This window comes from Micromonospora sp. DT63 (assembly GCF_049841615.1).
Lineage (GTDB): Bacteria > Actinomycetota > Actinomycetes > Mycobacteriales > Micromonosporaceae > Micromonospora.
In genome coordinates this window covers 112,800-228,142 of sequence record NZ_JBNCKQ010000002.1, presented here as the reverse complement: position 1 = coordinate 228,142, position 115,343 = coordinate 112,800, and the positions used below count along the sequence as shown (strand labels likewise).

Annotated in this window: 93 protein-coding genes (1 of these 93 only partly in view); 59 read left to right on the top strand and 34 right to left on the bottom strand. The window is 71.7% G+C overall.

Annotated elements, in window-relative coordinates; genetic code table 11:
• The 6 genes from ACLQ27_RS07750 to ACLQ27_RS07725 all read left to right on the top strand — a co-directional run.
• Positions 1 to 3,105: the 3' portion of an efflux RND transporter permease subunit gene (locus ACLQ27_RS07750; protein ID WP_425866100.1), read on the top strand. 195 nt of this gene lie to the left of the window's left edge; 3,105 of the gene's 3,300 nt are visible here — the last part of the coding sequence; the start codon falls outside the window, past its left edge; the stop codon is at positions 3,103 to 3,105.
• A 159-nt stretch (positions 3,106 to 3,264) separates the two neighbouring features.
• The gene (locus ACLQ27_RS07745) at positions 3,265 to 4,080 is read left to right on the top strand and encodes a polysaccharide deacetylase family protein (RefSeq protein WP_425866098.1); all 816 of its coding nucleotides are present in this window, start codon (positions 3,265 to 3,267) and stop codon (positions 4,078 to 4,080) included.
• An 11-nt stretch (positions 4,081 to 4,091) separates the two neighbouring features.
• Entirely contained in the window at positions 4,092 to 5,336 is a 1,245-nt protein-coding gene (locus ACLQ27_RS07740) for an MFS transporter (protein ID WP_425866096.1), read from the top strand.
• 65 nt (positions 5,337 to 5,401) lie between these two features.
• Positions 5,402 to 6,343, top strand: coding sequence for a homoserine kinase (thrB, locus tag ACLQ27_RS07735; RefSeq protein WP_425866094.1), 942 nt, complete (start codon positions 5,402 to 5,404; stop codon positions 6,341 to 6,343).
• Between the two features lie 295 nt (positions 6,344 to 6,638).
• Positions 6,639 to 8,828, top strand: coding sequence for a transcription termination factor Rho (gene rho, locus ACLQ27_RS07730; RefSeq protein ID WP_425866092.1), 2,190 nt, complete (start codon positions 6,639 to 6,641; stop codon positions 8,826 to 8,828).
• Positions 8,829 to 9,115: 287 nt separating this feature from the next.
• Complete coding sequence (locus tag ACLQ27_RS07725) at positions 9,116 to 12,637, top strand: phosphodiester glycosidase family protein (protein WP_425866091.1); 3,522 nt, start codon at positions 9,116 to 9,118, stop codon at positions 12,635 to 12,637.
• 48 nt (positions 12,638 to 12,685) lie between these two features.
• Here ACLQ27_RS07725 and ACLQ27_RS07720 read toward each other — a convergent pair whose 3' ends face one another.
• On the bottom strand, positions 12,686 to 13,582 hold the full coding sequence (locus tag ACLQ27_RS07720) for an AAA family ATPase (RefSeq protein ID WP_425866089.1): 897 nt from the start codon (positions 13,580 to 13,582) through the stop codon (positions 12,686 to 12,688).
• A gap of 275 nt (positions 13,583 to 13,857) precedes the next feature.
• Here ACLQ27_RS07720 and rpmE point away from each other — a divergent pair, with 275 nt between their 5' ends.
• Entirely contained in the window at positions 13,858 to 14,082 is a 225-nt protein-coding gene (rpmE, locus tag ACLQ27_RS07715) for a 50S ribosomal protein L31 (protein WP_007464546.1), read from the top strand.
• 126 nt (positions 14,083 to 14,208) lie between these two features.
• On the top strand, positions 14,209 to 15,297 hold the full coding sequence (gene prfA / locus ACLQ27_RS07710) for a peptide chain release factor 1 (RefSeq protein WP_425866087.1): 1,089 nt from the start codon (positions 14,209 to 14,211) through the stop codon (positions 15,295 to 15,297).
• Between the two features lie 30 nt (positions 15,298 to 15,327).
• Here the strand turns inward: prfA and ACLQ27_RS07705 are convergent, their stop codons facing one another.
• Entirely contained in the window at positions 15,328 to 16,875 is a 1,548-nt protein-coding gene (locus tag ACLQ27_RS07705) for a diguanylate cyclase domain-containing protein (protein ID WP_425866085.1), read from the bottom strand.
• Between the two features lie 72 nt (positions 16,876 to 16,947).
• Here ACLQ27_RS07705 and prmC point away from each other — a divergent pair, with 72 nt between their 5' ends.
• The 4 genes from prmC to ACLQ27_RS07685 all read left to right on the top strand — a co-directional run bounded on the left by prmC (position 16,948) and on the right by ACLQ27_RS07685 (position 21,375).
• Positions 16,948 to 17,895 (top strand): peptide chain release factor N(5)-glutamine methyltransferase, encoded by a 948-nt coding sequence (gene prmC, locus ACLQ27_RS07700; protein WP_357495994.1) that lies wholly within the window; start codon positions 16,948 to 16,950, stop codon positions 17,893 to 17,895.
• Complete coding sequence (locus ACLQ27_RS07695) at positions 17,895 to 18,542, top strand: L-threonylcarbamoyladenylate synthase (RefSeq protein ID WP_234588740.1); 648 nt, start codon at positions 17,895 to 17,897, stop codon at positions 18,540 to 18,542. Before prmC ends, ACLQ27_RS07695 begins: the two co-directional genes overlap by 1 nt.
• Positions 18,543 to 19,154, top strand: a complete 612-nt coding sequence (locus ACLQ27_RS07690; RefSeq protein ID WP_234588716.1) for a phosphotyrosine protein phosphatase — start codon at positions 18,543 to 18,545, stop codon at positions 19,152 to 19,154.
• Positions 19,155 to 19,260: 106 nt separating this feature from the next.
• Complete coding sequence (locus tag ACLQ27_RS07685; protein ID WP_425866082.1) at positions 19,261 to 21,375, top strand: transglycosylase domain-containing protein; 2,115 nt, start codon at positions 19,261 to 19,263, stop codon at positions 21,373 to 21,375.
• A gap of 18 nt (positions 21,376 to 21,393) precedes the next feature.
• Here the strand turns inward: ACLQ27_RS07685 and ACLQ27_RS07680 are convergent, their stop codons facing one another.
• Positions 21,394 to 22,857: an SDR family oxidoreductase gene (locus ACLQ27_RS07680; RefSeq protein WP_425866080.1), complete on the bottom strand. Its 1,464-nt coding sequence runs from the start codon at positions 22,855 to 22,857 to the stop codon at positions 21,394 to 21,396.
• 35 nt (positions 22,858 to 22,892) lie between these two features.
• Between ACLQ27_RS07680 and glyA the strand changes: the two genes are divergently transcribed.
• The 13 genes from glyA (at position 22,893) to ACLQ27_RS07615 (ending at position 33,890) form a co-directional block, all read left to right on the top strand.
• Positions 22,893 to 24,182, top strand: coding sequence for a serine hydroxymethyltransferase (gene glyA, locus ACLQ27_RS07675; protein WP_308195402.1), 1,290 nt, complete (start codon positions 22,893 to 22,895; stop codon positions 24,180 to 24,182).
• Positions 24,175 to 24,600: a hypothetical protein gene (locus ACLQ27_RS07670; RefSeq protein WP_425866078.1), complete on the top strand. Its 426-nt coding sequence runs from the start codon at positions 24,175 to 24,177 to the stop codon at positions 24,598 to 24,600. The genes glyA and ACLQ27_RS07670 overlap by 8 nt, the downstream gene beginning before the upstream one ends.
• Positions 24,601 to 24,793: 193 nt before the next feature.
• Positions 24,794 to 25,030: an AtpZ/AtpI family protein gene (locus tag ACLQ27_RS07665; RefSeq protein WP_124773539.1), complete on the top strand. Its 237-nt coding sequence runs from the start codon at positions 24,794 to 24,796 to the stop codon at positions 25,028 to 25,030.
• Positions 25,031 to 25,041: 11 nt separating this feature from the next.
• Positions 25,042 to 25,839 carry a F0F1 ATP synthase subunit A gene (atpB, locus tag ACLQ27_RS07660; RefSeq protein WP_357496002.1) on the top strand — a complete coding sequence of 266 codons (798 nt, stop codon included), beginning with the start codon at positions 25,042 to 25,044 and terminating at the stop codon, positions 25,837 to 25,839.
• 63 nt (positions 25,840 to 25,902) lie between these two features.
• A complete protein-coding gene (locus tag ACLQ27_RS07655) occupies positions 25,903 to 26,130 on the top strand; it encodes an ATP synthase F0 subunit C (protein ID WP_074314047.1) in 228 nt (75 codons plus the stop codon).
• A 32-nt stretch (positions 26,131 to 26,162) separates the two neighbouring features.
• Positions 26,163 to 26,702 carry a F0F1 ATP synthase subunit B gene (locus tag ACLQ27_RS07650; protein ID WP_112584053.1) on the top strand — a complete coding sequence of 180 codons (540 nt, stop codon included), beginning with the start codon at positions 26,163 to 26,165 and terminating at the stop codon, positions 26,700 to 26,702.
• Positions 26,702 to 27,523 (top strand): F0F1 ATP synthase subunit delta, encoded by an 822-nt coding sequence (locus tag ACLQ27_RS07645; protein WP_357496004.1) that lies wholly within the window; start codon positions 26,702 to 26,704, stop codon positions 27,521 to 27,523. Before ACLQ27_RS07650 ends, ACLQ27_RS07645 begins: the two co-directional genes overlap by 1 nt.
• A gap of 141 nt (positions 27,524 to 27,664) precedes the next feature.
• Entirely contained in the window at positions 27,665 to 29,317 is a 1,653-nt protein-coding gene (atpA, locus tag ACLQ27_RS07640; protein WP_234588722.1) for a F0F1 ATP synthase subunit alpha, read from the top strand.
• A gap of 4 nt (positions 29,318 to 29,321) precedes the next feature.
• Positions 29,322 to 30,251 (top strand): F0F1 ATP synthase subunit gamma, encoded by a 930-nt coding sequence (locus tag ACLQ27_RS07635; RefSeq protein ID WP_234588723.1) that lies wholly within the window; start codon positions 29,322 to 29,324, stop codon positions 30,249 to 30,251.
• Positions 30,251 to 31,687: a F0F1 ATP synthase subunit beta gene (gene atpD / locus ACLQ27_RS07630; protein ID WP_357496008.1), complete on the top strand. Its 1,437-nt coding sequence runs from the start codon at positions 30,251 to 30,253 to the stop codon at positions 31,685 to 31,687. Before ACLQ27_RS07635 ends, atpD begins: the two co-directional genes overlap by 1 nt.
• A gap of 221 nt (positions 31,688 to 31,908) precedes the next feature.
• Positions 31,909 to 33,051, top strand: coding sequence for an LCP family protein (locus ACLQ27_RS07625; RefSeq protein ID WP_357496010.1), 1,143 nt, complete (start codon positions 31,909 to 31,911; stop codon positions 33,049 to 33,051).
• Between the two features lie 89 nt (positions 33,052 to 33,140).
• Complete coding sequence (locus ACLQ27_RS07620; RefSeq protein ID WP_234588727.1) at positions 33,141 to 33,422, top strand: F0F1 ATP synthase subunit epsilon; 282 nt, start codon at positions 33,141 to 33,143, stop codon at positions 33,420 to 33,422.
• A 12-nt stretch (positions 33,423 to 33,434) separates the two neighbouring features.
• On the top strand, positions 33,435 to 33,890 hold the full coding sequence (locus ACLQ27_RS07615) for a DUF2550 domain-containing protein (RefSeq protein ID WP_357496012.1): 456 nt from the start codon (positions 33,435 to 33,437) through the stop codon (positions 33,888 to 33,890).
• 296 nt (positions 33,891 to 34,186) lie between these two features.
• Here ACLQ27_RS07615 and ACLQ27_RS07610 read toward each other — a convergent pair whose 3' ends face one another.
• Positions 34,187 to 34,759, bottom strand: a complete 573-nt coding sequence (locus ACLQ27_RS07610; protein ID WP_357576137.1) for a cob(I)yrinic acid a,c-diamide adenosyltransferase — start codon at positions 34,757 to 34,759, stop codon at positions 34,187 to 34,189.
• Here ACLQ27_RS07610 and murA point away from each other — a divergent pair.
• Positions 34,758 to 36,200 (top strand): UDP-N-acetylglucosamine 1-carboxyvinyltransferase, encoded by a 1,443-nt coding sequence (murA, locus tag ACLQ27_RS07605; RefSeq protein WP_357496015.1) that lies wholly within the window; start codon positions 34,758 to 34,760, stop codon positions 36,198 to 36,200. The genes ACLQ27_RS07610 and murA overlap by 2 nt on opposite strands.
• A 50-nt stretch (positions 36,201 to 36,250) precedes the next feature.
• Here the strand turns inward: murA and ACLQ27_RS07600 are convergent, their stop codons facing one another.
• Positions 36,251 to 36,799 carry an RNA polymerase sigma factor gene (locus tag ACLQ27_RS07600; RefSeq protein ID WP_357496017.1) on the bottom strand — a complete coding sequence of 183 codons (549 nt, stop codon included), beginning with the start codon at positions 36,797 to 36,799 and terminating at the stop codon, positions 36,251 to 36,253.
• A gap of 44 nt (positions 36,800 to 36,843) precedes the next feature.
• On the opposite strand from ACLQ27_RS07600, the gene ACLQ27_RS07595 reads away from it, so the two are divergent.
• A complete protein-coding gene (locus tag ACLQ27_RS07595) occupies positions 36,844 to 38,289 on the top strand; it encodes a serine/threonine-protein kinase (RefSeq protein ID WP_425866073.1) in 1,446 nt (481 codons plus the stop codon).
• Here ACLQ27_RS07595 and ACLQ27_RS07590 read toward each other — a convergent pair.
• On the bottom strand, positions 38,280 to 38,924 hold the full coding sequence (locus ACLQ27_RS07590; RefSeq protein ID WP_425866071.1) for a hypothetical protein: 645 nt from the start codon (positions 38,922 to 38,924) through the stop codon (positions 38,280 to 38,282). The two genes, ACLQ27_RS07595 and ACLQ27_RS07590, sit on opposite strands and share 10 nt — an antisense overlap.
• A gap of 210 nt (positions 38,925 to 39,134) precedes the next feature.
• Here ACLQ27_RS07590 and ACLQ27_RS07585 point away from each other — a divergent pair, with 210 nt between their 5' ends.
• Positions 39,135 to 39,983 (top strand): 3-hydroxyacyl-CoA dehydrogenase family protein, encoded by an 849-nt coding sequence (locus ACLQ27_RS07585; RefSeq protein WP_234588735.1) that lies wholly within the window; start codon positions 39,135 to 39,137, stop codon positions 39,981 to 39,983.
• A 40-nt stretch (positions 39,984 to 40,023) separates the two neighbouring features.
• Here the strand turns inward: ACLQ27_RS07585 and ACLQ27_RS07580 are convergent, their stop codons facing one another.
• Positions 40,024 to 40,869 carry an ABC transporter permease gene (locus tag ACLQ27_RS07580; RefSeq protein WP_234588736.1) on the bottom strand — a complete coding sequence of 282 codons (846 nt, stop codon included), beginning with the start codon at positions 40,867 to 40,869 and terminating at the stop codon, positions 40,024 to 40,026.
• On the bottom strand, positions 40,866 to 41,717 hold the full coding sequence (locus tag ACLQ27_RS07575; protein ID WP_234588737.1) for an ABC transporter ATP-binding protein: 852 nt from the start codon (positions 41,715 to 41,717) through the stop codon (positions 40,866 to 40,868). Before ACLQ27_RS07575 ends, ACLQ27_RS07580 begins: the two co-directional genes overlap by 4 nt.
• A gap of 151 nt (positions 41,718 to 41,868) precedes the next feature.
• Here ACLQ27_RS07575 and ACLQ27_RS07570 point away from each other — a divergent pair, with 151 nt between their 5' ends.
• Positions 41,869 to 43,869: a protein meaA gene (locus ACLQ27_RS07570; protein WP_357576140.1), complete on the top strand. Its 2,001-nt coding sequence runs from the start codon at positions 41,869 to 41,871 to the stop codon at positions 43,867 to 43,869.
• 18 nt (positions 43,870 to 43,887) lie between these two features.
• On the opposite strand, the gene ACLQ27_RS07565 is transcribed toward ACLQ27_RS07570, so the two are convergent.
• Positions 43,888 to 44,184, bottom strand: a complete 297-nt coding sequence (locus tag ACLQ27_RS07565) for a DUF1540 domain-containing protein (RefSeq protein ID WP_355052875.1) — start codon at positions 44,182 to 44,184, stop codon at positions 43,888 to 43,890.
• A gap of 1,150 nt (positions 44,185 to 45,334) precedes the next feature.
• Here ACLQ27_RS07565 and ACLQ27_RS07560 point away from each other — a divergent pair.
• Complete coding sequence (locus ACLQ27_RS07560) at positions 45,335 to 45,895, top strand: hypothetical protein (RefSeq protein WP_425866068.1); 561 nt, start codon at positions 45,335 to 45,337, stop codon at positions 45,893 to 45,895.
• Between the two features lie 205 nt (positions 45,896 to 46,100).
• Here ACLQ27_RS07560 and ACLQ27_RS07555 read toward each other — a convergent pair whose 3' ends face one another.
• Positions 46,101 to 46,718 (bottom strand): DUF4126 domain-containing protein, encoded by a 618-nt coding sequence (locus ACLQ27_RS07555; RefSeq protein WP_425866067.1) that lies wholly within the window; start codon positions 46,716 to 46,718, stop codon positions 46,101 to 46,103.
• A gap of 71 nt (positions 46,719 to 46,789) precedes the next feature.
• Between ACLQ27_RS07555 and nucS the strand changes: the two genes are divergently transcribed.
• Entirely contained in the window at positions 46,790 to 47,449 is a 660-nt protein-coding gene (nucS, locus tag ACLQ27_RS07550) for an endonuclease NucS (RefSeq protein ID WP_234582038.1), read from the top strand.
• A 4-nt stretch (positions 47,450 to 47,453) separates the two neighbouring features.
• On the opposite strand, the gene ACLQ27_RS07545 is transcribed toward nucS, so the two are convergent.
• Both ACLQ27_RS07545 and ACLQ27_RS07540 read right to left on the bottom strand, forming a co-directional pair.
• Entirely contained in the window at positions 47,454 to 48,113 is a 660-nt protein-coding gene (locus ACLQ27_RS07545; protein ID WP_357496030.1) for a class I SAM-dependent methyltransferase, read from the bottom strand.
• Positions 48,114 to 48,192: 79 nt separating this feature from the next.
• The gene (locus tag ACLQ27_RS07540) at positions 48,193 to 49,689 is read right to left on the bottom strand and encodes an aldehyde dehydrogenase family protein (RefSeq protein WP_425866064.1); all 1,497 of its coding nucleotides are present in this window, start codon (positions 49,687 to 49,689) and stop codon (positions 48,193 to 48,195) included.
• A 256-nt stretch (positions 49,690 to 49,945) separates the two neighbouring features.
• Between ACLQ27_RS07540 and ACLQ27_RS07535 the strand changes: the two genes are divergently transcribed.
• The 7 genes from ACLQ27_RS07535 (at position 49,946) to ACLQ27_RS07505 (ending at position 56,339) form a co-directional block, all read left to right on the top strand.
• Entirely contained in the window at positions 49,946 to 50,362 is a 417-nt protein-coding gene (locus ACLQ27_RS07535) for an FHA domain-containing protein (protein ID WP_425866062.1), read from the top strand.
• A gap of 124 nt (positions 50,363 to 50,486) precedes the next feature.
• Positions 50,487 to 51,605, top strand: coding sequence for an alpha/beta fold hydrolase (locus tag ACLQ27_RS07530; RefSeq protein ID WP_425866060.1), 1,119 nt, complete (start codon positions 50,487 to 50,489; stop codon positions 51,603 to 51,605).
• Positions 51,606 to 51,725: 120 nt separating this feature from the next.
• Positions 51,726 to 53,516 (top strand): 3-hydroxyacyl-CoA dehydrogenase family protein, encoded by a 1,791-nt coding sequence (locus tag ACLQ27_RS07525; RefSeq protein ID WP_357496037.1) that lies wholly within the window; start codon positions 51,726 to 51,728, stop codon positions 53,514 to 53,516.
• Positions 53,517 to 53,556: 40 nt separating this feature from the next.
• Positions 53,557 to 54,051, top strand: a complete 495-nt coding sequence (locus ACLQ27_RS07520; RefSeq protein ID WP_357496039.1) for a SigE family RNA polymerase sigma factor — start codon at positions 53,557 to 53,559, stop codon at positions 54,049 to 54,051.
• Positions 54,048 to 55,103 carry a hypothetical protein gene (locus tag ACLQ27_RS07515; RefSeq protein WP_425866058.1) on the top strand — a complete coding sequence of 352 codons (1,056 nt, stop codon included), beginning with the start codon at positions 54,048 to 54,050 and terminating at the stop codon, positions 55,101 to 55,103. Before ACLQ27_RS07520 ends, ACLQ27_RS07515 begins: the two co-directional genes overlap by 4 nt.
• A 38-nt stretch (positions 55,104 to 55,141) precedes the next feature.
• Positions 55,142 to 55,471 carry a hypothetical protein gene (locus ACLQ27_RS07510; RefSeq protein ID WP_053658704.1) on the top strand — a complete coding sequence of 110 codons (330 nt, stop codon included), beginning with the start codon at positions 55,142 to 55,144 and terminating at the stop codon, positions 55,469 to 55,471.
• Between the two features lie 70 nt (positions 55,472 to 55,541).
• Entirely contained in the window at positions 55,542 to 56,339 is a 798-nt protein-coding gene (locus ACLQ27_RS07505; RefSeq protein WP_234582046.1) for an alpha/beta hydrolase, read from the top strand.
• A 3-nt stretch (positions 56,340 to 56,342) separates the two neighbouring features.
• Here ACLQ27_RS07505 and ACLQ27_RS07500 read toward each other — a convergent pair whose 3' ends face one another.
• The 5 genes from ACLQ27_RS07500 to mce all read right to left on the bottom strand — a co-directional run bounded on the left by ACLQ27_RS07500 (position 56,343) and on the right by mce (position 64,059).
• On the bottom strand, positions 56,343 to 57,437 hold the full coding sequence (locus ACLQ27_RS07500) for an AI-2E family transporter (RefSeq protein WP_357496256.1): 1,095 nt from the start codon (positions 57,435 to 57,437) through the stop codon (positions 56,343 to 56,345).
• Positions 57,438 to 57,815: 378 nt separating this feature from the next.
• Positions 57,816 to 60,020 carry a hypothetical protein gene (locus tag ACLQ27_RS07495; protein WP_425866055.1) on the bottom strand — a complete coding sequence of 735 codons (2,205 nt, stop codon included), beginning with the start codon at positions 60,018 to 60,020 and terminating at the stop codon, positions 57,816 to 57,818.
• Between the two features lie 177 nt (positions 60,021 to 60,197).
• Positions 60,198 to 61,460, bottom strand: a complete 1,263-nt coding sequence (locus ACLQ27_RS07490) for a cell division protein DivIVA (protein ID WP_234582048.1) — start codon at positions 61,458 to 61,460, stop codon at positions 60,198 to 60,200.
• A gap of 285 nt (positions 61,461 to 61,745) precedes the next feature.
• Positions 61,746 to 63,101 carry a crotonyl-CoA carboxylase/reductase gene (gene ccrA, locus ACLQ27_RS07485; RefSeq protein ID WP_357575743.1) on the bottom strand — a complete coding sequence of 452 codons (1,356 nt, stop codon included), beginning with the start codon at positions 63,099 to 63,101 and terminating at the stop codon, positions 61,746 to 61,748.
• A gap of 484 nt (positions 63,102 to 63,585) precedes the next feature.
• The gene (mce, locus tag ACLQ27_RS07480; RefSeq protein ID WP_234582050.1) at positions 63,586 to 64,059 is read right to left on the bottom strand and encodes a methylmalonyl-CoA epimerase; all 474 of its coding nucleotides are present in this window, start codon (positions 64,057 to 64,059) and stop codon (positions 63,586 to 63,588) included.
• Between the two features lie 62 nt (positions 64,060 to 64,121).
• On the opposite strand from mce, the gene ACLQ27_RS07475 reads away from it, so the two are divergent.
• Positions 64,122 to 65,321, top strand: a complete 1,200-nt coding sequence (locus ACLQ27_RS07475; protein ID WP_425866053.1) for an acetyl-CoA C-acetyltransferase — start codon at positions 64,122 to 64,124, stop codon at positions 65,319 to 65,321.
• The gene (gene meaB / locus ACLQ27_RS07470; protein ID WP_425866051.1) at positions 65,318 to 66,322 is read left to right on the top strand and encodes a methylmalonyl Co-A mutase-associated GTPase MeaB; all 1,005 of its coding nucleotides are present in this window, start codon (positions 65,318 to 65,320) and stop codon (positions 66,320 to 66,322) included. Before ACLQ27_RS07475 ends, meaB begins: the two co-directional genes overlap by 4 nt.
• 33 nt (positions 66,323 to 66,355) lie before the next feature.
• On the opposite strand, the gene ACLQ27_RS07465 is transcribed toward meaB, so the two are convergent.
• Together ACLQ27_RS07465 and ACLQ27_RS07460 are read right to left on the bottom strand one after the other, a co-directional pair.
• The gene (locus ACLQ27_RS07465; protein ID WP_425866049.1) at positions 66,356 to 68,059 is read right to left on the bottom strand and encodes a DUF2207 family protein; all 1,704 of its coding nucleotides are present in this window, start codon (positions 68,057 to 68,059) and stop codon (positions 66,356 to 66,358) included.
• Between the two features lie 3 nt (positions 68,060 to 68,062).
• Positions 68,063 to 68,629 (bottom strand): LemA family protein, encoded by a 567-nt coding sequence (locus ACLQ27_RS07460; protein ID WP_234582054.1) that lies wholly within the window; start codon positions 68,627 to 68,629, stop codon positions 68,063 to 68,065.
• A gap of 156 nt (positions 68,630 to 68,785) precedes the next feature.
• On the opposite strand from ACLQ27_RS07460, the gene ACLQ27_RS07455 reads away from it, so the two are divergent.
• From ACLQ27_RS07455 to ACLQ27_RS07435, 5 genes are all read left to right on the top strand, one after another.
• Positions 68,786 to 69,196, top strand: coding sequence for an Asp23/Gls24 family envelope stress response protein (locus tag ACLQ27_RS07455; protein ID WP_234582055.1), 411 nt, complete (start codon positions 68,786 to 68,788; stop codon positions 69,194 to 69,196).
• A gap of 134 nt (positions 69,197 to 69,330) precedes the next feature.
• Entirely contained in the window at positions 69,331 to 69,591 is a 261-nt protein-coding gene (locus ACLQ27_RS07450) for a hypothetical protein (protein WP_357575740.1), read from the top strand.
• A 198-nt stretch (positions 69,592 to 69,789) separates the two neighbouring features.
• On the top strand, positions 69,790 to 71,478 hold the full coding sequence (locus ACLQ27_RS07445) for an acyl-CoA mutase large subunit family protein (RefSeq protein WP_234582057.1): 1,689 nt from the start codon (positions 69,790 to 69,792) through the stop codon (positions 71,476 to 71,478).
• A gap of 161 nt (positions 71,479 to 71,639) precedes the next feature.
• A complete protein-coding gene (locus ACLQ27_RS07440; RefSeq protein ID WP_357496056.1) occupies positions 71,640 to 72,563 on the top strand; it encodes a tetratricopeptide repeat protein in 924 nt (307 codons plus the stop codon).
• 85 nt (positions 72,564 to 72,648) lie between these two features.
• Positions 72,649 to 74,019 carry an arginase family protein gene (locus tag ACLQ27_RS07435; RefSeq protein ID WP_425866046.1) on the top strand — a complete coding sequence of 457 codons (1,371 nt, stop codon included), beginning with the start codon at positions 72,649 to 72,651 and terminating at the stop codon, positions 74,017 to 74,019.
• A gap of 134 nt (positions 74,020 to 74,153) precedes the next feature.
• Here the strand turns inward: ACLQ27_RS07435 and ACLQ27_RS07430 are convergent, their stop codons facing one another.
• A complete protein-coding gene (locus ACLQ27_RS07430; protein ID WP_425866044.1) occupies positions 74,154 to 76,118 on the bottom strand; it encodes a penicillin-binding transpeptidase domain-containing protein in 1,965 nt (654 codons plus the stop codon).
• A gap of 286 nt (positions 76,119 to 76,404) precedes the next feature.
• On the opposite strand from ACLQ27_RS07430, the gene ACLQ27_RS07425 reads away from it, so the two are divergent.
• Complete coding sequence (locus tag ACLQ27_RS07425; protein WP_357496062.1) at positions 76,405 to 81,486, top strand: NAD-glutamate dehydrogenase; 5,082 nt, start codon at positions 76,405 to 76,407, stop codon at positions 81,484 to 81,486.
• A gap of 72 nt (positions 81,487 to 81,558) precedes the next feature.
• On the opposite strand, the gene ACLQ27_RS07420 is transcribed toward ACLQ27_RS07425, so the two are convergent.
• Positions 81,559 to 82,266, bottom strand: coding sequence for a class F sortase (locus ACLQ27_RS07420; protein WP_234582061.1), 708 nt, complete (start codon positions 82,264 to 82,266; stop codon positions 81,559 to 81,561).
• 1 nt (position 82,267) lies between these two features.
• The gene (locus tag ACLQ27_RS07415; RefSeq protein ID WP_425866041.1) at positions 82,268 to 83,536 is read right to left on the bottom strand and encodes a hypothetical protein; all 1,269 of its coding nucleotides are present in this window, start codon (positions 83,534 to 83,536) and stop codon (positions 82,268 to 82,270) included.
• Positions 83,537 to 84,121: 585 nt separating this feature from the next.
• Between ACLQ27_RS07415 and ACLQ27_RS07410 the strand changes: the two genes are divergently transcribed.
• A complete protein-coding gene (locus tag ACLQ27_RS07410) occupies positions 84,122 to 85,927 on the top strand; it encodes a glycoside hydrolase family 6 protein (protein ID WP_357575735.1) in 1,806 nt (601 codons plus the stop codon).
• Between the two features lie 121 nt (positions 85,928 to 86,048).
• Here ACLQ27_RS07410 and ACLQ27_RS07405 read toward each other — a convergent pair whose 3' ends face one another.
• From ACLQ27_RS07405 to ACLQ27_RS07385, 5 genes are all read right to left on the bottom strand, one after another.
• Positions 86,049 to 86,435, bottom strand: a complete 387-nt coding sequence (locus ACLQ27_RS07405) for a hypothetical protein (RefSeq protein WP_234582064.1) — start codon at positions 86,433 to 86,435, stop codon at positions 86,049 to 86,051.
• A gap of 117 nt (positions 86,436 to 86,552) precedes the next feature.
• Complete coding sequence (locus ACLQ27_RS07400) at positions 86,553 to 86,861, bottom strand: hypothetical protein (RefSeq protein ID WP_357496068.1); 309 nt, start codon at positions 86,859 to 86,861, stop codon at positions 86,553 to 86,555.
• Positions 86,862 to 86,877: 16 nt separating this feature from the next.
• On the bottom strand, positions 86,878 to 88,536 hold the full coding sequence (locus ACLQ27_RS07395) for a sodium:solute symporter family protein (RefSeq protein ID WP_234582066.1): 1,659 nt from the start codon (positions 88,534 to 88,536) through the stop codon (positions 86,878 to 86,880).
• 213 nt (positions 88,537 to 88,749) lie between these two features.
• Complete coding sequence (locus tag ACLQ27_RS07390; protein WP_425866038.1) at positions 88,750 to 89,928, bottom strand: hypothetical protein; 1,179 nt, start codon at positions 89,926 to 89,928, stop codon at positions 88,750 to 88,752.
• 11 nt (positions 89,929 to 89,939) lie between these two features.
• Positions 89,940 to 90,539 carry a hypothetical protein gene (locus tag ACLQ27_RS07385; protein ID WP_234582068.1) on the bottom strand — a complete coding sequence of 200 codons (600 nt, stop codon included), beginning with the start codon at positions 90,537 to 90,539 and terminating at the stop codon, positions 89,940 to 89,942.
• A 229-nt stretch (positions 90,540 to 90,768) separates the two neighbouring features.
• On the opposite strand from ACLQ27_RS07385, the gene ACLQ27_RS07380 reads away from it, so the two are divergent.
• From ACLQ27_RS07380 to ACLQ27_RS07345, 8 genes are all read left to right on the top strand, one after another.
• The gene (locus ACLQ27_RS07380; protein ID WP_357496071.1) at positions 90,769 to 92,259 is read left to right on the top strand and encodes a catalase; all 1,491 of its coding nucleotides are present in this window, start codon (positions 90,769 to 90,771) and stop codon (positions 92,257 to 92,259) included.
• Positions 92,260 to 92,502: 243 nt separating this feature from the next.
• The gene (locus tag ACLQ27_RS07375) at positions 92,503 to 94,947 is read left to right on the top strand and encodes a nitrate- and nitrite sensing domain-containing protein (RefSeq protein WP_425866036.1); all 2,445 of its coding nucleotides are present in this window, start codon (positions 92,503 to 92,505) and stop codon (positions 94,945 to 94,947) included.
• Positions 94,947 to 95,369: a roadblock/LC7 domain-containing protein gene (locus tag ACLQ27_RS07370; RefSeq protein WP_234582163.1), complete on the top strand. Its 423-nt coding sequence runs from the start codon at positions 94,947 to 94,949 to the stop codon at positions 95,367 to 95,369. Before ACLQ27_RS07375 ends, ACLQ27_RS07370 begins: the two co-directional genes overlap by 1 nt.
• Positions 95,359 to 95,748: a DUF742 domain-containing protein gene (locus ACLQ27_RS07365; protein WP_234582164.1), complete on the top strand. Its 390-nt coding sequence runs from the start codon at positions 95,359 to 95,361 to the stop codon at positions 95,746 to 95,748. The genes ACLQ27_RS07370 and ACLQ27_RS07365 overlap by 11 nt, the downstream gene beginning before the upstream one ends.
• Positions 95,729 to 96,331, top strand: coding sequence for a GTP-binding protein (locus ACLQ27_RS07360; RefSeq protein WP_234582070.1), 603 nt, complete (start codon positions 95,729 to 95,731; stop codon positions 96,329 to 96,331). Before ACLQ27_RS07365 ends, ACLQ27_RS07360 begins: the two co-directional genes overlap by 20 nt.
• Positions 96,332 to 96,482: 151 nt before the next feature.
• On the top strand, positions 96,483 to 97,520 hold the full coding sequence (locus tag ACLQ27_RS07355) for a lactonase family protein (protein WP_234582071.1): 1,038 nt from the start codon (positions 96,483 to 96,485) through the stop codon (positions 97,518 to 97,520).
• A gap of 165 nt (positions 97,521 to 97,685) precedes the next feature.
• Positions 97,686 to 99,440 (top strand): substrate-binding domain-containing protein, encoded by a 1,755-nt coding sequence (locus ACLQ27_RS07350; RefSeq protein ID WP_234582072.1) that lies wholly within the window; start codon positions 97,686 to 97,688, stop codon positions 99,438 to 99,440.
• A 213-nt stretch (positions 99,441 to 99,653) separates the two neighbouring features.
• Entirely contained in the window at positions 99,654 to 101,138 is a 1,485-nt protein-coding gene (locus ACLQ27_RS07345; RefSeq protein WP_357496077.1) for a sugar transferase, read from the top strand.
• Between the two features lie 10 nt (positions 101,139 to 101,148).
• Here ACLQ27_RS07345 and ACLQ27_RS07340 read toward each other — a convergent pair whose 3' ends face one another.
• Positions 101,149 to 102,279, bottom strand: a complete 1,131-nt coding sequence (locus ACLQ27_RS07340) for a PP2C family protein-serine/threonine phosphatase (protein WP_357496079.1) — start codon at positions 102,277 to 102,279, stop codon at positions 101,149 to 101,151.
• 96 nt (positions 102,280 to 102,375) lie between these two features.
• Between ACLQ27_RS07340 and ACLQ27_RS07335 the strand changes: the two genes are divergently transcribed.
• Positions 102,376 to 103,017, top strand: a complete 642-nt coding sequence (locus ACLQ27_RS07335) for a MarR family winged helix-turn-helix transcriptional regulator (protein ID WP_425866033.1) — start codon at positions 102,376 to 102,378, stop codon at positions 103,015 to 103,017.
• Position 103,018: 1 nt separating this feature from the next.
• Here the strand turns inward: ACLQ27_RS07335 and ACLQ27_RS07330 are convergent, their stop codons facing one another.
• Both ACLQ27_RS07330 and ACLQ27_RS07325 read right to left on the bottom strand, forming a co-directional pair.
• Positions 103,019 to 104,692 (bottom strand): SpoIIE family protein phosphatase, encoded by a 1,674-nt coding sequence (locus ACLQ27_RS07330; protein WP_357496083.1) that lies wholly within the window; start codon positions 104,690 to 104,692, stop codon positions 103,019 to 103,021.
• A gap of 117 nt (positions 104,693 to 104,809) precedes the next feature.
• Positions 104,810 to 106,048, bottom strand: coding sequence for an ROK family transcriptional regulator (locus ACLQ27_RS07325; protein WP_234582077.1), 1,239 nt, complete (start codon positions 106,046 to 106,048; stop codon positions 104,810 to 104,812).
• Positions 106,049 to 106,126: 78 nt separating this feature from the next.
• Between ACLQ27_RS07325 and xylA the strand changes: the two genes are divergently transcribed.
• The 3 genes from xylA to ACLQ27_RS07310 all read left to right on the top strand — a co-directional run bounded on the left by xylA (position 106,127) and on the right by ACLQ27_RS07310 (position 110,266).
• On the top strand, positions 106,127 to 107,314 hold the full coding sequence (xylA, locus tag ACLQ27_RS07320; RefSeq protein ID WP_234582078.1) for a xylose isomerase: 1,188 nt from the start codon (positions 106,127 to 106,129) through the stop codon (positions 107,312 to 107,314).
• A 9-nt stretch (positions 107,315 to 107,323) separates the two neighbouring features.
• Positions 107,324 to 108,748, top strand: a complete 1,425-nt coding sequence (xylB, locus tag ACLQ27_RS07315) for a xylulokinase (RefSeq protein WP_234582079.1) — start codon at positions 107,324 to 107,326, stop codon at positions 108,746 to 108,748.
• A gap of 84 nt (positions 108,749 to 108,832) precedes the next feature.
• Entirely contained in the window at positions 108,833 to 110,266 is a 1,434-nt protein-coding gene (locus ACLQ27_RS07310) for an MFS transporter (protein ID WP_425866030.1), read from the top strand.
• A gap of 107 nt (positions 110,267 to 110,373) precedes the next feature.
• Here the strand turns inward: ACLQ27_RS07310 and ACLQ27_RS07305 are convergent, their stop codons facing one another.
• From ACLQ27_RS07305 to ACLQ27_RS07290, 4 genes are all read right to left on the bottom strand, one after another.
• Positions 110,374 to 112,032 (bottom strand): glycoside hydrolase family 13 protein, encoded by a 1,659-nt coding sequence (locus ACLQ27_RS07305; RefSeq protein ID WP_425866804.1) that lies wholly within the window; start codon positions 112,030 to 112,032, stop codon positions 110,374 to 110,376.
• Positions 112,033 to 112,065: 33 nt separating this feature from the next.
• Positions 112,066 to 113,112, bottom strand: a complete 1,047-nt coding sequence (locus tag ACLQ27_RS07300; RefSeq protein ID WP_234582081.1) for a LacI family DNA-binding transcriptional regulator — start codon at positions 113,110 to 113,112, stop codon at positions 112,066 to 112,068.
• Between the two features lie 67 nt (positions 113,113 to 113,179).
• Complete coding sequence (locus ACLQ27_RS07295; RefSeq protein WP_357496088.1) at positions 113,180 to 114,148, bottom strand: carbohydrate ABC transporter permease; 969 nt, start codon at positions 114,146 to 114,148, stop codon at positions 113,180 to 113,182.
• A complete protein-coding gene (locus ACLQ27_RS07290; protein ID WP_357496090.1) occupies positions 114,145 to 115,194 on the bottom strand; it encodes a carbohydrate ABC transporter permease in 1,050 nt (349 codons plus the stop codon). The genes ACLQ27_RS07295 and ACLQ27_RS07290 overlap by 4 nt, the downstream gene beginning before the upstream one ends.
• Positions 115,195 to 115,343: the final 149 nt, after the last annotated feature.

Sequence of the window (115,343 nt, the reverse complement as noted above, 5' to 3'; positions counted from 1 at the left end):
GAGCCGATCGAGAACGCCCTGCAGGGCATCCCGGGGCTGGACAAGGTCACCTCCACGTCCCGCGAGGGGGCGGCCACCGTCCAGGTGCAGTACGAGTTCGGCACCGACCTGGACGACGTGGTCAACAAGATGCAGACCGCGCTGAGCCGGATCGACGCCCAGCTGCCGGAGAGCGTCGACCCGCAGGTCATCGCGGGCAGCACGGACGACCTGCCGGCGGTGGTGCTGGCCGCGGCCGGCGGCGCCGACGAGCGGGCGCTCGCCGAGAAGCTGCGCGCGACTGTGGTGCCGGAGCTGGAGGGCATCGACGGAGTCCGCACTGTCGAGGTGACCGGGACCCGCGACGACGTCGTGGTGGTCACCCCGGATCCGGCGAAGCTGGCCGCGGCGAAGGTCCAGCCGACCGCCATCGGCGCTGCGTTGAAGACCAACGGCGTGTCGGTGCCGGCAGGTGCGGTGACCGACGGCGGCCTCGCGCTGCCGGTGCAGGTCGGGACGCCGGTCGTGACCCTGGACGACCTGCGCGGCATCATCATCGCGCCCGGCGCGGCACCGGTTCGTCTCGGTGACGTGGCGACTGTCGAGCAGCAGCTCGCCCCGGCCACCGCGATCACCCGGACCAACGGCAAGGACAGCCTCGGCATCGCCGTCACCGCGTCCCCGGACGGCAACGCGGTGGAGATCTCCCACGAGATCCAGGACCGGCTGGCCGACCTGAAGGACGCCTCCGGCGCGGAGCTGACGGTGGTCTTCGACCAGGCGCCGTTCGTGGAGAAGTCGATCAAGTCGTTGACCACCGAGGGCCTGCTGGGTCTGCTGATGGCGGTCATCGTCATCCTGGTCTTCCTGCTGTCGGTGCGCTCGACAGTGGTCACCGCGGTCTCCATCCCGCTCTCCGTGCTGGTGGCGCTGCTCGCTCTGTGGATCGGCGACTACTCGCTCAACCTGCTCACCCTCGGCGCGTTGACCATCGCGGTGGGCCGGGTGGTGGACGACTCGATCGTGGTGTTGGAGAACATCAAACGACACCTGGAGTACGGCGAGGAGAAGCGCCAGGCGATCATCACCGGCGTCCGTGAGGTGGCCGGCGCGGTGACCGCGTCCACCCTCACGACGGTGGCGGTGTTCGCACCGATCGCGCTGGTCGGCGGGTTCGTCGGGCAGCTCTTCGCGCCGTTCGCGATCACGGTGACGGTGGCGCTGCTCGCCTCGCTGCTCGTCTCGCTGACGGTGATCCCGGTGCTGGCGTACTGGTTCCTCAAGCCGCGCGGCGGCACTGTCGACGACGAGGCGGTGCGCCGCGACGCCGAGGAGAAGGAGCTGCGCAACCCGTTGCAGCGGGCGTACCTGCCGGTGATCGGGTTCGCCACCCGCAAGCGGTCGACCCGCTGGATCACCGTCGGGCTCGGCCTGCTGGTGCTCTTCGGCACCTTCGGGTTGGCGCAGAAGCTGGAGACGAACTTCCTGGACGACTCCGGTCAGGACACGCTCAGCTTCCGGCAGGAGCTGCCGGCGGGCAGCGGCCTGGCGGCCACCGACGCGGCGGCGAAGCAGGTCGAGGCGGTCCTCGGGCGGGTCGACGGGGTCGAGACCTACCAGGTGACCGCCGGTGGCGGCGACAACCCGTGGGCGGGCGGCGGAGGCAACAACGTCGCGAGCTGGTCGTTGGCGCTTGACGGCAACACCGACGCCAAGCAGGTTCGTGAGGAGCTGCGCCGGGAGTTCGACAAGATCGGCACCAGCCTGGGCGAGGTCAGCTTCGGCGGTGGTCAGGAGGCCTCGACCAGCCAGCTGGAGGTGATCGTCCAGGCCAGTGACCCGGAGGTGCTGACCCGCGCCGCCGAGGAGGCCCGGACGGCGATGGCCGGTGTCCCGGACGTCGAGGACGTCACCACGAGCCTCGCCGCGCGGGTGCCGAGGGTCGACGTGACAGTCGACCGGGTCGCCGCCGGTCGGGTGGGCCTCACCGAGGCCGCCGTTGGTCAGCTCGTGTCGCAGGCGTTCCGTGGCGCTCCGCTGGGGCAGGTGGCACTCGACGGCCGCCAGCAGAACGTGGTGCTGCGGCTGAGCGCGGCCGCTCCGGTGTCGCTGGAGCAGCTGCGGGCACTTCCGGTCGGGCCGGTGAAGCTGGACGACATCGCGGACGTCACCCAGGCCGAGGGGCCGCAGCAGGTCACGCGGATCGACGGTGAGCGCAGCGTCTCGGTGACCGGCGCCGCGACCGGTTCGAACCTGGGCGCGACCACCAAGGAGTTGCAGAAGCGGCTCGACGGCATCGACGTGCCGGGGGCGAGCTTCACCATCGGTGGGGTCAGCGCCGATCAGGCGGATGCCTTCGGCGACCTGGGCCTGGCGGTGCTGGCCGCCATCGCGATCGTGTTCCTGATCATGGTGGCCACGTTCCGGAGCCTCACCCAGGCATTGATCCTGCTGATCTCCATCCCCTTCGCGTCGACAGGCGCGATCGGTCTGCTGCTGGCCACCGGGACGCCGCTGGGAGTGCCAGCGCTGATCGGTGTGCTGATGCTCGTCGGCATCGTGGTGACCAACGCGATCGTGCTGCTCGATCTGATCAACCAGTACCGGGCGCAGGGCATGGGGGTCCGGGAGGCGGTGGTCGAGGGTGGCCGGCGCCGGCTGCGCCCGATCCTGATGACCGCGGTCGCGACGATCTTCGCGCTGCTGCCGATGGCCCTCGGGCTGACCGGCGAGGGCGGCTTCATCTCGCAGCCCCTGGCGGTCGTGGTGATCGGTGGTCTGCTCAGCTCGACGCTGTTGACGCTGATCCTGGTGCCGACGCTCTACACGATGGTCGAGCGCACCAAGGAGTCGCTGCGGGAGCGTCGCCGTCGGCGGCGATCCGGCGAGCCGGCGGTGACCGAGCCGACCGGGCCGGAGGGCGTCGAGGCGGACGGCCCGAACCAGGTGGCCGTGCCGACGGGCGCACCGGTGTCGACGGCGGCCGACGGCACGCAGCCGGCGGCGGCACGCCCCGCCCCGTCGGGCGCGTTGGTGGACGGCACGGACCAGTTCGAGGTGCTGCGGCTGCCCCGGAGCCGCACCTCGCCGCTGCCCCCGTCGGAGCCGACCGAGCCGACCGAGTAGTCGGACGACGACCCGTAACGCCCCCGGCAGGTTCGCCCGCCGGGGGCGTTCGGCCGTGCGGCCGCGGACACTCCGATCGGTCGACCGATGCTGCACTTTGCGTCACATCTTGCATACTCCAGGTAGGCATGGCGAGGTGACGGCGAGCGGGGCGGGTGGATGACCGAGAGCGCGCACGGGTGGTCCCGGCGCGATCTGCTGCGCCGGGGGGCGCTCGTGGTGACCGGGGCGGCCGCCGGGGCGGGCGTCACCGACGTCTGGCTCACCCATCGGCGGTTGCCGCTCGCCGGCGGCCCGGCCAGCGCCACCGTCGGCAACGGGCCGCAGGACGTCGGCTCGGGCGTGGTGCCGGTCATCTGGTCGGGGTCGACCACGCAGCGGCTGGTCGCGCTCACCTTCGACGACGGGCCGGCGCCACAGTGGACGCCCATGGTGTTGGACACCCTCGCCCAGCACCGGGTGCCCGCGACGTTCTTCCTGGTCGGCGCTCAGGCCCGGAAGCACGCCGACCTCGTACGCGACAGGCTCGGCGAGCACGAGGTGGGCAACCACAGCTGGGCGCACCGGGACCTCGCCCGGCTGGACGCCGCCGCGGCGTACGACGACCTGCGCCGCAGCCACGACACGATCGCCGAGGTGACCGGCCGGCCACCGCGGCTGGTCCGCCCGCCGTACGGCCACCTGGGTGGTGCGGTGCTGCATGCGGCATCGCGGCTGAACTACCGGCTGGTGCTCTGGTCGTTGCAGATGGTGGAGCGGGAGTTTCCCGACGACCCGGCCGGCCACGCCCGGCGGATCGTGGCCAACGTGCGGCCGGGGACGATCGTTCTCGGGCACGACGTCGGTGACCGGAGACGTCTGGTCGCGCTGCACGGCCTCCCCGACATGATCGCCGGGCTGCGGGCGCGTGGCTACACCTTCGTCACCGTCTCGGCGCTGCTGGGACCCGGTGTGGCCCCCACACCGACCGGGTAGGGTCCCGCTCCGTGGCGTCCACCCTCTCGGTCCTTACCGGCAATCGGAGCTTTCGCAATCTCTTCCTCGCCGAGCTGGTGGTCTTCGGCGCTGACTGGTTCGTCATGGTGCCGCTGCTGGTGCTGCTGCCGCAGCTGACCGGCAGTGGGGTCTGGGGCGCCCTGGTGCTGGCGGTGGACACCGGCATCGTGGCGCTGCTGCTGCCGTACACCGGCACGATCGCCGACCGCTTCGACCGGCGGAAGATCATGATCGCCGCGAACGTGGCCGCGCTGGCCGGCGTGCTGCTGCTCCTCGGCGTCCGCGACCGCGGTACGGCCTGGCTGGCGCTGGTGGCGATCGGTGCCGTCGCGGTCGCCAAGGCGTTCTACTCGCCGGCCGCCCAGGCCGCGCTCCCCAACGTCCTGGAGCCGCACGAGTTGGCCGCCGGTAACGCCGTGGCCGGCTCGGCCTGGGGCACCATGACTGTGGTGGGCGCCTCACTGGGTGGTGTGCTCAGCTCGGCTGCCGGCCCGTACGTCTGCTTCTGGGTGGCGGCGGTCGGCCTGGCGGTGGCCGCGGGCCTCGCCACCCGGATCCGCCGGCCGTTGCAGGCGGCCCGGGACCCGGAGGTGCCGGCGCAGCGGACCTGGTCGGCGGTCCGCGAGGCGCTCGGCTACATCGGGCACCGGCCGCGGGTGCTGGCGCTGGTCACGGTCAAGTCGGCGGTCGGCCTGGGCAACGGTGTGCTGACCGTGTTTCCGCTGCTCGCCGGCGTCTACGGGGTCGGTTCGCTGGGCGCGGGCCTGCTCTTCGCGGTGCGGGGAGCCGGCGCGCTGGTCGGGCCGATCCTGATGCGGCGGGTGTTGACCAACCGATCCTGGCTGCTGCCCGGGCTCGCGCTGTCCATGTCGCTGTACGGCCTGTCCTACCTGGGCACGTCGGTGGTGCGCTGGTTCCCGCTGGTGCTGCTGCTGGTCTTCGTGGCGCACTTCGCGGGCGGCAGCAACTGGGTGATGTCGAACTTCGCCCTGCAGGGCGAGGTGCCGGACCGGCTGCGCGGGCGGGTCTTCGCCACCGACATGATGCTCGCGACGCTGGCCATCTCGGTGAGTCAACTGGCGGTTGCCCTGGTGGTGGACGTGGTGGACGAACGGGTGGTGCTGGCCGGCTGCGGACTGGTGACCCTCGTGTACGCGGTCGGCTGGCGGATCGCCACCCGCCGGCTGTCGCTGACCGACCCGGTCGCCGAACCGGTTCCCGACCCGGCCGGCTGAACCCCGGCGGTCCCATGGTGCGGGCGACCGACCGGATCGTCGGTGCCGGGCCCTAGCATGGGCGCGTGCCGAACTTCACCGACGGGCCGGTCCGGGTCCGGGTCCCCGCGACCAGCGCCAACCTCGGTCCGGGCTTCGACGCGCTGGGGCTCGCCCTCGGGCTCTACGACGACCTGGCCGCCGAGGTCGTGTCCGCCGGCGTCCAGGTGACTGTCAGCGGCCAGGGCGCCGGTGAGCTGCCGGCCGACGATCGGCACCTGGTGGTGCGGGCCATGCGGGCCACCTTCGACGTTCTCGGCGCGCAGCCCGCGGGCCTCAGCGTCGAGTGCGTCAACCGGATCCCGCAGGCGCGCGGCCTGGGCTCGTCGTCGGCCGCCATCGTCGCCGGGGTGCTGCTGGCCCGTGCCCTGGTCGCCGACGGCGAGCACCGGCTGGACGAGCCCGGCGTGCTCCGGCTGGCCGCCGAGATCGAGGGCCATCCGGACAACGTCGCCCCGTGTCTGCTCGGCGGTTTCACGGTGGCCTGGTCCGAGCCGGGCGGTGCCCGCGCGGTGTCCCTGCCGGTCGCGTCCGGCGTACGACCGACGGTTTTCGTGCCGGCCGAGCGCGGCCTGACCGCTACCGCGCGGGCCGCGCTGCCGGCCACCGTGCCCCACGCCGACGCCGCGTTGACCGCCGGGCGGGCGGCGCTGCTGGTGCACGCGCTCACCAGCGACCCGGTGTTGTTGCTGCCGGCGACCGTCGACCGCCTCCACCAGGACTACCGGGCACCCGGGATGCCGGGCACATCGGCCCTGGTCAGCGAGTTGCGAGCGGCGGGTGTGGCGGCTGTGGTCAGTGGGGCCGGGCCGAGTGTGCTGGCGCTCAGCGCGCCGCCGCCGAGCCTCGAGGTGGGAACAGACTGGCAGATCTGGCAGTTACCGATAGACGTCAGCGGCGCCCGGGTTGCCCGGGGTAGACTTGGACACGCCGAGCGGGACCCTGTTGCCGCAGGTCGGAAGAGTTGATTACGCTCTAGACCTAGCACAGCCGCGAAGCACGCGATCTCCTGCGGGGCGGCGCACCCCCGAAGCTCTCGGCGGTCAGCCCGTCACCCCTGCCAAGGCCCACGCCGCACCGCAGTTTCCACAGGTCGCCGCAGACGGCGAGACCTGCCCACCGACTTTTGGTGGGTCGGGAAACCACCGGCTGCTGTGTCACAGACTCCCGCGACGCGTCCTTGCGAGGCGGGTGCACCGAGGCCGCCCGGCCACCTGAGCTCCGACTCCGGGCAGTCCCGGCCTTATCGAGGGAAGGAATCCATTGAGCGACACCACCGACGTGACGTCGGATGTTTCCAACGTCGCTGGCGATGCCACCGCTGCCGCTCCCGCCCGTCGTCGGCGCAGCGGCACCGGTCTGTCGGCGATGCTGCTGCCAGAGCTGCAGAGCCTGGCTGCGTCGCTCGGCATCTCCGGCACGGCTCGCATGCGCAAGGGTGAGCTGATCGCCGCGATCTCCGAGCGGCAGGGCGGCAACGCCGCCGGGACCCCTCGACCGCGAGCCGAGGTCGCGGCTGCGGCCGCTCCGGCCCGTGAGGAGGTGCGGGAGACCGTGGATCGCCCGGCGGCCGAGAGCCGCAGCACCGACCAGACGCCGGCCGAGCCGGCTACCGCGACCGAGGGCCGTGGCCGTACCCGGCGCAGCCGGACCGCCCCGGCCGAATCCCGTGCCTCCGAGGCCGGCACTTCCGAGCCGCGCGCCGCGGAGGCGCGTTCCTCCGAGGTCCGTCCCGCTGAGGCCCGCACCGACGAGGTGGAGGCCGGCGAGCGGTCCGACCGTGGCGAGAACCGCCGCGACCGCGCCGAGCGCAACGACCGCGCGGAGCGTGCCGACCGCGCCGAGCGTGCCGACCGTGGTGAGCGGGCCGAGCGCAACGATCGGGGCGAGCGTGCCGACCGTGGCGAGCGGGCCGAGCGCACCGAACGGACCGAGCGCAACGAGCGCAACGATCGCGGTGAGCGCAACGATCGCGGTGAGCGGGGCGAGCGTAACGATCGGGGCGAGCGTGCCGACCGTGGTGAACGGGCCGAGCGCAACGATCGGGGCGAGCGTGCCGAGCGTGCCGAGCGGGGCGACCGTAACGAGCGCAACGACCGGGGCGAGCGGGCCGAGCGCAACGACCGTTCGGAGCGCGGCGACCGCAATGACCGTGGTCAGCGTGTCGAGCGGGACAACGACGACGACGACGGCGAGGGCGGCGGTCGGCGTGGCCGGCGCAGCCGCTTCCGGGACCGTCGGCGCGGCCGTGGCGAGCGGGCGGAGACCGGTGGTGACACCGGTGGCCGTGAGCCGCAGGTCGGCGAGGACGACGTGCTCGTCCCCGTGGCCGGCATCATCGACGTGCTCGACAACTACGCCTTCGTGCGGACGACCGGTTACCTGGCCGGCCCGAACGACGTGTACGTCTCGATGTCCCAGATCAAGAAGTACGGCCTGCGCCGCGGTGACGCGATCACCGGCGCGGTGCGCGCTGCCCGCGACGGCGGCAACACCGGTGACCAGCGGCGGGACAAGTACAACCCGCTGATGCGGCTGGACACGATCAACGGGATGGAGCCGGACGAGGCGCGGCGGCGGCCCGAGTTCTACAAGCTCACGCCGCTCTACCCGCAGGAGCGCCTGCGGCTGGAGACCGAGCCGCACATCCTGACCACCCGGGTCATCGACCTGGTCATGCCGATCGGCAAGGGCCAGCGGGCACTCATCCAGTCGCCGCCGAAGGCGGGTAAGACGATGGTGCTCCAGGCGATCGCGAACGCGATCACCCGGAACAACCCGGAGTGCCACCTCATGGTGGTGCTGGTCGACGAGCGGCCCGAAGAGGTCACCGACATGCAGCGGTCGATCAAGGGCGAGGTCATCGCGGCCACGTTCGACCGTCCGCCGCAGGACCACACGACGGTGGCGGAGCTGGCGATCGAGCGGGCCAAGCGCCTGGTCGAGTTGGGCCACGACGTCGTCGTGCTGCTCGACTCGGTGACCCGGCTCGGTCGGTCGTACAACCTGGCGGCGCCGGCCAGCGGCCGGATCATGTCGGGTGGTATCGACTCCACCGCGCTCTACCCGCCGAAGCGCTTCCTCGGCGCGGCCCGCAACATCGAGAACGGCGGGTCGCTGACCATCATCGCCACGGCGCTGGTGGAGACCGGGTCCATGGCGGACACGGTCATCTTCGAGGAGTTCAAGGGCACCGGCAACGCCGAGTTGAAGCTGGACCGGAAGATCGCCGACAAGCGGACCTTCCCGGCCATCGACATCAACCCGTCCGGCACCCGTAAGGAAGAGGTCCTGCTCGCGCCCGAGGAGCTGGCCATCATCCACAAGCTCCGCAAGGTGCTGCACTCGCTGGACTCGCAGGCGGCGATGGACCTCCTGCTGGACCGGCTCAAGCAGTCCCGCACCAACATCGAGTTCCTGATGCAGATCGCGAAGTCGACGCCGGGGGAGTAACCGTTCCCGGTTGACCGACGACGAAGGGGCACGGCCATCGCGGCCGTGCCCCTTGGTCGTGCCCGCTCATCGTCCTTTGCTCTGCTTCAACCGGCGCAACACTTCGGGGCGCTTTGTGTTGCCTCCGTTGAAGCAGAGCAAAGGGGAGCGAGAGGGGGCGGCCGACCCTGCTCGCACGCCACCAGAGGGGGTTCGGCGGGGGCCAGGAGCCGGGGATGGCGGAATTTTCCTTCGGTTCAGTCGACAGGTCTTGAAACTTCTATTCACTGCCGGGTTGACTGTCGTCCATGCGTACCCGCAGACGATCCGCCCGTCGCACCGGTGTCCTGCTGCTGACGCCGCTGCTCGCCCTGGCCGTGTCGCCGCCGGCCACCGCCGCGCCGCCGGCGCCGTCCGTGGCCGCCCGGCCCGTGGCGTCGCCGCCCGCGCTCCCGGCCACCGCCGCCGAGGACGCACCCGCCGCGTCGTCCCACCCGGCCGACTCGCTCAGCCTCGCCGCCGCCCCGGCCGCCCCGGCCGCCCCGGCCGCCCCGGCCGCCCCGGCCGCCGCCGCTGGCGGGCTGGAGCCGGCCGGCGGCCTGGACACCACGAAGGCCACCCGTCCGGTCGCGCCGGGCGTGCAGCTCACCTCCTTCGACAGGTACGACGCCGACGGCTGGTTGCGCGCCGACGCGCTCACCACCGACCTCGCCGGCGGGTCCACGGTCGACTACGTCAACTCCGGCGCGGTCAGCCGGGCCGAGCCGCTGCGCAAGGCGGTGGACGACTCGCGGGCGGTCGCCGCGGTCAACGGTGACTTCTTCGACATCAACAACTCGGGGGCCGCACAGGGCGTCGGCATCCGCGACGGCGAGCTGATCCAGTCGGCGGTCGGCGGTCACCGCAACGCCGTGGCGGTCACCGCCACCGGGATCGGTCGGGTCGTCGAGGTGAACTTCGACGGCAGCGCCACCCTGCCCACCGGGCCGGTGGCGTTGACCCAGTTCAACAACATGGTGCAGGCCGACGGCATCGGCGCGTTCACCGAGCTGTGGGGGACGTACTCCCGCCAGCGGGCCGTGGAGGGCGCGGCCCGGGTGGTCGAGGTGACCGTGACCGGCGGCCGGGTGGCCGCGGTGGCCGGCGTGGCCGGCAGCGGCCCGGTCGTCGCCGGCAGCACGGTGCTGCTCGGTCGCGACGCCGGAGCGGACGCGCTGGCCGGGCTGCACGTCGGTGACCCGGTCTCGGTGACCTGGCGGCCGAAGTCGTCCGACGGGAGCGCCCTGCACGCGGCGGTCGGGGGCGGCAACGTCCTGGTCCGCGACGGCGTCGTGCAGAGCATCGCCGACGCGACCCTCGCCCCGCGTACGGCTGTCGGGTTCAGCGCCGACGGCCGAAAGATGATCATGCTGACGGTGGACGGTCGGCAGGTCGACAGCCGAGGCGTGACGCAGACCGAGATGGGCCGGATGATGGCCGAGCTGGGCGCCCGGGACGCGCTCAACCTCGACGGTGGCGGATCGTCCACGCTGCTGGCCCGGGAGCCCGGCGCGTCGACCGTGCAGGTGGAGAACGGCCCCTCCGACGGCAGCGAACGGGCGGTGCCCAACGGCCTGGCGATCTACGCGCCCAAGGGCAGCGGCCGGCTCACCGGCTACTGGGTCGAGACGGCCAGCGACCCCACCGCCGCCCCGGGCGTCTCCCCGGTGCGCGGCGGCCGGCCCGACCGGGTCTTCCCCGGGCTGACCCGCACCCTCACCGCGGCCGGCTACGACGAGACGTACGGCCCGGCGGCGGGTGCGCCCACCTGGCGGGCGACCCCGGCGGTACGTGGCCGCGTCGACCGCGACGGTGTCTTCCACGCCGGCACTCCGGGAACCAGCACGATCACCGCCGCCCGGGGTCGGGCGACCGGCTCGCTGGGCCTGACCGTCCTGGGCCCGCTGACCCGGCTCGGCGCCACGGTGCCACGGATCGGGCTGACCGGCCGGGACGGCAACGCCCTGGTCGGAGTGGTCGGCTACGACGCCGAGGGCAACACCGCGCCGATCGAGCCGGCGGACCTCACCCTCGACTACGACCGCGACCTGCTGCGGATCACCCCGAACCGGGACGGCAACCTCACCGTCACCGCCCTGCGCGACACCGGCTCCGCGCTGGTGACCGTCCGCGTCGGACGGACGAGCACCGTCCTGCCGGTCACGGTCGGGCTGACCGACGTGCCGGTCGCCGGCTTCGACGACGCGGCGTCCTGGCGGTTCAGCCAGGCCCGGGCCAGCGGCTCGGTCGCGCCGGCACCGGGTCACACCGGCACCGGCCTGAAGATGTCGTACGACTTCAGCCAGTCCACCGGCACCCGGGCCGCGTACGCCGACCCGCCGGCCTGGATCGAGGTCCCCGGCCAGCCGCAGGCCTTCGGCATGTGGATCCACGGCAACGGCACCGGGGAGTGGCCGAGCCTGCACCTGCACGACGCGCAGGACACCCAGCACGTGCTGCGCGGCCCGCTGATCACCTGGACCGGCTGGCGGTACGTGGAGTTCGCGGTGCCGGCCGGCGTGCAGTACCCGGTACGGGTGCGCCGCTTCTACGTGGCCGAGACCAACGCCGCCGCGCAGTACCGCAGCGAAGTGATCATCGATGACCTGGTGGCGAAGGTGCCGCCGACGATCGACGTGCCGCCAGTGGCCCCGCGTACCGACCGGGTGGTGGTCCGCGACGGCACGGTGGACGGTGCCCCCTGGCGGTTCGCGGTGCTCTCCGACGCCCAGTTCGTCGCCGCCGACCCGGACAGCGACCTGGTCGCCCAGGCCCGGCGGACGCTGCGCGAGGTGAAGGCCGCCCGGCCGGACTTCCTGCTGATCAACGGTGACTTCGTGGACACGGCCTATCCGGCCGACTTCGCGCTGGCCCGGCGCATCCTCGACGAGGAGCTGGGCGACGCGCTGCCCTGGTACTACGTCCCCGGCAACCACGAGATCATGGGTGCCCCGATCAGCAACTTCGCTGCCGCGTTCGGCGCCACCTCACGGGCGTTCGACCACGCCGGCACCCGGTTCGTCACCCTGAACTCGTCCACCGGGACGCTGCGGGGTGGCGGCTTCGACCAGGTACGGATGCTGCGCGAGACGCTGGACGCGGCGGCCACCGATCCGCGCGTCGGCTCGGTCGTCGTCCTGCACCACCACCCGCCGCGGGACCCGAGCCCGGCGCAGGCCAGCCAGCTCGGTGACCGCAAGGAGGCGGCGCTGCTGGAACAGTGGCTGGCCGACTTCCAGCACCGCACCGGCAAGGGCGCGCTGTTCGTGGGCGGGCACGTCGGCACCTTCCACGCCGACCGGGTCGACGGGGTGCCGTACGTGATCAACGGCAACTCGGGCAAGACGCCGTCGACCCCCGCCGACCAGGGCGGGTTCACCGGCTGGACGGAGTTCGGTGTCGATCCGGTCACTCCGGCCGAGGCCGACCGGGCCCGTCGCGACCCGCTCGCCGAGGGGCCACGCTGGGTGGACGCGGAGTTCCACGCCCACACCGATCGGCTCGCGCTGAACGCCCCGGCCAGCGTCGCGGTAGGCGCACCGGCGACGGTCACCGCCACGCTGACCCAACCCGGCGGGCGTACGGTCCCGGTGGCCGCACCGGTCAGCGCGGACTGGTCCGCCTCGCCCGCGGTGCACATCGGCGGGGCGGCCGGGGTGCGTCCCTGGCACACGGCCCGGTTCGACCCGGCCACCGGCACCCTGACGGCACTGCGGCCCGGCGCCCCGGTACGCCTCACCGTCGCCGTCAACGGCGTCCTCGCCGAGGCCACCGTCGCCCTCACCCGGTGAGCCGTCCGGACGGCCCTCCGTACGCGCGGGGGGCCGTCCGGACGCACATCAGAAGTCGCCCTCGGCCACCTGGAACACGGTGAGGCCGAGGGCTCGCCACATCTGGACCACCTGGACACGGTCGTCGAAGACGCCGGCCACCCGGTAACGGTCCCGGATCTCCCGGTCGTAGATCTCCCGCTTCACCATCGAGTCCTTGCGGGAGTCGCCGACGGCCCGCAGGTGCAGGCCGAGGTAGGGGACCCGGACATGCCGGGCCAGCCACGCCTCGGTGGCCTCCCGCGCGGAGGCGTCCCGCCCGGAGCAGAAGACCACCCCGTACCCGGCCGCGTGCATCGCCCGGACCGCCGCGATCACCGCAGTGTTCGGTTCGTCCTCGCCCACCCGGGTCATGTCGTACGGGCTGCGGGACACGGCCAGCGCGACGGTGCCGTCGATGTCCACCAGGACGATCTCGGGTGGTTCGGTCGACGGCGGGTGCACGACGGCGGGGCGCCCGGTGCGGGCCTGCGGCACCGGCAACGGCAGGGCCCGGCCCACCAGGTACCGCTCGTGCAGCCGACGGATGGCCTCGGCCCCGACCTGCTCGGCCGCGGGGCGGGCGGCGTCGCGGTGCAGGCACTCGTCAAGGGGTACGTCGGTGAAGTCGTGCACCTCGAAATCCGCGCCGTGGCGGGCGGCCAGCTCGGCCCAGTCGCGCAACGTCCGCGAGCGCAGGTTGGTGTCGTCCACGCAGACGTCCGCCCGGGCCCGCAGCAACGCCTCGACCTGGGCCCGCTGTACGACTGTCACCTGCGCCTCGGCCCACTGGGTGAAGAGCCGCTCGCCGTGCAGCATCCGGCGCAGGTCGTCCCGGTTGACCCGGACGACTGACGGCTGGAGCGTGCGGGCGAACGTCGTCTTGCCCGAGGCGGGCAGTCCCCGGGTGGCGATCAGGCGGGTCATGGGCGCCCCTCGGGCTCGACGGGCGTACCCCCGGCGGGGTACCTGGCGGTGGTCCGCCGGGTGGGCGAATGCCCGTCCGGGCGGCGGGAATGCGGACGGGGAGGCACGTGTTGACGATGCCGGACGAGGTGTGCGGCCCGCTTGCCGGGTTGGCTCAGGCCCATGGCACACTGGTCAATCGGCCACCGGTTCCGGTTCACGCCCGAGCCCGTCGTGTACGGCGCGACGAGCGATGACGGCGACCCGGCGACCACCAACGAGAGGACCGAGGCGAGATGAAGGCAAACATCCACCCGGAGTACGTGACCACCGAGGTCAGCTGCTCCTGTGGCAACACGTTCACGACCCGCAGCACCGCCAAGGGCGGGGCGATCCACGTCGAGACCTGCAGCGCCTGCCACCCGTTCTACACCGGTAAGCAGCGCGTTCTCGACACCGCCGGCCGGGTCGCGAAGTTCCAGCAGAAGTACGCCAAGGTTCAGGCCAAGAAGGCCAAGTAACTCCCCGTTCGGCGCCCGCGTCCGGTTTTCTGCCGGACGCGGGCGCCGTCCGCGTTTCGCCTGTTTCCACGCGCCGTCGGCTGTCGGGCCGGCCCGGTGTCGCACCGTCGAAGGAGCATCCGCAGCATGAGCAGCGAGCGTCTGGCCGGCCTCCTCGACGAGTACGCGGAGCTGGAGAAGCGGCTGGCCGACCCGGCCATCCACGCCGACCAGGCCACCGCGCGCCGGGTGGGCCGCCGGTACGCCGAGCTGGTGCCGCTGCACAAGGCCGCCGGTGAGCTGGAGCAGGCGCGCGCCGACCTGGCCGCGGCCCGCGAGTTGGCCGCCGAGGATCCCTCGTTCGCGGCCGAGACCGAGGCGATCGCTGCGTCCCTGCCGGGGCTGGAGGAGCGTCTCGCCGAGCTGCTCATCCCGCGTGACCCGCACGACGCCAAGGACGTGATCGTCGAGATCAAGGCCGGTGAGGGCGGCGAGGAGTCGGCGCTGTTCGCCGGCGACCTGCTGCGGATGTACACCCGGTACGCCGAGCGGCACGGCTGGATCACCGAGGTGATCGACGCGCAGGACTCGGATCTCGGCGGCGTCAAGGACGTGTCGCTGTCGATCAAGACGAAGGGCGTGCCCGAGGGTGGGAACGGCGTCTGGTCGCGGCTCAAGTGGGAGGGCGGCGTGCACCGGGTGCAGCGCGTCCCGGTCACCGAGTCGCAGGGCCGGATCCACACCAGCGCGGCCGGGGTGCTGGTGCTGCCGGAGGCCGAGGACGTCGACGTCACCATCGACGCGAACGACCTGCGCGTCGACGTGTTCCGCTCGTCCGGCCCGGGCGGCCAGTCGGTGAACACCACCGACTCGGCGGTACGGATCACCCACCTGCCGACCGGCATCGTCGTCTCCTGCCAGAACGAGAAGTCCCAGTTGCAGAACCGGGAGCAGGCGATGCGGATCATGCGGGCCCGGCTGCTCGCCGCCGCGCAGGAGCAGGCCGACGCCGCCGCCTCGGACGCCCGCAAGGCCCAGGTGCGCACGGTGGACCGCTCGGAGCGGATCCGGACGTACAACTTCCCGCAGAACCGGATCACCGACCACCGGATCGGCTACACCGCGTACAACCTGGACCTGGCGCTCGCCGGCGACCTGGACGGGGTGCTGGACGCCCTGGCCGAGGCCGACCGCGCCGCCCGGCTGGCCGGCGACACCGAACTCACCCGCCGCTGACCACACCCCCGCTGCCGATCCCTGAGCGGGTCAGCTTGCGCGGGGGCGGGACTTCGCGCGCAGCATCTCCCGGTCGGCCTGTTCGAAGGCGACGCTGAGCGCGTCGCGCAACCCGCCGCCGCCGGAGACCTCCGCGAAGCCGATGCTCACCCCGACTGGGGTGCCCGGCACCAGGGACTCCCAGTCCTCGTTGCGTACCGCCGCCTCGATCCGGCGGGCCACCTCGGCGGCCTCGGTCATGCCGGTCTCCGGGAGCACCACCACGAACTCGTCCCCGCCGTAGCGGGCCACGAAGTCGCCCCGGCGCATCACCCGGTTGATCACCCCGGCGATGCGTTGCAGCACCAGGTCGCCGGAGTGGTGCCCGTGGCGGGTGTTCACCGCCTTGAAGCCGTCCAGGTCGCAGACGCCGATGACGACCCGCTCGCCCCGGGTGACGACAGCTGTGATGTACCGCTCCAGCCTGCGCCGGTTGGGCAGCCCGGTGAGTGGGTCGGTAAGCGCCTCGCCCTCGTACCGGGCGGCCTCCCGACGCATCTCCTCGTGGTCGATCCGGGCGGCGATGCCGTCGATGTAGACGTCCCGCAGCCGGTCGTTGCGTTGCGCGGCGAGCCGGAACGCCAGCCGGTCCGCCCGGTGCGCCGCCGAGTGGTCGCCGGCGCGGGCCAGCGCGATGCTGCGCAGCCGGGCCGGTTCGGCCGCGCCGAGCGTCTCGGTGGACACCCGGATGGTGTCCAGCCGGGCGACCGCCTCGATGGGTCGACCGTCCGCGACGGCCAGGCAGACCATGCCGAGCTGTCGCATGTCCCGCGCGCGGGCGCTGTCCCCGCCGTGGCTGAGCAGGTGGGACGGCTGGGTCTCGCCGGTCGGCTCCAGCGGGTCGCCGAGCGCGGCCTGACGTGCCGCCGAGTATCCGTACGCGGCGAGGCTGCTCGGGCGCAGTCGGCTGGCCCGCCCGCTGCGGACGAACCGGCCCAGGTCGGCGGCGACGTCCCGCAGCACCCGCAGGCAGCCGTCGCTGTCCCCGTTGTGGTCCAGGGCCACCGCGTTGCGCAGTCGGATGCCCGGTGCCGCGAACGTCTCCTCCGGGATTCCGGCGGTCACCCCGAGCTGCCGTGCGCGTTCGATCGCGCCCAGGGCGTAGCCGTGGAAGCTGAGGTAGCTGTAGGCCATCGCGAGGTCGTGCCAGCCCCACGCGGTGTCCCGGTCCGGGTCCTCCACGGCGCCGAGCGCCCGGGCGGCCTTGACGAGGTGGGTGACGCAGCGGTCCAGTGCGCCCTGATGGTGCGCGGCGAGCGCGGCCAGCGCGTTGAGGTGCCCGTGCAGATAGGGCTCGGCGAGATCGCGGACGGCCGCCGACGCCTCCTCGATGGCCCTGGTGAACTCCGCCGTCCGACCGAGATTGATCAGCGCCGAGAGGCGCTGCACCAGGGCGTCCGCACGGGCCGCCGGGTCGGTGGTGGTGCGGATCACCCGCTCCAGCAACGCGTACGACTCCGCGGAGCGACTTGCTTCTTGCAAAGCCCGCGCCTGCGTGAGGGTGTCAACCTGGTCCTCGACCCGGTCGAGCCAGCCCACCCACAACCTCCTGCCGTGTGCGTCTTGACGCACCCGTTCGTGGCGTCGTCCGTGACGCCTCATGATTGTCGCGTGACCACTCTGCCGCAACACCCCCCCGAAGGGACAGGCCGTACCCGTCCGTCCGCCGCGGTCGCCCGCGCGGCGCGGGCGCTCGCCGCCGCCGGGGTGGGTCCGGCGCGCGTGGAGGCCGAGCTGCTGACGGCGTACGTGCTGGGGGTGCCCCGGGGTCGGCTGGCGCTCGCCGACGACCTGGACGACACCCAGCTGGCCCGGCTCGACGAGCTGGTCGGCCGCCGCGCCGGTCGGGAGCCGTTGCAGCACCTGACGGGTCGGGCCGGATTCCGGCATCTGGACCTGGCTGTCGGTCCGGGCGTCTTCGTGCCCCGCCCGGAGACGGAGCTGCTGGCGGGCTGGGGTGTCGAGCAGGGCCGGGGCAGACCCGGGCCGCTGGTCGTGGACCTGTGCAGCGGCACCGGCGCGATCGCCCTGGCGGTGGCGCAGGAGCTGCCCGGCGCGCGGGTGATCGCTGTCGAGCGGTCCGCGGCGGCACTGGTGTGGCTGCGCCGCAACGCCGCCGAGCGGGCCGCCGCGGGCGACCGGCCGATCGAGGTGGTCGAGGCCGACGTGACGGCGCCGGACCTGCTGGAGCACCTGGTGGGACGGGTGGACGTGCTGCTCTGCAACCCGCCGTACGTGCCGGTGGAGGTGGTGGTGCCGCCGGAGGTGGCCGCGCACGATCCGGCGGAGGCGGTCTTCGGCGGCCTGGACGGTCTGGCGGTGATCCGGCCGGTGATCAGCCGGGCGGCGGCGCTGCTGCGTCCCGGCGGCGTCATCGGGGTCGAGCACGACGACACGCACGACGTGGCGGTGCCGGCGCTGTTCGCCTCCGACGGCCGCTTCGAGGCCGTCACGGAGCATCCGGACCTCACCGGCCGCCCTCGTTACGCCACCGCGTCCCGACGGGCGGACGGCCAGCACACCGGGTCCGGGCCGGCGTGGCAGACTGACTCCTCGTGATGCTCTACGACTGCCGGTCGCCCGCCGATCGGGACCGCGGCATCGCTGCGGCCATCGAGGCGGTCAAGAACGGCGAGCTGGTCGTCCTCCCGACGGACACCGTCTACGGGATCGGCGCGGACGCGTTCACGCCCTACGCGGTCAAGGCGCTGCTGGACGCGAAGGGCCGGGGCCGGCAGATGCCGCCGCCGGTGTTGATCGGTTCGCGCCACACCCTGGACGGGTTGGTCTTCTCGCTGCCCACGGCGGCACGGGACCTGGTGGAGGCGTTCTGGCCGGGTGCGCTGACGATCGTGGTCGAGCACTCGCCGAGCCTCCAGTGGGATCTGGGCGACAAGACGGGCACGGTGGCGGTGCGGATGCCGCTGCACCCGGTCGCCCTGGAGGTGCTGCGGGAGACCGGGCCGATGGCGGTCTCCTCGGCCAACAAGACGGGGCAGCCGGCGGCGGTGACCGCCGAGGAGGCACGTGACCAGCTCAGCTACTCGGTGCGTGCGTACCTGGAGGCCGGGCCCTGCCCGGATCCGGTGCCGAGCACGATCGTGGACCTGACCGGCGAGGTGCCGCAGTTGCTGCGGGCCGGCGCGATCCCGCTGGAGAAGCTGCGCGACGTCGTCCCGGACCTCCTCGACGTCCAGGGGGCCTGAGTGCCCCCGTTCACCGTCCTGCACGTCTGCATGGGCAACATCTGTCGTTCGCCGATGGCCGAGCGACTGCTCGCCCTCGCGGTGCGGGAGCGGCTGACCCGGCGTGCGCAGGACCCGGCCGCCGCCGAGGAGCTGGTGCACAGCCACAGCGCCGGCACCGGCGGCTGGCACGCGGGCGAGGAGATGAACCCCCCGGCGGCGCGACAGGTCATCGACCGTGGCGGCGCCGTCGAGGGGTTCGCGGCGCGCAAGTTGCGCTCGGACCACATCGACGCCGCCGACCTGATCCTGACGGCAACGGCCGACCAGCAGGAGTACGTGGTCGCGCTCCGTCCGGACGCGGCGGCCCGCACCTTCGTGCTGGGTGAGTTCGGCCGGCTGCTCGCCGCGGTGGACGCCGCCGCGTTGCCGGCGGCCGAGGCGACCCCGGAGGCGGTGTACGCCCGGGGCGTGGCGGTGGTGGCGGCGGCGCACGACAACCGGCTGGGCGCCTCGGCGCTGCCCACCGACGATCTCGACGATCCTTGGGGTCGCGGCGACCAGTGCTTCACCCGGGTCGCGGACGAGATCGAGGAGACGGTCCACCCGCTGGCCGCCGCGCTGCTGCCCTGAGCGTCGTGCGAGTTTCCTCCGGGTTTGGGGAAAACCAGGGGCGAAAGGGGCGTTCCGGGTCATTCTGAACGGGTCCTAGCGTGACCGGCTCCTGCGGGGAGAGCTGATGATCCGGGCCCGACTCGACAAACTGATGACCGTGGTGATCGCCGGTGTGCTGGCCGGTCTGGTGCTGGCCGGAGCCGCCCTACCCGCGGCCCTGGTCTTCGGAATCGGCTTCAGCGCCCTGTCCACGCCCTACTCGGAGCTGCCCAGCACGCTGCGCACGCCGCCCACCGCCCAGCGCTCCAACCTGTACGCCAACGACGGCACCACCCTGATCACGTCCTTCTACCAGGAGGACCGGGTGGACGTTCCGCTGCGTGAGGTCGCCCCGGTGATGCGCCAGGCCATCGTGGCCGCCGAGGACGTGCGGTTCTACCAGCACAGCGGGGTGGACCTGCGCGGCGTGGTGCGCGCCTTCACGGTGAACAAGCGGGACGGCAAGACCCGGCAGGGCGCCTCCACCCTGACCATGCAGTACGTCCGCAACGTGCTCAGCAGCGACCCCCGGCTCACCGAGCGGCAGCGGCAGGCGGCCACCGAGGTCACCACCGCCCGCAAGCTCCAGGAGATGCGGTACGCGCTGGCGCTGGAGCGGGAGCTGAGCAAGGAGGACATCCTCACCCGCTATCTCAACATCGCCTACTTCGGGGCCGGGGCGTACGGGATCGCGGCGGCCAGCAAGCGCTACTTCTCCCGCTCGCCGGCCGAGTTGACCCTGGCCCAGGCCGCGCTGCTGGCCGGGCTGGTCCGCTCGCCGGACAGCGACGACCCGATCAACGGGGACGCCGACGCCGCCCTGGGCCGACGGACGTACGTGCTCGATCGGCTGGTCGAGACCGGTCAGGTGCCGGCCGACGCGGCGGCGGCCGCGCAGGCCGAGCCGTTGCAGCTGCGCCCCAGCGAGACGCCGAACGACTGCACGGGGGTGCCCGACGGGCACAACGACTGGGGCTTCTTCTGCGACTGGTTCACCCGCTGGTGGAGCAGCCAGTCGGCGTTCGGGTCGAGTGCCGACGAGCGGCAGCGCACGTTGCGCCGGGGCGGCTTCTCCATCGTCTCGTCACTGGACCCGGCCGTGCAGCGGGCCACCACCCAGCAGGTGCTCAAGATCTACCGCCCGACCGAGGCGCGGGCGGTGCCGACCGCCGTGGTGCAGCCCGGCACCGGCCGGGTGCTGGCGATGTCGGTGAACCGCACCTACAGCGTCGCGGACAACCCGGTCGGGCAGAAGAACCACCCGAACACGGTCAACCAGCTCGTCGCCGGCGGCGGGGCCATCGACGGCTACCAGGGCGGCTCGACGTTCAAGCTCTTCGCCATGCTTGCCGCGCTGGAGTCCGGGCTGCCGCTGTCGACCGAGTTCACGGCGCCGACCCAACTGCTCACCCGGTTCCCGGTGACGGGGGCGGGCAGCTGCGACGGCCGCTGGTGCCCGTCGAACGCCAACCCTTCGTCGATGGACGGCCCGCGCACCATGTGGACCGCGTTCGGCAGGTCGGTGAACACGTACTTCGCGTGGCTGACCGAGCGGGTCGGCGCCGACCGGGTGGTGGAGATGGCCGAGCGGCTCGGCATCGTGCTGCGGGCCGACTCCGACGAGCGGCTGGCCCGCTACGGCGCGAAGGACTGGGGCCCGTTCACCCTGGGCGTGGCCGCGACGACCCCGCTGGACCTGGCGACGGCGTACGCCACGGTGGCGGCCGAGGGGACCTGGTGCGCGCCGCTGCCGGTGGTCTCGATCAGCGACTCGGCCGGCCGGCCGGTGGACGCCGCCAAGCCGGACTGTCGACAGGCGCTCGACGCCGACGTGGCGCGGGCGGCGGCGGACGCGGCCCGCTGCCCGGTGGGCGACCAGTCGATGTACGGGCGGTGCGACGGCGCCACGGCGCCCGACCTGCGTTCCCGGCTGGGCCGCCCGGTGGCCGGCAAGACCGGCAGCTCCGAGCGCTACGAGACGGAGACGGTCGTGGCCTTCACCCCGCAGTTGGCGGTCGCCTCGATGGCGGCCAACCCCGACGACCCGCGTGACGCGGTCGGTCAGGCGGTGCAGGCCCAGATGGTGACCGCGGTGGGGGAGGTGCTCGGCGTCGCCCTGCGCGACCAGCCGGTACGCGACTTCGTCCCGCCGAGCGAACGCGCCGCCTTCCAGGTCACCGGCGCCCGCACCGGCAACTGACCGGTCCCGGCGGGCGGGTCAGGGCGCCTGTTCGGCGTTGCGGGCGATGTTGCGGGCCATGCCGCCGAAGACCACCGCGTGGAACGGGGCCACCGACCCCCAGTAGGCGTGTCCGGCCAGCCCGCGGGGCAGGAAGACCGCGCGCTGCTGGTAGCGGCTGCGTCCGTCGTCGGCGGGCAGCGCCCGCATCTCCAGCCAGGCGCGGCCGGGCAGGCGCATCTCCGCGCGTAGCCGCAGCAGCTCACCCGGGACGATCTCCTCCACCCGCCAGAAGTCCAGCGCCTCGCCGACCTGGAGGCGGTGCGGGTCACGCCGGCCCCGCCGCAGCCCCACCCCGCCGACCAGCCGGTCCAGCCAGCCGCGTACCGACCAGGCGAGGGGGAACGAATACCAGCCGTGCTCGCCGCCGACGCCCTCGATGACCCGCCAGAGGGCCGCCGGTGACGCGTCCACCGTCTGCTCCCGGAAATCGGTGTACGCGGTGCCACCGGACCAGTCCGGGTCGGTGGGCAGCGGCTCGGCCGGCGCGTCCGGACCGCTCGCGGTCGACCAGCGGGTCTCCACCTGGGCGTCGCGCACCTTGGCCAGCGCCAACGCCACCGCGTCGTCGAACCCGGTGAGGCCGTCCGGTGGGTCGGGCACGTACCGGGCGATGTCGTGTTCGTGCGCCACGGCCTCGTGGATCAGGCTCTCCACCAGCGGTCGGGCGATCTTGTTCGGCACCGGGGTGATCAGCCCGACCCAGTGCGAGGACAACGACGGGGTGAGCGGGCGGACCGGCACGATGATCCGCCGGCGCAGACCGGCCACCCGGGCGTACCGCTGCATCATGTCGCGGAAGGTGAGCACGTCCGGACCGCCGATGTCGAAGCCGCGATTGACCTCGGGCGGCAGCGTGGTGCAGCCGGCCAGGTAGCGCAGCACGTCGCGGACCGCGATCGGCTGGATCCGGTTGCCGACCCAGCGGGGGGTGACCATTGCGGGCAGCCGCTCGGTCAGGTAGCGCAGCATCTCGAACGACGCCGAGCCGGACCCGATGATCACCGCGGCGCGGAGCACCGCCGTGGGCACCCCGCTGGCCAGCAGGATCCGACCCACCTCGGCGCGGGACCGCAGGTGCGGCGACGGGACCTCGGCGTCGGCCGCCGGCTCCGGCCCGCCCAGATACACGATCCGGCGTACGCCGGCAGCGCGGGCCGCCGCCGCGAAGTTGGTCGCCGCCTCCCGGTCGGCGGCCTCGAAGTCCGCGCGGCCCAGCGAGTGCGCCAGGAAGTACGCGACGTCGACGTCGGCGAACGCGGCGGGCAGCGTCTCCGGGCGGCTCAGGTCGCCCTCGACGATCTCGGCCGCCGCGGCCCAGGGCACGTCACGCAGCCGTACCGCCTTGCGGGCGAGGCAACGCACGGTGTGCCCGTCGGCGAGCAGCAGCGGCGTCAGCCGCCCGCCGATGTATCCGGTGGCTCCGGTGACGAGGCATCTCACGGCTCCCAGTCTGCGGCCCCCTAGACTCGTTCGCTGTGGAGACCGAGACGAGCACCTTCTGGGGGCCGGATTTCGCGCAGCTCAGGGCCACTGATCCGGAGATCGCCGCTGTGGTCCTCGGCGAACTGGACCGGTTGCGCGGCGGCCTGCAGCTCATCGCCAGCGAGAACCTGACCTCGCCGGCGGTGCTGGCCGCGCTCGGATCGACGCTCACCAACAAGTACGCCGAGGGCTACCCGGGCCGGCGCTACTACGGCGGCTGCGCCGAGGTGGACCGGGCCGAGGAGATCGGCATCGCCCGCGCCAAGGAGCTCTTCGGGGCCGAGCACGCCAACCTCCAGCCGCACTCGGGGGCGAGCGCCAACCTGGCCGCGTACGCCGCGCTGGTGCAGCCGGGGGACACGGTGCTGGCGATGGACCTGCCGCACGGCGGGCACCTCACCCACGGCAGCCGGGTGAACTTCTCCGGCAAGTGGTTCCGCCCGGTCGGTTACCCGGTCCGGCCGGACACCGAGCTGATCGACTACGACGAGGTACGCGACCTGGCCCGGACGCACCGGCCCAAGCTGATCATCTGTGGCGCGACCGCGTACCCCCGGCTGATCGACTTCGCCCGGTTCCGGGAGATCGCCGACGAGGTCGGCGCGTACCTGATGGTGGACGCCGCGCACTTCATCGGCCTGGTGGCCGGGCGGGCCATTCCGTCCCCGGTGCCGTACGCCGACGTCGTCTGCGCCACCACCCACAAGGTCCTGCGTGGCCCGCGCGGCGGCATGATCCTCTGCCGCGAGTCGCTGGCCCAGCGGATCGACAAGGCGGTCTTCCCGTTCACCCAGGGTGGCCCGCTGATGCACGCGGTGGCGGCGAAGGCGGTGGCGCTGCGCGAGGCCGCCCAGCCGGAGTTCCAGACGTACGCCCGCCAGGTGGTCAGCAACGCGCAGGCGCTCGCGGCCGGGCTGGCCGACGAGGGGATGCGCCCGGTGTCCGGCGGCACGGACAGCCACCTGGCCCTGATCGACCTGCGGGAGCTGGGGGTGACCGGCGCGGAGGCCGAGGCCCGGTGCGACGCCGCCGCGATCACGCTCAACAAGAACGCCATCCCGTACGACCCGCAGCCGCCGCTGGTGGCCTCCGGCATCCGGGTGGGCACGCCGAGCGTCACCACCCAGGGGATGCGCGAGGGTGAGCTGCGGCAGGTGGCCGCCCTGATCGCGCGCGCGGTGCGCGCCGACCCGGGCGCACCCGGTGGCGCCGACGCGCTGACCCGGATCGGCGCCGAGGTGGCCGAGCTGGCCGCGGCCTTCCCGGCGTACCCCCGTGGCTGAGCCCGGGGTGGTCGAGCCCGCCGCCGACCGGCGGTGGCGGTTGCGGCACCTGCCGGTGCTCCTGGGCGCGTCGCTGGCGCTGGCCGTTGTCGCGGCGGTCGTCGGCGCGGTGACCGGCGGCGCGACCGCGGCGTTCGGCGCGGCGGCCGGGGTGGGCGTCACGGCGCTCAGCTACACGCTGACCACGGTGGTGCTGGCCCGGGCGGACCAGGTCAACCCGCAGCTGCTGCTGCCGCTCGGCGTGGGCCTGTACGTGCTGAAGTTCACCCTGTTGGGTGTCGTGCTGGTGGCGGTGGCCTCGACCGGCTGGGCCGGGTTGATTCCTCTTTGCCTCGGCATCGTCGCCGGGGTGGCAGTGTGGACAGCGGTGCACCTCTGGTGGCTGACCAGGGTGTACGCCCACCGGCCACGGGACTGACCTGGCGATCGGCCGGCCCGCCGTCCCAACCAGCGGACGCGCCGCAATGTGTCGGCCTCCGGTCATTTTCCGACGGGCGGAAGGGGAGTAGCGTGCCCACAGACGACGGCGCCCACGAGATGCCCACACAACGATGGTTGTGCGGGGGGTGAGGCACAGCCTCGTCTTCCCGGCTGATATCGTTCGCCCCGTCATGGCTGATGACCAAACCCCCCGCCCCGCCGGTGAACCGGACGACTATCCGTCCGGCGCCGGTCAGGGTTGGACCGCGCTCAGCTACCTCATCGGAGGCATGCTCGTGTGGGGTTTCATCGGCTGGCTGGTCGACCAGTGGCTCGACACCGGTGGCGTCGCCACCGGGATCGGCTTCGTGCTCGGCATGGCTGGGGGAGTCATCCTGGTCATCCGCCGACTCGGCACGCCTACTTAGGAAGGGACGCGGTGTTCGGACAGGCGAACGTCCTGGCAGCGGGCCAGGCGGCATTCCCACCCAGCGTGGACGACTTCTACCTGCCCGCGATCGTGCCCTGGGGCGCGGAGAACGCGCCGTGGTTCACCAAGTTCACGCTGATGATCTGGCTCGCGGTCGGCGTCCTGATCATCTTTTTCCTGGCTACCTATCGGAACCCGAAGCTGGTGCCGACCAAGAAGCAGTGGTTCGCCGAGTCGATCTACGGCTTCGTGCGCAACAACATCTCGGTCGACATGATCGGGCACCAGGGCGTGCGGTTCGCCCCCTACTTCACGACGCTCTTCTGCTTCGTGCTGCTGACGAACGCGTTCGCGATCATCCCGTTCTTCCAGATCTCGCCGAACTCGCACATCGCCTTCCCGGCGATCCTCGCGGTGATCAGCTACGTGCTGTTCAACTACATCGGCATCCGGCACCACGGGTTCGGCAAATACTTCAAGCACGCCCTGATCCCGCCGGCACCGTGGTACATCCTGCCGCTGCTGATCCCGATCGAGGCGTTCTCGACCTTCATCATCCGGCCGTTCTCGCTGGCCGTCCGTCTCTTCGCGAACATGTTCGCCGGCCACATGCTCCTGCTGGTCTTCACGCTCGGCGGCTTCGCGATGCTCAACGCCAACGCCTGGCTGGCGCCCGTATCGGTGGTCTCCTGGGTGATGACCGTGGCGCTGACCCTTCTCGAGGCGCTGGTCATCGTCCTGCAGGCCTACGTCTTCACGGTGCTGAGCGCCAGCTACATCCAGGGCGCGCTCGCCGAAGAGCACTGATCCACGCACCAACCGTTGTCGTCCCGCGTGAGAGTCACGCGTGATAACCAGGAGGAACCACTAATGGATTACGTCGCCGCGGTAGAGGGCAGCACCGCCGCCATCGGCTACGGCCTCGCGGCCATCGGCCCGGGCATCGGCGTTGGCCTGGTCTTCGCCGCCTACATCCAGTCGACCGCCCGGCAGCCCGAGTCGTCGCGCATGACCCTGCCGTACGTCTGGATCGGCTTCGCCGTCATCGAGGCGCTGGCGCTGTTCGGCATCGCCTTCGGCTTCATCTGGGCCGGCTGATTCCACCCCTTCCGACCGGGAGGTCACCCATGTTGTTCCTCCTCGCCGCCGAGGGTGGTGAGTCAGACCACAACCCGATCATTCCGATCTGGCAAGAGATCGTGGTCGGCACTGTCGCCTTCGCCGTGCTCTGCTTCGTGCTGATGAAGTTCGTCTTCCCGCGTATGGAGCAGACGTTCCAGGCCCGGGTCGACGCGATCGAGGGTGGCATCAAGCGCGCCGAGGCCGCCCAGGCCGAGGCGAACCAGCTGCTTGAGCAGTACCGGGCCCAGCTCGCTGAGGCCCGCACCGACGCCGCCAAGATCCGTGACGACGCGCGGGCCGACGCCGAGGGGATCCGGCAGGACATCCTCGCCAAGGCGCGGGAAGAGTCCGACCGGGTCATCCAGGCCGGTAAGGACGCGCTCGCCGCCGAGCGGGCCACCATCGTGCGTGAGCTGCGTGCCGAGGTCGGCACGATCGCGGTGGACCTGGCCAGCAAGATCGTTGGCGAGTCGCTGGCCGACGAGGCGCGACGCAAGGGCACCGTCGACCGGTTCCTGAGCGGCCTCGAGAGCACGGGGGCCCGCTGATGCAGGCCGCCAGCCGGGAGTCGTACAAGGTCGCGGCCGAGCGCCTCGACGCGTACGTCCGCGGCGCGGAGCCGTCGGCGGTGGCCTCCACCGCCGACGCCATCCTCTCCGTGGCGACCCTGCTGCGGCGTGAGCCGCGGCTGCGCCGGGCGCTGTCCGAGCCGGCCCGCTCCGGCGCGGACCGCGGCGCTCTGCTCGGCGACATGCTGGGCGGGCGGATCGGCGCCGACGCGCTCGACCTGCTCGTGTCGCTGGTCTCCGGCCGCTGGTCGGCGCCGTCGGAGTTGCTCGACGGCACCGAACGCCTGGGCGTGGAGGCGCTGCTGGCCAGCGCCGACTCCGCCGGCGAGCTGGGCGAGGTCGAGGACGAGCTGTTCCGCTTCGGTCAGGTCGTGACGGGTCAGTCGGCGCTGAGCAACGCGTTGGCCGACCCGGCCGCCCCGGTCGAGCGGCGGGCCACCCTGGCCCGTGAGCTGCTCGCCGACAAGGCCCACCCGGTCACCGTCCGCCTCGTCGAGGTGGCGCTGAGCGGGTTCGGTGGACGCTCCTTCATCGGGGCGCTCACCCGGCTGGTCGAACTGGCCGCCGACCGGCGGGACCGGCAGGTGGCGTACGTGACCGTCGCGGCCCCGTTGAGTGACGAGGACGAGCGTCGGCTGGGTGCGAGCCTCACCGCGATATACGGTCGAGAGGTCTCCGTCAAGCAGACGGTCGACCCCGCCGTCCTCGGTGGCGTGAGCGTCCGGGTCGGCTCCGACCTGTACGACGGCACGATCCTGCGCCGCCTCAACGAGACCCGCAACGCGCTCGCGAAGCGCTGAACGGCATCGCCGCCCCGCGGCTGAGCGGCTCCGCCGCACAGTGCCGGGGTGGCTCCGCCGCCCAACGCCTGGATTGACAGACGCCATTCGGACCGGTTGGTACTAGGTATCCCGGGCCCCTGAATTTTAAGGAAGCAGAGGATGGCCGAGCTGACCATCTCGACGGAGGAGATCCGCGGCGCCCTGGAGCGCTACGTCTCCTCCTACTCGTCCGACGTCTCCCGCGAGGAGGTCGGCACCGTCGCCGACACCGGCGACGGCATCGCCCACGTCGAGGGCCTTCCCTCGACCAAGACCAACGAGCTCCTGGAGTTCGAGGACGGCACGCTCGGCGTGGCGTTGAACCTCGACGTCCGGGAGATCGGCGTCGTCGTCCTGGGTGACTCCGCCAAGCTGGAGGAGGGGCAGCGCGTCAAGCGCACCGACCGGGTGCTCTCGGTTCCGGTCGGCGACGCCTTCCTCGGCCGCGTGGTCAACGCGCTCGGCCAGCCGATCGACGGTCTCGGCGACATCGCCGACGAGGGCTACCGCGAGCTGGAGCTGCAGGCTCCGAACGTGATGTCCCGGCAGTCGGTGTTCGAGCCGCTGCAGACCGGCATCAAGGCGATCGATGCGATGACGCCGATCGGTCGGGGTCAGCGGCAGCTGATCATCGGCGACCGCAAGACCGGCAAGACCACAGTCGCCCTGGATGCCATCCTCAACCAGCGGGACAACTGGAAGACCGGCGACCCGAAGAAGCAGGTTCGCTGCATCTACGTCGCCATCGGCCAGAAGGCCTCCACGATCGCCTCGATCAAGGGCCAGCTGGAGGAGGCCGGCGCGATGGAGTACACCACCATCGTGGCCTCCCCGGCGTCCGACCCGGCCGGCTTCAAGTACATCGCCCCGTACACCGGCTCGTCCATCGGGCAGCACTGGATGTACGGCGGCAAGCACGTCCTGATCGTCTTCGACGACCTGAGCAAGCAGGCCGAGGCGTACCGGGCCGTGTCGCTGCTGCTGCGTCGCCCGCCGGGCCGCGAGGCGTACCCGGGTGACGTCTTCTACCTGCACTCCCGCCTGCTGGAGCGCTGCGCGAAGCTCTCCGACGAGCTGGGTGGCGGCTCGATGACCGGTCTGCCGATCATCGAGACGAAGGCCAACGACATCTCGGCCTTCATCCCGACCAACGTCATCTCGATCACCGACGGCCAGATCTTCCTGGAGACCGACCTGTTCAACCAGGGCGTCCGTCCGGCGATCAACGTCGGCACCTCGGTCTCCCGGGTCGGTGGCGCCGCGCAGGTGAAGCCGATGCGCAAGGTCGCCGGTTCGCTGCGGCTCAACCTGGCCCAGTACCGCGAGCTGGAGGCGTTCGCCGCCTTCGCCTCCGACCTGGACAAGGCATCCCGGGCCCAGCTGGACCGCGGTGTCCGGCTTGTCGAGCTGCTCAAGCAGCCGAACTACTCGCCGTTCCCGGTGCAGGAAGAGGTCGTCACGGTCTGGGCCGGCACCGAGGGCAAGCTGGACGACATCCCGGTGGGGGAGATCCGGCGCTTCGAGTCGGAGTTCCTCCAGTACCTGCGGCACAAGCACGCGGGTGTGCTGGCGTCGATCGCCGACAACCAGTGGGGCGACGACATCATTGGCTCCCTGGACACCGCGATCACCGAGTTCAAGCAGGTCTTCCTCGGTAAGGCGGACGAGCGCAAGGTCAACGACGCGCCGGCCGCGCCGCTGGAGGGTGAGCAGAACCGCGAGACGGTGACCCGCTTCCGCGACGGCACGACCGACCGCCCGGCCGAGAGCTGATCCGATGGCGGCCCAGGTACGCGTTCTTCGTCAACGGATCCGCTCGGCGAAGTCGATGAAGAAGATCACCAAGGCGATGGAGCTCGTGGCGACGAGCCGGATCGCCAAGGCCCAGGCCCGGGTGCAGGCGTCCCTGCCGTACGCCCAGGCCATCACCGGTGTGCTCACGGCGCTGGCGTCCAACGCGCGGATCGACCACCCGCTGCTCACCCCGCGTGAGCGGGTGCGGCGGGCGGGCGTCCTGCTGGTCACCAGCGACCGTGGCCTGGCCGGCGGCTACAGCTCCAACGCGATCAAGACGGCGGAGTCGCTCATCGCGCGGCTCCGGGCGGACGGCAAGGAGCCGGTGCTCTACGTCATCGGGCGTAAGGGCGTCGGGTTCTACCGGTTCCGCGACCGGCCGATCGAGGCGAACTGGACGGGGTTCAGCGAGCAGCCGTCGTTCGAGGACGCCCGCATGGTGGGTGAGACGCTGATCAAGGCGTTCACCGCCGGTGCGGACGACGTCGACGGCGGGGCCGGCGCGGACGGGGTGCTCGGCGTCGACGAGTTGCACATCGTCTACACCGAGTTCCACTCGCTGATGACGCAGACCCCGGTTGCCAAGATCCTCGGGCCGATGCAGGTGGAGGATCGGCCCCGCTCCGAGGGGCTGCTGCCGGCGTACGAGTTCGAGCCGGAGGCGGAGGCGCTGCTCGACGCGCTCCTGCCGAGGTACATCAACACGCGGATCTACGCGGCGTTGATCGAGTCGGCGGCGAGCGAGTCGGCGGCACGGCGGCGAGCGATGAAGAGCGCCACCGACAACGCCGAAGACATGATCGACAAGTACACGCGTGAGATGAACTCGGCCCGGCAGGCCGGGATCACCCAGGAGATCAGCGAGATCGTCGGCGGCGCGAACGCGCTGGCCGCGTCGGGAAGTGAAGTGTGATGACTGCACCAGTAGAGACCAAGACGGCCACGGGTCGCGTGGTCCGGGTCATCGGCCCGGTCGTCGACGCCGAGTTCCCGCGCGACGCCATGCCGGCCCTGTTCAACGCGCTCAACGTCGACGTGAACCTGTCCGGCGGTGAGAAGACGCTGACCCTGGAGGTTGCCCAGCACCTGGGTGACAACCTGGTCCGCGCGATCTCGATGCAGCCGACGGACGGCCTGGTTCGCGGCGCTGAGGTGCGTGACCGCGGCGAGCCGATCACCGTGCCGGTGGGCGACGCGGTCAAGGGCAAGGTGTTCAACGCGATCGGCGAGGTGCTCAACCTCAAAGAGGGCGAGACGTTCGAGGCCGACGACCGGTGGGGCATCCACCGCAAGGCCCCGGCCTTCGCGGACCTGGAGCCGAAGACCGAGATGCTGGAGACCGGCATCAAGGTCATCGACCTGCTCGCCCCGTACGTCAAGGGCGGCAAGATCGGCCTGTTCGGCGGCGCGGGCGTGGGCAAGACGGTGCTCATCCAGGAGATGATCACCCGTGTCGCCCGCAACTTCGGTGGTACCTCGGTGTTCGCCGGCGTGGGTGAGCGCACCCGTGAGGGTAACGACCTCATCGCCGAGATGACCGAGTCCGGCGTCATCGACAAGACCGCGCTGGTCTACGGCCAGATGGACGAGCCGCCGGGCACCCGGCTGCGGGTGGCGCTCTCCGCGCTGACCATGGCTGAGTACTTCCGGGACGTGAAGAAGCAGGAGGTGCTGCTCTTCATCGACAACATCTTCCGCTTCACGCAGGCCGGTTCCGAGGTGTCCACCCTGCTCGGCCGCATGCCGAGCGCCGTGGGTTACCAGCCGACCCTTGCCGACGAGATGGGCGAGCTCCAGGAGCGGATCACCTCCGTCCGGGGCCAGGCCATCACCTCCATGCAGGCGATCTACGTGCCGGCGGACGACTACACCGACCCCGCTCCGGCCACCACGTTCGCCCACCTGGACGCGACCACCAACCTGGAGCGGTCGATCTCCGACAAGGGCATCTACCCGGCCGTGGACCCGCTGGCGTCCTCGTCCCGGATCCTCGCCCCGGAGTTCGTCGGTCCGGAGCACTTCCAGGTCGCCACCGAGGTTAAGCGGATCCTGCAGCGCTACAAGGACCTGCAGGACATCATCGCCATCCTCGGTATCGAGGAGCTCTCCGAGGAAGACAAGATCACTGTGGCCCGTGCCCGGCGGATCGAGCGCTTCCTCTCGCAGAACACCTACGCGGCGGAGCAGTTCACCGGCGTGCCGGGCTCGACGGTCCCGATCAAGGAGACCATCGAGGCGTTCCGCAAGATCAGCGAGGGCGAGTACGACCACTTCCCCGAGCAGGCGTTCTTCATGTGCGGCGGTCTCGAGGACCTGGAGAAGAAGGCTGAGGAGCTGATGAAGGGCTGACAGCCCGCTCATCCGTACCGCAAAAGACTGCCCCGGCAACGTCGGGGCAGTCTTTTGTTCATCTTCACGCCTTATCATCGTCGCGGTCCCGTTACCCGTTGTCGTCACTCCGGCGGCACGCGAGATACGGTCGGTTCGCGCGTTCACCTGAACGAGCGCTGACTTCTGCAACCTTTCGACGACGTGCGCCCGTCTCCTCTTCGTGGGCGTAACGAACGGAGATGCGCGTGGGTAAGGCCGGCAAGAGTGGCCGCAAGTCGTCCATCTGGCGGGGCGTGCCGCGCTGGGCCAAGGTGTGCACCGTGTTCGGTCTGGTGCTGGCCATGCTCAGTGGCGGTGTTCTCGTCGGCAGCGAGGTGCTGATGGCCCGCTACGAGGGCGCCGTCGGCAAGGCCGACCTCTTCGGTGACCAGGCGGCGGGCGCCAAGGAGAAGAAGAGCGATATCAAGGGTCCGCTCAACCTTTTGCTCGTCGGCATCGACCCTCGTACGCCGACGGCGGCGCCGCTGGCCGATTCGATCATGGTGCTGCACGTGCCCGCGTCGATGGACCGGGCCTACCTCTTCTCGCTGCCGCGCGACCTCTACGTCGACATCCCGGCGTTCAAGAAGGCCAACTTCCCCGGCGAGACGACGAAGATCAACGCGGCGATGTCGTTCGGCAGTCGAGTGCCCAACGGCAACCCCGACGCGGCGCGCGGCTTCGAGTTGCTGGCCACCACGGTGCAGCGGGTGACCGGCATCAAGCGGTTCGACGCCGGCGCGATCATCAACTTCACCGGCTTCCAGAAGATCGTCGACGCGATGGGCGGCGTCGACATGTACGTCGAGCGGGACGTGAAGTCCGAGCACAAGCAGCCGGACGGCAAGCCCCGACCGGGCAACACGCGCGGCGAGGGGTACGTCGGCCCGCAGGCGATCTACAAGAAGGGCAACCACCACCTCAGCGGGTGGCAGGCCCTGGACTACGTCCGGCAGCGCTACCCGAAGAACGGTGTGCCGGACGCCGACTACGGCCGGCAGCGCCACCAGCAGCAGTTCGTCAAGGCGATGGTCGGCCAGGCCTTCAGTGCCGACGTGGTCGCCAACCCGATCAAGCTCGACAAGGTGCTTCGCGCCGCCGGCCAGTCGCTGATCTTCAACGGGCGGGGCAACAGCGTGGTCGACTACGGGCTGGCCCTGAAGAACATCCGCCCGGACACCATCCAGATGATCAAGCTCCCCGGCGGTCCGGTCTTCGAGGGCAAGACCTACAAGGGTGAGCAGTTCCAGGCAGGTGTCCCGGACTTCTTCACCGCCCTGCACAATGAACAACTGGACCCGTTCCTGCTGGAGCACCCGGAATTCCAGAACAAGACCAAGTAGCCGTGGCGCAGCTCTCCCCACCCGCGTTGGGGGTGGCTCACCCGCACGACTAGACTTTCGGCAATCCGTCGCCGCAGCAAGGAGACAGCGTGGCACAGCAGCTTCACGTCGAGCTCGTCGCCGTCGAGGAGAAGGTCTGGTCCGGTGAGGCCGAGATGGTCGTCGCCCGGACCACCGAGGGCGAGCTCGGTGTCCTGCCGGGGCACGCGCCGCTGCTCGGCCAGCTCGCCGAGCCCGGCCAGGTCCGCATCAAGCTGGCCGGCGGTGAGCAGGTCTCCTACGAGGTGGCCGGCGGCTTCCTCTCGGTGAGCGCCGAAGGCGTCACCGTGCTGGCCGAGAGCGCTACCCCGGTTTCCGCGCAGAGCCGCTGAGTCACACCGCGGATGGAGATCGTCGAGGGCTTCGGGATCGGCGTCGCCGTCATCCTCGTCGCGCTTCTCGTGCTCTTCGTCCGGCGGGCCGTCGTGACCCGCAGCGGTGGCATCATCCGGCTCAGCGTCCGGGTCACCACGGTGCTCGACGGGCGTGGCTGGTCGCCCGGCTTCGGTCGGTTCGCCGGTGACGAGCTGCGCTGGTATCGGATGTTCAGCTTCGCGCTCCGTCCCAAGCGGGTTCTCTCCCGCAAGGATCTCGCGGTCGAGCGCCGCCGGTTGCCCGAAGGGCAGGAGCGGCTCTCCATGCCGGCCGACTGGGTGATCCTCCGCTGTACCAGTCACCACGCACCGGTGGAGATCGCCATGGCGCGATCTACCGTGACCGGTTTCCTCTCCTGGCTCGAGGCCGCCCCTCCGGGGGCGGTCTCGCCGCGTATGGCCTCCCAGGACTGGCCGGCTGCCTGACCCGCCTTTCGGTGGTTGCTCTTGGGGTTTCCGGCGCTGTGCGTCGTTCTGGCGCCGTCCTTTTGTCAGCTGCCGTTACCGATGCAGCTGCGTCCTGCCCCAGCGTTGATCGACTCGACTTTCCTGATGCCGGGGTGTCCTCGTGGCAGGGACACCCCGACGTCAAGGAACCGGGGTTGATCAGGGCGTTGACCGGAGTCAGCTCCGCCTTGGAGCGCAGCCCTGTCCGAGGAGTCGGCTGCGCCGACGCGTGGGCGCGGTCAGATGGGGAACCCACGCCTGCACAGCGTCGACGTTCAGCGCTTGCCGCCCGGCACCCATAGCACGTCTCCCGCCGGATTTGCCGTTCTTGACAGGATAAAGAGCAGATCGGAGAGCCGGTTGAGATACTTTGCCGGGAGCGGGCTGGTCCGGTCCGGATCGTGGTTGACCAGCGCCCACGCCGCCCGCTCGGCACGCCGGGCGATGGTCCGCGCCACGTGCAGCAGCGCCGCGCCCGCGGTGCCGCCGGGGAGGATGAAGGAGTCGAGCGTGCTCAGGCGTGCGTTGTACTCGTCGCACCAGCCCTCCAGGCGCTCGACGTACTCCTCGGTCACCCGCAGCGGCGGATACTTCGGCTCCGACTCGACCGGGGTGGACAGGTCGGCGCCGACGTCGAACAGGTCGTTCTGCACCGACGCCAGCACGCCCCGCAGTTCCTCGTCGAGCTGGCCGAGAGCGAGCGCGACACCGATCGCCGCGTTGCACTCGTCGACATCCGCGTACGCGGCGATCCGTGGATCGGTCTTCGGGACCTGCTCGTTGTTGCTCAGCCTGGTCATGCCGGCGTCGCCGGCCTTGGTGTAGATGCGCGTGAGGTGGACGGCCATGACGCACAGCCTACGGATACCGGACCTGACGATCCCCGCACGGCCGGAGGCGACAGCCGGCTGGCCCGCGGTGGTGGGTCCCGGCGACGCCGGTGACCCGGCGGTCAACGACGTCGACGTCATCCGGGTCTGCGGTGCCGCCCGGCTGGCGGGCACCGTACACGTCGTCGGCGCCAAGAACTCGGCCCTGAAGCTGATGGCCGCCGCGCTGCTCGCCCCCGGGCGCAGCGTGATCACCAATGTTCCCCGGATCACCGATATCGCGATCATGGGGGAGGTGCTGCGACGGCTGGGCTGCGACGTCCGGTTCGACGCGGACGACCCCGTCGATCCCATGGTGGCCCGCGGCGGGGTCGCCCGGTCCCGCTCGGTGACCATCGACGTGCCCGAGCAGCCCGGCGCGGAGGCCGACTACGACCTGGTCCGGCGGCTGCGCGCGTCGATCTGCGTGCTGGGACCCCTGCTGGCCCGGCGGGGGTACGTGCGGGTGGCCCACCCCGGCGGCGACGCGATCGGCTCGCGGGGACTGGACATGCACATCTCCGGGCTGACCCGGATGGGCGCGGAGATCTCCGGCGAGCACGGCTTCGTGATCGCCGAGGCTCCGCACGGGCTGCGCGGCGCGGACATCGTGCTGGACTTCCCCAGCGTGGGCGCCACCGAGAACCTGGTGATGGCGGCCGTGCTGGCACAGGGCACCACGATGATCGACAACGCGGCCCGCGAGCCGGAGATCGTGGACATCTGCACGATGCTCAACCAGATGGGCGCGCGGATCTCCGGCGCCGGCACGTCCACCCTGCGGATCACCGGCGTGGCCGGCCTGCGCCCGGTGCGGCACGCCACAGTGGGGGACCGGATCGTCGCGGGCACCTGGGCCTTCGGCGCCGCGATGACGCGCGGCGACGTGACGGTGACCGGGCTGGACCCGGCCTACCTGGAGGTCGCGCTGGACAAGGTCGTCGCGGCCGGCGGCCTGGTCGAGACGCACGGTGACGGCTTCCGGGTGCGCATGGACGACAGGCCCCGGGCGGTGGACGTGGTGACGCTGCCGTACCCCGGTTTCGCCACCGACCTGCTGCCCATGGCGATCGGACTGGCCGCGGTCAGCGACGGCGCCTCACTGATCACGGAGAACATCTTCGACGGCCGGTTCATGTTCGCCAACGAGATGATGCGGCTCGGCGCGGACATCAAGACCGACGGGCACCACGCGGTGGTCCGGGGGCGGGAACGACTCTCCGGAGCGCCGGTCCGGGCCACCGACATCCGCGCCGGCGCCGGGCTGATCATCGCCGGCCTGTGCGCGGACGGACCCACCGAGGTGTCCCACGTGCACCACGTCGACCGGGGGTACCCGGATTTCGTGGCCGACCTGCGCGCGCTCGGTGTGGCTGTGGAGCGGGGCACCGCGCCGGACGAGCCGTCGCTGGAGATCTGACGCCCTGGCCGGCGTTCCACCGGGCCGACGCCGCTGTGGGTGGCGCAGTGTCAGGTGGCCTGAAGCGAGGCGCGCACGTGCCGTCGTGCGTCGTGGATGCGTGACTTCAGGGTGCCGACCGGAATGGCGAGGTGGTCGGCGATCTGGTCGTAGGTCAACTGGCACAGGTCGCGCAGCACCAGAGGGGCGACCAGTTCGGGTCGGTGGGCCTCCAGTCGTTCCAGCGCGTCCAGCAGGTCGAGTCGGGAACCCGCGATCACGCTTGTGGTGCGCGGGTCGGCGGCGTCGAGCGGGAGCTGTGGCGTGGACTGCTCATCGGCCCGGCGCTTGAGGCTGCGGTACGTCTGACGGGCGCAGTTGGCCGTGACGATGTGCAGCCAGGTGGAGAACTTCGACCGGCCGGCGAAGCTGTCGATCTTGCGGGCGACCTGCAGGAGGGCATCCTGGCACGCCTCTTCGGCATCCTGGCGGCAGGGGAGGAGGCGCAGGCACTGCCGCATGACCTGCGGCTCGATCCTGGCCAGCAACATGTCAAGTGCGGCGGCGTCGCCCCGGGCGGCACGGCCGGCGAGATCCTCGACAGCAAGATCGTCTGACAAGCTCAGGCCCCGTTCCTCAGCGTCTTGTCGGCCATAATACGGGCGTGTCAGTACCCGGCAAGATCGGTCGATACCGCGTGGTAGGGCGGATCGGCTCCGGAGCGTTCGCCACCGTGTGGCTCGGCGCCGACGATGCTCTGGACGCTTCCGTCGCGATCAAGGTGCTGGCGGACAATTGGTCGTACCACACCGATCTGCGGGAGCGGTTCGAGCAGGAAGCGCGGATCATGCGGCGGACGGATTCCAGTCTGCTCATGCGTGTGCTCGACGTCGGTGAGCTGCCTGATGGACGGCCGTACCTGGTGATGCCGTACGCGGCTGGCGGCACCCTCGCGGACCGACTCGTCTCGGGGCCGCTGCCCGTACGCGAGGCCCTGCTCATCGCGGCCGACATCGCCAGCGCCGTCACGGTGCTGCACGAGGGCGGCGTTCTGCACCGGGATCTCAAACCGTCCAATGTGTTGTTTCAGCCGGCTGCGGACCGGGATCGGGTGCTGGTCGCCGACCTCGGTCTGGCCAAGGCGCTCGCCAACGCGTCCGGGTTCACGATCGCGGCCGGCACACCCGGCTACATGCCACCCGAGCAGGCCACCGCCGGTGGTGGTCTGGACATCCGCGCCGACGTGTACGCGATCGGCGCGACGACCTACCACATGGTGACCGGCCGCGCGCCCGAGCCGGCACGGTCCAGCGGCAGCCGTTCGGGCCGGGCCGGGCGCACAACGCTCCGGCCGTCCCAGCTTCGTCCCGGCCTTCCCTCCGAAGTGGACGACCTGGTGCGACGGGCGCTGCATCCCGACCCGCGGCAACGCTGGGCGTCCGCCGCCGTGATGCGCGACGAACTGCACCGGGTCATCGCGTCGCTGGAGCGGGACGCCGGCCGTGGCCGGTTCGTACGGCAGGTGGGGCGGGTCGTCGGCGTCGGTGTCGCGCTGACCGCGCTGCTGGCCACCACGGGTTCCAGTTCCACGCCGTCGGCACGGTCCGGTTGGGTGCGCGTGGACGACGCCTCCGGTGCTCTGTCGGTCGCGGTGCCGGCGAGCTGGGCCGGTCAGGTGAAGGACGCCGGCTGGGATCCTTCGGTGCTGCGACTTCCCGCCGGCCAGGCGCCGGGTGTCGTGGTCGCCCCGAATCTCGCTGTGTGGCCGGATCCGGCGAGCGGGATGCCCGGCGTGTTCGTCGGCGCGAGCAGGTCCCTGCTCGCCGGGGGTCCGGAACCGGCGCTGCCCAGCCACGCCTCCTGCGTCCGGCAGCCCGACCGCACAGTGGACGTGGGTGGGGACAGGGCACTGGTACGACGGTGGACGTCGTGTGGCGCTTCGGTGTCGTTCAGCGAGGTGGTGTTGGCCGTGCCGCAGCGCCGCTGTGGCGTCTACCTGCAGATCAAGCAGGTCGGCGATGAGGACCTGACCGACGAGATCCTGGCCGGCCTGCGGGTGTCCAGCGCGCTGGCGCCGCAGGCCGGCCGTTTCGGGTCCGCCTACTCGTAGCAGTCCTGGTTCGCGTACTGCAGGGTCAGGCTGATGACCTTGCCGTTCTTCGTCTCGATGCGGTAGACGGCCTTGCTGTTGCCGGGGGTCTTCGCGGCGCCGCGACCGTTCGTCGCGTCTCCGTCGGCCGCCTTCCACGTCGGGTAGATCCGCAGCATCTCGGCGCTCGACATGCCGATGCGCGCTCCCTCGGGCGTCCTGATGCCCGCGTACGCGTCGATTGTGGCGATTCCCAGCGTCGGCGAGAGGAGGACGACCTCATCCCCGGTCGGGGCGGCCCGCAGGTGCGCCGGCGCGCAGCCGCCGGCGTTGTTCGTGAAGGTCCGCAGCAGGCCCGTTCCGGTGGCCTGCTGACGGGTCATGCCGAGCTTGAGCGAACCGATGCCGTCCGGGCCCAGGACGAGCGACGCCGGGCGGGTCGGGTCGCTGGCCGGTCGGGCGGACGACGGGGACGACGGGGACGACGGGGACGACGGGGGCGGGGTGGACGGGGTGGGCGTGCCGGTGGTGGCCGCGCTGGTCGTCGGCTCGGGCGAGCCGGCCGGCGCGGCGTTGCCGTCCTGGTGTGCGGGTGACGAGCACCCCGCCGCGAGCAGGAGGCAGGTGAGGGTTCCGACCATCGACGTTGCGCGCATCATGAGCTCCTGGCTGTGTCTGCCTGTTGGGTTGTCGTAGGGTTCGATGCACCCAACCGGAAGTTTGTTCGCTCTGGCGAGTCGTGCATCCGTCACACGGGCGCGGCGGCTGGCACCCGACGAGATCCGTTCTTCCGGAGCCCTTAGTCATCGTTCAGGCTCGCGGACTAGGGTGCAGGCAGGCACTCAATCGCAGCGAGGGAGAAGCAGATGGCGGGTCGACTCGCAGTCGTCGGGGCCGGGCTGATGGGCTCCGGCATCGCCCAGGTGGCGGCGCAGGCGGGCTGGCAGGTGACGCTGCGCGACCTGGACGACGCGGCCACCACCCGGGGGATCGGCGGCATCCGGAAGTCGCTGGAGAAGTTCGCCGAGAAGGGCAAGATCGAGGCGTCCGACGTCGAGGCGACGCTGGCGCGGATCACCCCGACCACCGACCTGGAGGCGGCGGCGGACGCGGACATCGTGGTCGAGGCGGTCTTCGAGCGGCTGGAGATCAAGCACGAGGTGTTCCGTGCGCTGGACAAGATCTGCAAGTCCGACGCGGTGCTCGCCACCAACACGTCGGCCATCCCGGTCACCCAGATCGCCGCGGTGACCGAGCGGCCCGAGGCCGTCGTCGGCACCCACTTCTTCTCGCCGGTGCCGATGATGCAGCTCTGTGAGCTGGTGCGCGGCTACAAGACCAGCGACGAGACCCTGGCCACCGTGAAGGCCTTCGCCGAGGAGATCGGCAAGACGGTCGTGGTGGTCAACCGGGACATCGCCGGCTTCGTCACCACGCGGCTGATCTCCGCACTGGTGGTCGAGGCGGTCAAGCTGGTCGAGTCCGGCGTGGTGTCGGCGGAGGACCTGGACACCGCCTGCCGGTTGGGCTTCGGGCACGCCATGGGCCCGCTGGCCACCACCGACCTGACCGGCGTGGACGTGCTGCTGCACGCCTCGAAGAACATCTACACCGACACGGCGGACGAGAAGTTCTTCCCGCCGGAGCTGCTCCAGCGCATGGTCACCGCCGGCGACCTGGGCCGCAAGACCGGCAAGGGTTTCTACACGTACTGAGTCGCGACGACCGGGGCGGTTACCCGCCCCGGTCGACCGCTCAGCCGTCGCGCTTGGTGGTCCAGCGGAAGGTGGTCAGGCAGACCACCAGGCTGATCACGCACCACAGGGCGAGCACCAGCGCCACCCGGCCCAGCTCGAACGACCCGCCCGGCTCCTGCGCGCCGAAGCTCTCGGGCAGAAAGACCGCGCGCAGCCCCTGGCACATCCACTTGAGCGGGAACAGCGCCGCCACCTGCTGCATCCAGGTGGGCAGGTCGGTGAAGACGAAGAACACCCCGGAGATGAACTGGAGCACCAGGGCGATCGGGGTGACCACCGCCGAGCCGCTGCGGGCGCTGCGGGCCAGCGACGAGATCGCGATGCCGCACAGGGTGCACGCGGTCACCCCGAGCACGGCTACCCAGCCGAAGGTGAACCACTTCTCGGCGGTGCTGGGCAGGTCGAGGTCGAACAGCGCCACCGCGGCGGCCAACAGCAGCGCCGTCTCGGCGATGCCGATCACCACCACCATGATCACTTTGCCGGCGAACCAGACCCACTTCGGCATCGGCGTGCCCCAGTAACGCTTGAGTACCCCCCGGTCCCGCTCGACCGGGATCCAGATGCCCAGGTTCTGGAAGCTCACGGTCATCAGACCGGTCGCGATCATGCCGGTGATGAAGTACTGGGTGAACTTGACCCCGCCGCCGATCGTGCCGTGGAAGATCGACGCGAAGATCAGGATCATGATGATGGGGAAACCCATCGTGAAGACCACCGACTCCCGGCTGCGCAGGAACTGGGTGGTCTCCAACCGGCCCTGGCGCAGGGCGAGCGCAGCCGCACCCGGCCGCCGGCCGCGGGTCGTGGCGACCGGCGTCGCCGGCTTGGTCGTGGTCGTCATCGCGCGTGTCCGATCATGGTGAGGTAGACGTCCTCCAGAGTCGGCCGGGTCACCGTCAGCCCGGGGACCTCACCGCCGTAACGCACGGCGAGGTCGGCCACGAAGGCCGTCGGCGTCGCGCTCTGCGCGCTCTCCACCGTCCCTTCCGGGGTACGCCAGGAGACCGTGGCCAGGGCCTCCTGCCGATTGCCCAGCAGGTTGGGAGCGGCCACCTCGACCAGCCGACCGCCAGCGATCACGCCGACCCGGTCGGCGAGGGCCTCGGCCTCGTCCAGGTAGTGGGTGGTGAGCAGGATGGTGGTGCCCGCTGCGGCGAGGTCGCGGATCAGCTCCCAGAACTCGCGGCGGGCCTCCGGGTCGAAGCCGGTGGTCGGCTCGTCGAGGAAGAGCAGCTCGGGGCGGCCGACGATGCCCAGCGCCACGTCCAGGCGGCGCTTCTGCCCGCCGGAGAGGGTGTGCGTCCGGGCCTTCGCCTTGTCGGCCAACCCGACCCGCTCGATCACCTTGTCCGGGTCGTCGGCGTCGGCATAGAAGCCGGAGAAGTGCCGGACCACCTCGGCCACCGTCAGCTCGTCGAACTCCCCGGTGCCCTGCAGCACGATGCCCACGCGGGACCGCCAGCCCGGATCGGCCTGGGCCGGGTCCGTGCCGAGCACCGTCACCTCGCCCGAGTCGCGACGCCGGTAGCCCTCCAGGATCTCCACCGTGGTGGTCTTGCCGGCGCCGTTCGGGCCGAGCAACGCGAACACCTCACCGCGGTGGACGTCGAGATCCACGCCCGCCACGGCCACGTTGTCGCCGTACGCCTTGCGCAGCCCTCGGACAGAGATGGCCAGCTCGTCATGCATGCCGTCCAGTGTGCGCCCTGACCGCCACACCCCGCTGCCCAGGGTGTGGCGGTCAGCGCCACCGCGAGCCGTTCGGACCCGGTCGTCCGCGACATGGACCTGTGTGGTTTTCCACAGCTCCTTTTACTGAACGGTAACTTAGACTCCGGCCATGGATGAGACGCCGAGCCGGTTGCCCGAGCGGGACCGCCCGTGGGTGATGCGCACGTACGCCGGTCACTCGTCGGCCGCGGCCACCAACGCGCTCTTCCGCCGCAACCTCGCCAAGGGGCAGACCGGCCTGTCGGTCGCCTTCGACCTGCCCACCCAGACCGGGTACGACCCGGACCACGAACTCGCCGCCGGTGAGGTCGGCCGGGTCGGCGTGCCGGTGGCCCACCTCGGGGACATGCGGGCACTCTTCGACGGCATCCCGCTCGCCGAGATGAACACCTCGATGACCATCAACGCCCCGGCGATGTGGCTGCTGGCCCTGTACGGCACCGTCGGCCTCGAACAGGACGCGGAACTGGCCCGCTGCGCCGGCACCACCCAGAACGACATCATCAAGGAGTACCTGTCCCGGGGGACGTACATCTTCCCGCCGGCGGCCTCCCTGCGGCTCACCGCCGACGTGGTGGCGTACACGCTGCGGGAGATGCCCCGGTGGAACCCGGTGAACATCTGCTCGTACCACCTCCAGGAAGCCGGCGCCACTCCCGTACAGGAGGTCGGTTTCGCCCTGGCCACCGCCGTCGCCGTCCTCGACGCGGTCCGCGACTCCGGCCAGGTGCCCGCCGAGCGGATGGGTGACGTGGTGCAGCGCGTCTCGTTCTTCGTCAACGCCGGGGTGCGCTTCGTCGAGGAGATCGCCAAGATGCGCGCGTTCGGCGTGCTCTGGGACGAGATCACCCGGGACCGGTACGGGGTGACCGAGGCGCGGCAGCGACGGTTCCGCTACGGCGTGCAGGTCAACTCCCTCGGCCTCACCGAGGCGCAACCGGAGAACAACATCCAGCGCATCGTGCTGGAGATGCTCGGCGTGACGATGTCCCGCGACGCCCGCGCCCGCGCCGTGCAACTGCCCGCCTGGAACGAGGCGCTCGGCCTGCCCCGCCCCTGGGACCAGCAGTGGTCGCTGCGGATGCAGCAGGTCCTGGCGTACGAGTCTGACCTGCTCGAATATCCCGACCTCTTCGCCGGCTCGCACGTCATGACCGCACTCGTCGACGAGATCGTCACCGGAGCGCGCGCCGAGCTGGACAAGGTGCTGGAACTGGGCGGCGTGGTAGCCGCTGTGGAGACCGGCTACCTCAAGAGCGCGCTCGTCGCCTCGCTTGCCGAACGCCGCCGCCGGATGGAGTCCGGCGCCGACGTGGTGGTCGGCGTCAACAGGTACGCCGAGACCGAGCCCTCCCCGCTCACCGCAGCCGGCGCCGAGGCAGTCGAACAGGTCGACCCCGCGGTCGAGGCGGCCGCCGTCGCCTCCGTACGTCAATGGCGTGCCGGTCGGGACGACGACGCCGTCGACGCGGCGCTGGCCCAGCTCCGCGCGGACGCCGCGACCACCGCCAACCTCATGCCGGCCACCCTGGAGTGCGTGCGCGTCGGGGTGACCACCGGCGAGTGGGCCGGCGCGCTCCGCCAGGTCTTCGGCGAGTACCGGGCGCCCACCGGCCTGGCCGGCGCCACCGGCAGCGGAGGCGACCCGGGCCTCGCGGCAGTGCGGGAGCGCGTCACCGCCACCGCCCGTGAGCTGGGCACCGGCCGGCTGCGGCTGCTGGTCGGCAAACCCGGCCTGGACGGGCACTCCAACGGCGCGGAGCAGATCGCGGTACGCGCCCGCGACGCCGGCTTCGAGGTCGTCTACCAGGGCATCCGGCTGACCGCCGGGGAGATCGTGGCCGCCGCCGTCGAGGAGGACGTCGACCTGGTCGGGCTCTCCGTGCTGTCCGGCTCACACCTGGCCGCCGTACCCGCCGTCCTCGACGGGCTGCGCGCCGCCGGCCGGGCGGACCTGCCGGTGGTGGTCGGCGGCATCATCCCGGCCGGTGACGCGGACACCCTGCGGGCGGCGGGCGTGGCCCGGGTCTTCACCCCGAAGGACTTCGCCCTCACCGGCATCATCGACGACCTGGTGACTGTCATCCGGCAGGCCAACGACCTGCCCTGAGCTGGCTGTTGTCGCGGGTCAGCGACCGGCGTACGTCATGCAGTCGGCCAGGTCGTTGTCCGGGCCGACCTTGATGGACGACGCGTGGCACTCCAACTGCTCGTTGTGCCGACAGTCGGAACGCTGGCAGGCACCCACCTGGGCGGTGAGGCCGTCCACCCCGCCCCGGACGGGCGACTCGACGAAGGTGTGGCAGTGCGCGTGGTCCATGCTGCCGATGGTGATCGCGAAGGCGTGGCAGTCACCGCCCTGGTTGTACGCACATGCCGCGACCACACATTCCTGGACCCGGGGCATCTCCATCGCTGTGGTCATGCCGACCTCCTCTAGGCTTCTTGTCACGATCCTAGGCATTTGTCAGTCGCCGAAGGCCCGATATGTCCGCCTGACGATCAGCCGTGGCCCCCGGCGTCCGGGCCGGGTACCCGCGCCGACGAGATCGACACGAGGTCCCCGATGTCGGGTGTCAGCGCCCGGATATCCCATGTCGGACCCGATCGACACGTGCTCGCCGGTGTCGGGTGCCAACCGGCGGGCCGGGATCGACGCGGGATCACCGATGTCGGGTGTCAAAGCCGCCGGATGTCCCGCATCGAGGTGATCGACACGAGGTCCCCGATGTCGGGTGTCGACCCGGTCGGCGTGATCGAAGCGCGCGGTCGGCCATGTCGGGGTGTCTGCCGGTTTCGGCAGGCCGAAACGGGCGTGATCAACACGGGTTCGCCGATATCGGGGTATCAACCGGTCCCGGATACCCCGATATCGGCGAACCCGAGTCGATCACCACCCAGCCACACCCCGCCAAGCCGCGTCCGCTGCGTCGAATAGGCGGGATGTCCCTTTCTGAGCGATGGTTGGGTTGTGACCGGTCGCATCCGTGGGCCGGAATCGTGGCGGCCCGGGGGTCGTTGCATACCGTGACGATCGCAGGACCACGGCCCGCCCCCGCCCGCTCGACCGGGTGGGAAATGGCCGGTCGGGCCAGGTCGTTGCAGACCCCCGAACACCCCGTGACCCCGCCCCCGGGGCCCCGGCGAGGGCCCGGGAATGACCCCAGCCCGGCGGCCGTTACACACGGTCCGGGCCCCGCGAGCCCCGCTCGCGAGCCGCCCCGGGAATGACCCCGGACAGCCGGCCGTTACACACAGTCCGGCGCGGCGAGCCCCCTCGCGGGCAGCCGGGAATGACCCCGGACCCCGGGTCGTTACACACGGTCCGGCACCGCGAGCCCCCCTCGCAGGCCGCCGGGAATGACCCCGGATCGCGGGTCGTTACACACCGTCCAGGCGCCGCGAGCCCCCCGCTCGCCGGCCGCCGCCCCCGGGCGCTACGAGGCGATCAGCCCGCAGGCCCCCACATCTTTTCCCCTTGTTTTGTGCAGCGCCGGACGAGGTGCTCACACCCCACGTCACCGACCCCCGCTGGTGGTGTGTGTGGTGTTCCTACCCCCGAAGGAGCTACCCCCATGAACACGATCTTCCGTAAGAGCATGCTGTCGGTTGCCGGTCTCGCGTTCGCCGGTGGTGTCTTCGCCGGCCCGATCGCCGCGCACGCCAACCCCGTCGACGCCAAGCCCACCGCCGCCGCCGTGCAGACCACGGCCGCGAAGCCGCAGGGCGCGCAGTCGCACATCGACTTGAACGGTGAGCAGACCGCCAACGTCAAGGCGATCATCGCCGCCACGAAGAAGGCCGGCCTGCCCGAGCGCGCCGCGGTCATCTCGATCGCGACGAGCCTGCAGGAGTCCAAGCTGGAGAACCTGGGTCACCTCGGCGACGCCAACGACCACGACTCGCTGGGCCTGTTCCAGCAGCGCCCGACCAGTGGTTGGGGCACGCCGGAGCAGATCACCAACCCGGAGTACTCCACGACCGCGTTCCTCAAGGGCCTGCGTCAGGTTGACGGCTGGCAGGACATGCCGCTGACCGACGCCGCGCAGACCGTGCAGGTCTCGGCCTACCCGGACGCGTACGCGCAGTGGGAGCAGCAGGCCACCGACCTGGTCGCCCAGCACTGGAACAGCTGACCCAGCGCACCGACCGATGGCCGGCACCCGACAACGGGTGCCGGCCATCGGCATACCCGGCCGGCACCCCGAACCCCGGGGTGCCGGCCATCGTCGTGCCCGAGAGAGATCTTGGACAGTTCCCGTCATCAGCTGACGGAAACTGTCCAAGATCTGAAGGCGCCAGCGCCGCGAAGCCGGTGCTCGCCGCGAGGAAGGCCCCGGGTCAGACGCGGAAGCCGGCGGCGCGGGCCGCCTCGCGTTCGCGACGGCGTTCGGATCGTCGACGGAAGAACCAGTAGATGAAGACGACCAGGCCCACCAGGAAGGCGAGCACCAGCACCGGCAGGATGATCGCGATCAGCGAGACGACCACGCTTGTCGCGTCCTCGGCGGTGCTGGCCACCGGGGCGCCGAACCCGGCGGTGGTCGCGTTCACGACCGGCCGCGCGGCGGACTTGAGCAGGTGCACGCCGAAGGCGAGCAGGACGCCGGTGGCCACCGGCACCCACTGGTGGGAGGTGAAGAAACTCCCCGGGTCGCTGACGGTCACGGTCTCCGAGGACGAACCGGCCCCGAAGGCGAGGCCGCCGGCGGTGGGTCGGACGACTGTCTGCACCACGTCGTTGATGTGGTCGACCACCGGCACCTTGTCCGCCACCATCTCGACGGCGAGCAGGACGGCCAGGATGACGATGACCCAGCCGTTGCCGAGCCACGTCCAACCGCTGGGCAGGTCGAGCAGGTCGGTGTAACGGCCGAGTAGGCCGAGGATGAGCAGGGGTATGTAGGCGTTCAGCCCCGCTGAGGCGGCGAGGCCGGTGCCGGTGAGGACTTCGAACACCGTCTCAGCATCGCACCGACGCGCCAGTGCCGCTCGGTGGTGGCAGCCGGGTGCTCGGCTACCCTCGTCGGGTGCGGTTGGTCATTGCGAAGTGCTCGGTGGACTACGTCGGACGGCTCTCGGCTCACCTGCCGCTGGCCACTCGGCTGTTGATGGTGAAGGCGGACGGGTCGGTGTCCATCCATGCCGACGATCGTGCGTACAAGCCGCTGAACTGGATGAGCCCGCCGTGTCGGCTGGAGGAGGCCCCCGGCGTGTGGCGGGTGGTCAACAAGGCCGGCGAGGAGCTGCGGATCACCCTGGAGGAGGTCTTCCAGGACACCTCGTACGAGCTGGGTGTGGATCCTGGCCTGCGCAAGGACGGCGTCGAGGCGCACCTCCAGGAGTTGCTGGCGGCCAATCCGGGTGTGCTCGGTGAGGGGTACACGCTGGTGCGCCGTGAGTACATGACGGCGATCGGCCCGGTGGATCTGCTGTGCCGGGACGCCAACTCCGGTGCTGTCGCCGTCGAGATCAAGCGGCGTGGCGAGATCGACGGGGTGGAGCAGTTGACCCGCTACCTCGAACTGATGAACCGTGACCCGCTGCTCAGCCCGGTCACCGGCGTCTTCGCCGCCCAGGAGATCAAGCCGCAGGCCCGGGTGCTCGCCGCCGACCGCGGCATCCGGTGCGTGGTCGTCAACTACGACCGGCTGCGCGGCATCGAGAAGGACGAGCTGACCCTCTTCTGACCGTTCACGCCCCGGTTCGAACGGCGATCAGCGACTTCGGCAGGCCGGCCACCCGCTCGACGAGCATCCGCGAGTCGGGAAAGTAGTGGCGCATCTGCGAGCGGTCCAGCAGTTCGGTCCAGAGCACCTGGTGAATCGCGGCTTCGTGGCTGCGGGTGGGTTTGTGCCCGAGGGGCCAGCGGCGGGCGAGCGCGGTGCGCAGTCGGATCGGCAGGAACTGCATGCCCGGCGCGATCCAGTGCGGTTCGATGGGGAAATAGCGGTAGGGCGTCTGCACCCAGTGGCGATCGGCAAGTGACCGGGCCGCGGCGGCGAACCGCAGCCGGCGTTCGTGCCCGCCGACGTGCTCCAGCACCGAGTTGGAGAAGACCAGGTCGTACGCGCCGTTGGCGACGTGGGGTGGCAGGTCGCAGGCGTCGGCCTGTTCGACGTGGGCCCATTCCGGCACCGCGGCGGGCGGCTGTTCCAGGTTGACCACTGTGACCCGGGCCGGTCGGACGGTGGCGCGGTGCCAGGTGCCGAGCCGGCCGCCGAGGTCGACGACGTGCATGTCGCCGATGTCGGGGAAGGTGCGCGCCAGCCAGTCCGAACGACGACGCCGCTGCCGGGCGCTCCACGACTGGTCACTGTCGACAAGGCGGTGGCGCAATCGATTGTGGCCCATTTAACGCAATGTACCGCCGCGAGCACAACCAATAAACATGTGGATACGCCGATCAGCGTCGAGATCGGTTATCCGACACTCATCTGCCGTACATCACCTTGATGGCCTTGATGAGGCGTGCCACGTCGGTCGGGGTGCGTTCGAAGGTCATCGACGGCAGCAGCGATCGTGCCCGACGCCGGGTGATGGCCTTGGCGCGGCCGAATTCGCGCAGGCCGTCCTCGCCGTGGATCCGCCCGAAGCCGGAGTCACCGACCCCGCCGAACGGCAGCGTGGACATCCCGGCGAAGGTCAGGGTGGAGTTGATCGAAGCCATCCCCGAGCGCAGGCGCCGCGCGATGGCCACCGCACGCCGCCGGCCGAAGACCGAACCCCCGAGACCGTACGACAGGGCGTTGGCGCGGGCGACGGCCTCGTCGGCGTCGCGGACCCGGCTGATGGTCAGCGTCGGGCCGAAGGTCTCCTCGCGGACGGCGGCCGACTCCTCCGGAACGTCCACCAGCACGGTCGGGTGCACGTACGGAGGTCGCACCGCATCCGGGCCGCCGAGCACGGCGCGACCGCCGGAGCTGACCGCGGCGTCGATGTGCCGGCGGATCACCTCAATCTGGGCGGGCATGGTGATCGGGCCGATGTCGGTGCCCTCCGGGCCCACGGTCAGCCGGCCGGCGCGGGCGACGACCTTGTCGACGAAGGCGTCGAAGACCTCATCGACGGCGTAGACCCGCTCGATACCGATGCAGGTCTGGCCGGCGTTGGTCATGGCGCCCCAGACGCACGCCTCGGCGGCGGCGTCCAGGTTGGCGTCGCTGTCGACGATCATGGCGTCCTTGCCGCCGCCCTCGATCAGCACGGGGGTCAGCGTCTCGGCGCAGGCGGCCATCACCTTGCGGGCGGTCGCCGTGGAGCCGGTGAAGGCCACCTTGTCGACCCCGGAGCGGCACAGCGCCGCGCCCACGTCACCGAGGCCGTGCACGGCGGTGAACACCGGCTGCTCGGGCACCACCTCGGCGAAGGTGTCCACCAGCCACTGGCCGACGGCGGGCGTGTACTCGCTGGGCTTGAGCACGACGGCGTTGCCGGCGGCCAGGGCGTACGCGGCGGAGCCGATCGGGGTGAAGACCGGATAGTTCCATGGGCCGATCACACCGACCACGCCGAACGGCTGGTATTCCAGGTGCCCGGAGAACTCGGCGAGGATGAGCCGCGACCGGACCCGGCGGGGGCCGAGCACCCGCTGGGCGTTGCGTGCCGCCCAGTCGACGTGCTCGATCGCGGTGACGATCTCGACGATGGCGTCGGGGACCGGCTTGCCGCCCTCGACGTGCACCAGCTCGGCGAGCTGCTCGATCCGCTGGGCGAGCAGTGCGCGCCAGCGCAGCAGCCGTTGCCGGCGGCCGCTGAAGCCCAGGCCGGCCCACCACTCGCTGGCGGCGCGGGCCTCGTCGACGGCCTGGCGTACGTCGGCGTCGGTGGCGACCGGGAGGCGACCCGCCTCGGCGCCGGTGGCCGGACTGGTGGAGACGAGCTCGTCCGCCTCGATGAGAGGGGTGCCGGGGGCATGCACAGCCGTCATGGCGGAAGTCTAGACCCGAAGATTACTCACCGGTAGGGCACGAATTCGGATCGAGGGGACGAAAGTCGCCCCGGGTCGTCCGCTCGTTGATCAGTGCAGGTCAGGGGTCGGGTGCCGCAGGCCGGCCGCCCGAACCGTCGAACGGTGGGTGGCCGGGAGGTGACGAGGAGCTGACCGGCTGGTCGGTATTGACGATTACCGTCTGATGGCAGGCTGACGCGCGGAGTAACGGTGTGGGGTGGAGGGCTGACTGTCCATGGAGGAACATCCGGAACTACTGCCGTTGTTGACGGTCGCTGGTGGGCCGATGCGCGGAGCGAGCTTTCGCCTTCGGGCCGAGCCGCAGGTGATCGGTCGGGCGCCGACCGGCCACGTGGTCATCAACGACCCGCACCTGAGCCGCCGGCACGCCGAGGTGTGGCTGGCCTCGGAGGGCGCGTCGCTGCGTGATCTGGGCTCGACCAACGGCACCTGGCTCAACGACCGCCGGATCACCGAGGTGGAACGACTCGCCGACGGCGACGTGATCCGGCTCGGCCGCACCGAGTTGCGCCTGTTCGACCCGGGGGTCGCCCACACGGATCCGGTCGGGCTCAGCTTCGGGGTGTCCCGGCGGGACATCCGACCGACCCTGCCCCTGCCGTTGGCCACGCCGCCCAGCGCCCGCCGCTGACCCACGGCGACGGCCGCCCGCCGGTGTGTGGGCGGCCGGGGCCACGACTGGTGGTGCGCCACACTCCGGCGGTGCCGCGGGATGGCTGTCCCGCACCTGGACCGGCGGAGAACGGCGTGGCAACATGCCGCGGATGCAGAGCGCGCAGCGGGTCGTGACGGCGAACGGCACCACCCAGGCGGTACGGGTGGCCGGCCCGCCGGACGGCACTCCGGTGCTGCTGATCCACGGCAACTGCTCGTCCTCGCTGTTCTGGGAGCCGTTGCTCCGGCGGCTGCCACCGACGCTGCGGGTCGTCGCTCCCGACCTACGGGGGTACGGCGACTCGGCGACGGCTCCCGTGGACGCCACGCGGGGCCTGCGGGACTTCGCCGACGACATCGCCGCCCTGCTGGACGACCCGACGCTCTTCGCCAGCGCCAGCGCCAGCGCCAGCGCCACCGCCACCGCCACCGGCACCGGCGGCGGCGGCCGGCCCGTGGTGGTCGGGCACTCCCTGGGCGGGGGAGTGGCGATGCGGTTGCTGGTCGACCACCCGCACCGGGTGGGCGCGCTGCTGCTGGCCGCGCCGGTGTCGCCGTACGGCTTCGGTGGCACCCGCGACCTGACCGGCACGCCTACCACCCCCGACTTCGCCGGCACCGGTGCCGGGACGGCGAACGCCGACTTCGTCGCGCGGCTCGCCGCCGGTGATCGCGGCGCCGACGCGCCGGCCAGCCCGCGCGCGGTGCTGCGGGCCACCTACGTGGCCGATCCGGCCGTGCTGGGCACCGACGAGGAACTGCTGCTGGACAGCGTCCTGTCCACGGCGACCGGCGACGACAACTACCCCGGTACGGCGGTGCCGTCGGCGAACTGGCCGGGTACCGCGCCGGGGGAGCGCGGCGTGCTCAACGCGCTCGCCCCGACCTGGTTCCGGCTCGCCGACGAGCTGGTGGCCGTCGCACCCAAACCGCCGGTCACCTGGGTACGCGGGGACGCCGACGTGATCGTCTCGGACACGTCGCTGTTCGACCTGGCGTACCTGGGTTCGCTGGGTGTCGTGCCCGGCTGGCCGGGTGAGGAGTCCTGCCCGCCGCAGCCGATGATCGGCCAGACCCGAGCGGTGCTCCAGCGGTACGCGGCGGCCGGCGGCGCGTACCGCGAGGTGGTGTTGCCCGGTTGCGGGCACAGCCCGCACCTGGAACGCCCGGCGGAGTTCGTCGCGGAGCTGCTCGCACTGACCGACATGTCGGCGGCATAGGGGCGCACCGTGGGTGAAATATCCCACGGCGTCTCGACAACCGAGCGTCACGTGGCAGACTCGCGCGCATAACCTTAGCGGCCGTTCAGTGGCCGTGCGGAGTGTCTGGGGAGGCCGTTCGTGGCGCGCGAGTTCAGCACCGTGGGTGTGGTGGGGCTGGGCACCATGGGTGCCGGCATCGTCGAGGTCTTCGCCCGCAACGGCATCGACGTGCTTGCGGTCGAGATCTCCGAAGCGGCGCTGGAGCGCGGCCGGGCCACCCTCACCGGCTCCACCGATCGCGCCGTGGCCAAGGGCAAGCTCGCCGAGGCGGACCGGGACGCGCTGCACGAGCGGGTGCGCTTCGCGGTGGGCCTGGACGCCCTGCACTCCGTGGACCTGGTGATCGAGGCCGTGCCCGAGCACCTGGACCTCAAGCAGCGGATCTTCGCGGAGTTGGACCGGGTCTGCCGACCGGACACCATCCTCGCCACCAACACCTCGTCGTTGAGCGTCACCGAGATCTCGGTCGCCACCACCCGGCCCAACCAGGTGATCGGCATCCACTTCTTCAACCCGGCACCGGTGATGAAGCTGGTCGAGGTGGTCCGCACCGTCGTCACCGCACCCGAGGTGGTCGCCGACGTCGAGGCGCTGTGCGCCCGGCTGGGCAAGGTCGACGTCACCATCAACGACCGGGCCGGTTTCATCGCCAATGCGCTGCTCTTCGGCTACCTCAACCACGCCGTCGGCATGTTCGAGGCGCACTACGCGACCCGGGAGGACATCGACGCGGCCATGAAGCTCGGCTGCGGCCTGCCGATGGGCCCGCTGGCGCTGATGGACCTGATCGGCCTGGACACCGCGTACGAGATCCTGGACACGATGTACCGACGCGGCGGGCGGGACCGCCGGCACGCCCCCGTGCCGCTGCTCAAGCAGATGGTGACGGCGGGGCTGCTCGGCCGGAAGTCCGGCCGGGGTTTCTACACCTACCAGCGGCCGGGCTCCCCGGTCGTCGTACCCGACGAGGCGACGCCGCCGGCGACGGACGCCGCGCTCGCCGACGGCGCGCGGGCCATCACGAAGGTCGGCGTCGTGGGCTCCGGGACCATGGCCACCGGGATCATCGAGGTGTTCGCGAAGGCCGGCTACGAGGTCGTCTCGGTGACCCGGGGCGCGGAGAAGTCCGCGGCGGTCTGCGAGGCGGTGAAGACCTCGCTGAACAAGGGCGTGGTGCGCGGCAAGCTCACCGAGACCGACCGGGACGCCGCGCTCGGCCGGATCAGCTGGTCGGCCACGCTCGACCACCTCGCCGACGTCGACCTGGTGGTCGAGGCGGTCGTCGAGGAGCTGAGCGTGAAGAAGGCGCTCTTCGCCAGCCTCGACGAGATCTGCAAGCCGGGCGTGGTGCTGGCCACCACCACCTCGTCCCTGCCGGTGATCGACGTGGCGATGGCCACCCAGCGGCCGGCCGACGTGGTGGGCCTGCACTTCTTCAACCCGGCGCCGGTCATGCCGCTGGTCGAGGTCGTCCAGACCATCCGTACCTCCCCGGAGGCCACCGCCACCGCACGGGCCGTCTGCGCCGCGCTGGGCAAGACCGGCGTGGTCTGCGGCGACCGGTCCGGGTTCATCGTCAACGCGCTGCTCTTCCCGTACCTGAACGACGCGGTGAAGATGCTGGAGGCCAGCTACTCCACCGCCGACGACATCGACCACGCCATGAAGCTGGGCTGCGGCTACCCGATGGGCCCGTTCGAGCTGCTCGACGTGGTGGGGCTGGACGTCTCGCTGGCCATCCAGCGGGAGCTGTACCTGGAACTGCGCGAGCCGGGCTTCGCGCCCGCGCCGCTGCTGGAGCACCTGGTCACCGCCGGCTACCTGGGCCGCAAGACCCGCCGCGGCTTCCGCGACCACTCGCACCGCTGAGCCGGTCAACGCCGGAGGGCCCCGGCCGCGTCTACAGGATGTGACCTTCGAGGAGTACGTCGGCAGCCGCGGCCCGGCCCTGGTCCGGCTGGCCCGACTGCTCACCGGTGACGAGCACCGGGCCGAGGACCTCACCCAGGAGGTGCTGTCCCAGGCGTACGTGCACTGGCGTCGGATCTCCCGCGCCGACCGGCCCGACGTGTACGTGCGCCGGATGCTCGTCAACGCCAACAACTCCTGGTGGCGACGCCGCTCGAACCGGGAAGTGGTCATCGACGCCGTCGGCGACCGACCGCACCGTGGCGACGTCGGCGGCGAGGCGGCCGACCGGGACGAGATGTGGCGGCTGATCCTCGCCCTGCCCGGCCGTCAGCGGGCGGTGCTGGTGCTGCGCTACTACGAGGACCTCGACGACGCCACGATCGCCCAGATCCTGAACTGCTCGCCGGTCACCGTCCGCACCCACGCCATGCGGGCCCTCGCCAACCTCCGGGAGCGTTGCGGCGTCCCGACGACGAACGGGAGCCGACCGTGACCGACCTCGACCAGCGGATCAACCAGACGCTGCGCGAGCGCGCCGAGGGCAGCGTGGACACCGACCGGCTGCTGGCCGCCGCCGTGGTGCGGGGACGCGGCCGGGTACGCCGTCGACGTACCGCCGCCGGTCTCGCGCTCGGCGTGGTGGCGATCCTGGGTCTGGGCGTGGTGACGGACCCGGTGGGCCTGGTCGACTCCGGCCCGGACGTGCCGCCGGGTCCCGGTCTGCCGGCGGATGCCGTGGTGGCCGTGGTGCCGCCGCGCGTCGACGACGTGCCGGGCGCGGCCGCCCGACCGGATCTGCTCGGCGCCGACCCGCAGTTGCTGCACTTCGGGTTCGCCTCGGGCGGGTTCCGCTACCTCTCCTGGTCCGTGCAGAGCGGTGTGGAGATGGCACGGCTCGACGTCGACGGCCACACGGTCACCCTGGAGCTGGCCGCGTCCCGCGAGGCACTGCCCATGCGCGCCCCCGGGCTGCCGGCGTTGGTACCGGAGCTGATCACCGAGGGCGTCTTCGACGGGTCGGTGTCGCACGCCGCGGGGCCGTACGGCGTCACGGTCTGGTTGCGGCACTGGCAACCGGCCCCCGGGGTGTACGCCCGGGCCACCGCCATCGCCGACGACGAGCGGGAGCTGTTCGAGGCGGCCAGCGCGTTGCGGCTCGACCAGGCGCACCGCTGCGGTGGGCCGCTGCGGCTCACGACGCTGCCGGCGGGAGCCCAGGTGACGAGGTGCGAGGTGACGGTGGCGCCGTTCCCGGCCGCGTTCGGCGTGCAGCTGACGGTCACCGGGAGCAGCCCGGGGGGCATCCAGGTCGAGTTGCAGTACGCGGTCGGCATCGCCGGAAGCCGTACCACGGGAAACCGTGAAATAAACGGCAAAATAGCGCATGTCGATCGGAGTGGGGAGCTTGAGCTGCTCGGCTTCCCCAAGGCCCACCTGACCGCCAACTTCGGCTGGCCGGCGCAGGGGTACACCGAGGCGGACGCGACCACGGTGCTGAGCGGGGCGCAGGTGGCCGAGCACCTGGACCGGCCCACGACCTGGTGACCGCCCCGGGCCCTCCCGCCCGCCGGACCGTACGCTTGGTGACTGTGAGCCCCCGTCGCAACCGCCCCCGTCGGGACGAGAACGCCAACCTGGACGCCGATCGCGTCCGGCAGGGTGTCGCCTCGGTGCAGCAATGGACCGACGGCGCCTGGCAGGTACGCGGCATCGGGGCGGGCGCGTCGGTCAAGACGTACCGCTGCCCCGGCTGTGACCAGGAGATCCGACCCGGGGTGGCGCACCTCGTGGCCTGGCCCGCCGACGGCCTGGGTGACCTGACCGACCGCCGGCACTGGCACAGCGGGTGCTGGCGTGCCCGGGAACGGCGCGGCCCGGCGGTGCAGCGCGGGCGGGGCACGCCGCGCTACTGAGCGAGCGACCTGGATCACCCTGTTCGTGCCTGGGCGGGCGGCGGCGGCGAGTTCGCGACAGACTTGGGCGGTGAGCACAGCGATCCGCGCGTCGTCGATCCTGCCCGGCCGCCGGGAGGACATCGAGCTGCACACCGCCGACGGTCTGCGGTTGGTCGGCGAACTGGCCCTGCCGGCCGACCGGCCCCCGGTGGCCACCCTCGTCTGCCTGCACCCGCTGCCCACCCACGGCGGGATGATGGACAGCCACGTGTTCCGCAAGGCGGCGTGGCGGCTGCCCGCGCTGGCCGACCTGGCCGTGCTGCGGTTCAACACCCGGGGCACGAGCAGTGTGCGCGGCACCAGCGAGGGGGCCTTCGACGGCGCGGTGGGCGAGCGCTACGACGTGGCCGCCGCCATCGAGTACGCGGAGTTCGCCGAGCTGCCCGACATCTGGCTGGTCGGCTGGTCGTTCGGCACCGACCTGGCCCTGAAGTACGGCTGCGACCCGGCGGTCGCCGGGGCGATCCTGCTCTCCCCGCCGCTGCGCTTCTCGGCTCCCGAGGACCTGGCCACCTGGGCCGACTCGGGTCGGCCGCTGGTGGCGCTGGTGCCGGAGTTCGACGACTACCTGCGCCCGGCCGAGGCGCGGGAGCGGTTCGCCGCGGTGCCGCAGGCCGAGGTGGTCGGGGTGCCCGGCGCGAAGCACCTCTGGGTCGGCGACGCCGAGACGGTGCTCGACGAGATCGTCAAGCGGGTCAACCCCGCCGTCGAGGTGCCGCTGCCGACGACCTGGGACGGCCCGATGGAGGCTGGCGACGTCAGCGCGTACGCCGACCGGACCGTGGCCGCCTTCGCGGACACGCCCGTCCCCGGGCCGGCCGACTGACAGTCAACTCCGCTCCTGACGGGGGAGCACCACCTCGCGCAGGATCAGTTGCAGCGCGGCCACCGTGGGGATGGCGATCAGCGCGCCCACCACGCCCAGCAGCGCCACCCCGAGCAACGCGGCCAGCAGGGCGGCCACCTCGTTGACCTCCACCGATCGCCGCATCACCTTCGGGTAGATGAGGTAGTTCTCGACCTGCTGGTAGATCAGGAAGAAGACCGCGCAGGCGATGCCGGTGGGCAGGTCGGCGGCGAAACCGACAAGGCTCACGATCACCGCGCCCAGGGTCGCGCCGATCTGCGGGATCAGGTCGGTCACCGCGACGACCACGGCCAGCGCGAACGGGTACGGCAGATCGACGATCAACGCGAAGACGAAGGTGGTCGCGCCGGCCAGCACGGCGATGCTCAACGCGCCGACCATGTAGGCGCCGACCTTCGCCAGGATCTCGTCGCCGATCAGCTGCACCCGCTCCCGCCGCGACCGGGGCACCAACGAGTAGCCCAGCGAGCGCAGCCGGTTGAAGTAGGCCAGGAAGTAGATGGTCAGCACCAGCACGGTCAACGTCCGGAACACCGTGCCGAAGATCAGTTGGGCGCCGCCGAGCACCCCGCCGAGCGCCCGGCCGATGGTGTCCGCGTTGGCCGCGCCCTGCACCCGCTCCACCACGTCGTACCGCTCCACCAGGTCATTGACCGTCGGATTGCGGCGCAACTCGTCGAGCAGGCTCGGGATCTGGTCGATGAACTGACCGGACTGCGTCACGATCGGCGGGACCAGCGCCACCACGCCCCCGCAGAGCAGCAGCACCACTGTCAACGCCACGACCGTCACCGCCAGGCCGTGGGGCACGCCCCAGGCGCGCAGCCGCACCACCGCCGGGTTGAGGCCCACCGCGAGAAAGAGCGCGATCACCACCAGCACGAGGATGCCGCCGGCATTGCGGATCCCCAGATAGAGGGTGTACGCCAGCAGCACACCCAGCGCGCCCGTGAAGCCGATCAGGAAGCTGCTGCGTCGCAGTGGCCGACCTGGCGTGCCGAACTTGCCCGACGGCACGGCCGGCGGCTCCTCCGGGTCGATCCCCGGTGCCGGCACCGGTACGGGAGGCGGCGTCCCGACCGGTGGCGTTGCGGGCTCGGTCAATCTCGTCTCGGCCGCAGTGGGTGTCGTCGCGGCGTCGGCTCGCGAGGGTGCGTCGGCGTCGGCTCGCGGGGGCGCGGCGTCCGGGTCGTCGGCGTCGGCTCGCGGGGGCGCGGCGTCCGGGTCGTCGGCCGACGGGTCATGCTGCGGCACCAGAACCTCCGGGTCAGTCCGTGGGACGCCAGGAGCGTAGCCACCCCACACTCGCAGTCCACCACGAGCCCGTCATCCGCCACCAGCCCCCGCACCGCCCGATCCACCCGCAGATCTTGGACAGTTTCCGTTAGCAGCTAACGGAAACTGTCCAAGATCTCGAAGCTCGGGGGCGTACCGTCAGTCCTTTTCGATCGTGACCTTGCTGGGCTTGGCGCTGCGCTCGTCGGTGGTCGGCTTGCTGGGACGCTTGCCGTTCTCGCCGGTGCTGGTGATCTTCGTCGGCTTGGCGCCCCGGCCACCCTCGCCCGGAACGGCCGCCACGGTCGGTTCGCCGTCCACCCCGGCGCTGGCCGCGCCGCCGTCGACAGTGGTCACCGGCTCGGCCACCGGACGGGTCGTGGACTGCCCGGACTCGCCGCCCGCGGCGGCGTTCGCCGGCTGCCGGGCGTCGTCGGGCTCGGGCTTGAGGCCGTTGGCCGTGCCGGCGACGACGGGTGCCCCGGCGTCGTCGGGCTCGGGCTTGAGGCCGTTCGCGGTGCCGGCGGCGACGGGTGCCCCGGCGTCGTCGGGCGCGGACTTGAGGCCGTTCGCCGTGCCGGCGGCGACCGGCGCCCCGGCGTCGTCGTCACCGGCACCCGACCCGGTCACGGCCGTCGCGTCGGGGCTGTCGTCCGTGGCGGGTGCGGTCGGGCCGTCGATCGGGCCGGTGGTGCTGCGCAGCCGCACCTCGGCCATCTGCCGCTCAAGCTCGTCGGACTCCTGCCGCGCCTTCCAGGTCTCCTGCCGCAGGTCGGCGAGCTGCTGCTGGGCCTGCGCGATCTCCAACATCACCTGGGCGAGCTGCTGCCGGCCCGCGGCAGCCTCCTGCTGCGTCGCCGCCAGGTGCTGCTGCGTGGTCGCCAGGTGCTGCTGGGTCGTGGCCGCGTACTCCTCGAACTGGCGGCGCGAGGCCGCGACGTGCTCGTCGGCCTTGCGGCGCTTGTCGCCCGCCTCGGTCTCGGCGCGGCTCAACAGCTCGGCCGCCTCCGTCTCGGCGCGCTGGCGCAGGGTCGACGCGTCCTGCTCGGCCGCCAGGCGGATCGCATCGGCGCCCTGCTCGATCTCGTTCTTGCGGGTCGTGTACTCGGTCTCCAGCTCGTCGCGGCGGGTCGTGTACCCGGTCTCCAGCTCGTCGCGGCGTGCCGTGTACTCGGTCTCCAGCTCGGCGCTGCGCGCGGCCCAACCCGACTCCAGCTCCTGCTGGCGGGACTCGTGCTGCTTGTCCAGCTCGTCGCGTCGCTTGGCGAACTCCTGCTCGGCGGTGGACCGTCGCTGGGCCAGCTCGCGATCGGCAGCTTCGCGCCGCGAGTTGACCTCCTGCTCCACGCCGGCCCGCCAGGCGCCCAGCTCCTGCTGGGTCTGCGCCCGGGACTGCTGGACGTACGCCTCGGTCTCGCTGCGCATCCGCTGCACGTACGCCTCAGTCTCGGCCCGGCTGCGCTTGGCCGACTCGGACGCCTGCGTGGTGAGCCGCTCGGCTTCCTGCTGTGCCTTGGCGCGGGTGGCCCGACCGGCCATCGACGCGTCGTCGATGATCTGCTTGGCCTCCTGCTGTGCCTTGGCGTGGGTCGCCCGGCCCGCCTCGGTCGCCGTGTCGGTGAGCCGCTTGGCCTCCTGCTGGGCCTTGGCGTGCACCTCCTTGGCAGCCTCACGCAGCTCGCCGGCCTCCTGCCGGGCCGTGGCCAGCGCCTCGCGGGCCGCCTCGCGCAGCTTGGTGGCCTCCTGCTGCGCCCGGGTGTGGATCTCCTTGGCGGTGTCCCGCAGCTGGGTGGCCTCCTGCTGGGCCTTGGCCAACTCGTCCTGCGCCGCCTTGCGCAGCTTCGCCGACTCGTCCTTGGCCGACCGCAGGGTCGCGTCCGCCTCCGCGCGGCGAGAAGCGCTGTGCCGCTCCTCCTCCTGGCGTCGGGCGGCGAGCGCGATCTCGAAGTCCTTCAACGCCCGCGCGGCCTGCTCGCGGGCCTCCTCGATGATGTGCTCAGCGGTGGCGCGACGGGCGTCGATCTCCTCGTTGGCCGCCGACAGGATCTGCTCGGCCTGCTCCTCGGCGAGGGTGAGGATCGACTCGACGCGGGGGCCCAGGTGCCGGAAGGAGGCCCGGTCCACCACGTTCATCTGCTTGCGGACCTGGGTCAGATCCCGTTGCAGAACCTCGACCTGGCCGGCGAGCTTGTGGATCTGTGTATAGGCCTGTTCCCGTTCGGCGGCGAGGGTCGCGATCTCGTGCTCGGCACGCGCGACGTACCGGTCAACCTGCTTCTTCTCGTACCCCCGCAGAGCGGACTCGAAGCTGGGCTCCGTGGTCACGTCCCCGCCGAGAGCGAACAGTTCCTCGCCGTGCGACATGCCCCCATCCTCACACGCATCGCCCCCTGCTGGGGCGATACGGACGCCGCTTGTGGGACCTACTTCACTCCGTGGCGAGGGCACCACACCGAGGGTTGGGAAACGCACACGGCGCGAGGTCACACCGGTCACCCGGTGTCACCTCGCGCCGTCGATGCCCCGACCCGACGCCTCGGGTCAGCCGGCGGTCTCCGCGGTCACCCGCTCCTGTCCGCCGTCGGTCTTCTTCGCCTCCGGCTTGGCCGCCGGGGCAGCCGCCGCCGGCACGCCGGGCACGATGCCGGCGAGCCCGGAGAGCATCTGACCGAGCTGCGAGGTGACCGCGTCCTTCTGCCGGGTGAGGTCCTCGACCTCGCGGCGGGCGGCCTGCGTGGTCAGCTCGGCCTCGGTGCGCGCCTCGGTGAGCAGGCGCTGCGACTCGGCCTTGGCCTCGTTGAGCGTCTTCTCGGAGTGCGCCTTGGCCTTGTCGATCGTCTCGTTGGCGTGGCGCTCCGACTCGACCCGGCGGGCCTCGGCGCGCTGCTCGATCTCCTTGGCGCGCTCCTGCGCGGCCCGGGCACGCTGCTCGGCCTCGCTGACCAGCTTCTGGGTCTGCGCGACCTGGGCGGCGTGCCGCTCGGACTCCTCGCGCTCGGCCTTCTCGCGCCGCTCGGCCAGCTGCAGCTCCAGGGCCTGGAGGTCCTTGTCGCGCTTGTCCCGTGCGTCGGTGAGCAGCTTGGTGGCCTCGGCGCGCTTCTCCTCGGCCTCGCGGGCGGCCTTGGCCCGCTGCTGGGTGATCTCCCGCTCGGCGGTGGCCCGGAGGGTGGCCACCTCACGCTCGACAGTCGACTTCAGCTCGGCCACCTCGTGCGCGGTCACCGTACGCAGCTGCTTGGTCTCGCGGTCGGCGTCGGCGCGCAGCGTGTCGGCCTCGCGGCGGGCCTGCACCCGGACCTCGGCGGCCTCACGCTCGGCGGCGGTGCGCAGGTTGCCGGCCTCGCGCTCGGCGCTGGCCTTCATCGCGGCGGCCTCGGCGCGGGCCTTGTCCGTGATCTCCCGGGCCTCGAGGCGGGCGGCGGAGAGGATGCCCTCCGACTCGCGCTTGGCCTCGTTGCGGTGGTCGTTGGCCTGCTCCTCGGCGAGCCGGAGGATCTGCTCAACGCGGGTGCCGAGCCCCGAGAGGGTGGGCCGGCTGTTCTCTTCGAGCTGCTTGTTCGTGTCGGTGAGCTTCTGCTCCAGCGCACTCATGCGCTGCTCGGCCTGGCGGAGGCGACGCTGGGCGTCGTTCATCCGCTGCTCAGCCTCGGCACGGGCCTGCTCGGACTGGGTCAGCGCGGCGGTCATCCGGCCGATGAAGTCATCGACCTGGTGAGTGTTGTATCCGCGCAGGCCAACGGTGAAATCTGGCTGCGAGTTCGCGTTATCGAAGAACGCGAGAGGGGAGGACTGCTGCTGGGGCATTGGGACATACTGGCAGACGCCCCAGGGTGCTTCGCAAGAGCGGTACGGAGCTTTCGTGTCCTCATTACATGGTCAACTGACCTGGCCGACGAGGCCGGACCAATCGGCGATCTTGGCAGGTCCCGGGCGGGACGGACGCCACGCAGCGTGACGCGAAAAAGGGCCACGGGTGCGACCCGTGGCCCTTTGTTCGATCCGGTTGGGTTCCAGCTAATGGGGTTGGAAGAACAATGGCCGATCACCGCATTGGCCATCGGCCGCTCATCCGTCCGGCCGGTGGCCCGCTCAGTGCCCCCGGAACCGGTTGATCGCTTCCTCGTGCCGGGCCCGCAACTCCCCGTCACGGACGCCCAACCCGTCGGCCGGCGCGAGGCAGCGCACCCCGACCTTGCCCTGGTGCGCGTTGCGGTGCACCTCGTACGCGGCCTGACCGGTCTGCTCCAACGGGTAGGTACGCGACACCGTCGGGTGCACCTTGCCGAGCGCGACCAGACGGTTGGCCTGCCACGCCTCGTGGTAGTTGGCGAAGTGGCTGCCCACGATCCGCTTCAGGTGCATCCACAGGTAGCGGTTGTCGTACTGGTGCTGGAACCCGCTCGTGGACGCGCAGGTGACGATGGTGCCGCCACGGCGGGCCACGTAGACGCTCGCGCCGAACGTCTCCCGGCCCGGGTGCTCGAAGACGATGTCCGGGTCCTCGCCACCGGTCAGCTCACGGATCCGCTCGCCGAACCGCCGCCACTCGCTCTGGTCCTGGGTCTCCTCGTCCTTCCAGAACCGGAAGCCCTCGGCTGCCCGGTCGATGACCAGGTCCGCGCCCATCCGGCGGCACAGCTCGGCCTTCTCCGGCGACGAGACGACGCAGACCGGGATCGCGCCGCCGTTGAGGGCCATCTGGGTGGCGTACCCGCCGAGGCCGCCGGAGGCGCCCCAGATCAGCACCACGTCGCCCTGCTTCATGTTGGCGCCGTGGTGCGAGACGAGCTGCCGGTACGCGGTGGAGTTGACCAGCCCCGGGCTGGCCGCCTCCTCCCAGCTCAGGTGCCGCGGCTTGGGCATCAGCTGGTTGGCCTTGACCACGGCCAGCTCGGCCAGGCCGCCGAAGTTGGTCTCGAAGCCCCAGATCCGCTGCTGCGGGTCGAGCATGGTGTCGTCGTGGCCGGCGGCGTCCTCCAGCTCGACCGAGAGGCAGTGCGCGACGACCTCGTCGCCGGCCGCCCACCGGGTCACCCCCGGGCCGGTACGCAGCACCACGCCTGCCGCGTCCGAGCCGACCACGTGGTACGGCAGGTCGTGCCGGCGGGTCAGCTCGGAGACCCGGCCGTAGCGTTCGAGGAACTTGAAGGTGGACACCGGCTCGAAGATGCTGGTCCACACGGTGTTGTAGTTGATCGCGCTGGCCATCACCGCGATCAACGCCTCGCCCGGCGCCAGCTCCGGCGTCGGCACCTCCTGCACGTGCAGCGCCTTGCGGGGGTCCTTGTCCCGGGTGGCCATGCCGTCGAACATCCGGGACTCCTCGGCGCGGACGACCACGCCTCGGTAACTCTCCGGCACGGGCAGTCCGGCAACACCCGCCAGCTCGCGGTCCGGGTCGTTCGATTCCTCCGCCGCCATGATCGCTTCGAGGATGTCCTGCACGGTGACCTCCGGTTCGTCCCCGCACCCGCACGGGCCCGGGTGCTGCCATCGTCGGCGCCGGTGAGCACGACCACCATGTCGGCATTCGACACATCCGGCCCCGGTCGGGCTCCTGTGGGCCGGGACGTTACTGAACGGTAGCTAGGGCGGGAAGTCCTCTGTGAAAAACTGCATCGACCGATGCGTGAAGGTGCCCGGCCACCCCGCGAACCACGCACAGAAGTGCGCGCCAACCCCCGGCCGACCCCCACGCCCGACCCCCGGCCGACCCCGATGCCTCACCCCCGGCCGCCCCCGGCCGCCCCCGGTGATCAAGAGGTTTGCGTCAATCCGCGCCCAGCAGATGACGCAAACCTCTTGATCACCGGGAGCGGGCGCGGGAGCCGGGCGCGGGAGCCGGGAGCGGGCGCGGGGCCGGGCGCGAGAGCGGGCGCCGGGCGCGGGGAGCGGGGCCGGGAGTGCGCGCGGGTCGGGCTGGGTGGGGTTAGTGGGTGGGGGCGGGTTCGACCAGTTCGATCAGGACGCCTCCGGCGTCCTTGGGGTGGACGAAGTTGATCCGGCTGTCGGCGGTGCCGCGGCGCGGGGCGTCGTACAGCAGTCGCACCCCCCGCTCGCGCAACGCCGCGCAGGCCACGTCGATGTCCGCCACCGTGTACGCGACCTGCTGCACGCCCGGCCCGTTGCGGTCGAGGAACTTCGCGATCGTCGACTCCGGGGTGAGCGGGGCCAGCAGTTGCACGCAGCCGCCCTCGGCGGTCGGCCCGACGGCCAGCATCGCTTCCCGTACGCCCTGCTCGGCGTTGGTCTCGACGTGTACGCAGCGCATCCCGAAGGTCCGCTGGTAGAAGTCGATCGCGGCATCCAGGTCGGCGACGGCGATGCCGACGTGGTCAATCTTGCGAAGCCCGATGTCTGTGACGTAGTCCGCACCGGGCTCGACGGGGGAGTTCTCAGCCATGGCGCTAGTCTGGCCGAACAATCGTTAAGGCGTACAGCTCGGCACCCCCCTCGGAGGCAGGCATGGCTTCGGTGATCGTCAGCGGCGCGCGGACCCCGATGGGGCGGCTGCTGGGCAACCTCAAGGACCTTCCGGCCACCAAGCTCGGCGGGATCGCCATCAAGGCAGCCCTGGAGCGGGCCGGGGTCAGCCCGGACCAGGTCCAGTACGTGATCATGGGCCAGGTGCTCCAGGCGGGCGCCGGGCAGATCCCGGCCCGGCAGGCGGCTGTCGAGGCCGGCGTGCCGATGTCGGTTCCGGCGCTGACGATCAACAAGGTCTGCCTCTCCGGGCTGGACGCGATCGCCCTGGCCGACCAGCTCATCCGGGCTGGCGAGTTCGACATCGTGGTGGCCGGCGGCATGGAGTCGATGACCAACGCCCCGCACCTGCTGATGGGCCAGCGCTCCGGCTACAAGTACGGCGACGTGGTGGTCAAGGACCACATGGCGCACGACGGGCTCAGCGACGCCTGGGACTGCTGCTCGATGGGCGAGTCGACCGAGCGTCTCGGCACGAAGCACGGCATCTCCCGCGAGGAGCAGGACGCGTTCGCCGCGGCCAGTCACCAGCGGGCCGCCGCCGCGCAGAAGAACGGCCACTTCGCCGAGGAGATCACCCCGGTGCTGATCCCGCAGCGCAAGGGTGACCCGCTGGTGATCAGCGACGACGAGGGCATCCGCCCGGACACGACCGCCGAGTCGCTGGCCAAGCTGCGCCCCGCGTTCACCAAGGACGGCACCATCACGGCCGGCAGCTCCTCGCCGATCTCCGACGGCGCGGCGGCAGTTCTCGTCATGAGCAAGGCCAAGGCCAACGAGCTGGGCCTGACCTGGCTGGCCGAGATCGGTGCGCACGGCAACGTGGCGGGCCCGGACAACTCCCTGCACTCGCAGCCGTCCAACGCGATCAACCACGCCCTGAAGAAGGGCGGCCTGAGCGTGGAGGACCTGGACCTCATCGAGATCAACGAGGCGTTCGCGCAGGTCGGCATCCAGTCCGCCCGCGACCTGGGCGTCAGCTCCGACAAGGTCAACGTCAACGGCGGCGCGATCGCGCTGGGTCACCCGATCGGCATGTCCGGTGCTCGTCTCGTCCTCACCCTCGCCCTTGAGTTGAAGCGGCGTGGCGGCGGCACGGGCGCGGCGGCTCTCTGCGGCGGTGGCGGCCAGGGCGACGCGCTGATCATCCACGTGCCGGGAAGCGCAGCGGCTGCACAGTGAGCGATGCGATCGAGGGCGTCCCGGCGGCGACCACCACGTCCGTGCGCCGCAGCCGGGACGTACCCCTGCTGGTCGAGCGGGCCCGCGCGGGTGACCCCCGCGCGGTGGCCCGGCTGATCACGCTGGTGGAGAACGGCGACGAACTGCTGCCGGCAGTCGCCGCCGCGTTGGCGCCGTACGCCGGGCAGGCCCAGGTCGTCGGGCTCACCGGCTCGCCGGGGGTGGGCAAGTCCACCACCACCAACGAGCTGGTCCGTGCGCTGCGGGAACGTGGGCACCGGGTCGGCGTGCTGGCGGTCGACCCGTCCAGCCCGTTCACCGGCGGCGCGATCCTCGGCGACCGGGTGCGCATGCAGGACCACGCCACCGATCCGGGCGTCTACATCCGGTCGATGTCCAGCCGGGGGCACCTCGGTGGGCTGGCGGCGGCGACACCGCAGGCGGTCCGGGTGCTGGAGGGCGCCGGCTGTGACGTGGTGCTGGTGGAGACCGTCGGTGTCGGGCAGGCCGAGGTGGAGGTCGCCTCGCTTGCCGACACCACGCTCGTGCTGCTCGCCCCCGGCATGGGTGACGCGATCCAGGCGGTCAAGGCCGGCATCCTGGAGATCGCCGACGTGTTCGTGGTCAACAAGGCCGACCGGGACGGCGTCGACGCCACAGTCCGCGACATCCAGGGCATGATCGCCCTCGGTGAGCGCGGGCCGGGGCAGTGGCGACCGCAGGTGGTCCGGGCTGTCGCGGCCCGGGGCGAGGGCATCGACGACATCGCCGCCGCCATCGACAAGCACCGGGGCTGGCTGGTCGAGCACGGCGAGTTGCGCCGCCGCCAGGAGGCGCGGGCCGCCGCCGAGATCGAGGCCATCGCGCTCGGCGCCCTCCGCGCCAAGATCGGCTCACTGCGCGACGGTACGCAGCTGAGCACGCTCGCCGCCTCGGTGGCCGAGGGTGCCCTCGACCCGTACGCGGCGGCCGACGAGCTGCTCGATCAGCTCGGCTCCTGAGCCGCCCGCTCGACAGCCCACCCCAGCGGTGGGTCAGGCACCCGTGAGGGCGTCGCGCGCACATCTGGTGAGCAGCCACGGAAGGTGCGGCGTCCCGAGCCGCCCGCTGCCGAGCGCGGTGAGCACCAGCGTGCTGTCGCCGACGCGCAGCACCACCTTGTTGCCGCTGGCGTACGCCTCGTCGCCGACGCCCGGTAGCGGGGTGGCGACGCCACGCGCGTTGGCCCGCCACGCGATCTGTCCCGTCGTACCGTCCGCCCAGGCGGCGCGCAGCACGGTGCTGTCGTCGCGCTCGGAGCGGAAGTCGACGCGCCGCGGCCCGCGTGCCACGCGTACGGGATGGCCGACGACCCGCGCGACGTCCTCGACGGAGATCGGGAGCGGCCCGGCCGGCACCTGACGTACCTCGCCGAAGACGTCCGTGACCAGCGGCTCGGTTCGCGCGGTGTCCGGGCGGGCCGGCGAGCGCCGGGTGAGGGTGGTGACCCGGCGGCTCCACGGCCGGGCGGTGATCGTCACGACGTCGCCCGGCCGGCAGCGGTCGGCCCGGCCGCCGGGCGTCGCCCAGGCGGTGGTCCGGTCGGCGGTCCCGTCGTCGAGCACCAGGTGGACCAGGTGGCGGCTGTCCCGCTGGTGCGGGCGCAGCGCCAGCACCTGCCCGGTGACGGTCACCGACCGCACCCGGTCCACCAGCGCGCCGACCAGCAGGTAGGCGCCGCCGGCGAGCAGCGGATACGCCGGCAGCGAGTACCAGCTGGTGTAGCCGGTGACGGCCAGCACCAGTCGTCCCGACACCACCGCCAGCACCGCCTGCCAGAGCAGGGTGGGCGTGGAGCTGCCGTACCCGGGTCGGCCGCGCGGATAGCGCACCCGGATCCGGTGCCAGCCGCCACGGTAGGACGACCAGAGGTCGCGCTGGCTGCCGACGTCGAGGCCGAGCAGGTAACTGGCGCGGCGGGTCACGCCCAGCGCGGCGCCGTATGCCAGGTAACGGTCCCAGATCGCCACCGCCGAGGGTGGCAGCTCGGCGAACTGCTCGTGGCTGCGCAACCAGGCACCCACCGCGAGCCACCGGGAGGTGGCTTCCAGCCCCGCCGGGGTCGCTCGCTCGCCGACGCGCTGCACCAGGCCCGCGAGCACCAGGGCGACGGTGAGGGAGAACAGGAACGTCCACCTCAGGTGCGTGCGGTGCACCGCCACGAGGCCGCAGACCACGCCCACCGCGGCCGCGCCGACGTAGAGCGCGGTCATCATCGTCTGCCCGAATCGGCGCCGGGACAGCCCGGCCGCCCGGGCGTCGGCGACCACGGCGGCGCGCAGCTGGCTGTTCCAGTTCTTGGCCTCGTCCTCGTCGCGCAGGGCCAGCGCGGTCAGCGGCACCACCCCGTCGACGGCGAGCCCCCGAACCCGCGCCAGGACCTGCCGCTCGTACGGCCGCAGGCCGCTGTCGTCCGGACGGCCCCCGGCGAGATGGATGGTGGTGCGATAGGGGTCGGCGTCCGGCTGCCGCAGCTCGTAGTAGCCGGCTGCGGCGAGGTCGAGCAGGATCGACTCGGCCGCACCCGCGCGCGTCGACCCGCCGTTGACCAGCATGCTCACCACGGCGGGTGGTTCCGAGCCGAGGTCCATGGTGGCCGGTCGGGCCGCCGGTGGCGCCGGTCGGGTGGCGACCCGGCAGGCTCCGTACGCGAGGAGCCAGAGCCCGACGGCGGCGCCGGCGAGGAGGAGGTCCGTCACCGCTCAGAGACCGACCGCGATCACGCCACGGTCGGAGTCCGTGGCGGCGAACAGTTCGCGCCGCTGGAAGCCGAGCGGGCCGGCGACCAGGTTCGCCGGAAAGCTCTGGATCGCCGTGTTGTACTGCTGTACCGCGTACGTCAGGAACTGCCGGGAGTAGGCGATCTTGTCCTCGGTGGTGGCCAGGTCGCCCTGCAACGCCGCGAAGTTCTCGCTCGCCCGCAACTGCGGGTACGCCTCGGCGAGCGCGACGAGCCGACCCAGAGCCTGACTCAGCGCGTTCTCGGCTTCGGCCCTCCCCGGGTCGCCGGCGGTGTGCGTGCTGGCCTCGCCGCGCGCGGCCAGCACGGCGGCCAGGGTGTCGCGCTCGTGCGACGCGTACCCCTTGACGGTCTCCACCAGGTTCGGGATCAGGTCGTGGCGTCGCTTGAGCTGCACGTCGATCTGGGACCAGGACGCATCCACCTGGTTACGCATCCGGACCAGCCTGTTGTAGAGCCGAACCAGCCACACCGCGACCAGGAGGACGACCGCCGAGCCCGCCAGCGCGGCGGCAAGAATCCATGCCATGGGGGGCAAGATAGCGAACCGGCGCCGGCGGTGCCCCCTCGCGTTCACAGCGGACGGTGTGCGGGCTCCGGGAGGCAGTAGGCTCGCGCTCGCGCGGGCACCGCTCGCGCGGGCCCCGGGCGGGGTCGGTGCGGGACGACGGCAGGGGAGCGGGACGTGAGTGACGAGGCGACGCGCGAGCTGGGCACGGTGCCGGCGGTGGCCGGCGGGACGACGAAGGTCTCCGACGAGGTGATCGAGAAGATCGCCGTCGCGGCCGCCAGCTCGGTGCCCGGTGTGGCCGAGATGGGCGGGGACGTCGCGCGGTTCTTCAACGCGGTCCTCGATCGCGTCGGGCTGGACCAGGTCGGCGACGCCCGGCGGGGTTGTTCGGCCCACGTCACCGGGGACGCGGCCGTGGTCAACCTGGTGCTGGTGATCCAGGCCGGTCAGCCGGTCCCGGAGATCACCGGGCAGGTGCGGGCCCGGGTCACCGAGGCGGTCGAGGCGTACGGGCTGCGGGTCGACGAGGTCAACATCCGGGTCGACGACGTGGCGATGGGCGGACCCGCGACTCCCACGGTCTGACCTCGACGAGCCGGATCGGCCGGCGGCCTGGTCGGCTGCAGGCATGGCGGGCCGTCGCTTCGACGATCTTGGATGCCACTAGGCTCCTGGCGTCAGGGACCTTGATGGACCAACTCGTCAGGAATGGACTGTAGATGGCGAAAATCTCGCGCCGCCCCCGCTCTCGTAACGTCATCGCCGCTGTCGCTCTGGCTGGCGGTCTGGTGCTGGGCACTGCTTCGCCGGCTCTGGCGGATTACAACAGTCCGATGTACCCGACGATGGCGGCGTGCAAGGCGGCACGGCCGACCTACGTCTCCACGTGGACGTCGCCGCAGCAGTGCTACCCGATGTACAACTGGAACGGCACCACGGTGGTCGGCTACGCGTTCCTGGTGAAGACCCGCAACTACTAGATCAGCGATCTGGCTCGGCTGCGGGCGCGGGTGGTCGTTGACCACCCGCGCCCGTCGCGTGGTCGACACCTCGGCCCGCCTCCCGACCTGGGATTCCCGCACCTCACGTTACCCACGGGTACGACGTGACTTAGCGATCGTTCAGGCCAGGGATCTACACTCGATGTGCAATCGAGGAACCGAGGAGGAGCCCTGCGCATGGACGCCGACGAGATCGACGCCGGACGGGCGCGCTGGCAGGCCCGGTACGACTCCGCGCGCAAGCGGGACGCCGACTTCACCACGCTCTCCGGGATGCCTGTGGAGCCGGTCTACGGGCCGCCGGAGGGCAGCGCGTACCCGGGCTTCGAGCGGATCGGCTGGCCGGGCGAGTACCCGTACACCCGGGGTCTTCATCCGACCGGCTACCGCGGGCGGACCTGGACGATCCGGCAGTTCGCGGGCTTCGGCAACGCGCAGCAGACCAACGAGCGGTACAAGATGATCCTCGGCGCCGGCGGCGGCGGGCTCTCGGTCGCGTTCGACATGCCGACGCTGATGGGCCGCGACTCGGACGACCCGCAGGCGCTCGGCGAGGTCGGCCACTGCGGTGTCGCCATCGACACCGCCACCGACATGCAGGCGCTCTTCGACGGCATCGACCTGGCCGACGTCACCACCTCGATGACCATCTCCGGTCCGGCCGTGCCGGTGTTCTGCATGTACCTGGTCGCCGCGGAGCGGCAGGGCGCCGACCTGTCCAAGCTGGACGGCACGCTGCAGACCGACATCTTCAAGGAGTACATCGCGCAGAAGGAGTGGCTCTTCGACCCCGAGCCGCACTTGCGCCTGATCGGCGACCTGATGGAGTACTGCGCGGCGGAAATCCCGCGCTACAAGCCGCTGTCGGTCTCCGGCTACCACATCCGCGAGGCCGGTTCGACCGCCGCGCAGGAGCTGGCGTACACCCTGGCCGACGGCTTCGGCTACGTGGAGCTGGGCCTCTCGCGTGGGCTGGACGTGAACGTCTTCGCGCCGGGGCTGAGCTTCTTCTTCGACTCGCACCTCGACTTCTTCGAGGAGATCGCCAAGTTCCGGGCCGCCCGTCGGATCTGGGCCCGCTGGCTGCGTGACGTCTACGGCGCGACCAGCGAGAAGGCCCTGTGGCTGCGGTTCCACACGCAGACCGCCGGAGTGTCGCTGACCGCTCAGCAGCCGGTCAACAACGTCGTACGCACCGCCGTCGAGGCGCTCGCGGCGGTGCTGGGCGGCACGAACTCGCTGCACACCAACGCACTGGACGAGACCCTGGCGCTGCCCACCGACGAGTCCGCCGAGATCGCCCTGCGTACCCAGCAGGTGCTGATGGAGGAGACCGGTGTGGTCAACGTGGCCGACCCACTCGGCGGCTCCTGGTACGTCGAGGCGCTGACCGACAAGATCGAGGCCGAGGCGGAGGAGATCTTCGCTCGCATCCGGCAACTCGGCGGGGACGGGCCGCACCAGATCGGCCCGATGACCTCCGGCATCCTGCGTGGCATCGAGGACGGCTGGTTCACCGGGCACATCGCCGAGTCGGCCTTCGTCTACCAGCAGGCCCTGGAGAAGGGCGACAAGAAGATCGTCGGGGTCAACTGCCACACCGGCACGGTGGCCAAGGAGCTGGAGATCCTGCGCATCTCGCACGAGGTGGAGCTGGAGCAGCGCCGGGTGCTCGCCGAGCGCAAGACCGGACGCGACGAGCCGGCGGTCCGCGCGGCTGTCGCCCGGATGGTCGACGCCAGCCGCACCGACGAGAACATGATCCCCGCCATGCTCGACGCGGTCCGCGCCGAAGCGACCCTTGGTGAGATCTGCGACGCCCTCCGGGCCGAGTGGGGCACCTACCGCGAACCCGCCCGCTTCTAACCCCGTCGATCTTGCACTTTCTGTCCCGACGAACGGGGTCAATGCCCCGTTTCGGCGACAGAAAGTGCAAGATCGCGGAGGTGGGATTGGGGCGTGAGAGTTGCAACGTCGGAGTTGTGGGTGAGCCGGGAATCCGGGCTCGCGTGCGAGACTAGGTAACCATGAGCGACCCACGGATCACCTCGTCGATCTTCACCCGCGGCGCGGTCGACCTCAGCACGCTGCGCGGCCCCGCACCAGCCAGTACCCGCCCCGGCACACCCCCGCAGGGCGGCCCGTCCGCCGGCGTGCCCGGCGCGCAGACCGCCGACGGCAACGCCGCCATCGTCGACGTCACCGAGGCCACCATCCAGGCCGATGTGCTCGAACGGTCGATGGCCATGCCCGTCATCGTCTTCTTCGGTGCGGCCGGCTTCCCGGAGAGCGACGAGTTCGCCCCGGTGCTGGAGCGGCTGGCCGCCGAGGGCGCCGGCGCCTGGGTGCTCGCCCGGGTCGACGTGCAGGAAAACCCGCGGATCGCCCAGATGTTCCGGGTCCAGGGCATCCCCATGGTCTACGCGGTCGTCGGCGGTCAGCCGATCGACGCCTTCTCCGGCGTGGTGCCCGAGGCCCAGCTCCGCCAGTGGATCCAGGCGGTGCTCAAGGCCGGTGGCGTGGCCGTCGCCGAACCGGAGGACCCGCGCCTCGACGAGGCGGACGACGCGCTCATGAGCGGCGACCTGGACGCCGCCGAGCAGGCGTACCGCAAGATCCTCGCGGACGCACCGGCGGACGCCGCCGCCACTGCGGGTCTGGCCCAGGTCGGCGTGGCCCGCCGGGTCGCGGGCGCCGACCCGGCCGCCGCGCTGGCCGCCGCCGAGAGCGCCCCCGACGACGTCGCGGCCCAGCTGCTGGCCGCCGACATCGAGGTGCTCAGCGGCCTGGCCGAGCAGGCGTACGCCCGGCTCGTCGGCCTGGTCCGACGCACCGCCGGTGAGGACCGCGAGACGGTCCGCCAGCACCTGGTGTCGCTGTTCTCCATCGCCGGCCCGGACGACCCGGCGGTCGCCTCGGCCCGGCGGGCCCTGGCCAGCGCCCTGTTCTGAGTCAGCCGCACGGATCGTGAGTTCGTAGTACGCCAGCGCGGGCCGGCGTTTCGCCGGCCCGCCCGACCACCGAGGACGGGAGCTCATGATGCGCCGGATCGCCGTCCTCGACGCGCCGACAAATCTCGGCCTGCGACCGCCGACGTCCACCTCCGTGCCGGGCTGCGCCAAGGCGCCCGGCGCGTTGCGTGACCACGACCTGCTGGCCCGGCTGCGGGCCCGCGACGCCGGCTGCGTCACCCCACCCCGGTACGACCCGGGCGACTGGCGGCCCGGTGACGGCGTGTGCCACGCCCGGGAGATCGCCGACTACTCCCTCGCCCTCGCCGAGCGGATCGGCTCGATCATCGACCGGGGCGAGTTCCCGGTGGTGCTGGGCGGCGACTGCTCCGTGCTGCTCGGCTCCGCCCTGGCCATGCACCGCCTCGGTGAGGCGGTAGGCGGGCGGATCGGGCTGGTCTTCGTCGACGGGCACTCCGACTTCCGGCACCCCGGCAACGCCTCCTACGTCGGCGCGGCCGCCGGCGAGGACCTGGCCCTCGTCACCGGGCGCGGGCAGGCCGACCTGGCCGCGCTGGAGGGCCGTCGGCCCTACTTCCGCGACATCGACGTGGTGGTGCTCGGCATCCGGGCGCAGGACGAGTACCGCCTCGACCTCCAGGCCGCGGGCATCACCACCCGGCCGGTGCCGGCGCTGCGCGCCGAAGGCGCCGCCCGGACGGCCCAGTGGGCGCACGAGCAGCTCGCCGACTGCGCGGGCTACTGGGTGCACATCGACGTCGACGTGCTCGACCCGGCGGTGATGCCGGCCGTGGACGCCCCCGACCCCGGTGGCATCGCCTTCGCCGAGCTGGAGATCCTGCTCGCCGGCCTGGTCGACACCCCGCACTGCCTCGGCGTCGAGCTGACCGTCTTCGACCCCGACTACGACCCGGACGGCTCGTACGCCGCCGAGATCGTCAACACGGTGGTCGCCGGCCTGGCCCCGGTCACCGCCCCGGAGGCGGTGCCACCCCGACTGCTGTCGCCCCGGCCCACGCCCTCCCCGCGGCGCGGCAACGGGCGGGGCGCGACAGCCGCCGAGCGCCTCGCGGGGCGTGACGGGCTCGACCGTGCCGCGCGCCTCGACGGGCGCGACGGCCCCGATCGGGTCGATGAACGCGGCGGCGACGACCTCCCCGAGAGTGGCGTCTCCGATGACCAGCCCGCAGGCGTCCGTTCGTCGGTCGGCGCGGTGGCTGACGACGAGGTGACTGACGCCGTCGCGCCCGCGGCGGAGCCGAACGGCGCGGGCGAGTGGCCCCCAGCCGAGCCAACCGGCCTCGCGGCCCAGATCGCGGCCACTGTCGATCGCGAACCGGTCGGCCCGCCTGCCTCGGCCGGCCCGGGTCTGCTCCGACGGCCCGCGCCGCCGGCCGAGACCCCGCCGGACCGGCACGAGGCCGACTCCGCCTGACCCGGTCCACCGCGCCGCGCTCCACCCCGCAATGAGCGGAACCGGGGTGCCCGGACGGCTCGGACACCCCGGTTCGCCGCACCACCGGGTGGATCACCGCTGGGCGCGGGTGGCGACCAGCGGCGTAGGGCGGGTCAGGTGGCGGGCACGGCCCGGAGGAAGCGCTCGGCGATCGGGACGGCCGAGGCGGTGCTGGCCCCGCCCTTCTCCACGAACACGGCGAACGCGACGTCACCCCGCCAGCCGACGAACCAGGCGTGGGTGTGGGCCGGGTTGTCGTCGTACTCGGCGGTGCCGGTCTTGCCGTACACCTCGCCGCCCGGAACGTCCTTGAGGGCGCTGCCGGTGCCGGCGGTGACGACCTCGCGCATCATCGTGCGCAGCGGCTCGATCGACTGCGGCTTGAGCGGTCCGTCGGTCACGGCCGGCTTGGCCGGCGCAGGGTCGACCAGCAGCTTCGGCTGGATGAACGCGCCCCGGGCGACGGCCGCCGTGGCGCCGGCCATGGCCAGGGGGCTGACCAGCGTGGTGCCCTGGCCGAACGACGCGGCGGCCTGCTCGGCCGGGCTGCCGCCGGTCGACACCTTGCCGGTGAAGGCGTCCACACCGAGATCCCACTGCCCCTCCAGGCCCAGCGAGCGGCCGGCGGCGGCCAGCCCGTCACCGCCGAGCTTCGGCGCCAGCGAGGCGAAAGCCGTGTTGCAGGACTTGGCGAAGTCGGTGCGGAACGGCACCGAGCCCAACTCGAAGTTGTCCGAGTTCTTGAAGGACCGGCCGTCGACGGTGAAGGTCTTCTTGCACTCCACCGGCCCGTCCAGGGTGACCGCACCCCGATCCAGCAGGCCCAGCGCGCTGACCATCTTGAACGTGGAGCCCGGCGGCACCTGGGCGGTGAAGGCCAGGTTCTCGCCGGCCGGCCCGGGACCGTTGGCGGCGGCGAGCACCGCGCCGTCGCTGACGCGTACCGCCACCAGGGCGGACCGGCGCGGCTCGGCGCGCAGGGCGGCGTCGGCCGCGTTCTGGGTGGCCACGTCCAGGGTGGTCTTCAGCGCCTGACCGGGCTGCGGCTCGCGGCGGAACAGCTCGGCGCCGGTGGGTGCCAGCTTGCCGTCCTCGGCGGGCCGCTCGACCACTACCGTCAGGCCGGGGGCGCCGCGCAGCCGCTCGTCGTAGCGGCCCTGCAACCCGCCGTGCCCGACCAGGTCACCGACGACGTACCGGTCCGGGTGGGCGGCGAGGTCGTCGGCCTGCGCCTGGTCGACCGAGCCGAGCAGGGCGCGGGCGAACTCCCGGGTCGGCGCCAGGTCGAGCTTGTCGGAGACGAACTTGGTGCCGGGCAGGTCGTAGATCCGAGGCTTGATCTGCCGGTACGCGTCCTCGCGCAGGGTCACCACCTCGACGAGCGCACCCGGGTCGGCCTCGGCCACCCGCTTGGGCAGGTCGCCCAGGTCGACGGCGGGGACCAGGGCCGGACGGATCGCCTTGAAGGCGGCGTCAAGATCCTTGACCAGCTTCTTGATGTCGGTGACCTGGTTCGGCTGCACACCCACCCGCACCACCGGACGGGGCGCGACGATCGGCGTGCCGGCCGCGTCCAGCAGCCCCGCCCGGGGGCCGGTGTCGCGGCGCAGCCCCAGCCGGTCGCCCTTGCTGAGCTGCTCGTGGAGCACCCGCGGCTCCCACATCACCTGCCACTGGTCGTCGTCGCCCTTGACGAGCCGCAGCTCCCGGTCGTACGTCCAGTGCGCCTGGCCCGGCAGGGACCAGTCGACCCGGATCGTCGTGGTCGCGATGTTCTTGGTGATCTTCGGCTCACCCTGGCGGGCCAGGGCGGGCGGGGTGGCCGCCAACTCGCCGGACAGCTCCTTGATCTCCTTGGTCACCTCGGCCGCCGGCACCTTGGCGCCGGTCGTGTCGACCATCGCGACCGCCTGCAGGTCGCCGCTGCGCCAGCCGGCGAGGAAGGCGTCGGCGCTGCGCTCCGGCCCGTCGTCGCCGGAACACGCCGCCAGGACGCCAGCGGTGAGCAGAGTCGCCGTGAGAGCGGCGATCCGCCGGGTGCGGTTCGGCCGGTGGGGCCGGGGGTAGGACAAGGTCATGAAGCGGTCCTTCCGGTCTCGGGCTGCTCTGCACGGTAGTACGCGAAGGGTGTCCCCAACGTCCCGTGTGGGGCTCGACGTGCGGAAAGACGGGCCGGGCCGGTGTGATGAACATCGCGGGGCGGGGTATCCCGCAACCGGCCAACCTCGGACCCGCAACGGGTGAAAGGACAAAGTCCCGATCCGGACGTCCGGCCAGTGGTCCGCCGACCAAGGCGGGAAACGACAGGCTTACGCTGGGCGGCAGAGTGACCCACAACGCGGTGGGTCGAGGGGAGTGGCACCGATGGACCGGCGTCCGGCGATCAAACCGGAACCCGACCTCCGGCAGGATGACTCCGGCCGGGACGATGACAGCTTCGATTCGGCGACCGACGGGGACGGCTACGGCCGGCTCGACACGGGCGTCACGGGGCTGACCGGGTCGAGCATCGACACCATCTACGATCTGGGCCTGCCGACCGAGGCGTTGGCCGACGACGTGGAGGACGCCGAGCTCGACGAACCGGTCCCCAACGCGGAGCGTCTGGTGGCCCAGGCTGTCGCGCTCGCAGGGGACGACCACGACGCGGCGACCCTGGTCGGCCGCTTCTGGCGGTTCGCCCCGGACGAGGAACTGGTCGGTTTCACGGCGGAGGAGATGCTCGACGCGGCCCGGGCACACCGGGACCTCGCGCAGCAGCGGGTGCCCGGCGAGTTGAAGCTGCGCATCCACGAGCCGCACGCCGACCAGCACCACACCGTCGTCGAGATCGTCACCGACGACATGCCGTTCCTGGTCGACTCCGTGACCGCGCTGCTCAACTCGTACCACCTGGACGTGCACCTGCTGGTGCACCCGCTCGTGGTGGTCCGGCGCGAACCGCTGGGCCGCCTCACCGAGGTCTCGGCGGACGTGGAGCCGGACGACGCGATCGCCGGCGACATCATCGAGAGCTGGATGCGGATCGAGATCGACCCGGTCCGGGACGCCGCCGAACGCGACCGGCTGCGCCGTGAGCTGCAACGGGTGCTCACCGATGTGCGGGAGGCCGTGGAGGACTGGCCGAAGATGCGTCAGCGTGCGCTCGCGCTCGCCGACGAGCTGGCCTCGGCCCGCACCTCGGACAACCGTCCGCCGGTGCCGGAGAAGGACATCACCGACTCGGTGGAGCTGCTGCGCTGGCTGGCGCACGACCACTTCACGTTCCTCGGCTACCGCGAGTACCGCCTGGTGGACGCCCCGGACGGGAACACCGCCGACCCGGTCGACGGCAAGGCGCTGGAGGCGGTGCTCGGCACCGGCCTGGGCATCCTGCGCTCGGACTCCCCGGAGGCCCGGTCGCTGTCGTCGATGACGCACGAGGCACACGAGAAGGTGCTGGAGAAGCGCCTGCTCATCATCACCAAGGCCAACTCGCGGGCCACCGTGCACCGCTCGGCGTACCTGGACTACATCGGCTTCAAGATCTTCAACTCCGACGGCGAGGTCATCGGGGAGCGGCGCTTCCTGGGCCTGTTCTCCACCGCCGCGTACCGGACCAGCGTCCGGGAGCTGCCGGTGGTGCGTCGTAAGGTCGCGGAGGTGCTCGACCGCTCCGGCCTGAGCCGGCGCAGCCACTCCGGCAAGGATCTGCTCCAGATCCTGGAGACCTACCCGCGCGACGAGCTGTTCCAGATCAAGACCGACGACCTGTACCACGCGGTGATCGGTGTGCTGCGGATGGCGGGCCGCCGGCAGCTGCGGGTGTTCCTGCGCCGGGACGCGTACGGGCGGTTCATCTCCTGCCTGATCTACCTTCCCCGGGACCGGTTCACCACCCAGAACCGGCTGCGCATGCAGGACATCCTGCTGCGTGAGCTGAACGGCGTCGGGGTGGACTACACGACCCGGGTCACCGAGTCGATGCTCGCCCGGATCCACTTCATCGTCCGCACCGACCCGACCCGGCCACCCGGCGACATCGACGCCGACCTGCTGGCCGAGGAGCTGGCCGACGCGACACGGCTCTGGGACGACGACTACCGGCTGGTGTTGGAACGCAAGCTCGGCGACGAGCAGGCCAAGCACCTGTTCACCAGGTACGCCGACGCGTTCCCGGAGGGCTACAAGGACGGGCACACGCCGTACGAGGCGATGAAGGACCTGGCCAAGCTGGAGCTGCTGGAGGAGCCCGGCCAGCTGGAGATGCACCTGTTCCGCAAGCAGCTTGCACCCCGGCCGGGCACCCGGGTGCCCGGTGCGGACCTCGCCGACACGACGAACGTGCGGTTCAAGGTCTACCGGTACGGCGAGCCGATGATGCTCTCCGCGGTGCTGCCGGTGCTGCACTCGCTCGGCGTCCGCGTGGTCGACGAGCACCCGTACGAGGTGGACCGGATCGACGGTCGCGTCTACCTGTACGACTTCGGCCTCATGCTGCCCGAGGGGCATCACGAGCTGTCCGAGGTACGCCCGCACGTGGAGAACGCGTTCGCGGCGGCGTGGCGCGGCGAGGCCGAGGTGGACCGGTTCAACGAGCTGGTGCTGCGCGCCGGGCTGACCTGGCGGCAGGTGGTGGTGCTGCGGGCGTACGCGAAGTACCTGCGGCAGGCCGGCACGGTCTTCTCGCAGGACTACATGGAGCAGACCTTCATCGCGTACCCGAAGCTCGCCAGCCTGTTGGTGGAGCTGTTCGAGACCCGGTTCGCGCCGGGCGAGTTCACCGCCGAGCAGCGGCAGCAGCGCAGCGGCGAGCTGGTGGAGACGATCCGGGGCGCGCTGGACGACGTGGCGAGCCTCGATCAGGACCGGATCCTGCGCTCGTACCTCACGCTCATCGAGGCGACGCTGCGGACCAGCTTCTACCAGAAGCCGGTCGGCGGGCGGCCGAAGGCGTACGTGGCGTTCAAGCTCGACCCGCAGGCCATCCCGGACCTGCCGGCGCCCCGGCCGAAGTTCGAGATCTTCGTGTACTCGCCGCGGTTCGAGGGCGTGCACCTGCGGTTCGGGCCGGTGGCCCGGGGCGGGTTGCGCTGGTCCGACCGTCGCGAGGACTTCCGCACCGAGGTGCTGGGCCTGGTCAAGGCGCAGATGGTGAAGAACACCGTGATCGTGCCGGTGGGCGCCAAGGGCGGCTTCGTGCTGAAGCAGAAGCCGGGCGACCGGGACGAGGCGGTCGCCTGCTACCAGGAGTTCGTCGGCGCGATGCTGGACGTCACCGACAACATCGTCAGCGGGCAGATCGTGCCGCCCGACGACGTGGTCCGGCACGACGGCGACGACCCGTACCTGGTGGTGGCGGCGGACAAGGGAACCGCCACGTTCTCCGACATCGCCAACGAGATCTCCCAGGCGCACAACTTCTGGATGGGCGACGCCTTCGCCTCCGGCGGTTCGGCCGGGTACGACCACAAGAAGATGGGCATCACCGCCCGCGGGGCGTGGGAGTCGGTCAAGCGGCACTTCCGCGAGCTGGGCCTGGACACCCAGACCCAGGACTTCACGGTGGTGGGCGTCGGCGACATGTCCGGCGACGTCTTCGGCAACGGGATGCTGCTCTCCGAGCACATCCGGCTGGTGGCCGCGTTCGACCACCGGCACATCTTCCTCGACCCCGACCCGGACGCCGCCACCTCGTACGCGGAGCGTCGGCGGCTGTTCGAGCTGCCCCGCTCCTCCTGGGAGGACTACAACCCCGAGCTGATCTCGGCCGGGGGCGGCATCTTCCCGCGTACCGCGAAGTCGATCCCGCTCACGCCGCAGGTCCGGGCGGCGATCGGCCTCGACGACGACGTCACGCAGCTGTCGCCGCAGGAGCTGATGAAGGCGATCGTCACCGCTCCGGTGGATCTGTTCTGGAACGGCGGCATCGGCACGTACGTCAAGGCGTCCACCCAGACCAACGCGGAGGTGGGCGACAAGTCCAACGACGCGATCCGGGTGGACGGGCGCAGCCTGCGCTGCCGGGTGGCGGGCGAGGGCGGCAACCTGGGCTGGACCCAGCTCGGCCGGATCGAGTACGCGCTGACCGGTGGCCGGATCTACACCGACTTCATCGACAACGCGGCAGGTGTGGACACCTCCGACCACGAGGTGAACATCAAGATCCTGCTCAACACTGCTGTCGCCGACGGCGAACTGACCACTGCCGAGCGGGACGAGCTGCTGGCCGGGATGACCAACGAGGTCGCCGAGCTGGTGCTGCGGGACAACTACGACCAGGCCCGGGCGATCAACAACGCCCAGGCCCAGGCCGCCTCGCTGCTCCCGGTGCACCGCCGGATGATCAATGAGCTGGAGCGCTCCGGCGCGCTCGACAGGTCGCTGGAGGCGCTGCCGCCGGACGAGGAACTGGCGGTGCGCAGCGAGTCCGGGCTGACCGCGCCGGAGTTCGCGGTGCTGCTCGCGTACGTGAAGATCGTCCTGGAACGGGAGATCCTCACCGAGGGGTTGGCCGACGAGGAGTGGACGACCGACGTCCTGGTCAACTACTTCCCGACGCCGATGCGTGAGCGGTTCGCCGACCGGATGGGCCGGCACCGGCTCCGTCGGGACATCGTCACCACAGTGCTGGTCAACGAGGCGATCAACCGGGGCGGCATCTCGTTCGTCTTCCGGGTCGTCGAGGAGACGGCGGCCAGCGCCGCCGACGTGATCCGGGCGTACGTGGTGGTCCGCGAGGTCTTCGGGCTGCGTGAGCTGTGGGACACGGTGGAGGCGCTGGACAACAAGGTCTCCCCGGAGCTGCAGACGAGCGTCTACCTCGACACCCGTCGGCTGCTCGACCGCGCGGTGCGCTGGCTGGTCACCAACCGGCGCTCGCCGATCGACGTACCGACCGAGATCAACCGGCTGCGGGACGGGGTGGCCCGGCTGCTGCCCGGGCTCGAGGAACTGTTCTACGGCGGCGAGCGGCAGGCCATCGAGGCGCACATCGACTCGATGACCGAGCGGGGGCTGCCCCGCGAGCTGGCCGAGCGGGCGACGCGGCTGATGTACAGCTTCGGCCTGCTGGACGTGGTGGAGACCGCGACCCGCAGCGGACGGGACGTCAGCGAGGTGGCCTCGGTCTACTTCGTGCTCTCCGACCTGTTCCGGGTGGACTCGCTGCTGTCGAAGATCTCCCTGCTGCCGCGCGAGGACCGCTGGCAGACCCTCGCACGGATGGCGCTGCGCTACGACCTGTACGCCGCGCTGGCCGCGCTCACCGCGGAGGTGCTCGACTCCACCCCGGAGGATCAGCCGCCGCACGAGCGGGTGCAGCAGTGGGAGCAGTCGAACGCCACGTCGATCCACCGGGCCCGCCGGGCGATGGGGGAGTTCGACGAGTCGCGGGCGGACCTCGCAGCCCTGTCCGTGCTGCTGCGACAGATCCGCACGCTCGTGCGGACCTCTGGCGCGGCCTGATTCGGTACGCCGGAAGCGGTCCGGCCGGTCGGGGTGACCCGACCGGCCGGACCGCTTTTGTGTACGTCCGCCTCACGCCGCCAGGGTGGCGAAGACGACCACGTTGTCCCGGTAGCTGCGCACCGCCTCGTCGAACTGGCCGCCGCAGGTGACCACCCGCAGGCCCGGCCGGTCGTTCGGTCCGTACACCAGTTCGGTGGGGAAGGACGTCTTCGGGTACGACTTCACCGAGTCGACCCGGAACGTCGCCGGCTGGCCGTCCGCCCGCTGCACCGTGATCGTGTCGCCGGGCACGAGAGAGCCGAGGTTGAAGAACACGGCCGGGCCGAGCTTCGCCGAATCCACGTGCCCGACGATTACCGCGTTGCCGGTCTCACCGGGGCTCGCGCCCGGCTCGTACCAGCCAGCCTGGTCGGCCTGCTCCAACGGGGGGACCTGGACGGTGCCGTCGGGGTTGGTGCCGAGCGACATGATCGTCGCGTTGACGCCGATGCGGGGGATCTCGATGGTGGTCGGGGCGGCCCGGTCCAGCCCGACGGGAACGTCGCCCTGCGCGGCGTGCTCGCCGTCGCCCGGATTCGTGGCGTCGTCCCCGGTGGCCGTCGGCCCGGGGACCTCGGGGCCGGCCTGGGCTTGCGGCTGCGGAGGGCGGGGAGCGGGCCCGGTCTGCAACGAGGCGCCGATCATGCCGGCGCCGATCATGGCCAGGGTGACGACGACGGCCGCGCCGGCGGCACGCCACGGTCTCCCGTGACGGCCGCCGGCCCGTGTCGCCGTCACGTCAGACGAGGGAACCATCGGTCCGCCGACGACGCATCAGAACGATCCCGCCCAGCGCGGCAGCGCCGAGCAGGCTCGCGCCACCGGTGGCCAGGCCACGGTCGGTGCCGGCGCTGACGCCACCGTCACCACCGTCGACCCCACCGTGGGGCAGCACGACCAGTTCGCCCTCGCCGCACGAGCCCTTGAGCTCGTAGCGGCCCGGCTTGGCGTCCTTGTCGACCTTGGCCTCGCCGTAGTACACGAACTCGCGCTCGTGCTCCCGGCCGTTCTCGCCCTTGCCGTGGTCGCCGTACTCGTCCGAGCCGTACTCCTTGTCCGAGCCGTACTCGTCGTCGGAGCCGTACTCGTGACCCTTGGACTCCCAGCCCTTGTCCGAGCCGTACTCCTTGTCCGAGCCGTACTCCTTGTCGGAGCCGTACTCGTCGTCGGAGCCGTACTCGTGGCCCTTGGAGTCCCAGTCCTTCTTGTCTTCGTCCTTGGACTCCCAGTCCTTCTTGTCTTCGTCCTTGGACTCCCAGTCCTTCTTGTCTTCGTCCTTGGACTCCCAGTCCTTCTTGCCTTCGTCCTTGGACTCCCAGTCCTTCTTGCCCTCGTCCTTGGAGTCCCAGTCCTTCTGGTCGCGGCTGTCGTCCGCGTCCTGGCCGTGCTCCTCGCCCTTCCAGTCCTTGCTGTCCTCGTCGCCGTAGGCGTCGGCGGCAGCGCCGCCGCCCTGGCCACCAGGCTGGGCGTCGTCGGCGGGCGGCTGCGACTCGTCGTCGCCGTTCTCGCCCTTGCCGTTCTCGTCCTTGCCCTCGTGGCCCTTGCCCTGCTCGTCCTTGCCCTTGTCGTCCTTGCCCTTGTCGTCCTTGCCGTGCTCGTCCTTGCCGTGCTCGTCCTTGCCGTGCTCGTCCTTGCCCTGTTCGTCCTTGCCCTGTTCGTCCTTACCGTGCTCGTCCTTGCCCTGTTCGTCCTTGCCCTTGTCGTCGTGGTCGTAGGAGTCCTCCTCCTCGCTCCACTCGCCGCGGTCCTCGCCCCGGTCTTCCCGCGCCGGCTTGAGCTTGACCTTGCCGGTGACCTTGGACCACACGTACGCGTGCTCCTGCCGATCCGGGCAGATCTCGAGGAGCTTGACCTCGTCGCCGGCCTTCACGACGTGCGGCTTGGCGTAGACCTTGCCGTCATCGTCGTGGTGCCCGTCGGCGAACGCGATCCCCGGCGCGAACACCAGGAGCGACGCGCCGCCGAGCGCGGCGCCCGCAACGACCTTCCCGAGCATCTTCTTAGCCATGACCTGCGTCACTCCATCCCTGTTGTCCTGAGCTCGGCGACAACCGAGCTAAGACCGACGTTAGACCGTTTCATGACTTATGAAGTGAAAGATTCGCGTTTTGACCTTTGCTGGTGGTAAGCGGCTAAGGAGTGCTACGCGGCTTTCCCGGCTCGCAGTGCCGTCTCGGGACCCGCGCGGCCTTGCGTGCGGCCCGCGCTGTTACCGCCCCCCAGTGCGCGACCCGCAGTGGTCATCCCGGTAAGAGGCGACAGGTGCCGCTCGCGCTGCTCGGGGGTATCGTCCGAGTTGAGGGCAGGCCGCGCATCGAGCCATTGCCATGGAAGCGCTCCCATGCAAGAATCGGCGCACGCGGTTCGGGGAGCCACACCGCGCAGGCAGGTCGTCGAGGGCATCCGGTTCGCCGGGCGACAACCGGCCGCCGAACGGTCGGCCTCGCGCCGGCCAATCACCACCACCACCGCCCGTCCGGGTCGGGCACCCCCAATGAATCCCGTGGCGCCGGAGGCCGTCCGTGCAGGACGCCCACCGGGCCGTCTCGCCGGGCCGAACGCGCGCCCGGTCTCGCCCAAGGAGATCAGTGGCATGAATGTGTGGAGAAGGCTGTCCGGCCCACGCCGGACCCTCGCGCTCGCCGGCGCGGGCGTTCTGGTCGCCGGCGGGCTGGTGACGATCCCGGTCACCGCGGCGCAGGCCGCGACGCAGTGCGACATCGCGTACACGACCAATGACTGGCAGGGCGGCTTCACCGCCAACATCACCATCAAGAACCTCGGCGACCCGGTCAACGGTTGGACGCTCGGCTGGACCTTCCCCAACTCGAGCCAGCGGGTGCAGCAGGGCTGGTCGGCGGAGTTCACCCAGTCCGGCAGCCAGGTCACCGCCCGCAGCATGTCCTACAACGGCACGCTGGCGACCGGCGCCTCGACGACCCTCGGGTTCAACGGCGCGTGGAGCGGCAGCAACCCGAAGCCGACCTCGTTCACCCTGAACGGTGTGGTCTGCAACGGTGGCACCGGTAACCCGACCACCCCGCCGCCCACCACGCCCCCGCCGACCACGCCCCCGCCCACCACGCCTCCGCCCACGACCCCTCCGCCCACGACGCCGCCGCCGACCACCCCGCCCCCCGGGACCAAGGTCGACAACCCGTACGCCGGTGTGCGCGGATACGTGAACCCGGAGTGGAAGGCCAAGGCGGACGCCGAGCCGGGCGGAAGCCGGGTCTCGAACAACCCCACCGCCGTCTGGCTGGACCGGATCGCCGCCATCAACGGCACTCCGAACAGCAGCTCGAACGGCGCGTTCGGGGTGCGGGAGCACCTGGACGAGGCGCTGCGTCAGGGCGCCGGCTACATCCAGTTCGTGATCTACAACCTGCCCGGCCGGGACTGCTCGGCGCTCGCCTCCAACGGTGAGCTGGGCCCGAACGAACTGCCCCGGTACAAGGCCGAGTACATCGACCCGATCGCCGCGATCCAGAGCGACTCGAAGTACCGGAACATCCGGATCATCAACGTCATCGAGATCGACTCGCTGCCGAACCTGGTGACCAACACGTCCGGCCAGGCCGGCGGCACGGTCATGTGTGACACGGTCAAGGCCAACGGCGCGTACGTGAACGGTGTCGGCTACGCCCTCGCCAAGCTGGGCGCGATCGGCAACGTCTACAACTACATCGACGCCGGGCACCACGGCTGGCTCGGTTGGGACAGCAACTTCGGCCCGACCGCCGACATCCTGAAGACCGCCGCTGTCGCCTCCGGCAGCACTGTCAACAACGTGCACGGCTTCATCACCAACACCGCCAACTACTCGGCGCTCACGGAGCCGTACTTCAAGGTCACCGACAACGTGAACGGCCAGACGGTGCGGCAGTCCAAGTGGGTCGACTGGAACTTCTACGTCGACGAGCTGTCCTTCGCCCAGGCGTTCCGTACCAAGCTGATCTCGGTCGGCTTCAACTCCAACATCGGCATGCTGATCGACACGTCCCGCAACGGCTGGGGCGGTGCCAACCGGCCCACCGGACCGGGCGCGACCACCAGCGTGGACACGTACGTCAACGGTGGCCGGATCGACCGTCGGGCCCACGCCGGCAACTGGTGCAACCAGGCCGGTGCCGGTCTCGGCGAGCGACCCCGGGCCAACCCGGCGACCGGTATCGACGCCTACGTCTGGGTGAAGCCCCCGGGTGAGTCGGACGGCTCCAGCTCGGAGATCCCGAACAACGAGGGCAAGGGCTTCGACCGGATGTGCGACCCGACGTACGGCGGCAACGCCCGCAACGGCAACAACCCGACCGGTGCCCTGCCGAACGCGCCGATCTCCGGTGCGTGGTTCTCCGCCCAGTTCCGGGAGCTGATGCAGAACGCGTACCCGGCTCTCTGATCGGGTAGCTCACGCGCCAACCCGCTGCCGGCAGTAGGTGAGGCACTGCCGGCGGCAGGTTTCCCCGGGGTCCCCGGTCCGACCAGTACGGTCGGGCCGGGGACCCCCTTGTCCGCCCACGTCAGGGCACGGTGCGCTCGATCGCCGCGCGCCCGTGTTCGGCCAGGTCGCGACGGGCCTTCTCCAGGTTCTCCGGGGTGAGGTCCTGCCCGCGGGCCATCACCAGGTCCTCCGGTTCCCAGGGCTGCTCGGCCCCGGTACGGATGTTGTCGCCGCCCGCGCCGGTGCCCGTTCCGGTGGCGCCGGTGCCGGCGGCGTACGGATCGCCGATGAGGTCGTCGATGTCCGGAGCGAGGTCCTCCGGCCGGTCGCGGGGCTCGGTGAAGGTCGGCGTGTCACGGTCGGGCCCGCCTCCGGTCCGCAGCTGCCCGACGGTGCTGTCGTCGTCCACGGCAGCTGCCGTTTCCGGGCTCTCCTCCAGCGGGGGTCGGCGGTCGCGATCGGTCATGGTGCCCTCCTGTGTCCGACACGGTGCCTGATCCCCCCTCGCGTACCCGGTGCGGGGAAGCCCATGCGCGACGCCGGCGCCGTCCGTGTGGACGGCGCCGGCGCGGCGGGCACGAGGTCAGCTGTCGGGCTGCTGCTCGTTCGGGGACGGCGCCTCCGCCGGGCGCAGCCACTGCCAGAGCAGCATGAGCAGGCCGAACGCGAGCATCACGAGCCCGGCCCACAGGTTGATGCGGACACCCTCGGCCTTGTCGATCTCGGCCCGGCTGTCGAAGACGCCGATCAGCGTCACGATGATCCCGTACGCCACGAAGAGGCCACCGATCACCCGACGAATGTCGAACAGTCGGGCGGCGGCGGAGCGGCGCTCCTCGGCCTGCGTCTCGTCGATCAACGGGTCCTGCGCCGGCTGGCCGTCGTTGCTCATCTGGCCGACTCCTTTCCTAGAAGACCGGGATGTAGAAGAGGGCGGCGAGCGCGACCGCGATCACGCCCAGCAGCACGGGGGAGCGGTACCAGACGGCGTCCCCGGCGAGCACGTCGCCCTTCAGGTCGACGCCGCCCATGCCGTAGACCAGCCCGCGCAGCTCCTCGTCGCGCTTGGCCGCCGTGAGCGGGGTGAGGATCGCGGCGACCACCGCCACGGTGACGAACGCGATGCCGGCGCCCCAGAAGCTCTCCTCCAGGTCGGAGTTGAAGTCGATCACGCCGCCCTTGTAGAGCAGGTAGGTCGCCAGCGACGCCAGCGTGCCGAGCAGCAGCGACCAGAAACCGGCAAGCGCGCTCATCCGCTTCCAGAACATGCCGATGATGAACGTGGCGAACAACGGCGCGTTGAACAGCGAGAAGAGCGCCTGGATGTAGTTCATGATGTTGCTGAACCCGGACGCGATGAACGCCGTCCCGATGCCGATCACCACGGCGCCGACAGTCGCCCACCGACCGATGCGCAGGTAGTACTCGTCGGACCGGCCGCGGCGCACGTACGCCTGCCAGATGTCGTAGGTGAAGACGGTGTTGAAGCCGCTCACGTTGGCCGCCATGCCGGCCATGAACGACGCGAGCAGGCCGGTGACCGCCACCCCGAGCACGCCGTTGGGCAGCAGGTCCCGCATGAGCAGCGGAATCGCGTTGTTGTACTGCAGGTCACCGCTGTCCGCGCCGAGCCCCTTCACCGTCACGAGGGCCACCAGGCCGGGGATGATCGTGACCAGGGGAATGAACAGCTTCGGGTACGCGGCGATGATCGGCGTACGCCGGGCGGCGCTCATGTTCTTCGCCGACAGCGCGCGCTGCACCTCGGCGAAGTTCGTCGTCCAGTAGCCGAACGAGAGCACGAAACCGAGGCCGAACACGATGCCGATCCACTGCGCGCCGAGCGGGTTGTCGGTGCTGGCGGTGTCCTGCCATGCGTGCAGACCCGCCTCGCCGAGCTTCGAGTCGCGGACCGCGTCCATCAGCCCGCTCACTCCGCCGACCTTGACCAGGCCGATCACGGTGACCGGGATGAGGCCCGCCAGGATGACGAAGAACTGGAGCACCTCGTTGTAGATCGCCCCGGACAGGCCGCCGATGGTGATGTACGCGAGCACGATCGCCGCGCCGACCACGATCGCCGTCCAGAGCGGCCAGCCGAGCAGCGCCTGCATGACCAGGGCCAGCGCGTAGAGGTTCACCCCGGCGATCAGCACCTGGGCGACGGCGAAGCTGAGCGCGTTCAGCAGGTGGGTCGGTCGGTTGAAGCGCAGCCGCAGGTACTCGGGCACGCTGCGGACCTTGGACCCGTAGTAGAAGGGCATCATCACGATGCCCAGGAAGACCATCGCCGGCACGGCGCCGATCCAGTAGTAGTGGACCGTCATGACGCCGTACTGGGCGCCGTTCGCCGCCATACCGATGATCTCCAGCGCGCCCAGGTTCGCGGAGACGAACGCGAGGCCGGTCACCCAGGCCGGCAGGGAACGACCGGAGAGGAAGAAGTCGACGCTGGTCCGGATCGCCCGCCGGGCGGCGAAGCCCACTCCGAGGACGGTGACGAAGTACAGCGCAAGAATCAGGTAGTCCAGCCCGTTCATGTTGAGCCGCAGACCGCCGCCGTCCATCCCGTCACCCCTCGTCCCGACGTTGGCACCGGATTTGATGCGCGCGCCCTATTACCCACTACGCGAGGTTTCACGCCTGCGCGTCCGCTCCGGTGCTTTCTCGCCCGCTCGGGCGGCTCGCCCTTCGACGGGTGGGGCGCGCGCAGCGCCCCCAGGACGCGAAAGGGGCGCCCCGGCCGGCCGGCCGGGGCGCCCCTTTTCGATCGAGTCGCCTCAGCGACCCAGTACGCGGTCCAGGAAGTCCCGGTAGTTGCGGACGGCCATCCGCAGCTGCTCGGTGTCCGCCGAGCCGGCGTCCTGCCACCCGCCGAGGGTGTTCTTCTGCGCGGCCAGTGCCGAGGCGAGAGCCTGGATGGCCTCCTCCACCAGGGCCTGAGCCTCGCCGGCGGCGGCGTGCGGATCGTCGACGAAACGCAGCTGCACGTCCCGCCAGCGGTCCCGGAATCCCTGCGCGGTGTCCCCGTCGAGGAGCGTGGCCGGTTCGGCGGCGACTGTCGAGCCGGCGGGCCGCGACGTCCCGGCGGATTCCAGGGAGCCGCCGGCCGCCACGGCGGTGACCGGTTCGGCGTCGGCGTCCGGGTCCACCATCTCGGGAGACGCGCTGCCGTAGCCGGCCGCGCCCGCCGCGTCGGGATCGCCGGCCCAGTCGGTCAGGTCGCCGCGCCGCTCGGCCGCACCGTCCGTGCTGTCGGCCGCGACGACGGTGCGGGTGGAGGTGTCGGTGTCCGAGCGCCGGCCCTCGGCGTCCAGGTCGGCGTCCTCGTCGGTCGTCGCTGCGGCGTCCAGGTCGGTCTCCGGGACGCCGTCGCGGCGGTGCAGCTCGGCGGTGGGGTCGGCGCGCAGACCCTCCCGCTCGCCGTCCTCGGCGCCGTCGCCCGGTTGGGCGGTTCGCTCGGCCCGCGGGTCCGGCTGGTCCTGCGGGTAGGGGCTCGCCAGTGCGGACGCCGCCACCGCGTCGGCCACCGTGGTGGCGCCGAAGGCGGTCGGCAGCGGCCCCGGCTCGTGGAAGCCACCCTCGTCGTCGGGCCGGCTCCGGCGGTCGGTGTCCTCGGCCCGCTGGTCGTCGGCCCACTCGTCGGTCCGGTCGTCGGCGGTCCGGTCGTCGGTCAGGTCGTCGTCGGTCCGGTCGTCGTCGGTCCGGTCCCGGAAGGCTCCCGGGTCGGTGCCGTTGGCCCGCTCGTGCTCGTCGGCCGGGTCGGCGTCGGTGGTCGGGTCGTGGTCGGTGGCCCGGTCGTGGTCGGTGGTCGGATCGTCGAAGGTGCCCCGGTCGTCCAGGGCGTCCTCGGGTACGTCCGAGCGGGCGGCCCGGTCGTCGGTCGGCGGCACCGGCACCGGTGCGGACCGGACGGCCTCCGGATGGTCGTTGCTCACCTGCTGCTCTTCGTGGCGCATCGGTGGCCTCCTCAGCGGCTCGTGGCGTCGTGCGGAGTGTCCGGGTGGGAACCCTGTTCGGGCGTGCGCTGACCGACCGGCTCCTCGCCGAGCAGGTCGGCGAAGAGGGCCCGGTAGTGCACGACCGCCTGGCGCAGCTCCTCGGTGCTCGCCTCGCCCCGCGAGTTGCGGAGGTGGATCTCGTGCGCGTCCCGGTAGTTGGTCAGCGTGCGGGCGTGCTCGACGGAGAGGTGGGCGATCTGGTCGGAGAAGTCCCCGGTCGGATAGCCCTGCTCCTCGATGAGCCGGGTGACCAGTTCGTCGGCGTCACCCACGGTCTCGCCCGGCGAGTCGATGAAGCGGATCTGGAGCTCTTCCCAGGCGGCGGCGTAACGGGCCCGCGACTCCGGGCTGAGCGGGGTGAGCGTGAGCTCGGAGTGCCGGCGTTCCCGGTCGCGCAGCTCGCGCTCCGCGGCGGACCGGCTGTCCTGCTCCTGCACCACCCGGTCGTACTCCGGCCCGAACCGGCTGCGCAGCGCGCGGCGACGGCCGACCGTCCTGACGGCCACGGCGATCGCCGCGACGATCACCAGCACGACGAGCACGATGACGATTATCTGCGTGGGCGACATGGGCTCCTCCTTCGTCCTCTGGTATTCCCTCCGCGTACTGATCGCCAATCCCGATCCGAGGCACTTTCCTCGCTGGTCTCGGCCGGGGTCGCCACATTTCGGCGCAAAAACTTGACTCATTCCAGATAACGCGCTTGGGTGGGTGGTGCCCGCCGTACGCCCGCGAGCGACCCGCCCGACCGACCCGGGACCGGTCAGGCACGCCGCACCACGCATCCGGAGGAGACCGATGAGCGACCCGCAGGCCGACAGGCCGACCCTCACCACCCGCCAGGGTCACCCCGTGCACAACAACCAGCAGCAGCGGACGGTCGGCTCACGCGGGCCTGCCACGCTGGAGAACTACCACTTCCTGGAGAAGATCAGCCACTTCGACCGGGAGCGCATCCCGGAGCGGGTGGTGCACGCGCGCGGCTTCGTCGCGCACGGCGAGTTCGAGGCGTACGGGACGATCGGCGACAAGCCGGCCGCCACGTACACCCGGGCCAAGCTGTTCCAGACCAGGGGCGCGAAGACCCCGGTCACCATCCGCTTCTCCACGGTCATCGGCGGCCGGGACTCCTCCGAGGCCGCCCGCGACCCGCGCGGCTTCGCGGTGAAGTTCCGCACCCAGGACGGCAACTGGGACCTGGTCGGCAACAACCTGCAGGTCTTCTTCATCCGCGACGCGATCAAGTTCCCCGACGTGATCCACTCGCTGAAGCCCGATCCGGTGACCTTCCGACAGGAGCCGAACCGCATCTTCGACTTCATGTCCAACACGCCCGAGTCGATGCACATGCTGACCTGGCTCTTCTCCCCGTACGGCATTCCGCGCAACTACCGCACCATGCGCGGGTCCGGCGTGAACACCTACCGCCTCGTGAACGCGCAGGGCGAGGGCGTGCTGGTCAAGTTCCACTGGCTGACCCAGCAGGGCGAGCACAACCTGACCCAGGCCGAGGCGGACGCCATCCAGGCCACCGAGCTGGGCCACGCCTCGAAGGACCTGTACGAGGCGATCGAGCGCGGTGAGTACCCGCAGTGGGAGCTCAACGTGCAGATCATGAGCGACGACGAGCACCCCGAGCTGGACTTCGACCCGCTCGACGACACCAAGATCTGGCCGGAGGAGCAGTTCCCCTACCTGCCGGTCGGCATGATGACGCTCAACCGCAACATCACCGACCACCACAACGAGAACGAGCAGATCGCCTTCGGCACCGGCGTGCTCGTCGACGGGATCGATTTCTCCGACGACAAGATGCTCGTCGGGCGGACGTTCTCCTACTCGGACACCCAGCGCTACCGGGTCGGCCCGAACTACCTGCAACTCCCGGTGAACCGGCCGCGCGAGGACGTCCAGGTCAACACCAACCAGGGCGGCGGTCAGATGTCGTACGGGGTGGACGACCGCGGCGGCAACCCGCACATCAACTTCGAGCCGTCCTCGGTGGCCGGTCTCCAGGAGGCCGACGAGTCCTACCGGGAGTACCGGCCCTTCGTCTCCGGGCACGTCATGAAGGCCCCGATCGAGCGGCAGAACAACTACGCGCAGGCCGGCCGCCGCTTCCGCGAGATGACCGACGCCGAGCGCGACGACCTGGTGCACAACCTGACCACGCTGCTGGCCCAGTGTGACAAGCACATCCAGGAGAAGATGGTCTGGCACTTCAGCCAGTGCGACGCCAGCTACGGCCGCCGCGTCGCCGAAGGGCTCGGCCTCGCCGACAACGTCTGATCCGTACCGCGCCGGCACGAGCGCCCCACCGGTCACCGGTGGGGCGCTCGTCGTACCGGGAGGCAGGCGCGTTCCGCAGCGTCGATGTCGGTGCGACGGGCGGTAGTGCAACCGGGCGCGATTACGTATCCTGCCCAAGGCGCCCGCGCCGGTGCCCGGCCTGACGACCGGGTGCGCGACCGGCGAGCGCGTTGCCCGGCGGTGCCGGCGCCCCTCCTGCCACCCCTTGACGGGCGAGGTCTGATGAGAACCCGCGACTGGCCGATCCGCTCGAAGCTGACCGCGTTGGTCGTCGCTCCGGTGACCGCGCTCCTCGCGCTGTGGATCTTCGCGACGACGTTGACGTTCGGCCCCGCCCTCAACCTGCTCTCCGCGCGCACCCTCCTGTACGACCTGGGCCGTCCCGGCGAGGCGGTCGTCACCGAGCTGCAACGCGAGCGTCGACTGTCGGTGGTGCAGCTCGCCGGCACCACCGAGCTGCCCGCCCTGGCCGAGCAGCGCCAGCGTACGGATCGGGCGATCGCCGAGCTGCGCCGCCGGGTCGACGGGGAGGCGTTGCGCGACGCCGCCGACGAGCTGTTGGAGGACCGGGTCGACCGGCTGGTCACCGCGCTGGCGGCGTTGCCGACCGGACGCGACTTCATCGACGACGGCATGATGGACCGCGCCGGGGCTCTCGGCCTCTACAGCGGCATGGTCACGGCAGCCTTCCAGGCGTTCTCCGCGATGGCGAATCTGAGCGATCCGGCAATCAACCGACAGGCGCTGGCCCTCACCTCGCTGGGCCGTTCCCGGGAGCTGCTCGGCCAGACCGACGCCATGCTGGCCGGCGTGCTGACCGCCGGCACGTTCGCCGAGGGGGAGCACGCCCTGCTCGTGCAGGCCATCGGCAACCAGCGGTGGCTCACCGAGAGCGCAGTGGCCGACCTGCCCGAGGCCGGGCGCACCGCGTACCAGCGACTGACCGAGAGCCCGGAGTTCACCAGCCTGCGCGCGATGCAGGACGCGTTGATCGGGGCCAACCGGTCCGGGCGGCCACCTGTGGACGCGGCGTCGTGGCAGACCAGCCACGACGCCGTACAGCAGCAGTTGCGTGACTTCGAACTGTCCGAGGCCGACGCGCTCACCGACCGTTCGGTGCCGATGGCCGTCTGGATCCTGGTCCGGCTGGCCGCCGCCGGTGTGCTCGGACTCGCCGCCGTGGTGGTCTCGGTGCTGGTGTCGCTGCGGGTCGGCCGCACGCTGGTCCGGCGACTCAGCGGGGTCCGTACCGCCGCCCTGGAGCTGGCCGAGCACCGACTGCCGGACGTGGTGACCCGACTGCGCCGCGGCGAGCAGGTCGACGTCGCCCGGGAGGCGCCACCCCTGAAGTACGGCAACGACGAGATCGGCGAGGTCGGGCGGGCCTTCACCGAGGTGCAGCGCACCGCCGTCCAGGCCGCCGTGGACGAGGTCACCCTGCGCCGGGGGCTCAACGAGGTGTTCCTCAACATCGCCCGACGCAGCCAGGGCCTGGTGCACCGGCAGCTGCACCTGCTGGACCGGATGGAACGTCGCGCCGAGGACCCGGACGAGCTCGCCGAACTGTTCCAGGTGGACCACCTGGCCACCCGACTCCGCCGGCACGCCGAGGACCTGGTCATTCTCGCCGGCTCCGCGCCGGGCCGAGGGTGGCGCAACCCGGTCGCGATGGTCGACCTGGTCCGCGGCGCGATCAGCGAGGTCGAGGCGTACGACCGGGTGGACATCACCACCGTGCAGCCGGTCGGCGTGCTGGGTCGGGCGGTCGGCGACATCATCCACCTGCTCGCCGAGCTGGTCGAGAACGCCACCGCCTTCTCACCGCCGGACACCCGGGTGACCATCAGCGGGGAGCAGGTCGCCAACGGGTACGTCCTGGAGGTCACCGACCAGGGGCTGGGAATGTCCGCTGCCGCGTTGGAGAGCGCCAACACCCGGCTGGCCAGCTCGCCCGAGTTCGACCCGGCGCAGAGTGCCCGACTCGGCCTGTTCGTGGTGGCCCGGCTGGCGGCCCGGCACGCTGTCCGCGTACAGCTGCGGTCCTCCGCGGCGAGCGGCGTCACCGCCGTGGTGCTGGTCCCCGCCGACCTGATCACCACCGAGCCGCCGGCCGGCCCCGACCCCGCCACGCTGCCCGCCACGGCGGGCGACCGGCGGCTGGCCCGACCGGTGCGCCGAGGCGCGGTGCCCCGGCCCCGCGCCGGCCGTGGCAGCACGGCCGTGGCCGCGACCGCCACCGACGACCTGCCCACCCTGGCCCTTCCCACCGGCCCGACGCCCGACCGCCCGTCCGCCGACGGATCGGGCGCCAGCGCCGACGTCCCTGGCGCCGACGGCGGGTCGTCCTCCGACGGGACGGCTGACGACCTGGAGGGGCTGCCCCGCCGGGTGCGCCGGCGTACCCCCACCGCCCTGCCCCGGTCCACCGTCGCCGACGCGCCGTCGCCACGTTCGCCGGAGGAGGTACGCCGGGTCATGGCGGCCCTCCAGGCCGGCACCGCACGCGGCCGGGCCACAGTCGTCGCCCCGGGCTCGACCGCTCGGGGCGGTGCGCCCGGCACCACCGCTCCGGCGAACCGCGCGGATGCGACCCCGGCTGCGGCAGGCCCGACACCGGCGCCTCCGACGGCCTCCGAACCTCCGACCGCGACTGAGAGGGACGCCTAGTGCGGCAGACGACGAAGCAGAGCGCCAGCCTCGACTGGTTGCTCGACGAGTTGGTGCAACGGGTGCCGGCCGCCCGCGAGGCGGTGGTGCTCTCCGCCGACGGGCTGCTGCTCGGCGCCTCGGCCGAGCTGGAGCGCTCCGACGCCGAGCACCTCTGCGCGCTCGCCGCCGGGTTCTCCAGCCTGGCCCGGGGCGCGAGCCGGCACGTGGACGGCGGTCCGGTCCGGCAGACGGTGGTCGAGATGGAGTCGGCGTACCTCTTCGTCACCGCCGCCGGGCAGGGTGCCTGCCTGGCCGTGGTGAGCGACGCCGACGCGGACATCGGCCTGGTCGCGTACGAGATGGCGATGCTCGTCATCCGCGTGGGGGAGAACCTCACCGCCGCCGCCCGAGGATCGACGGATGCCGGTGATGCGGGCTGAGCCGCCCGGCCCCCAGCACGAGTGGCTGGACGGCGACGCGGGCCCGGTGGTCCGCCCGTACACGCTCACCGGCGGCCGGGTGCGCTCGGCGGTCGACGGGTTCGACCTGGTCGCGTTCGTGCTGGCCGCCTCGGACCTCGACCTGGCGGCCCACCCGCAGCTGCCGCCGGAGCACCGGCGGCTGGTCACGTTGGCCGGGCGTCCGGTGTCGGTGGCCGAGCTGGCGGCCGAGCTGGACCTCGCGGTCGGGGTGATCCGGGTGCTGCTCGGTGACCTCCTCGCTCAGGGGCTGGTCGCGGTGCACGAGCCGCCGGCCGGCAGCGACCTTCCCGACGACGACATCCTCAAGGCGGTGGTCAGTGGACTCCGTGCGCTATGACCAGGCGGGCACCTCGGTCACCGTCCCGCTGGCACTGAAGATCCTCATCGCCGGGGGCTTCGGTGCCGGCAAGACGACGCTGGTGAGCGCGTTGAGCGAGGTTCGACCGTTGCAGACCGAGGAGGTGCTGACCGACGCCGGCGTCGGCACCGACGACATCTCCGGGGTGGAGGGCAAGTCGACCACCACGGTGGCGATGGACTTCGGCCGGATCACCATCAACGACGACCTTCAGGTGTACCTGTTCGGCACCCCCGGCCAGGACCGGTTCTGGTTCCTCTGGGACGAGCTGGCCTTCGGCGCCCTCGGCGCGGTGGTGCTCGCCGACACGCGGCGGCTGGCCGACTGCTTCCCCTCGATCGACTACTTCGAGCAGCGTGGCATCCCGTTCGTGGTGGGCGTGAACTGCTTCGAGGACACCCGTCGGTTCGAGCTGGAGACCGTACGCCGGGCGCTCGACCTGGATCCGGACGTGCCGATGGTGCTCTGCGACGCCCGGGACCGGCAGTCCGGCAAGCTGGTGTTGATCTCCCTGGTCGAGCACGTCGCCCGGCAGCGCGGTGAGCCGGTGCCGGCCGCCTGACCCGACCCCGCCGTGCGGGCGGGCGACCTGGCACCGGCCCGCCGACGCGGGATCGGCGGGCCGATCCGGTCCCCGGAAAGCCGGTTAGCGGGTCGGCTCCGTGGGCAGCTCTGGTTGGATCTACTCCAGGATGCCGGCAAAGGGGTGCAGCGTGACTGGTCAGGGCGGGATCGTCCACATCGGGGGTTACACCGCGCAGAGCGGAGGGCGGGGCAGCGGCATCGTCGCCGCTCACCGGGACCCGGCAACCGGGGTGCTGACCTCCCTCGGCACGGTGGCGGTCACGCCGTCGCCGTCGTTCCTCGTGCGGCACCCCACCCGTCCGGTGCTCTACGCGGTCAACGAGCTGACCGACGGGGCGATCAGCGCCTGGCAGGTCGGTCCGGACGGCGCGCTGGACGCGCTCGGCAGCTTCTCGACCGGCGGCGCCGAGCCCTGTCACCTGGCGGTGCTGCCCGACGGTGACCATTTGGCGGCGGCCAACTACGGCGGCGGCAGCGTCGCGGTCTTCCCGCTCGACGCGCAGGGCGTTCCCGGCGAGCGCACCGATCTGGTGGTGCACGAGGGGCACGGCCCCGACCCGGAACGCCAGGACCGGGCGCACGCCCACATGGTCTCCCCGGGCCGGGGTCGAGGGCCGCTGCTGGCGGTGGATCTCGGCACCGACTCGGTCTACCGGTACGACCTGGACGGGGCGAGCGGGCGGCTGGTCCCGCGCGGTCCGCGGATGCGGACGGCGCCCGGCACCGGGCCCCGGCACCTGGCCCGCCATCCCGACGGCCGGCGCTGCTATCTGGTCGGCGAGCTGGACGCCTCGGTCACCGCGTACGAGTTGACCGACGACGGGGCGCTGCACCAGCGTGGCCGGGTCGAGGCGAGTGAGCGGGCGGGCCACGTCCAGCCGTCGGAGGTCGCGGTCGACCCGGACGGCCGTTTCCTCTACGTCGCCAACCGCGGGGTCGGCACCATCGCCGTCTTCGACCTGGCCGGTGAGCTGCCCGAGCTGGTGGCCGAAGTGGACACCGGCGGTGAGTGGCCGCGGCACTTCGCCCTCATCGGCGAGCACCTGTACGTCGCCGACGAGCGGGCGGACATGGTGCGGGCCTTCCGGCGGGACGCGAGCACCGGCATCCCGGCACCGGTCGGCGAGCCCGTCGCGGTGGCGAGCCCGACCTGCGTGCTGCCGTGAGTCGGTCGGGCGGCGGGACCGGACGTGAGAGAGAAACCGGTTTGGCAACGGCGTGGGGCCATCTCGTCACACTCTGTTGCTAAAAAGTGATCAACTGTTTCTCCTGCGTAACTTTAGTCCGAACGGATGTGGCAGAGACGGCACCTAATACGCAAGATGGTCAGCGTGTCAGCAGGCCGCCATCGCATGCGTTCGAAACTCCATCTAGCAGCCGCCGCCGCGACGGCGACGGTTCTCGTCGTCACCACCGGCGTCTGGTTCGGCTATAAGGAGCTGATCCAGCCCAGCTGTTCAGGAGAGATTCGACTCGCCGTCGCGGTCGCCTCCGAGCTGGCGCCCGCGGTGGACGCCGCCGCGTCCCAGTGGGTCAAGGACGGCGCCGCGGTCGGCCCCACCTGCATCCGGGTGGACGTCTCGGCGTCCGACCCGGTCGACGTGGCCGCCGTGGTGGCCGCGAAGCACGGTGCCGTGCTGGCCGGCGTCGGTCAGGCCAGCGGAACGGCCGTCACCCCGGACGTCTGGGTGCCGGACTCGTCGACCTGGCTGCTGCGTCTGAAGAAGGACGCCACCGCGTTCGCGCCGACCAACGGCGCCTCCATCGCGCGCAGCCCCGTGGTCGTGGCGATGCCCGAGCCGGTGGCCACGCGGCTGGGGTGGCCCAACGCCAAGTTCACCTGGACCGATCTGCTCAAGCAGGTCAACAGCAGCAAGCCGCTGCGTACCGGCATCGTCGAGCCGACCCGGGACGCGGCCGGCCTGTCCGGCCTGCTCTCGCTGACCACGGCCGCCAGCGGCTCCGGCGGGGACGCGCAGCGCAAAACCGTCGGCGCGCTGCGGGCGCTGGCCACGGGTCGCTCCTCGCTCCGCAACGACCTGCTGGCCCGCTTCCCGACCGCCACGGACCCGACGTCCATCGCGAGCGCGCTCGGAGCGGCGGCGCTCTCCGAAGAAGACGTGATCGCCTACAACAGCAAGAAGCCCCCGGTGCCGCTCGCCGCGCTCTACATGGAGCCGGCCCCGATGCCGCTGGACTACCCGTACGCGGTGCTGCCCGGCATCGAGCCGACCAAGGCGGCCGCGGCGAAGGTGCTGTTCGAGCTGCTCACCGCCCCGAAGTTCCGGGACCGGCTGGCGGCGCAGTCGCTGCGCGGTCCGGACGGCAACTGGGGTGCCGGCTTCAACGCGCCGCAGGGCGCCCCGAGCCCGGCCGGCGGCGCGTCGACCGCCCCGGCGGCCGGCGGCACCGCGGCGGGCGGCCTGGACCCGGCCGCGATACAGCGTGTCGTCTCCAGCTGGTCGATCGCCACCCAGTCCGGCCGGATGCTCGCCGTCATCGACGTCTCCGGCTCGATGAAGGACCAGGTGCCCAGCGCCAACAACCGCAGCCGCGAGGAGGTCACCGTGGACGCGGCCCGCCGCGGCCTGGGCCTCTTCGACGACTCCTGGTCCATCGGCCTGTGGACCTTCTCCACGAAGTTGGTCGGCAACCGGGACTACCGGGAACTGGTCCCGATCGGGCCGCTCTCCGGCCAGCGGACGCAGTTGGAGGGGGCGCTGGCCACGATCAAGCCGTCCAGCGGTGACACCGGCCTCTACGACACCATGCTGGCCGCGTACCAGGCGGTGCAGGAGGACTGGCAGCCTGGCCGGGTCAACTCGATCGTGCTGTTCACCGACGGCAAGAACGAGGACGACAACGGTCTCAACCAGGCGCAACTGCTCGCCAAGCTCAAGCAGATCGCCGACCCGGAGCGGCCCGTGCAGGTCATCATGATCGGTATCGGCGAGGGCGTCAGCAAGACCGAGTTGGAGTCGATCACCAAGGTGACCGGCGGCGACGTGTTCGTCACCAAGGACCCGAACGAGATCGGCAGCATCTTCCTCACCGCCATCGCGCGCCGCCCCCCGGCGCCGCGCTGACCGGCCGCACAGCAGGAGAAACCCGCCGTACCGCGTCAGCGGTGCGGCGGGTTCCTTTTATGGCCGCAGGGTTGAAGAAAAGTGACGGCAATACGTCGGAAGCAATCGGCAGTCATAGTTATCAGGGCAGGATGTCGACGTGTCCCGGCATCGTCCGTCCGCCTCCGGTCCGACTCGTCGGCCGGGGCCGTCCTGAGCAGAGTGGGAGGGCCGGTGACCGCGGCGACCCTGTTGACCCCTGCCAGCACCTCGGCGACTCCGGAAGGCCCGCCGAACGGGCTGGTGGCCCGCGCCGACGAACGGTCCTACGTCCGGGTCCTGGTCGTGCTGGACACCACCATCCTCATCATCGCGCTGCTCGTCGGGTACGTCGGCCGGTTCGGGGACGAGGAGCCGGTCGGCTCCAAGATCCCGTACGTGCTGGTGGCGCCGGGGTTGGTCCTGGCCTGGCTGATCTCCCTCAAGGCGCTCGGCTGCTACGACGACCGGGTCGTCGGCTACGGGGCGGACGAGTACCGGCGGGTCAGCTCGGCGAGCCTGCGGCTGGCCGGCGCGATCGCCATCGCCGGCTACATCGCCGACGTCGGCGTCTCCCGGGGTTTCCTCGGCATCTCGTTCGCGGTCGGCACCCTCGGGCTGGAGGTGACCCGGTTCGTCGCGCGCAAACGCCTGCACCGGGCCCGCTCGAAGGGCGCCGGCTGGTCGCGCAAGGTGCTCGTGGTCGGCGACACCGCACACGTCCTGGAGTTGGTGCACACCCTGCGCCGGGAGCCGTACGCCGGCTATCAGGTGGTCGGCGCGTGCATCCCCGACGCGCTGCTCGCTCCGGTGGCCCAGCGACTCGGTGACGTGCCGGTGGTGGGTTCGTTCCGGGGCATCCCGGAGGCCGCCACCGCGATCGGGGCGGACACGGTCGCGGTGACCGCCTCCGGTGAGCTGACGGCGGCCCGACTGCGTCGGCTCGGTTGGCAGTTGGAGGGGACCGGCGTCGACCTCGTCGTGGCACCCGCGCTTACCGACGTGGCCGGCCCGCGCATCCACACCCGTCCGGTCGCCGGGCTCCCGCTGATCCACGTCGAGGCGCCCGAGTTCCGCGGTGCCCGCAAGCTGGTCAAGGGGTTCGTCGACAGGTCCGCGTCGTCGCTGGCGTTGGCGTTGCTGCTGCCGCTGATCGCGGTCATCGCGGTGGCCATCAAACTGGACAGCCGGGGGCCGGTGCTCTTCCGCCAAGTCCGGGTGGGCCGGGGCGGGCAGGAGTTCGGCGTGTTCAAGTTCCGGACGATGGTGGTCAACGCCGACGCGCTGCTCGCCGAGCTGGCGACCCGCAACGAGACCGACGGCCTGATGTTCAAGATGCGCGACGACCCCCGGGTGACCCGGGTCGGCCGGCTGCTGCGCAAGTGGTCGCTCGACGAGCTGCCGCAGCTGGTCAACGTGCTGCTGGGCCAGATGAGCCTGGTCGGGCCGCGTCCGCCGCTGCCCTCGGAGGTCGCCCGCTACGACGGTGACGTGGCCCGGCGGCTGCTGGTCAAGCCCGGCATGACCGGGCTGTGGCAGGTCAGCGGCCGGTCCGACCTGAGCTGGGAGGACGGCATCCGACTCGATCTCTACTACGTGGAGAACTGGTCGCTCGCCGCCGACCTCACCATCCTCTGGAAGACCGCCGGCGCGGTGCTGAACAGCCGCGGCGCGTACTGACCGCCGCCGTTCACTCCTGCGGGCCGGTCCAGTCCAGGCAGACCACCACGGCGTCGTCGACGAGGTCGCCGGCCACGAACGCGCGCAGGTCGCCGATCAGCGACCGTACGGCGTCCAGCGGCTCCATCGGGCCCGTCCGGCGCAGGAACCGGTCCAGTGCCGTCTCGCCGTAGCGCACGCTCTGCCCGGTGGCCTCCACCACGCCGTCGCTGACCACGAAGAGCCGGTCGCCGCGTTCCAGCGTGAACGTCTGCTCGTGGTAGTCGGTCGCCTCGAACATGCCGAGCGGGAACTGCGCCTCCAGCGGTTGCTCGGTGACCTCCCCGTGCCGCAGCAGGACGAGCCGTGGCGAGCCGGCGTCCACCACTGTCATCGTCCCGGAGCGCAGGTCCAGCTCCATCAACAGCACGGAGAGGTGCCGCTTGCCCCGGTACTCGTCGTAGATGGCCTGGTCGGCGAGGGCTGCCTGATCACCCAGACCGAGGCCGGCCCGGCGGGCGTTGCGCAGCGCGTGGGTGGCCAGCGACGTGAGCAGGGAAGCCGCGACGCCCTCACCGGTTCCGTTGACCGTGGAGAGCCAGAGCTTCTGCCCGTCGTCGGACCAGTCGAAGCTGTCCCCCCGCACGGCGTACGCCGGCTCCAGCTGCCCGGCCAGGCTGAACGAGGGGCGGATCCGGCTGCGGCCGGGGAGCAGGTCCCACTGCATCTCGGCGGCCAGCGTGAGCCGCTGGCTGCGCCGCGCGACGCTGTAGACGTCGGTGCCGGGGGAGACGGCCGCCAGCTCGTGCGCGAGCGCGGTGGCGATGTCGGCCAGCTCACCGAGCACGGCCGGGTCGTCGGCCACCGGCGCCAGGCGCAGGACGCCCCGCCGTTCGCCGCGCATGCTGACCGGCACCCAGGCGGTGCCGTCGACCAGCAGAGGCGACTGGTGGTCGAAGGCACGCCAGGCGGGGTGTCCGGCGCCCCGCAGGGAGTCACCCTCGGTGAGTGGCAGCAGCTCCGAGAGGCGGTAGTCGACCTGGTACAACTCCGCTTCGGTGATCCCGTACGCCTCGTCGAGGATCCCCCCGATGCCGCCCACGAGACGGTCGGCGGGTGTCTCGTTCAGGGTACGTCGTGCCCGATTGACCGGTTCGCTCATCAGGCCTCCTTGATCAAAGCTCGACGACCAGTGGCTTCGGAGTACTCTCGGGCCACCATGGCCGAAGAACACGGTCCACCGGACCCTGCGACGAGTATGGCTGCCGCATTGGACGCGGCGGCGGGTGCCCTGTTGGGCGTATGGGATTCCGCCCGGGAGGCGACCGCCAGCCGGGTCTCCGGAGCCCAACTACGGGCTGTGATGGTGGTCGAGCAACACGACGGGATCAACCTACGCCGGCTCGCCACCCGCCTGGACATGTTGCTCAGTTCCGCCAGCCGGCTCTGCGACCGCCTGGTGGCGGCCGGCATGCTGGAGCGCGAGCCGGGCCGCTTCGACCGGCGGGAGATCTCCCTGCATCTCACCCCGGAGGCCCGTCGACTCCTCACGGAGCTGCGCGCGGACCGCCAGAAGCGGATTTCCGCCGTGCTGGCGGCGATGACGCCGGCAGGCCGGGCCGCCCTGGTGAGCGGGATGCGGGAGTTCGACGACGCCGCCCGTCGGCAGCAGGCCCGAAGCGGCTCGGCGCCGGATGACGGGGACCGGCCGCCGGGGCGGGACGACTGGCCGGACGACGCGGACCCGCGGGACCCGGACCGGCCCACCAGGCCGGCGAGGGACTCGTCGGAGCACCCGGAGCCGTCGACCCGAGCGGTGTGGCAGAGCGGCCCCGAGCGGGCGGTGGGCCCGGCCCGCGAATGGCCCAGCGGTGAACCGCCGGTGGCCCGGACCGCCTGACTCAGGCCGGCGTCGACGCGCACACCGCCAACATGGCGATGTCGTCGTGCGCCTGCCCGCCCAGCCATTCGTCCACCACCTGGAGCAGCCTGTCGACAAGCGCGGCCGGAGGCAGCCCGGCAGCGGCGGCGAGCGCGGCGCGCAGCCGCTGCGCACCGAACTTCTCGGCGTGGATCGGCCCGCCGTTCGCCTCGGTCACCCCGTCGGTGTACGCGAGGAGCAGGTCGCCCGGGTCGAGGTGCACCCGGGCCTCGGCGAACCGGGCGTCGGCCAGCGCGCCGACCGGCATTCCACCCACCGGAACCGGGACCACCGAACCGGCGGCGGTGACCAGCAGCGGCGCGGGGTGGCCGCCGCCGGCGATCCGGATGTCCACCCCCGCCGGCCCGCGCTCCAGTGACCCGAGCAGCAGGGTGGTGAGCTGGCTGCGCCGTGCGGCGTCGGGCGCGTCGAACAGGGTGCGGTTGAGCAGGTGGATCAGCTCCAGCGGTCGCTGCTCGACCAGTCGCAGGGTCTGCAGCGACTGGCGGACCCGGCCGGTGAGCACTGCCGCCCCGACGCCCTTGCCGGACACGTCGCCCAACGCGAACAGCGCGCCCCGCGCGTGCGGGAAGACCTCGTAGAAGTCGCCGCCGATGCGCAGCGTGTCCCCGGCGGCCCGGTAGCCACCGGCCATGCGCACACCGGGCACCGCCGGCAGCTCCGGCGGGAGCAGGCTGGTCTGCAACACCCGGGCCAGGTGGGCCTGCTCGCCGTACAGCTCGGCGGCGGCCAGCGCCGCGCCGGCCCGCGCGGCGAACTCGCGGGCCAGCTCGACGTCGCGTGGATCGAAGCCGGCCCGCCCGGCACGGCGGACCAGCACCAGCGCGCCGGCCGACCCCCCGGAACCGGGCATCGGGCTGACCAGCACCGCGCCCGGCGGGCCGAACCCGGCCGGAAGCACCGCGCTCAGGTCCGCGGCCTCGGCGTCCCGCCGAGGGCTCGGCTCGGTGGCTACGCCGTCGAGCGCCTCGCTGAGGCCGGGGACGGCGTCGGCCAGCTCCGGGCCGGCGACCCCGGTGACCGGCGCGGGGTCACCGTCGGCGTACCGCGTCCAGCGCGGGTGCGGCTCGGCCGGCGCGGGCGGCCGGAGCACCGCCACGGCCGCGTCGGCCAGGTACGGCACGGCGAGGGTGGCGGTGGAGCGGAGCGTCTGGTCCCGGTGCAGGGACAGCCCGAGCCGGCTGCCGGCCTGGGCGAGGAACGCCGTACGGGAGCGTTCGGCCAGCAGGGCGTCGGTGCGGGCGTGTTCCTCGGTGACGTCCCGGACGTACCAGGCGTACCGGCTGCCGGCGAGCTGCCGTCGACCACCCCGCAGGTGCCGGCCGTGGTGCTCGGCGTCGAAGCTCTCGGCGCCGTCCCGGACGGCCCGGGCCAGTGCCGCCACCTGACACTCGGACAGCTCGACGCCCGCGACGATCTCCGGGAGCAGGTGGGCGGCCCGGGCGTTGACGAGGGTGACCCGGCCGGTCTCGTCGGTCGTCAGCACGGCCTCGGCGAGCCCGTCGAGCAGTTCGCGGGCCAGCGGCGAGTCGGCCGGCAGCGCACCGCCGCCGGATTGGCGGGTCGGTCGGCGCGACGCCTGCCCGTCGCCGTCGACCGGACCGGCGATGCCGCCCCGTCGGGTCGTGGTCACGGCCCGACGCCGCCGGGTGTCCGACGACCTGTACGCATGCTGCTCCCGGCTCCTCGCCTGCCGATCGTTGCTCGACGGCAAGCGTACCGAGCCGTACCGACGCACGCCCAGAGCGCGTCAGGCGGAGCGGTTCAGCCAGCCTGCGGGGCGGGCGACGATCCGCCGTACCACCGAGCCGGCCGCGCCCACGGCTGCGGCCTCCGGACCGAGGGTCGAGGGCCGGACCGTTACGGGTGACCAGGCGGCGGTGAGCACCCGGGCCGCGATCTCGGCGAGCACCGGCGGGCACAGCCAGGGCGCCAACGGGGCGTACCCGCCGCCGAGCACGACGGTGTCCAGGTCCAGCAGGTTGACCACGCCGGCCACCGCCACCCCGAGTGCCGTACCGGCGTCGTGCAGCGCCCGCAGCGCGGCCGGGTCACCGGCCTCGGCCAACTCGGCCAGCCGCGCCGTCGCGGTGTCCGCGGGAAGCTCCGCGCGTACCAGCCCGGCGCCGGCCACGATCGCCTCCTGGCCGGCGTACTGCTCCAGGCAACCCTGCCCTCCGCAGCGGCACGGACGGCCCTCGGGGTGGACCGGGAGGTGGCCGATCTCGCCGCTCCAGCCGCGTACGCCGCGGAACAGCGCGCCGTCCAGGACGATCCCCGCGCCGATGCCGACCTCGCCGGAGATGTGCAGGAAGCTCGCCGGGCCGGGCGGGCGGGAGTGCAGCTCGCCGAGCGCCGCGAGGTTGGCCTCGTTGTCCACCACCAGGGCCGGTACGCCGGGCACCTGATCGGTCAGGGGCGGGTGCCCGCTGAGCAGTTCGGGAACCGCGACGTCGCGCCAGCCGAGGTTCGGCGCGAGCCGGACCAGGCCGGCGTCGTCCACCAGGCCGGGTACGGCGAGCGCGGCTCCGGCCAGGGTGAGGCCCTGGCGGGCCGCGTCGGCGCGGGCCTCCCCGGCCAGGTGGACGAGGCGGGCCAGCGCGTCGGCGGGGGCGACCGGGCGCAGGTCGGCCCGGTGCACGGTGCGGTGCCGGACCTGGCCGGCGAGGTCGACGACGCATACCGTCAGGTAGTCGACGTTGACCTCCAGGCCGAGCCCGGCCGGGCCCTGGTCGGCCAGGACCAGCCCCCGGGCCGGCCGTCCGGCGCCCGCCCGGGGCGCCGGGTCGGCCTCGCTGACCAGTTGGCCCGCGAGCAGGTCCTCGACCACCGCCGAGACGGTGGCTCGGGTCAGGCCGGTGGCGGTGGCCAGGTCGGCCCGGGACGGGGGGCGGTCGGCGGCGGCGATCCGGCCGAGAACCAGGGCGAGGTTGAGCTCGCGGAGGCTGCCCTGACGGGCTGCGCCGGCCGGGGCGTGGGTGGGGCTCACCCCTTGACAGTGCCATAGGGCGGGCAAATAATTCAATCGCTGAACAAATACCTGACATCACCACCCCGGAGGTCCCTCATGGCACCCCGTCCCACCCCCGCCGACAAGTTCTCCTTCGGGCTCTGGACCGTGGGCTGGCAGGCCCGCGACCCGTTCGGCGACGCGACCCGTCCCGAGCTCGACGCGGTCGAGGCAGTGCACCGGCTCGCCGAGCTGGGCGCGTACGGCATCACCTTCCACGACGACGACCTGATCCCGTTCGGGGCCGACGCCGCGACCCGCGATCAGCACATCGCGCGGTTCCGCAAGGCGCTCGACGAGACCGGCCTCGTGGTGCCGATGGTGACCACCAACCTCTTCACCCACCCGATCTTCAAGGACGGCGGCTTCACCAGCAACGACCGCGACGTTCGCCGCTACGCGCTGCGCAAGGTGCTGCGCCAGCTCGACCTGGCCGCCGAGCTGGGCGCGAGCACCTTCGTCATGTGGGGTGGCCGGGAGGGCTCCGAGTACGACCTCGCCAAGGACGTCCAGGCCGCCCTGGACCGCTACCGCGAGGCCGTCAACCTGCTCACCCAGTACTCGATCGACAAGGGCTACAACCTGCGGTTCGCCCTGGAGCCCAAGCCCAACGAGCCGCGCGGCGACATCCTGCTGCCCACCATCGGCCACGCGCTCGGCTTCATCTCCCAGTTGGAGCACCCGGAGCTGGTCGGCCTCAACCCGGAGGTCGGGCACGAGCAGATGGCCGGGCTCAACTACGCGCACGGCATCGCCCAGGCGCTCTGGCAGGGCAAGCTGTTCCACCTGGACCTCAACGGCCAGCGGGGCATCAAGTACGACCAGGACCTGGTCTTCGGCCACGGTGACCTGATGAACGCGTTCGCCCTGGTGGACCTCCTGGAGAACGGCGGTCCGAACGGCGGGCCGGCCTACGACGGGCCCCGGCACTTCGACTACAAGCCGTCGCGCACCGAGGACATGGACGGGGTGTGGGCGTCGGCCGCGGCCAACATGAGCACCTACCTGCTGCTCAAGGAGCGCGCCGCGGCGTTCCGTGCCGACCCCGAGGTCATCGAGGCGCTCGCCGCCAGCAAGGTCGGCGAGCTGAGCACGCCGACGCTCGGCGACGGCGAGGGCTACGAGGAGTTCCTGGCCGACCGGTCCGCGTTCGAGGACGTCGACGTGGACGCGGTGGCCGCGCGGGGCTTCGCCTTCGTCCGGCTCAACCAGCTCGCCGTCGAGCACCTGCTCGGCGCTCGCTGAGGCCCCGCCATGCCGTTGGTCGCAGGCGTCGACTCGTCCACCCAGTCGTGCAAGGTGGTCATCCGGGATGCGGAGACCGGCGCTCTGCTCCGGCAGGGCCGGGCACCGCACCCGGACGGCACCGAGGTCGACCCGGAAGCCTGGTGGCAGGCGCTGCGCAGCGCCGCCGACGAGGCCGGCGGGCTGACCGACGTCGCGGCGGTCTCCGTCGGCGGCCAGCAGCACGGCATGGTCTGCCTCGACGAGGCGGGCCGGGTGGTCCGCCCGGCCCTGCTGTGGAACGACACCCGCTCCGCCGACGCCGCCGCCGACCTCATCGAGGAGGCCGGCGGCGGCTCGGCCGGGCGGCGGTTCTGGGCCGAGGCAACCGGCAGCGTGCCGGTGGCGAGCTTCACCATCACCAAGCTGCGCTGGCTGGCCCGGCACGAGCCGGATCTGGCTGCCCGGGTGGCGGCCGTCTGCCTGCCGCACGACTGGTTGACCTGGCGGCTCGCGGGTGCGCCGGGGCTGGCGGGGCTGCGGACCGACCGGGGTGACGCCAGCGGCACCGGCTACTGGTCTCCGTCCACCGGTTCCTACCGTCTGGACCTGCTGGAACGGGCCTTCGGCCGGCAGCTCGTCGTGCCCGAGGTGCTGGGCCCGGCGGAGTCGGCCGGCACGCTGGCCGACGAGCTGGGTGGGGGTGGCGCGCTGCTCGGCGCGGGCACCGGCGACAACGCCGCCGCCGCGTTCGGCGTCGGCGCGGGCCCCGGTGACGTGGTCGTCTCGATCGGCACCTCCGGCACGGTGTTCAGCGTGGCCGACGTGCCGGCCGCCGACGAGAGCGGCGCGGTGGCCGGCTTCGCCGACGCGTCGGGCCGCTTCCTGCCGCTGGTCTGCACGCTCAACGCCGCCCGGGTGCTGGACGCCGCCGCCACGATGCTGGGCGTCGGCCTGGACGAGCTGGCCGAGCTGGCGCTCTCCGCGCCGGCCGGCGCGGACGGGCTGGTCATGGTGCCCTACCTGGAGGGTGAGCGGACGCCCAACCGACCGCTCGCCACCGGCGCGGTGCACGGGCTGACCCTGCGCACGTCGACCCCCGCGCACCTGGCCCGGGCCGCGGTGGAGGGCATGCTCTGCGCGCTCGCCGACGGCCTGGACGCGCTGACCGCGCAGGGTGCCACCGTCCGCCGGGTCATCCTCGTCGGCGGCGGGGCACGCTCGGCCGCGGTCCGCCGGATCGCACCGCAGGTCTTCGGCTGCCCGGTGGTCGTCCCGCCCGCGGGGGAGTACGTGGCCGACGGCGCCGCCCGCCAGGCCGCCTGGGTGGCCCTCGGCGGTCCGACGCCGCCGCAGTGGGAGATCAAGGGCACCGAGGAGTACGCGGCGGAGCCCGTCCCCGCCGTCCGCGACCAGTACGCCGCGGCCCGCGGACTGGTCCTCGATCGCCGCTGATCCGTCGGAGTCGACGCGGGTGGGAGCCGACCGGCACCCACCCGCGTCGCGACGTGCGTACCGGAGTCTGGTTGGCTGCCCGTCATGAGCGTGACCAGTGGCGGGCCCGGCCAGCGCCGGCGGGGCCGGGGCGGCGGCCGGGCGCACCGGCTGTACAGCGTCGCGGTGTTCGTGCTGCTCGCCTCGCTCGACAACGTGGCGATCGGGCTCGTCCCACCGCTCTACAAGCCGATCGCCGGCGCGTTCGACGTGTCGGGGCGGCTGCTCGGGCTGGTCACCGCCGTCAGCTTCCTGGTCAGCGCGGTGGCCGCGGTCGGCTGGGCGTACGTCGGGGACCGGAGCAACCGCAAACCGCTGCTCATGGTGGGCACACTGCTCTGGGCCGCGGGCACCGGCGGTAGCGCGTTGGCCGGCGGGTACCTCACGTTCCTGGCCGCCCAACTCGTCGCGGCGGTAGGTCTCGGCGCGGTCGGCTCGGTGGGCTTCTCGGTGGTCACCGACCTGATCTCGCCGGCCCGGCGCGGGCTGGTGATGAGCTTCTGGGGGCTCTCCCAGGGCGTCGGCACGCTCGCCGGCACGCTGGTCGGCGGCCTGCTCGGCGCGGCGGACTGGCGGCGGCCGTTCCTGCTGCTGACCGGGGTGGGCCTGGCCGCCACCGTGGCGTACCTGTTCACCTACGACGTCCGGCGCGGCCAGAGCGAACCGGAGTTGGCCGACGCGCTGGACGCCGGCGCGGACTACGACTACCGGATCAGCCGGGCCGACGTGCCGAGAATCCTGGCCCGGCGGACGAACCGGTGGCTGATCCTGCAGGGCCTGACCGCGCAGGCGGCGTTCGGCTCGCTGGTCTGGCTGCCGGTGCTGTTCGCCGAACGGGCCGAGGCCCAGGGCTACTCGGAGTCGACAGCAGTGGTGGTGGGGAGCGTCTTCGCCACGCTGTTCCAGCTCGGTGGTGTGCTCTCCATCGTGGGTGGGCTGGTCGGCGACGCGGTGCAGCGGCGTACCCCCCGGGGGCGGGCCCTGGTCGCGGCGGTCGGCATCCTCGCGGCGCTGCCGTTCTACCTGGTGTTGTTCTTCGTGCCGGTGACCATCGACGTGCCCGACGGTGGCAGCGCCGGCGCGGTGATCGGCGCGGTGCTGTCCAGCGTGGTCACCGAGCCGTCGGTGGGCCTCAGCCTGCTCACCGCCGTGGTGGCGCTCGCGTTGACCTCGGCCAACTCGCCGAACTGGTTCGCGCTGATCGCCGACGTGAACCCACCCGAGCACCGGGGGACCGTCTACAGCCTCGGCAACCTGGTCAACGGGGTCGGCCGGGCGGCCGGCAACGGGCTGGTCGGCGTGGCGTTCCAGGGACTGCGCGCGGCCTTCCCGCCACCGCTGAACTTCGCCGTCGGGCTGGCCGCGTTCCAGCTCTTCTTCATTCCCACCGGCGTCATGTACTGGCTCGCCTCGCGAACCTCACCACGGGACATCGACAACGTCCACAACCTGCTCCACACCCGCGCCAACCGCCTCTAACCCCGTCACCCACCCACCCCGCGATCTTGCACTTTCTGTCCCGACAATATGGGCGAAGTGCCTCATACCATCGACCGAAAGTGCAAGATCGGCGCGGGGTAGGTAGGTCAGGCGTGGAGCCAGACCGTCACGTCGGTCGGGATCGCGGACTGGTCGTCCAGGGGTGCGCTGGAGGCGAGCACCTCGGCGTTGGCCGGAACCGGCACCGGCGTGTCGCCGAAGTTGGTCAGGACCGTCAGCTCGCCGTTGCGGAAGGCCAGCACCTCGTCGTTGGAGGACAGCCACTCCAGCGTGCCCCGGCCCAGGCCGTGCGCGCGGCGCAGCCGCAGGGCCGAGCGGTACAGCTCGTACGTCGAGCCGGGCACGTCGCGCTGCCGGTCCAGCGCGTACTCCGCCCAGGACGGCGGTTGCGGCAGCCAGCTGGCGTCGGTGGGCCCGAAGCCGTACGACGGGGCATCGGCCTCCCACGGGATCGGCACCCGGCAGCCGTCCCGGCCCCGCTGGGTGTGCCCGCTGCGCGCCCAGGTCGGGTCCTGCCGGGCCTCGTCGGGCATCGTGGTGTGCTCGGGCAGGCCCAGCTCCTCGCCCTGATAGAGGTACGCCGAGCCGGGCAGGGCGAGCATCAGCAGGGTGGCCGCTCGGGCCCGGCGCAGGCCGAGCGCGGCGTCCGGCTGCGGGTCGCCGATGCCGATGCCGTTGGGCCGGCCGCCGCCGATGGCCAGTCCGAGCCGCGAGGCGTGGCGTACCACGTCGTGGTTGGACAGCACCCAGGTCGTCGGCGCCCCCACCGAGTCGGTCGCCTCCAGGGAGCGGGTGATCACCGCGTACTGGGCCGGCGCGGTCCAGGAGGCGAGCAGGTACTCGAAGTTGAACGCCTGGTGCATCTCGTCCGGGCGGACGTAGCGGGCCAGCCGCTCGGCCGGCTCCACCCACGCCTCCGCGACCAGCACCCGCTCGCCGGGGTAGCTGTCCAGGACCCGCCGCCACTGGCGGTAGATCTCGTGGACGCCCTCCTGGTCCCACATCGGCGGGCGCGGCTTGTCCACCTCGTTGCCGGAGAGGATCTCCTGGGGCTCCTGCCAGTTGGCCAGGTCGGCCTGCTTGACGAGGCCGTGGGCCACGTCGACGCGGAAGCCGTCCACCCCGCGGTCCAGCCAGAACCGCAGCACGTCCAGGAACTCCTGGTGCACCTCCGGGTTGTCCCAGTTGAGGTCCGGCTGGCCGGTGTCGAACAGGTGCAGGTACCACTGGCCGGGTCGGCCGTCCGGGTCGACCGTCCGGGTCCAGGCCGGCCCGCCGAAGACGCTCTGCCAGTCGTTCGGCGGCTGGTCACCGGCCGGGCCGAGGCCGTCGCGGAAGATGTACCGGGACCGTTCCGGGCTGCCCGCCGCGGCGGTCAGCGCGGCCTGGAACCAGCGGTGCGCCGACGAGGTGTGGTTCGGCACCAGGTCGACGATCACCCGCAGGCCGCGGGAGCGGGCCTCGGTGATCAGCTTGTCCGCGTCGGCGAGCGTGCCGAACAGCGGGTCGACGTCCCGGTAGTCGGCCACGTCGTAACCGGCGTCGGCCTGCGGCGACGGATAGAACGGGGAGAGCCACACCGCGTCCACGCCCAGCTCGACGAGGTGGTCGAGGCGGGCGGTGATGCCCGGCAGGTCACCGATGCCGTCGCCGTCGGAGTCGGCGAACGAGCGTGGGTAGATCTGGTAGATGGCGGCCTCGGTCCACCAGCCGGTGGTGGTCTGCTGAGTCGGGTCGGTGTTCAGTGTCGTCTCCTGTGTCGTGCTGCGGTTGATGTGTCAGTGTGCCCGCGGCGGCGCGGTGGACTCGCGGACCACCAGCCGAGTGGGCAGGATCACCGGCGTGTCGCCGTCGGCGGTCCGTTGACCGATGATCGGGCTCAGGTTGCGGGCGCCGAGCGGGTCGAGCAGCATCCGGGCGGCCAGCCGGCCCTGTTCGGCGGCGGGCTGGGCGACGGTGCTGAGCCCGAGCACGCCGGCGAGGTCGTGGTCGTCGATGCCGACCACGCTGACGTCCTGCGGTACGCGCAGCCCGGCGTCGCGCAGGGCGGTCATCGCGCCCATCGCCATCTCGTCGCAGGCGGCGACGATCGCGGTCGGCGGAACACCGCGGGCCAGCAGTTCGGCGGCGGCCCGGTTGCCGCCGTCGATGGTGAACGACGACTCGACGTCCAGGCTCGGGTCGGGTCGCAGGCCGGCGGCCCGCAGCTCCGCCTGGTAGCCCCGGCGCCGGTCGAGGTGGGTGGTGAAGGCCAGCTCGTCGTCGGGGTCCCCGGAGATGTGCGCGATCCGCCGGTGGCCGAGGTCGAGCAGGTGGCGGGTGGCCATCCGCGCGGCGGCCACGTCGTCGATCCGTACGCACGGCCAGTTGGGCACCCGGCTACCCGAGCTGATGGTCACGCCGGGCAGGTCCAGGGTGGCCAGCGCGGTCAGGTCCGCCGGGCGCAGCGGTGTGGCGACAAGCATCATGGCGTCGACCCGCTTGTGCAGGTTGGCGGTGCGCAGCACCCGCTGGCGGATCTGCTCCCGACCGCCCAGGTTGTAGAGCAGCAGGTCGTAGCCGGAGTGGTGCAGATACTCCTCGACGGCCTCGACGACCGTGCTGAAGAACCAGCGGGTGATCCGGGGTACGACCACCGCGACCGTGCCGGTGCGGCCACCGGCGAGCCGGGACGCGCTCGGCGACACCGCGTAGTCGAGCTGCTCGGCGGCGGCGAGGACTCGGCGTCGGGTGGCGGCCGAGACCGTCGGCAGCCCGCGTAGGGCCCGCGAGACGGTTGCCGTGGAGACCCCGGCCAACCGAGCCACATCATCAATCTTCGTCACGGTTCCCCCGCTCGATACCCCTCGCCCGCCGCCGCCTTCAGGGGCCGGGCGGCGGCGGGCAGACGGGTCAGCCCTTGACGCTGCCGGCGAGCAGACCTCGCACGAAGAAGCGCTGCAGGGACAGGAATACGACGAGCGGAACAACGATCGAGACGAACGCTCCGGCGGTCAGTCGCTGCCACTCGTTGCCCCGCGTACCGGCCATCTCGGCCAGACGGACCGTGAGCGGGGCGGTCTCGTTGCCGCCACCGGCGAAGATCAGCGCGACCAGCAGGTCGTTCCAGACCCAGAGGAACTGGAAGATGCCGAACGCGGCCAGGGCCGGGGTGATCAGCGGCAGCACGATGGTCCGGAAGATCTTCGGGTGGGTGGCCCCGTCGACCCGGGCCGCCTCCATCAGGTCTCCGGGGAGTTGCGAGATGAAGTTGTGCAGCAGGAAGACCGCGAACGGAAGCGCGAAGCAGGTGTGCGCGAACCACACCTGGGCGAACTTCTGTTCGTCGACCAGGTCCCAGGCCGGCATCAGGGTGACGCCGCCGAGGGTGACGCCTGTGGAGAAGAACTTCAGCAACGGCACCAGGGCCATCTGCAGCGGGACGATCTGCAACGCGAAGATCCCGATGTAGAGCCAGTCCCGTCCGCGGAAGTTGATCCACGCCAGCGCGTACGCGGCCAGGGATGCGAAGGCCAGGGGGAACAGCACCGACGGGATGGTGATCGCCAGCGAGTTGATGAAGTAGCTGGCGAGCTGCCCCGACGACGAGGATCGCCCGAACAGGACCTGCTGGTAGTTCTCGAAGGTGAACTGCGGGTTGGTGAACGCCGTCCACCAGCCGGTCGTCTTGATCTCGTCCTCCGGGCGGAGGGAGGAGACGAACAGACCGAAGGTCGGGATGGTCCAGACCAACGCGATGACGATCGAGACGAGCGTCGCGGTGCGGCTGTTCAGGCGCTTGCGGACCCGACCGGCAGTGGTGGTCGGAGTGCCCTCGGTCTGCTGTGCGCCGACGGCGACGGTGGGCGTTGCGGTGGTCATCTGCCCTCCCGCTGTTGACGGAGGTTACGGATCTGGTAGATCACGACCGGGATGACCAGGATGAAGAGGAAGACCGCGAGCGCGGAACCCCGCCCGTTCTCGCCGTACCGGAACGCCTGGTTGTACATCTCGTTGGCGATCACACTCGTGTCGTAGTTGCCGTTCGTCGAGGTCCGGACGATGTCGAAGACCTTGAGCGTGGCGATCGTGAGGGTCACCACCACGACGATCAGCGCCGGCCGGATGCTCGGCAGGGTGATCTGCCAGAACATCTGCCACGGGCTGACACCGTCCAGCCGGGCGGCTTCGACGATGTCGCCGGGGATGGCCTTGATCGCGGCGGAGAGCACCACCATGGCGAAGCCGGCCTGGATCCAGATCATGATGACGATCAGCAGCAGCGTGTTCAGGGGTGATTCGAGCAGCCACTGCTTGGGCTCACCACCGAGGCTGACGACGATCTGGTTGAGCAGGCCGATCTGGTCGCCGTCGCCGCGGTACGCGTAGATGAACTTCCAGATGATGCTCGCGCCGACGAAGGAGATGGCCATCGGCAGGAAGATCAGCGACTTGGCCACTGCCTCGAACCGGGCCTTGTCCACCAGCACGGCGTAGATCAGGCCGAACCCGGTCGCCACCAGGGGGACCAGGAGCACCCAGACCAGGGTGTTGATCAGGACTCGGACGATCGAGTCGTCGGAGAACATCCAGCCGAAGTTGTCCAGCCCCACCCACTCCGTGCTGGTCCTGTTCATCAGGGAGAGCAGCAGAGTGCGGATGGCCGGCACGACCAGGCCGATGGCGAGCAGCAACAGCGTGGGCAGCAGGAAGAAGAACGCGAAGATTCCTTCCCGTGGCCGCGTTCGGCGGGGGAGGGGAGCTCCACTCGCCGAGGCGGCGACGAGCTGCGCCTCCCGTCGCCGGGCGAACCAGGCCGGCACCGCGTCGAGCAGCAGGAGTAGACCACCCACCACCAGCACGAAGGCGACCAGCCCGTACATCAGCATGAGGAGCTTCGGCTGCTCGTCGGCGAAGTCGAACTCCATCAACCCTCCCTTCCGGGTCCACCTCGGCCGGTGGCCCGGTCCGCGCTCGCGGACCGGGCCCCCCCCCGGGTCCCCCTGGGCGCCTCTCGCGGTAAACGGGGGTCGGTAGGCTGACCGGCATGAAGGTTGCTGAGCGCTTCGGTCCCGGT

Bases quoted from the DNA above. Each gene is read 5' to 3' on its own strand.
- ACLQ27_RS07475 (WP_425866053.1), top strand. From the start codon at position 64,122: ATGGCTTCGGTGATCGTCAGCGGCGCGCGGACCCCGATGGGGCGGCTG.
- prfA (WP_425866087.1), top strand. From the start codon at position 14,209: ATGAGCAGCGAGCGTCTGGCCGGCCTCCTCGACGAGTACGCGGAGCTG.
- ACLQ27_RS07685 (WP_425866082.1), top strand. From the start codon at position 19,261: ATGATCCGGGCCCGACTCGACAAACTGATGACCGTGGTGATCGCCGGT.
- ACLQ27_RS07385 (WP_234582068.1), bottom strand. From the start codon at position 90,539: ATGTCGCCCACGCAGATAATCGTCATCGTGCTCGTCGTGCTGGTGATC.
- ACLQ27_RS07725 (WP_425866091.1), top strand. From the start codon at position 9,116: ATGCGTACCCGCAGACGATCCGCCCGTCGCACCGGTGTCCTGCTGCTG.
- ACLQ27_RS07530 (WP_425866060.1), top strand. From the start codon at position 50,487: ATGCCGCGGATGCAGAGCGCGCAGCGGGTCGTGACGGCGAACGGCACC.
- ACLQ27_RS07435 (WP_425866046.1), top strand. From the start codon at position 72,649: ATGATGCGCCGGATCGCCGTCCTCGACGCGCCGACAAATCTCGGCCTG.
- atpD (WP_357496008.1), top strand. From the start codon at position 30,251: ATGACTGCACCAGTAGAGACCAAGACGGCCACGGGTCGCGTGGTCCGG.
- ACLQ27_RS07400 (WP_357496068.1), bottom strand. From the start codon at position 86,861: ATGAGCAACGACGGCCAGCCGGCGCAGGACCCGTTGATCGACGAGACG.
- ACLQ27_RS07450 (WP_357575740.1), top strand. From the start codon at position 69,331: ATGGCGAAAATCTCGCGCCGCCCCCGCTCTCGTAACGTCATCGCCGCT.
- ACLQ27_RS07290 (WP_357496090.1), bottom strand. From the start codon at position 115,194: ATGGAGTTCGACTTCGCCGACGAGCAGCCGAAGCTCCTCATGCTGATG.
- mce (WP_234582050.1), bottom strand. From the start codon at position 64,059: ATGGCTGAGAACTCCCCCGTCGAGCCCGGTGCGGACTACGTCACAGAC.
- xylB (WP_234582079.1), top strand. From the start codon at position 107,324: ATGCCGTTGGTCGCAGGCGTCGACTCGTCCACCCAGTCGTGCAAGGTG.
- ACLQ27_RS07425 (WP_357496062.1), top strand. From the start codon at position 76,405: ATGGACCGGCGTCCGGCGATCAAACCGGAACCCGACCTCCGGCAGGAT.
- ACLQ27_RS07390 (WP_425866038.1), bottom strand. From the start codon at position 89,928: ATGCGCCACGAAGAGCAGCAGGTGAGCAACGACCATCCGGAGGCCGTC.
- ACLQ27_RS07295 (WP_357496088.1), bottom strand. From the start codon at position 114,148: ATGACCACCGCAACGCCCACCGTCGCCGTCGGCGCACAGCAGACCGAG.
- ACLQ27_RS07665 (WP_124773539.1), top strand. From the start codon at position 24,794: ATGGCTGATGACCAAACCCCCCGCCCCGCCGGTGAACCGGACGACTAT.
- ACLQ27_RS07655 (WP_074314047.1), top strand. From the start codon at position 25,903: ATGGATTACGTCGCCGCGGTAGAGGGCAGCACCGCCGCCATCGGCTAC.
- ACLQ27_RS07720 (WP_425866089.1), bottom strand. From the start codon at position 13,582: ATGACCCGCCTGATCGCCACCCGGGGACTGCCCGCCTCGGGCAAGACG.
- ACLQ27_RS07495 (WP_425866055.1), bottom strand. From the start codon at position 60,020: ATGTCGCACGGCGAGGAACTGTTCGCTCTCGGCGGGGACGTGACCACG.
- ACLQ27_RS07645 (WP_357496004.1), top strand. From the start codon at position 26,702: ATGCAGGCCGCCAGCCGGGAGTCGTACAAGGTCGCGGCCGAGCGCCTC.
- ACLQ27_RS07540 (WP_425866064.1), bottom strand. From the start codon at position 49,689: ATGACGGCTGTGCATGCCCCCGGCACCCCTCTCATCGAGGCGGACGAG.
- ACLQ27_RS07545 (WP_357496030.1), bottom strand. From the start codon at position 48,113: ATGGGCCACAATCGATTGCGCCACCGCCTTGTCGACAGTGACCAGTCG.
- ACLQ27_RS07405 (WP_234582064.1), bottom strand. From the start codon at position 86,435: ATGACCGATCGCGACCGCCGACCCCCGCTGGAGGAGAGCCCGGAAACG.
- atpA (WP_234588722.1), top strand. From the start codon at position 27,665: ATGGCCGAGCTGACCATCTCGACGGAGGAGATCCGCGGCGCCCTGGAG.
- ACLQ27_RS07560 (WP_425866068.1), top strand. From the start codon at position 45,335: ATGAACACGATCTTCCGTAAGAGCATGCTGTCGGTTGCCGGTCTCGCG.
- ACLQ27_RS07565 (WP_355052875.1), bottom strand. From the start codon at position 44,184: ATGACCACAGCGATGGAGATGCCCCGGGTCCAGGAATGTGTGGTCGCG.
- ACLQ27_RS07490 (WP_234582048.1), bottom strand. From the start codon at position 61,460: ATGCCCCAGCAGCAGTCCTCCCCTCTCGCGTTCTTCGATAACGCGAAC.
- murA (WP_357496015.1), top strand. From the start codon at position 34,758: ATGACGCACAGCCTACGGATACCGGACCTGACGATCCCCGCACGGCCG.
- ACLQ27_RS07445 (WP_234582057.1), top strand. From the start codon at position 69,790: ATGGACGCCGACGAGATCGACGCCGGACGGGCGCGCTGGCAGGCCCGG.
- ACLQ27_RS07440 (WP_357496056.1), top strand. From the start codon at position 71,640: ATGAGCGACCCACGGATCACCTCGTCGATCTTCACCCGCGGCGCGGTC.
- ACLQ27_RS07310 (WP_425866030.1), top strand. From the start codon at position 108,833: ATGAGCGTGACCAGTGGCGGGCCCGGCCAGCGCCGGCGGGGCCGGGGC.
- ACLQ27_RS07395 (WP_234582066.1), bottom strand. From the start codon at position 88,536: ATGGACGGCGGCGGTCTGCGGCTCAACATGAACGGGCTGGACTACCTG.
- xylA (WP_234582078.1), top strand. From the start codon at position 106,127: ATGGCACCCCGTCCCACCCCCGCCGACAAGTTCTCCTTCGGGCTCTGG.
- ACLQ27_RS07430 (WP_425866044.1), bottom strand. From the start codon at position 76,118: ATGACCTTGTCCTACCCCCGGCCCCACCGGCCGAACCGCACCCGGCGG.
- ACLQ27_RS07410 (WP_357575735.1), top strand. From the start codon at position 84,122: ATGAATGTGTGGAGAAGGCTGTCCGGCCCACGCCGGACCCTCGCGCTC.
- ACLQ27_RS07570 (WP_357576140.1), top strand. From the start codon at position 41,869: ATGGATGAGACGCCGAGCCGGTTGCCCGAGCGGGACCGCCCGTGGGTG.
- ACLQ27_RS07585 (WP_234588735.1), top strand. From the start codon at position 39,135: ATGGCGGGTCGACTCGCAGTCGTCGGGGCCGGGCTGATGGGCTCCGGC.
- ACLQ27_RS07335 (WP_425866033.1), top strand. From the start codon at position 102,376: ATGGCTGCCGCATTGGACGCGGCGGCGGGTGCCCTGTTGGGCGTATGG.
- ACLQ27_RS07615 (WP_357496012.1), top strand. From the start codon at position 33,435: ATGGAGATCGTCGAGGGCTTCGGGATCGGCGTCGCCGTCATCCTCGTC.
- ACLQ27_RS07610 (WP_357576137.1), bottom strand. From the start codon at position 34,759: ATGGCCGTCCACCTCACGCGCATCTACACCAAGGCCGGCGACGCCGGC.
- ACLQ27_RS07365 (WP_234582164.1), top strand. From the start codon at position 95,359: ATGCGGGCTGAGCCGCCCGGCCCCCAGCACGAGTGGCTGGACGGCGAC.
- ACLQ27_RS07590 (WP_425866071.1), bottom strand. From the start codon at position 38,924: ATGCGCGCAACGTCGATGGTCGGAACCCTCACCTGCCTCCTGCTCGCG.
- ACLQ27_RS07460 (WP_234582054.1), bottom strand. From the start codon at position 68,629: ATGGCATGGATTCTTGCCGCCGCGCTGGCGGGCTCGGCGGTCGTCCTC.
- ACLQ27_RS07375 (WP_425866036.1), top strand. From the start codon at position 92,503: ATGAGAACCCGCGACTGGCCGATCCGCTCGAAGCTGACCGCGTTGGTC.
- ACLQ27_RS07535 (WP_425866062.1), top strand. From the start codon at position 49,946: ATGGAGGAACATCCGGAACTACTGCCGTTGTTGACGGTCGCTGGTGGG.
- ACLQ27_RS07380 (WP_357496071.1), top strand. From the start codon at position 90,769: ATGAGCGACCCGCAGGCCGACAGGCCGACCCTCACCACCCGCCAGGGT.
- ACLQ27_RS07575 (WP_234588737.1), bottom strand. From the start codon at position 41,717: ATGCATGACGAGCTGGCCATCTCTGTCCGAGGGCTGCGCAAGGCGTAC.
- rpmE (WP_007464546.1), top strand. From the start codon at position 13,858: ATGAAGGCAAACATCCACCCGGAGTACGTGACCACCGAGGTCAGCTGC.
- ACLQ27_RS07625 (WP_357496010.1), top strand. From the start codon at position 31,909: ATGCGCGTGGGTAAGGCCGGCAAGAGTGGCCGCAAGTCGTCCATCTGG.
- ACLQ27_RS07695 (WP_234588740.1), top strand. From the start codon at position 17,895: ATGCTCTACGACTGCCGGTCGCCCGCCGATCGGGACCGCGGCATCGCT.
- ACLQ27_RS07340 (WP_357496079.1), bottom strand. From the start codon at position 102,279: ATGAGCGAACCGGTCAATCGGGCACGACGTACCCTGAACGAGACACCC.
- ACLQ27_RS07635 (WP_234588723.1), top strand. From the start codon at position 29,322: ATGGCGGCCCAGGTACGCGTTCTTCGTCAACGGATCCGCTCGGCGAAG.
- ACLQ27_RS07580 (WP_234588736.1), bottom strand. From the start codon at position 40,869: ATGACGACCACGACCAAGCCGGCGACGCCGGTCGCCACGACCCGCGGC.
- ACLQ27_RS07745 (WP_425866098.1), top strand. From the start codon at position 3,265: ATGACCGAGAGCGCGCACGGGTGGTCCCGGCGCGATCTGCTGCGCCGG.
- ACLQ27_RS07415 (WP_425866041.1), bottom strand. From the start codon at position 83,536: ATGGCTAAGAAGATGCTCGGGAAGGTCGTTGCGGGCGCCGCGCTCGGC.